Origin of the sequence: Enterobacter soli (genome assembly GCF_964208575.1) — a bacterium.
GTDB lineage: Bacteria > Pseudomonadota > Gammaproteobacteria > Enterobacterales > Enterobacteriaceae > Enterobacter > Enterobacter soli_A.
Window position 1 is genome coordinate 1 of sequence record NZ_CAXOFU010000005.1, and the last position, 113,601, is coordinate 113,601.

General features: G+C 57.6%; 105 protein-coding genes and 1 pseudogene (1 of these 106 only partly in view). 42 read left to right on the forward strand and 64 right to left on the reverse strand.

Going from position 1 to position 113,601, the window contains the following annotated elements:
- Positions 1-79 precede the first annotated feature (79 nt).
- The gene (locus AB6V08_RS06210) at positions 80-1,567 is read right to left on the reverse strand and encodes an MFS transporter (RefSeq protein WP_368541862.1); all 1,488 of its coding nucleotides are present in this window, start codon (positions 1,565-1,567) and stop codon (positions 80-82) included.
- 116 nt (positions 1,568-1,683) lie between these two features.
- Here AB6V08_RS06210 and AB6V08_RS06215 point away from each other — a divergent pair, with 116 nt between their 5' ends.
- The 6 genes from AB6V08_RS06215 to narI all read left to right on the forward strand — a co-directional run bounded on the left by AB6V08_RS06215 (position 1,684) and on the right by narI (position 10,574).
- On the forward strand, positions 1,684-2,259 hold the full coding sequence (locus tag AB6V08_RS06215) for a TetR family transcriptional regulator (protein ID WP_368541863.1): 576 nt from the start codon (positions 1,684-1,686) through the stop codon (positions 2,257-2,259).
- Between the two features lie 208 nt (positions 2,260-2,467).
- A complete protein-coding gene (locus AB6V08_RS06220) occupies positions 2,468-3,853 on the forward strand; it encodes a NarK family nitrate/nitrite MFS transporter (RefSeq protein ID WP_368541864.1) in 1,386 nt (461 codons plus the stop codon).
- 67 nt (positions 3,854-3,920) lie between these two features.
- Entirely contained in the window at positions 3,921-7,661 is a 3,741-nt protein-coding gene (locus AB6V08_RS06225; protein ID WP_368541865.1) for a nitrate reductase subunit alpha, read from the forward strand.
- Positions 7,658-9,202: a nitrate reductase subunit beta gene (gene narH / locus AB6V08_RS06230; RefSeq protein WP_368541866.1), complete on the forward strand. Its 1,545-nt coding sequence runs from the start codon at positions 7,658-7,660 to the stop codon at positions 9,200-9,202. The genes AB6V08_RS06225 and narH overlap by 4 nt, the downstream gene beginning before the upstream one ends.
- Complete coding sequence (gene narW, locus AB6V08_RS06235; protein ID WP_368541867.1) at positions 9,202-9,897, forward strand: nitrate reductase molybdenum cofactor assembly chaperone; 696 nt, start codon at positions 9,202-9,204, stop codon at positions 9,895-9,897. The genes narH and narW overlap by 1 nt, the downstream gene beginning before the upstream one ends.
- Entirely contained in the window at positions 9,894-10,574 is a 681-nt protein-coding gene (gene narI, locus AB6V08_RS06240) for a respiratory nitrate reductase subunit gamma (protein ID WP_368541868.1), read from the forward strand. The genes narW and narI overlap by 4 nt, the downstream gene beginning before the upstream one ends.
- Before the next feature lie 61 nt (positions 10,575-10,635).
- On the opposite strand, the gene AB6V08_RS06245 is transcribed toward narI, so the two are convergent.
- The 12 genes from AB6V08_RS06245 to AB6V08_RS06300 all read right to left on the reverse strand — a co-directional run bounded on the left by AB6V08_RS06245 (position 10,636) and on the right by AB6V08_RS06300 (position 23,950).
- The gene (locus AB6V08_RS06245; protein ID WP_368541869.1) at positions 10,636-12,069 is read right to left on the reverse strand and encodes an anion permease; all 1,434 of its coding nucleotides are present in this window, start codon (positions 12,067-12,069) and stop codon (positions 10,636-10,638) included.
- 96 nt (positions 12,070-12,165) lie between these two features.
- Positions 12,166-14,760: a bifunctional aconitate hydratase 2/2-methylisocitrate dehydratase gene (acnB, locus tag AB6V08_RS06250; RefSeq protein WP_368541870.1), complete on the reverse strand. Its 2,595-nt coding sequence runs from the start codon at positions 14,758-14,760 to the stop codon at positions 12,166-12,168.
- Between the two features lie 59 nt (positions 14,761-14,819).
- Positions 14,820-15,368, reverse strand: coding sequence for an RBBP9/YdeN family alpha/beta hydrolase (locus AB6V08_RS06255; protein WP_368541871.1), 549 nt, complete (start codon positions 15,366-15,368; stop codon positions 14,820-14,822).
- A 20-nt stretch (positions 15,369-15,388) separates the two neighbouring features.
- Positions 15,389-16,264: a triphosphoribosyl-dephospho-CoA synthase CitG gene (citG, locus tag AB6V08_RS06260; protein WP_368541872.1), complete on the reverse strand. Its 876-nt coding sequence runs from the start codon at positions 16,262-16,264 to the stop codon at positions 15,389-15,391.
- Positions 16,236-16,778 carry a citrate lyase holo-[acyl-carrier protein] synthase gene (gene citX, locus AB6V08_RS06265; protein WP_368541873.1) on the reverse strand — a complete coding sequence of 181 codons (543 nt, stop codon included), beginning with the start codon at positions 16,776-16,778 and terminating at the stop codon, positions 16,236-16,238. The genes citG and citX overlap by 29 nt, the downstream gene beginning before the upstream one ends.
- 5 nt (positions 16,779-16,783) lie before the next feature.
- Complete coding sequence (citF, locus tag AB6V08_RS06270; protein ID WP_368541874.1) at positions 16,784-18,304, reverse strand: citrate lyase subunit alpha; 1,521 nt, start codon at positions 18,302-18,304, stop codon at positions 16,784-16,786.
- Positions 18,305-18,325: 21 nt separating this feature from the next.
- Entirely contained in the window at positions 18,326-19,201 is an 876-nt protein-coding gene (citE, locus tag AB6V08_RS06275) for a citrate (pro-3S)-lyase subunit beta (RefSeq protein ID WP_368541875.1), read from the reverse strand.
- A complete protein-coding gene (citD, locus tag AB6V08_RS06280) occupies positions 19,201-19,491 on the reverse strand; it encodes a citrate lyase acyl carrier protein (RefSeq protein WP_368541876.1) in 291 nt (96 codons plus the stop codon). Before citD ends, citE begins: the two co-directional genes overlap by 1 nt.
- 24 nt (positions 19,492-19,515) lie before the next feature.
- Positions 19,516-20,583: a [citrate (pro-3S)-lyase] ligase gene (citC, locus tag AB6V08_RS06285; RefSeq protein WP_368541877.1), complete on the reverse strand. Its 1,068-nt coding sequence runs from the start codon at positions 20,581-20,583 to the stop codon at positions 19,516-19,518.
- 23 nt (positions 20,584-20,606) lie between these two features.
- Positions 20,607-21,470, reverse strand: coding sequence for a fumarylacetoacetate hydrolase family protein (locus AB6V08_RS06290; protein ID WP_368541878.1), 864 nt, complete (start codon positions 21,468-21,470; stop codon positions 20,607-20,609).
- A 71-nt stretch (positions 21,471-21,541) separates the two neighbouring features.
- The gene (locus tag AB6V08_RS06295) at positions 21,542-22,786 is read right to left on the reverse strand and encodes an MFS transporter (RefSeq protein WP_368541879.1); all 1,245 of its coding nucleotides are present in this window, start codon (positions 22,784-22,786) and stop codon (positions 21,542-21,544) included.
- 75 nt (positions 22,787-22,861) lie between these two features.
- Entirely contained in the window at positions 22,862-23,950 is a 1,089-nt protein-coding gene (locus AB6V08_RS06300) for a 4-oxalomesaconate tautomerase (protein ID WP_368541880.1), read from the reverse strand.
- A gap of 156 nt (positions 23,951-24,106) precedes the next feature.
- On the opposite strand from AB6V08_RS06300, the gene AB6V08_RS06305 reads away from it, so the two are divergent.
- A complete protein-coding gene (locus AB6V08_RS06305; RefSeq protein WP_368541881.1) occupies positions 24,107-25,036 on the forward strand; it encodes a LysR family transcriptional regulator in 930 nt (309 codons plus the stop codon).
- Between the two features lie 25 nt (positions 25,037-25,061).
- On the opposite strand, the gene nhoA is transcribed toward AB6V08_RS06305, so the two are convergent.
- The 4 genes from nhoA to AB6V08_RS06325 all read right to left on the reverse strand — a co-directional run bounded on the left by nhoA (position 25,062) and on the right by AB6V08_RS06325 (position 29,324).
- Complete coding sequence (nhoA, locus tag AB6V08_RS06310; protein WP_368541882.1) at positions 25,062-25,898, reverse strand: N-hydroxyarylamine O-acetyltransferase; 837 nt, start codon at positions 25,896-25,898, stop codon at positions 25,062-25,064.
- A gap of 73 nt (positions 25,899-25,971) precedes the next feature.
- Positions 25,972-27,627 carry an ABC transporter permease gene (locus AB6V08_RS06315; RefSeq protein WP_368541883.1) on the reverse strand — a complete coding sequence of 552 codons (1,656 nt, stop codon included), beginning with the start codon at positions 27,625-27,627 and terminating at the stop codon, positions 25,972-25,974.
- A gap of 39 nt (positions 27,628-27,666) precedes the next feature.
- Entirely contained in the window at positions 27,667-28,635 is a 969-nt protein-coding gene (locus AB6V08_RS06320; protein ID WP_368541884.1) for an ABC transporter substrate-binding protein, read from the reverse strand.
- Entirely contained in the window at positions 28,632-29,324 is a 693-nt protein-coding gene (locus tag AB6V08_RS06325) for an ABC transporter ATP-binding protein (RefSeq protein ID WP_368541885.1), read from the reverse strand. The genes AB6V08_RS06320 and AB6V08_RS06325 overlap by 4 nt, the downstream gene beginning before the upstream one ends.
- A 135-nt stretch (positions 29,325-29,459) precedes the next feature.
- Here AB6V08_RS06325 and AB6V08_RS06330 point away from each other — a divergent pair, with 135 nt between their 5' ends.
- Positions 29,460-30,032 carry a flavin reductase family protein gene (locus AB6V08_RS06330; protein ID WP_368541886.1) on the forward strand — a complete coding sequence of 191 codons (573 nt, stop codon included), beginning with the start codon at positions 29,460-29,462 and terminating at the stop codon, positions 30,030-30,032.
- 60 nt (positions 30,033-30,092) lie between these two features.
- On the opposite strand, the gene fusA is transcribed toward AB6V08_RS06330, so the two are convergent.
- Positions 30,093-32,192, reverse strand: a complete 2,100-nt coding sequence (gene fusA / locus AB6V08_RS06335) for an elongation factor G (protein WP_368541887.1) — start codon at positions 32,190-32,192, stop codon at positions 30,093-30,095.
- Between the two features lie 160 nt (positions 32,193-32,352).
- Between fusA and AB6V08_RS06340 the strand changes: the two genes are divergently transcribed.
- Both AB6V08_RS06340 and AB6V08_RS06345 read left to right on the forward strand, forming a co-directional pair.
- Positions 32,353-32,652 carry an ArsR/SmtB family transcription factor gene (locus tag AB6V08_RS06340; protein WP_368541888.1) on the forward strand — a complete coding sequence of 100 codons (300 nt, stop codon included), beginning with the start codon at positions 32,353-32,355 and terminating at the stop codon, positions 32,650-32,652.
- 19 nt (positions 32,653-32,671) lie between these two features.
- Positions 32,672-33,202 (forward strand): GNAT family N-acetyltransferase, encoded by a 531-nt coding sequence (locus AB6V08_RS06345; protein WP_368541889.1) that lies wholly within the window; start codon positions 32,672-32,674, stop codon positions 33,200-33,202.
- A gap of 49 nt (positions 33,203-33,251) precedes the next feature.
- On the opposite strand, the gene asd is transcribed toward AB6V08_RS06345, so the two are convergent.
- Together asd and AB6V08_RS06355 are read right to left on the reverse strand one after the other, a co-directional pair.
- Positions 33,252-34,370 (reverse strand): aspartate-semialdehyde dehydrogenase, encoded by a 1,119-nt coding sequence (gene asd, locus AB6V08_RS06350; protein ID WP_368541890.1) that lies wholly within the window; start codon positions 34,368-34,370, stop codon positions 33,252-33,254.
- 25 nt (positions 34,371-34,395) lie between these two features.
- On the reverse strand, positions 34,396-34,968 hold the full coding sequence (locus AB6V08_RS06355; protein ID WP_368541891.1) for a hypothetical protein: 573 nt from the start codon (positions 34,966-34,968) through the stop codon (positions 34,396-34,398).
- Between the two features lie 132 nt (positions 34,969-35,100).
- Between AB6V08_RS06355 and AB6V08_RS06360 the strand changes: the two genes are divergently transcribed.
- The gene (locus tag AB6V08_RS06360) at positions 35,101-35,988 is read left to right on the forward strand and encodes a LysR substrate-binding domain-containing protein (RefSeq protein WP_368542118.1); all 888 of its coding nucleotides are present in this window, start codon (positions 35,101-35,103) and stop codon (positions 35,986-35,988) included.
- Here the strand turns inward: AB6V08_RS06360 and AB6V08_RS06365 are convergent.
- Positions 35,985-36,908 carry a LysR substrate-binding domain-containing protein gene (locus AB6V08_RS06365; RefSeq protein WP_368541892.1) on the reverse strand — a complete coding sequence of 308 codons (924 nt, stop codon included), beginning with the start codon at positions 36,906-36,908 and terminating at the stop codon, positions 35,985-35,987. The two genes, AB6V08_RS06360 and AB6V08_RS06365, sit on opposite strands and share 4 nt — an antisense overlap.
- Before the next feature lie 84 nt (positions 36,909-36,992).
- On the opposite strand from AB6V08_RS06365, the gene AB6V08_RS06370 reads away from it, so the two are divergent.
- The gene (locus AB6V08_RS06370; protein ID WP_368541893.1) at positions 36,993-37,469 is read left to right on the forward strand and encodes an N-acetyltransferase family protein; all 477 of its coding nucleotides are present in this window, start codon (positions 36,993-36,995) and stop codon (positions 37,467-37,469) included.
- Between the two features lie 62 nt (positions 37,470-37,531).
- Here AB6V08_RS06370 and AB6V08_RS06375 read toward each other — a convergent pair whose 3' ends face one another.
- Together AB6V08_RS06375 and AB6V08_RS06380 are read right to left on the reverse strand one after the other, a co-directional pair.
- Positions 37,532-38,167: a helix-turn-helix domain-containing protein gene (locus tag AB6V08_RS06375; RefSeq protein ID WP_368541894.1), complete on the reverse strand. Its 636-nt coding sequence runs from the start codon at positions 38,165-38,167 to the stop codon at positions 37,532-37,534.
- Between the two features lie 118 nt (positions 38,168-38,285).
- Entirely contained in the window at positions 38,286-39,146 is an 861-nt protein-coding gene (locus AB6V08_RS06380; RefSeq protein WP_368541895.1) for an MBL fold metallo-hydrolase, read from the reverse strand.
- Between the two features lie 116 nt (positions 39,147-39,262).
- On the opposite strand from AB6V08_RS06380, the gene AB6V08_RS06385 reads away from it, so the two are divergent.
- Complete coding sequence (locus AB6V08_RS06385) at positions 39,263-40,222, forward strand: LysR family transcriptional regulator (protein ID WP_368541896.1); 960 nt, start codon at positions 39,263-39,265, stop codon at positions 40,220-40,222.
- A 10-nt stretch (positions 40,223-40,232) separates the two neighbouring features.
- On the opposite strand, the gene AB6V08_RS06390 is transcribed toward AB6V08_RS06385, so the two are convergent.
- The 3 genes from AB6V08_RS06390 to AB6V08_RS06400 are packed head-to-tail and all read right to left on the reverse strand — an operon-like array spanning position 40,233 to position 43,889.
- Positions 40,233-41,495 (reverse strand): glycerate kinase, encoded by a 1,263-nt coding sequence (locus AB6V08_RS06390; protein ID WP_368541897.1) that lies wholly within the window; start codon positions 41,493-41,495, stop codon positions 40,233-40,235.
- A 4-nt stretch (positions 41,496-41,499) separates the two neighbouring features.
- Positions 41,500-42,567, reverse strand: coding sequence for a tartrate dehydrogenase (locus tag AB6V08_RS06395; RefSeq protein ID WP_368541898.1), 1,068 nt, complete (start codon positions 42,565-42,567; stop codon positions 41,500-41,502).
- An 11-nt stretch (positions 42,568-42,578) separates the two neighbouring features.
- Complete coding sequence (locus tag AB6V08_RS06400) at positions 42,579-43,889, reverse strand: MFS transporter (RefSeq protein ID WP_368541899.1); 1,311 nt, start codon at positions 43,887-43,889, stop codon at positions 42,579-42,581.
- 131 nt (positions 43,890-44,020) lie between these two features.
- Between AB6V08_RS06400 and AB6V08_RS06405 the strand changes: the two genes are divergently transcribed.
- The gene (locus tag AB6V08_RS06405; RefSeq protein WP_368541900.1) at positions 44,021-44,917 is read left to right on the forward strand and encodes a LysR family transcriptional regulator; all 897 of its coding nucleotides are present in this window, start codon (positions 44,021-44,023) and stop codon (positions 44,915-44,917) included.
- A 39-nt stretch (positions 44,918-44,956) separates the two neighbouring features.
- On the opposite strand, the gene pptA is transcribed toward AB6V08_RS06405, so the two are convergent.
- From pptA to puuD, 7 genes are all read right to left on the reverse strand, one after another.
- Positions 44,957-45,187 carry a tautomerase PptA gene (gene pptA, locus AB6V08_RS06410; RefSeq protein WP_368541901.1) on the reverse strand — a complete coding sequence of 77 codons (231 nt, stop codon included), beginning with the start codon at positions 45,185-45,187 and terminating at the stop codon, positions 44,957-44,959.
- 38 nt (positions 45,188-45,225) lie between these two features.
- Positions 45,226-45,840 (reverse strand): glutathione S-transferase family protein, encoded by a 615-nt coding sequence (locus AB6V08_RS06415; RefSeq protein WP_368541902.1) that lies wholly within the window; start codon positions 45,838-45,840, stop codon positions 45,226-45,228.
- Between the two features lie 137 nt (positions 45,841-45,977).
- Positions 45,978-47,243 carry a 4-aminobutyrate transaminase gene (puuE, locus tag AB6V08_RS06420; RefSeq protein ID WP_368541903.1) on the reverse strand — a complete coding sequence of 422 codons (1,266 nt, stop codon included), beginning with the start codon at positions 47,241-47,243 and terminating at the stop codon, positions 45,978-45,980.
- A 39-nt stretch (positions 47,244-47,282) separates the two neighbouring features.
- Positions 47,283-48,563: an NAD(P)/FAD-dependent oxidoreductase gene (locus AB6V08_RS06425; RefSeq protein ID WP_368541904.1), complete on the reverse strand. Its 1,281-nt coding sequence runs from the start codon at positions 48,561-48,563 to the stop codon at positions 47,283-47,285.
- Between the two features lie 2 nt (positions 48,564-48,565).
- Positions 48,566-50,053 carry an aldehyde dehydrogenase PuuC gene (gene puuC / locus AB6V08_RS06430; RefSeq protein WP_368541905.1) on the reverse strand — a complete coding sequence of 496 codons (1,488 nt, stop codon included), beginning with the start codon at positions 50,051-50,053 and terminating at the stop codon, positions 48,566-48,568.
- Between the two features lie 220 nt (positions 50,054-50,273).
- Positions 50,274-50,831, reverse strand: a complete 558-nt coding sequence (puuR, locus tag AB6V08_RS06435) for an HTH-type transcriptional regulator PuuR (protein WP_368541906.1) — start codon at positions 50,829-50,831, stop codon at positions 50,274-50,276.
- A 26-nt stretch (positions 50,832-50,857) separates the two neighbouring features.
- Positions 50,858-51,622 (reverse strand): gamma-glutamyl-gamma-aminobutyrate hydrolase, encoded by a 765-nt coding sequence (gene puuD, locus AB6V08_RS06440; protein WP_368541907.1) that lies wholly within the window; start codon positions 51,620-51,622, stop codon positions 50,858-50,860.
- 212 nt (positions 51,623-51,834) lie between these two features.
- Here puuD and AB6V08_RS06445 point away from each other — a divergent pair, with 212 nt between their 5' ends.
- From AB6V08_RS06445 to AB6V08_RS06460, 5 genes are all read left to right on the forward strand, one after another.
- Positions 51,835-53,253: a glutamine synthetase family protein gene (locus AB6V08_RS06445; protein WP_368541908.1), complete on the forward strand. Its 1,419-nt coding sequence runs from the start codon at positions 51,835-51,837 to the stop codon at positions 53,251-53,253.
- Between the two features lie 157 nt (positions 53,254-53,410).
- Complete coding sequence (locus tag AB6V08_RS23220; RefSeq protein WP_439649861.1) at positions 53,411-53,575, forward strand: YmjE family protein; 165 nt, start codon at positions 53,411-53,413, stop codon at positions 53,573-53,575.
- Positions 53,565-54,950 carry an APC family permease gene (locus tag AB6V08_RS06450; protein ID WP_368541909.1) on the forward strand — a complete coding sequence of 462 codons (1,386 nt, stop codon included), beginning with the start codon at positions 53,565-53,567 and terminating at the stop codon, positions 54,948-54,950. The genes AB6V08_RS23220 and AB6V08_RS06450 overlap by 11 nt, the downstream gene beginning before the upstream one ends.
- A 373-nt stretch (positions 54,951-55,323) precedes the next feature.
- Positions 55,324-56,694, forward strand: a complete 1,371-nt coding sequence (locus AB6V08_RS06455; RefSeq protein WP_368541910.1) for an MFS transporter — start codon at positions 55,324-55,326, stop codon at positions 56,692-56,694.
- 13 nt (positions 56,695-56,707) lie between these two features.
- Positions 56,708-57,970 carry a gallate dioxygenase gene (locus tag AB6V08_RS06460; protein ID WP_368541911.1) on the forward strand — a complete coding sequence of 421 codons (1,263 nt, stop codon included), beginning with the start codon at positions 56,708-56,710 and terminating at the stop codon, positions 57,968-57,970.
- On the opposite strand, the gene AB6V08_RS06465 is transcribed toward AB6V08_RS06460, so the two are convergent.
- Positions 57,967-59,193, reverse strand: coding sequence for a LysR family transcriptional regulator (locus AB6V08_RS06465; protein WP_368541912.1), 1,227 nt, complete (start codon positions 59,191-59,193; stop codon positions 57,967-57,969). The genes AB6V08_RS06460 and AB6V08_RS06465 overlap by 4 nt on opposite strands.
- Before the next feature lie 128 nt (positions 59,194-59,321).
- Here AB6V08_RS06465 and galB point away from each other — a divergent pair, with 128 nt between their 5' ends.
- The 4 genes from galB to AB6V08_RS06485 are packed head-to-tail and all read left to right on the forward strand — an operon-like array spanning position 59,322 to position 62,719.
- Complete coding sequence (galB, locus tag AB6V08_RS06470) at positions 59,322-60,062, forward strand: 4-oxalmesaconate hydratase (RefSeq protein ID WP_368541913.1); 741 nt, start codon at positions 59,322-59,324, stop codon at positions 60,060-60,062.
- A complete protein-coding gene (locus AB6V08_RS06475) occupies positions 60,059-60,772 on the forward strand; it encodes a 4-carboxy-4-hydroxy-2-oxoadipate aldolase/oxaloacetate decarboxylase (RefSeq protein WP_368541914.1) in 714 nt (237 codons plus the stop codon). Before galB ends, AB6V08_RS06475 begins: the two co-directional genes overlap by 4 nt.
- Before the next feature lies 1 nt (position 60,773).
- On the forward strand, positions 60,774-61,856 hold the full coding sequence (locus tag AB6V08_RS06480; RefSeq protein ID WP_368541915.1) for a 4-oxalomesaconate tautomerase: 1,083 nt from the start codon (positions 60,774-60,776) through the stop codon (positions 61,854-61,856).
- Positions 61,856-62,719, forward strand: coding sequence for an NAD(P)-dependent oxidoreductase (locus AB6V08_RS06485; protein WP_368541916.1), 864 nt, complete (start codon positions 61,856-61,858; stop codon positions 62,717-62,719). Before AB6V08_RS06480 ends, AB6V08_RS06485 begins: the two co-directional genes overlap by 1 nt.
- 287 nt (positions 62,720-63,006) lie before the next feature.
- Here AB6V08_RS06485 and AB6V08_RS06490 read toward each other — a convergent pair whose 3' ends face one another.
- The 11 genes and pseudogenes from AB6V08_RS06490 to AB6V08_RS06540 form a co-directional block, all read right to left on the reverse strand.
- Positions 63,007-63,315, reverse strand: a complete 309-nt coding sequence (locus AB6V08_RS06490) for a Rap1a/Tai family immunity protein (protein ID WP_368541917.1) — start codon at positions 63,313-63,315, stop codon at positions 63,007-63,009.
- Between the two features lie 232 nt (positions 63,316-63,547).
- Positions 63,548-64,435: an ABC transporter substrate-binding protein gene (locus tag AB6V08_RS06495; RefSeq protein WP_368541918.1), complete on the reverse strand. Its 888-nt coding sequence runs from the start codon at positions 64,433-64,435 to the stop codon at positions 63,548-63,550.
- A gap of 9 nt (positions 64,436-64,444) precedes the next feature.
- Complete coding sequence (locus AB6V08_RS06500; protein WP_368541919.1) at positions 64,445-65,218, reverse strand: amino acid ABC transporter ATP-binding protein; 774 nt, start codon at positions 65,216-65,218, stop codon at positions 64,445-64,447.
- Complete coding sequence (locus tag AB6V08_RS06505) at positions 65,202-66,128, reverse strand: amino acid ABC transporter permease (protein ID WP_368541920.1); 927 nt, start codon at positions 66,126-66,128, stop codon at positions 65,202-65,204. The genes AB6V08_RS06500 and AB6V08_RS06505 overlap by 17 nt, the downstream gene beginning before the upstream one ends.
- Positions 66,129-66,137: 9 nt before the next feature.
- Complete coding sequence (locus AB6V08_RS06510) at positions 66,138-66,647, reverse strand: GNAT family N-acetyltransferase (protein ID WP_368541921.1); 510 nt, start codon at positions 66,645-66,647, stop codon at positions 66,138-66,140.
- Positions 66,648-66,656: 9 nt separating this feature from the next.
- A pseudogene (locus AB6V08_RS06515) lies at positions 66,657-68,920 on the reverse strand (NtaA/DmoA family FMN-dependent monooxygenase).
- Between the two features lie 17 nt (positions 68,921-68,937).
- The gene (locus AB6V08_RS06520) at positions 68,938-70,059 is read right to left on the reverse strand and encodes an amidohydrolase (protein WP_368541922.1); all 1,122 of its coding nucleotides are present in this window, start codon (positions 70,057-70,059) and stop codon (positions 68,938-68,940) included.
- The gene (locus tag AB6V08_RS06525; protein ID WP_368541923.1) at positions 70,056-71,057 is read right to left on the reverse strand and encodes an LLM class flavin-dependent oxidoreductase; all 1,002 of its coding nucleotides are present in this window, start codon (positions 71,055-71,057) and stop codon (positions 70,056-70,058) included. The genes AB6V08_RS06520 and AB6V08_RS06525 overlap by 4 nt, the downstream gene beginning before the upstream one ends.
- 188 nt (positions 71,058-71,245) lie before the next feature.
- Positions 71,246-71,737: an Hcp family type VI secretion system effector gene (locus AB6V08_RS06530; RefSeq protein WP_368541924.1), complete on the reverse strand. Its 492-nt coding sequence runs from the start codon at positions 71,735-71,737 to the stop codon at positions 71,246-71,248.
- Positions 71,738-71,979: 242 nt separating this feature from the next.
- The gene (locus tag AB6V08_RS06535) at positions 71,980-72,501 is read right to left on the reverse strand and encodes a DUF2778 domain-containing protein (protein WP_368542119.1); all 522 of its coding nucleotides are present in this window, start codon (positions 72,499-72,501) and stop codon (positions 71,980-71,982) included.
- Between the two features lie 222 nt (positions 72,502-72,723).
- Positions 72,724-73,122: a (R)-mandelonitrile lyase gene (locus AB6V08_RS06540; protein WP_368541925.1), complete on the reverse strand. Its 399-nt coding sequence runs from the start codon at positions 73,120-73,122 to the stop codon at positions 72,724-72,726.
- Positions 73,123-73,234: 112 nt separating this feature from the next.
- On the opposite strand from AB6V08_RS06540, the gene AB6V08_RS06545 reads away from it, so the two are divergent.
- Together AB6V08_RS06545 and ansP are read left to right on the forward strand one after the other, a co-directional pair.
- Positions 73,235-74,125 (forward strand): LysR family transcriptional regulator, encoded by an 891-nt coding sequence (locus AB6V08_RS06545; RefSeq protein WP_368541926.1) that lies wholly within the window; start codon positions 73,235-73,237, stop codon positions 74,123-74,125.
- A gap of 356 nt (positions 74,126-74,481) precedes the next feature.
- Positions 74,482-75,978 carry an L-asparagine permease gene (gene ansP, locus AB6V08_RS06550; RefSeq protein ID WP_368541927.1) on the forward strand — a complete coding sequence of 499 codons (1,497 nt, stop codon included), beginning with the start codon at positions 74,482-74,484 and terminating at the stop codon, positions 75,976-75,978.
- Between the two features lie 123 nt (positions 75,979-76,101).
- Here ansP and AB6V08_RS06555 read toward each other — a convergent pair whose 3' ends face one another.
- On the reverse strand, positions 76,102-77,163 hold the full coding sequence (locus tag AB6V08_RS06555; protein ID WP_368541928.1) for a YncE family protein: 1,062 nt from the start codon (positions 77,161-77,163) through the stop codon (positions 76,102-76,104).
- 241 nt (positions 77,164-77,404) lie between these two features.
- Between AB6V08_RS06555 and pqqU the strand changes: the two genes are divergently transcribed.
- A complete protein-coding gene (gene pqqU, locus AB6V08_RS06560) occupies positions 77,405-79,519 on the forward strand; it encodes a TonB-dependent receptor PqqU (protein WP_368541929.1) in 2,115 nt (704 codons plus the stop codon).
- A gap of 211 nt (positions 79,520-79,730) precedes the next feature.
- On the opposite strand, the gene AB6V08_RS06565 is transcribed toward pqqU, so the two are convergent.
- From AB6V08_RS06565 to AB6V08_RS06575, 3 genes are all read right to left on the reverse strand, one after another.
- Positions 79,731-80,399, reverse strand: coding sequence for a GntR family transcriptional regulator (locus AB6V08_RS06565; protein WP_368541930.1), 669 nt, complete (start codon positions 80,397-80,399; stop codon positions 79,731-79,733).
- A gap of 245 nt (positions 80,400-80,644) precedes the next feature.
- Positions 80,645-81,676, reverse strand: coding sequence for an NADP-dependent oxidoreductase (locus AB6V08_RS06570; protein WP_368541931.1), 1,032 nt, complete (start codon positions 81,674-81,676; stop codon positions 80,645-80,647).
- A 65-nt stretch (positions 81,677-81,741) separates the two neighbouring features.
- Entirely contained in the window at positions 81,742-82,317 is a 576-nt protein-coding gene (locus tag AB6V08_RS06575; protein WP_368541932.1) for a helix-turn-helix domain-containing protein, read from the reverse strand.
- A gap of 149 nt (positions 82,318-82,466) precedes the next feature.
- Between AB6V08_RS06575 and AB6V08_RS06580 the strand changes: the two genes are divergently transcribed.
- Both AB6V08_RS06580 and AB6V08_RS06585 read left to right on the forward strand, forming a co-directional pair.
- Complete coding sequence (locus AB6V08_RS06580) at positions 82,467-82,985, forward strand: GNAT family N-acetyltransferase (RefSeq protein WP_368541933.1); 519 nt, start codon at positions 82,467-82,469, stop codon at positions 82,983-82,985.
- The gene (locus AB6V08_RS06585) at positions 82,982-83,431 is read left to right on the forward strand and encodes a DMT family transporter (protein WP_368541934.1); all 450 of its coding nucleotides are present in this window, start codon (positions 82,982-82,984) and stop codon (positions 83,429-83,431) included. Before AB6V08_RS06580 ends, AB6V08_RS06585 begins: the two co-directional genes overlap by 4 nt.
- A 357-nt stretch (positions 83,432-83,788) precedes the next feature.
- On the opposite strand, the gene AB6V08_RS06590 is transcribed toward AB6V08_RS06585, so the two are convergent.
- From AB6V08_RS06590 to AB6V08_RS06600, 3 genes are all read right to left on the reverse strand, one after another.
- Positions 83,789-84,298 carry a hypothetical protein gene (locus AB6V08_RS06590; RefSeq protein ID WP_368541935.1) on the reverse strand — a complete coding sequence of 170 codons (510 nt, stop codon included), beginning with the start codon at positions 84,296-84,298 and terminating at the stop codon, positions 83,789-83,791.
- Between the two features lie 483 nt (positions 84,299-84,781).
- A complete protein-coding gene (locus tag AB6V08_RS06595; RefSeq protein WP_368541936.1) occupies positions 84,782-85,015 on the reverse strand; it encodes a YdcY family protein in 234 nt (77 codons plus the stop codon).
- Between the two features lie 97 nt (positions 85,016-85,112).
- Entirely contained in the window at positions 85,113-86,711 is a 1,599-nt protein-coding gene (locus AB6V08_RS06600) for an ABC transporter substrate-binding protein (RefSeq protein WP_368541937.1), read from the reverse strand.
- A gap of 282 nt (positions 86,712-86,993) precedes the next feature.
- Here AB6V08_RS06600 and AB6V08_RS06605 point away from each other — a divergent pair, with 282 nt between their 5' ends.
- From AB6V08_RS06605 to AB6V08_RS06615, 3 genes are read left to right on the forward strand one after another with little or no spacing between them, the layout of a single operon-like run.
- Complete coding sequence (locus AB6V08_RS06605) at positions 86,994-88,334, forward strand: SrfA family protein (protein WP_368541938.1); 1,341 nt, start codon at positions 86,994-86,996, stop codon at positions 88,332-88,334.
- 4 nt (positions 88,335-88,338) lie between these two features.
- Complete coding sequence (locus tag AB6V08_RS06610) at positions 88,339-91,320, forward strand: virulence factor SrfB (protein WP_368541939.1); 2,982 nt, start codon at positions 88,339-88,341, stop codon at positions 91,318-91,320.
- Positions 91,317-93,491, forward strand: coding sequence for a virulence factor SrfC family protein (locus AB6V08_RS06615; protein ID WP_368541940.1), 2,175 nt, complete (start codon positions 91,317-91,319; stop codon positions 93,489-93,491). Before AB6V08_RS06610 ends, AB6V08_RS06615 begins: the two co-directional genes overlap by 4 nt.
- A gap of 28 nt (positions 93,492-93,519) precedes the next feature.
- Here AB6V08_RS06615 and AB6V08_RS06620 read toward each other — a convergent pair whose 3' ends face one another.
- Together AB6V08_RS06620 and AB6V08_RS06625 are read right to left on the reverse strand one after the other, a co-directional pair.
- On the reverse strand, positions 93,520-94,278 hold the full coding sequence (locus tag AB6V08_RS06620) for an alpha/beta fold hydrolase (protein ID WP_368541941.1): 759 nt from the start codon (positions 94,276-94,278) through the stop codon (positions 93,520-93,522).
- 86 nt (positions 94,279-94,364) lie between these two features.
- On the reverse strand, positions 94,365-94,538 hold the full coding sequence (locus AB6V08_RS06625; RefSeq protein ID WP_368541942.1) for a GhoT/OrtT family toxin: 174 nt from the start codon (positions 94,536-94,538) through the stop codon (positions 94,365-94,367).
- A 244-nt stretch (positions 94,539-94,782) separates the two neighbouring features.
- On the opposite strand from AB6V08_RS06625, the gene AB6V08_RS06630 reads away from it, so the two are divergent.
- Genes AB6V08_RS06630 through AB6V08_RS06640 form a run of 3 tightly spaced genes read left to right on the forward strand, consistent with a single transcriptional unit; the run spans position 94,783 to position 95,677 of the window.
- Complete coding sequence (locus tag AB6V08_RS06630) at positions 94,783-95,109, forward strand: DUF1971 domain-containing protein (protein ID WP_368541943.1); 327 nt, start codon at positions 94,783-94,785, stop codon at positions 95,107-95,109.
- A 27-nt stretch (positions 95,110-95,136) separates the two neighbouring features.
- The gene (locus AB6V08_RS06635; RefSeq protein ID WP_368541944.1) at positions 95,137-95,490 is read left to right on the forward strand and encodes a DUF1971 domain-containing protein; all 354 of its coding nucleotides are present in this window, start codon (positions 95,137-95,139) and stop codon (positions 95,488-95,490) included.
- 4 nt (positions 95,491-95,494) lie between these two features.
- Positions 95,495-95,677 carry a DUF1869 domain-containing protein gene (locus AB6V08_RS06640; protein WP_368541945.1) on the forward strand — a complete coding sequence of 61 codons (183 nt, stop codon included), beginning with the start codon at positions 95,495-95,497 and terminating at the stop codon, positions 95,675-95,677.
- 40 nt (positions 95,678-95,717) lie between these two features.
- Here AB6V08_RS06640 and patD read toward each other — a convergent pair whose 3' ends face one another.
- The 7 genes from patD to ymcF form a co-directional block, all read right to left on the reverse strand.
- The gene (gene patD / locus AB6V08_RS06645; RefSeq protein WP_368541946.1) at positions 95,718-97,142 is read right to left on the reverse strand and encodes an aminobutyraldehyde dehydrogenase; all 1,425 of its coding nucleotides are present in this window, start codon (positions 97,140-97,142) and stop codon (positions 95,718-95,720) included.
- A 24-nt stretch (positions 97,143-97,166) separates the two neighbouring features.
- A complete protein-coding gene (locus AB6V08_RS06650) occupies positions 97,167-97,973 on the reverse strand; it encodes an ABC transporter permease (RefSeq protein WP_368541947.1) in 807 nt (268 codons plus the stop codon).
- Entirely contained in the window at positions 97,963-98,907 is a 945-nt protein-coding gene (locus tag AB6V08_RS06655; protein ID WP_368541948.1) for an ABC transporter permease, read from the reverse strand. Before AB6V08_RS06655 ends, AB6V08_RS06650 begins: the two co-directional genes overlap by 11 nt.
- A 1-nt stretch (position 98,908) precedes the next feature.
- Entirely contained in the window at positions 98,909-99,922 is a 1,014-nt protein-coding gene (locus AB6V08_RS06660) for an ABC transporter ATP-binding protein (protein ID WP_368541949.1), read from the reverse strand.
- Positions 99,923-99,939: 17 nt separating this feature from the next.
- Positions 99,940-101,085 carry a putative ABC transporter substrate-binding protein YdcS gene (gene ydcS, locus AB6V08_RS06665; RefSeq protein ID WP_368541950.1) on the reverse strand — a complete coding sequence of 382 codons (1,146 nt, stop codon included), beginning with the start codon at positions 101,083-101,085 and terminating at the stop codon, positions 99,940-99,942.
- Between the two features lie 286 nt (positions 101,086-101,371).
- The gene (locus AB6V08_RS06670; protein ID WP_368541951.1) at positions 101,372-102,781 is read right to left on the reverse strand and encodes a PLP-dependent aminotransferase family protein; all 1,410 of its coding nucleotides are present in this window, start codon (positions 102,779-102,781) and stop codon (positions 101,372-101,374) included.
- Between the two features lie 80 nt (positions 102,782-102,861).
- A complete protein-coding gene (gene ymcF / locus AB6V08_RS06675) occupies positions 102,862-103,050 on the reverse strand; it encodes a cold shock small protein YmcF (RefSeq protein WP_368541952.1) in 189 nt (62 codons plus the stop codon).
- A gap of 414 nt (positions 103,051-103,464) precedes the next feature.
- Between ymcF and AB6V08_RS06680 the strand changes: the two genes are divergently transcribed.
- The 4 genes from AB6V08_RS06680 (at position 103,465) to hslJ (ending at position 106,565) form a co-directional block, all read left to right on the forward strand.
- Complete coding sequence (locus tag AB6V08_RS06680) at positions 103,465-104,865, forward strand: cytochrome ubiquinol oxidase subunit I (protein ID WP_368541953.1); 1,401 nt, start codon at positions 103,465-103,467, stop codon at positions 104,863-104,865.
- Positions 104,865-105,875, forward strand: coding sequence for a cytochrome d ubiquinol oxidase subunit II (gene cydB, locus AB6V08_RS06685; RefSeq protein ID WP_368541954.1), 1,011 nt, complete (start codon positions 104,865-104,867; stop codon positions 105,873-105,875). The genes AB6V08_RS06680 and cydB overlap by 1 nt, the downstream gene beginning before the upstream one ends.
- A complete protein-coding gene (locus AB6V08_RS06690; protein WP_368541955.1) occupies positions 105,875-106,003 on the forward strand; it encodes a DUF2474 domain-containing protein in 129 nt (42 codons plus the stop codon). Before cydB ends, AB6V08_RS06690 begins: the two co-directional genes overlap by 1 nt.
- A 124-nt stretch (positions 106,004-106,127) precedes the next feature.
- Positions 106,128-106,565, forward strand: a complete 438-nt coding sequence (hslJ, locus tag AB6V08_RS06695) for a heat shock protein HslJ (protein WP_368541956.1) — start codon at positions 106,128-106,130, stop codon at positions 106,563-106,565.
- Here the strand turns inward: hslJ and AB6V08_RS06700 are convergent, their stop codons facing one another.
- Entirely contained in the window at positions 106,566-106,832 is a 267-nt protein-coding gene (locus tag AB6V08_RS06700; RefSeq protein WP_368541957.1) for a DUF333 domain-containing protein, read from the reverse strand. It lies immediately after the preceding gene.
- Between the two features lie 270 nt (positions 106,833-107,102).
- On the opposite strand from AB6V08_RS06700, the gene nifJ reads away from it, so the two are divergent.
- The 4 genes from nifJ to AB6V08_RS06720 all read left to right on the forward strand — a co-directional run bounded on the left by nifJ (position 107,103) and on the right by AB6V08_RS06720 (position 112,759).
- Positions 107,103-110,627 (forward strand): pyruvate:ferredoxin (flavodoxin) oxidoreductase, encoded by a 3,525-nt coding sequence (nifJ, locus tag AB6V08_RS06705; protein ID WP_368541958.1) that lies wholly within the window; start codon positions 107,103-107,105, stop codon positions 110,625-110,627.
- Positions 110,628-111,013: 386 nt separating this feature from the next.
- Positions 111,014-112,174, forward strand: coding sequence for a porin OmpC (ompC, locus tag AB6V08_RS06710; protein ID WP_368541959.1), 1,161 nt, complete (start codon positions 111,014-111,016; stop codon positions 112,172-112,174).
- 211 nt (positions 112,175-112,385) lie between these two features.
- Entirely contained in the window at positions 112,386-112,598 is a 213-nt protein-coding gene (locus tag AB6V08_RS06715) for a KTSC domain-containing protein (protein ID WP_368541960.1), read from the forward strand.
- A 35-nt stretch (positions 112,599-112,633) separates the two neighbouring features.
- Positions 112,634-112,759 (forward strand): hypothetical protein, encoded by a 126-nt coding sequence (locus AB6V08_RS06720; protein WP_368541961.1) that lies wholly within the window; start codon positions 112,634-112,636, stop codon positions 112,757-112,759.
- Positions 112,760-112,835: 76 nt separating this feature from the next.
- Here the strand turns inward: AB6V08_RS06720 and AB6V08_RS06725 are convergent, their stop codons facing one another.
- Together AB6V08_RS06725 and AB6V08_RS06730 are read right to left on the reverse strand one after the other, a co-directional pair.
- On the reverse strand, positions 112,836-113,279 hold the full coding sequence (locus tag AB6V08_RS06725; RefSeq protein ID WP_368541962.1) for a hypothetical protein: 444 nt from the start codon (positions 113,277-113,279) through the stop codon (positions 112,836-112,838).
- Position 113,280: 1 nt separating this feature from the next.
- Positions 113,281-113,601 carry the 3' portion of a terminase large subunit domain-containing protein gene (locus tag AB6V08_RS06730; protein WP_368541963.1) on the reverse strand. 987 nt of this gene lie beyond the right edge of the window, so 321 of the gene's 1,308 nt are visible here — the last part of the coding sequence; its start codon lies off the right edge, out of view; its stop codon occupies positions 113,281-113,283.

Here is a 113,601-nt window from a genome sequence, read left to right on the forward strand (position 1 = left end):
ACAGGGCGTCGCTGAAAGTTATCTGAAATCGTTAAGATTCCTGTCGCTTTAAGAGGTCAACGGCCTTTTATCCGGCAAATCACCCCTTCGGCACCTTCGCCAGACTAAACCAAATCCCTACCGCCAGCGCCAGCAGCATCCCCCCCGCGCTGCCCAGCGCCACGCTGTGCGAGGTAATAAACGCGGTTTTCGCGGCCTCAATCACCGCATCGGCCATCTGAGGCGTCAGATCCTGCGCCACCTTCACCGCCTCGCCAATCGACGAGGAGGCTTTATCCGCTAACGACGCGTTCAGCCCCTGCGGCAGCGCGATGGACGCGGAGAAGCTGCGGGTCAACAGCAGGCCGAAGATCGCAATCCCCAGCCCGGCGCCCAGCTCGTAGGACATGGTTTCGATAGCCCCCGCGGCGGCGGCCTTCTCTTTTGGCGCGGCGGCCATAATCGCAGAGGTGGATGCCAGCAGCGCGCTGGCGGCGCTGAAGCCTAACAGCACCATCAGGCTCCACGCCTGCCACTGCTGGGTGCTGAAATCGAGCAGCGACAGGCCGATAAAGCTCACCGCGCTCAACCCCATCCCGCCAGCCGCCACGATCCGCAGCCCGAGACGCCCCACCAGCACGCCCGCAATCGGCCCGCTAAACCCGCTCGCCAGCATCAGCGGCAGCATAAACATGCCTGCCTCAAACGGCGTAAAGCCGTGAACGAACTGGAGTTCTTGCGCCATCAGCAGCTCAAAACCCACCAGCGCAACCATCGCGGTCATCGCCATCACCACGCCGCTCAGGATAATGCGATGGCAGAACAGGCGCATGTCGATCATCGGCACGCGGGCGCGAAGCTGAATGCGCACGAACACGAACAGCATCGCCGCCCCGATAGCCAGGGTGCTCGCCACCAACCACGGCGACAGCACGCCCTTAAGCGCGGTTTTGGCGCTGTAGACCAGCAGCAAAATCGCGACGATCAGCATAATCGCATGGCTGATGTTGAGCGGCTGCTCCGGACGCCCCTGCTGGGCGGGAACCAACCGCGCGGCAAGCGATACCACAACCAGCACGATCGGCACGTTGATCAAAAACACCGAGCCCCAGTAGAAGTGCTCAAGCAGCATTCCGCCGATCAGCGGGCCAAACGCCGCACCGCCAGAGCCCACCGCCGCCCAGACGCCGAGGGCAATGTTGCGCTGGCGGGCATCGATAAACAGCGTGCGGATCCCCGCGAGGGTCGCCGGAATGATCATCGCCGCGCCGATAGCCAGAGACGCACGCGCGGCAATCAGCCAGCCCGCGGAAGGGGCAAACGCCGCCGCCAGGGACGACAGGCCAAACAGGGTGCTGCCGATAATTAGCAGACGTTTAAAACCGATGCGGTCGCCCAGCGCGCCCATCGGCAGCACCATGCCCGCCATCACCAGCGAGTAAATATCAATAATCCACAGCAATTCATTGCCGCTGGCACCCAGCGTCATGCTCAACGTCGGCGCAGCCACGTGCAGCACCGTCGCGTCAATCGCCACCGGAATATAGACCAGCACGATAATCACTAACGCTAACCACTGACGAAACATAAATTTCCTTTTCACTCTAAACCTGGACACATGTCCAGAATGCGATCCTACGTAAAGTTGAACACTTGTCCAGCTCTTTGTTACACTCGTTTCATCCCCATTGAGAGTGAAAGAAAATGCCTTATCTGAGCAAGGACGAACGGCGGGAAGCTATTTTACAGGCCGCCATGCGCGTGGCGCTGACCGACGGGCTGGCGGCGATGACGGTACGGCGCATCGCCGCCGAAGCGGGCGTCGCCACCGGACAGGTTCACCACCATTTTGCCTCCGGCGGAGAAGTCAAATCGCTGGCCCTTGTGCGCCTGATCCGCGCCCTGCTGGATGCCGAGGTCGTCCCCGAAAACGCCACCTGGCGCGAGCGCCTGCACGCCATGCTCGGCAGCGAAGACGGCAGCTTCGAGCCGTACATCCGCCTGTGGCGGGAAGCGCAGATCCTGGCGACGCGGGATCCGGATATCAAAAGCGCCTACGTGATGACCATGGAAATGTGGCACCAGGAAACGGTCGCGATTATTCGCGCGGGTGCAGAAGAAAAGGCGTTCACCCTTTCCGACCGCCCCGAAAATATCGCCTGGCGTCTGATTGGCTTAGTCTGCGGCCTGGACGGGATATACGTTTTAAATATGCCTGAGATGGACGATGCCGCATTTAATAAGCATCTTGATAAGCTCATTAGCCTTGAATTGTATTAATACTCCGAAAGAAGTAATTAGCGCCGTCACAGTTTACAATTCGTAACACATAAAGCGAACCCTTTTGCCATTACAAACTCTGGGGTTCGCTTTTTTATCTATCCTTTCAGAAGCATCCTAAAACATCCAATAATCTCCACGACCGACAATCAGCTAACAAACTGTTTTAATTTCACTTTTTTCCAATGCGGGTAAGACTGAGGGCGATATGTCACAACAAAGTGAGAAAAATAATCATTACCTGTTGAGTAACTGGAAACCGGAAAACGAACAATTTTGGGAGAACAAAGGAAAGGGCATAGCCCGAAGAAACCTTTGGATTTCGGTGGCTTGTCTGCTTTTAGCGTTCTGCGTCTGGATGTTATTTAGCGCCGTAACGGTCAATCTAAATAAGGTCGGATTTAATTTCACTACCGATCAGCTTTTCATGTTAACCGCATTACCTTCCCTCTCTGGCGCAATATTGCGCGTGCCCTATTCGTTCATGGTGCCAATATTCGGCGGACGCTACTGGACGGTATTAAGCACCGTGATCTTGATTGTTCCCTGCGTCTGGCTGGGGATCGCCGTGCAGGATACCGCCACGCCGTACTGGGTCTTTATCGTCATCGCCCTGCTGTGCGGATTCGCCGGCGCCAACTTCGCCTCCAGCATGGGCAATATCAGCTTCTTCTTCCCGAAAGCGAAACAGGGCAGCGCGCTGGGTATCAACGGCGGGCTGGGCAACCTGGGCGTCAGCGTGATGCAGCTGGCTGCGCCGCTGGTGATCTTCCTGCCGATGTTTACCTTCCTCGGCGTCCACGGCGTGCCGCAGGAGGATGGATCAACCCTGTGGCTGGCGAATGCCGCCTGGATTTGGGCGCCGCTGTTGCTGCTGGCGACCCTCGCCGCCTTCTTCGGGATGAACGATATCGCCAGCTCTAAGGCGTCGATTGCCAGCCAGCTCCCGGTGCTTAAGCGCTTTCACCTGTGGCTGCTCAGCCTGCTTTATCTGGCAACGTTCGGCTCGTTTATCGGTTTTTCAGCCGGGTTTGCGATGCTGTCGAAAACCCAGTTCCCGGACGTGAATATTCTGCACCTCGCCTTCTTCGGCCCGCTGATTGGTGCACTGGCGCGATCCGCTGGCGGGATGATCTCCGACAGGCTGGGCGGCGTGCGGGTGACGCTGATTAACTTCATCTTTATGGCTATTTTCAGCGCCCTACTGTTCCTCACGCTTCCCGGCACCGGCTCGGGCAGCTTTATGGCCTTCTATCTGGTGTTTATGGGCCTGTTCCTGACCGCCGGGCTCGGCAGCGGCTCAACCTTCCAGATGATCGCGGTCATCTTTCGTCAAATCACCCTCACCCGCGTTAAGCAGCAGGGCGGAACCGATGAGCAGGCGCAGCACGAAGCCGTCACCGAAACCGCCGCCGCGCTGGGTTTTATCTCAGCCATTGGCGCGGTCGGCGGGTTCTTTATCCCCAAAGCCTTCGGGACGTCGCTGGCGATGACCGGCTCCCCGGTAGGCGCCATGAAGGTCTTCCTCGTGTTTTACATCGTCTGCGTCCTGGTGACCTGGCTGGTGTATGGCCGTAAATCCGCAAAAAAATAATAACGACACTTGCGCCGGAAGGTGACGCAGCGCCCGCCGGCAACGCTATCGAAGCAGGAGAAATGTCATGAGCAAACTGTTGGATCGCTTCCGTTATTTCAAACAAAAGGGCGACAGCTTCGCCAACGGTCACGGACAGGTGTACAACACCAACCGTGAATGGGAGGACAGCTACCGCCAGCGCTGGCAGTTCGACAAAATCGTGCGATCCACTCACGGCGTGAACTGTACCGGCTCGTGCAGCTGGAAGATTTACGTCAAAAACGGCCTGGTCACCTGGGAAACGCAGCAAACCGACTACCCCCGCACCCGCCCCGACCTGCCCAACCACGAGCCGCGCGGCTGCCCGCGCGGTGCGAGCTACTCCTGGTATCTCTACAGCGCCAATCGCCTGAAATACCCGCTGGTGCGCCGCAGGCTGATTGAGCTGTGGCGCGAGGCGCTGGCAGAGCACGGCGACCCGGTGCTGGCCTGGGACGCCATTCAGCGCGATCCGCAGAAGGCGCAGAGCTACAGGCAGGTGCGCGGGAAAGGCGGATTCATCCGCTCGAACTGGAAAGAGCTGAACCAGCTGATCGCCGCCGCCAACGTCTGGACCATCAAGAACTTTGGCCCCGACCGCGTGGCGGGCTTTTCGCCCATTCCGGCGATGTCGATGGTCTCCTACGCCGCCGGAACGCGCTATCTCTCGCTGCTCGGCGGCACCTGCCTGAGCTTTTACGACTGGTACTGCGATCTGCCGCCCGCCTCGCCCATGACCTGGGGCGAGCAGACGGACGTGCCGGAGTCCGCCGACTGGTATAACTCCAGCTACATCATCGCCTGGGGCTCGAACGTGCCGCAGACCCGCACCCCGGACGCCCACTTCTTCACCGAAGTGCGCTACAAAGGCACCAAAACCGTTGCCATCACGCCGGACTTCTCTGAGGTGGCAAAGCTCAGCGACCAGTGGCTCGCGCCGAAGCAAGGCACCGACAGCGCGCTGGCGATGGCCATGGGCCACGTGATCCTTAAAGAGTTCCACCTCACGAACCCGAGCGACTACTTCCTCAACTACTGCCGCCGCTACACCGATATGCCGATGCTGGTGCTGCTGGACGAGCACGAGGATGGCCGCACGGTGCCGGGCCGGATGCTGCGCGCCTCCGACCTCGCGGACGGGCTGGGTGAAGCCAATAACCCGGAGTGGAAAACCATCGCCTTTGATATCGCCGGAAATCTGGTGGCCCCTAACGGCTCGATTGGCTTTCGCTGGGGCGAAAAAGGCAAATGGAACCTCGAATCCCTGGCGTCGGGCCACGAAACCGAGCTGACGCTCTCGCTGCTCATCACCCACGACAGCATTGCGGACGTCGCCTTCCCCTACTTTGGCGGCAACGAAAACCCGCATTTTCGCAGCGTGAAGCAGGAGCCGGTGTTAACCCGCCGCGTGCCGAGCAAAACCCTGACGCTGGCCGACGGCAGCCAGAGGCGCGTGGTCAGCGTGTACGATCTGATACTGGCGAACTACGGCCTCGATCGCGGGCTGGAGGACAGCAACGCCGCGAAAGATTATGCCGACGTGAAAGCCTACACCCCGGCCTGGGGCGAGCAGATCACCGGCGTGCCTGCGTACCTGATTGAAAAAATCGCCCGCGAGTTTGCCGATACCGCGCACAAGACCCACGGACGCTCGATGATCATCCTCGGCGCCGGGGTGAACCACTGGTATCACATGGACATGAACTACCGCGGGATGATCAACATGCTGGTCTTCTGCGGCTGCGTCGGGCAGAGCGGCGGCGGCTGGTCGCACTACGTCGGCCAGGAGAAGCTGCGCCCGCAGACCGGCTGGCTGCCGCTGGCCTTCGCGCTGGACTGGAACCGCCCGCCGCGCCAGATGAACAGCACCTCGTACTTCTACAACCACGCCAGCCAGTGGCGCTACGAAAAGCTGACGGCGCAGGAGCTGCTCTCCCCGCTGGCGGAGGCCTCGAAATTCACCGGGCACCTGATCGACTTTAACGTGCGCGCCGAGCGCATGGGCTGGCTGCCCTCTGCCCCGCAGCTCAACCTCAACCCGCTGCATATCAAGGCGCGCGCCGACGCCGCCGGCATGACGCCGCAGGAGTACACCGTACAGGGGCTGAAGTCCGGCGACGTTCGTTTCGCCTGCGAACAGCCCGACAGCGGCAACAACCACCCGCGCAACCTGTTCGTCTGGCGCTCGAACCTGCTTGGCTCGTCCGGGAAAGGCCACGAGTACATGCTCAAATACCTGCTCGGCACCGAGAGCGGCATTCAGGGCGAGGACTTAGGCTCGACCGATGACGTGAAGCCGGAAGAGGTGGAATGGCAGACGAAGGCCATCGAAGGCAAGCTCGACCTGCTGGTGACACTCGACTTCCGCATGTCCAGCACCTGCCTGTTCTCCGATATCGTGCTGCCGACCGCCACCTGGTACGAAAAAGACGACATGAATACCTCGGATATGCATCCGTTTATTCACCCGCTCTCCGCCGCCGTCGACCCGGCGTGGGAGTCGCGCAGCGACTGGGAGATCTATAAAGGCATCGCCAAAGCCTTCTCCGAGGTGTGCGTCGGGCATCTGGGCACCGAAACCGACGTGGTGCTTCAGCCGCTGCAGCACGACTCCCCGGGGGAACTCTCCCAGCCGTTTGATATTCAGGACTGGCGCAAGGGCGAATGCGACCTGATCCCCGGCAAAACCGCGCCGAACATTGCGGTGGTCGAGCGCAATTACCCGGAAACCTACGAACGCTTCACCTCGCTCGGCCCGCTGATGGATAAGCTCGGCAACGGCGGGAAGGGAATTTCCTGGAACACGCAGAACGAGGTCGATTTCCTCGGCAAGCTTAACTACGTCAAGCTCGACGGCCCGGCGAAAGGCCGCCCGCGCATTGAAACGGCCATTGACGCCTCGGAGGTGATTCTCGCCCTCGCGCCGGAAACCAACGGCCAGGTGGCGGTAAAAGCCTGGGAAGCGCTGGGGCAGCTGACCGGGCGGGATCACACCCATCTGGCGCTGAACAAGGAAGACGAGAAAATCCGCTTCCGGGACATTCAGGCCCAGCCGCGCAAAATCATCTCCAGCCCGACCTGGTCCGGCCTTGAGAGCGAGCATGTCTCCTATAACGCCGGGTACACCAACGTGCATGAGCTGATCCCGTGGCGCACGATCTCCGGCCGTCAGCAGCTGTATCAGGATCACCCGTGGATGCGCGCCTTCGGCGAAAGCCTGGTGGCCTATCGTCCGCCAATTGATACCCGCAGCGTCACCCACATGCGCGAGATCCCGCCGAACGGCTTCCCGGAAAAGGCGCTGAACTTCCTGACGCCGCATCAGAAATGGGGCATTCACTCCACCTACAGCGAAAACCTGCTGATGCAAACCCTGTCGCGCGGCGGGCCTATCGTCTGGATAAGCGAGGCCGACGCCAGAGAGTTAGGTATCGAGGATAACGACTGGATCGAGGCCTTCAACGCCAACGGCGCCCTCACCGCCCGCGCGGTGGTCAGCCAGCGCGTGCCGCCGGGCATGACCATGATGTACCACGCCCAGGAGCGCATTCTGAACATACCGGGATCGGAGGTGACGGGGCGACGCGGCGGGATCCACAACTCGGTGACGCGCGTATGTCCTAAACCGACGCACATGATCGGCGGCTATGCGCAGCTCGCCTACAGCTTCAACTATTACGGCACCGTCGGCTCCAACCGCGACGAGTTCATCATGATCCGCAAAATGAAAAACATTAACTGGCTGGACGGCGAAGGTCGGGATCAGGTTCAGGAGGCGAAAAAATGAAAATACGCTCACAGGTTGGCATGGTTCTGAATCTGGACAAATGCATCGGCTGCCACACCTGCTCGGTCACCTGTAAAAACGTCTGGACCGGGCGCGAAGGCATGGAGTATGCGTGGTTTAACAACGTGGAAACCAAGCCGGGTATCGGCTATCCGAAAAACTGGGAGGATCAGGAGGAGTGGCAAGGCGGCTGGGTGCGCGGCATTACCGGCAAACTGACCCCTCGCCTCGGCGGACGCGTGGGCGTGCTGTCGAAAATCTTCGCCAACCCGTCCCTGCCGGGCATCGACGACTATTACGAGCCGTTCACCTTTGACTATCAGGATCTGCACCGCGCGCCGGAAGGCGACCATCTGCCGACCGCCCGCCCGCGCTCGCTGATCAGCGGCAAGCGGATGGACAAAATCGTCGGCGGCCCCAACTGGGAGGAGCTGCTCGGCGGCGAGTTCGAGAAGCGCGCCCGGGATCGTAACTTCCAGAAAATTCAAAAAGAGATGTACGGCCAGTTCGAAAACACCTTCATGATGTACCTGCCGCGCCTGTGCGAGCACTGCCTGAACCCAAGCTGCGTGGCGACCTGCCCGAGCGGCGCCATCTACAAGCGCGAGGAAGACGGCATCGTGCTGATCGACCAGGACAAATGCCGCGGCTGGCGCATGTGCATCAGCGGCTGTCCGTACAAAAAAATCTACTTCAACTGGAAAAGCGGCAAGTCGGAAAAATGCATCTTCTGCTATCCGCGCATCGAATCCGGCCAGCCGACCGTCTGCTCGGAAACCTGCGTCGGACGCATTCGCTACCTCGGCGTGCTGCTGTATGACGCGGATCGTATCGAAGAGGCGGCGAGCACCGAGCATGAAACCGATCTGTACGAGCGCCAGTGCGACGTCTTCCTGAACCCGAACGATCCGGCGGTGATTGAGGAAGCGCTGAAACAGGGCATTCCGCAGAACGTCATCGAGGCCGCCCAGCGCTCCCCGGTGTACAAAATGGCGATGGACTGGAAGCTCGCCCTGCCGCTGCACCCGGAATACCGCACCCTGCCGATGGTCTGGTACGTTCCGCCTCTGTCGCCGATCCAGTCCTACGCGGACGCGGGCGGCCTGCCGATGAACGACGGCGTGCTCCCGGCGGTGGAACACCTGCGCATTCCGGTGCAGTACCTTGCCAACATGCTGAGCGCGGGCGATACCGGCCCGGTGCTGCGCGCCCTGAAGCGCATGATGGCGATGCGCCATTACAAACGTTCCCAGACCGTTGAGGGCGTGACCGATACCCGCGCCATCGAAGAAGTGGGCCTGAGCGTGGAACAGGTTGAGGAGATGTACCGCTACCTGGCGATTGCCAACTACGAAGATCGCTTCGTGATCCCCACCAGCCACCGGGAAATGGCGCAGGACGCCTTCCCGGAGAAAAACGGCTGCGGCTTTACCTTTGGCGACGGCTGCCACGGCTCCGACACCAAGTTCAACCTCTTCAACAGCCACCGCATTGACGCCATCAATATCACCGAGGTGCGCGAACACGGGGAGGGAGAATAATGCAGATCCTCAAAATCATCGCGCTGCTGATTGAGTATCCCGATGAGGCCCTGTGGGAGAGCCGCGACGAGGCGATTTCCCTGATCGAACAGGACGCCCCGATGCTGCTGCCGTTTGTGCGGCAGCACCTCGGCGCGCCGCTGCTCGATAAACAGGCTGAATGGTGCGAAGTCTTCGAGCGCGGTCGCGCCACCTCGCTGCTGCTGTTCGAGCACGTTCACGCGGAGTCCCGGGATCGCGGTCAGGCGATGGTGGATTTAATGGGCCAGTATGAGAAAGCCGGACTCCAGCTCGACTGCCGGGAGCTGCCGGACTACCTGCCGCTGTATCTGGAATATCTCAGCATCGTCACCGACGCCGAGGCGCGGGAAGGCTTGCTCAACGTCGCGCCGATTCTGGCGCTGATCGGCGGACGGCTCAAGCAGCGCGGCGTGGCGCACCATCAGCTGTTCGACGCCCTGCTGACGCTGGCAGGCAGCCGCCTTTCCAGTGACAGTGTCACGCAGCAGGTGTCCGGTGAAAAACGGGACGATACCCGCCAGGCGCTGGACGCCGTGTGGGAAGAGGAGCAGGTGAAGTTTATCGAAGACAACGCCACGTCGTGCGACACCTCGCCGATGCAGCAATATCAACGACGCTTTAGCCAGGACGTCGCGCCGCAGTATGTGGACGTCAGCGCCGGAGGCCCAAAATGATCCAGTTTCTGAACGTCTTTTTCTACGATATCTACCCGTATCTGTGCGGCACCGTGTTCCTGCTGGGAAGCTGGCTGCGCTACGATTACGGCCAGTACACCTGGCGCGCCTCGTCCAGCCAGATGCTCGATAAGCGCGGGATGGTGCTGTGGTCGAACTTGTTCCACATCGGCATTCTGGGGATTTTCTTCGGGCACCTGTTCGGGATGCTGACCCCGCACTGGGTCTACTCGTGGTTTCTGCCGATGTCGCAAAAGCAGCTGATGGCGATGATCCTGGGCGGCGTGTGCGGCGTGCTAACCCTGGTGGGCGGTGCGGGTCTGCTGATCCGTCGTCTGACCAACCCGCGCATCCGGGCGACCTCCTCGACGGCGGATATCCTGATCCTGTGCGTGCTGCTGGTGCAGTGCATTCTGGGGCTGACCACCATTCCGTTTTCCGCGCGGTACCCGGACGGCAGCGAAATGCTGAAGCTGGTGGACTGGGCGCAGGCGGTGGTGACCTTCCGGGGCAGCGCGTCGGCGCATCTTGACGGGGTGGCGTTTATCTTCCGCGTACATCTGGTGCTGGGGATGACCATCTTCCTGCTGTTCCCGTTCACCCGTCTGGTACACGTCTGGAGCGCGCCGGTGGAATACCTGACGCGCCGCTACCAGGTGGTGCGTTCACGCCGCTAGTCGCGCGCGTCTTGCCAGAGCAATAAGCCCGGTACGCGCAGCCGCGACCGGGCCATTCAGACTACAGCATCCCGTGCTGAAGCAGGAAACCCCACCAGGGAATGCCGACAAGCATATGAACCGCAAAGGTGCATAGCGCCACAATCGTGCCAATCACCCACCATGACTTAATGTCGTTATATCCCGAGGCGAAGATAATCGGCCCGGCCGCGCCGCCGTAGTGCGTGATGCACCCGCCGTAGGAGTTCGAGAACAAAATAGCCAGCGCCAGCAGCACGGGCGCGGTTCCGGTCACCAGACCCACGGTGGCAAACACCGGCACCATCGCCGCCACGTATGCCCCGCCGGAGGCGAAGAAATAGCGCACCAGCACGCTTAAAAATACGATGATCACGATGGTCATGTTTCCGGCGCTGAGGAAGTCGAGGTGTTCGGAGAGGAACTCGGCCAGCCAGCGGAAAAAGCCCACTTTGCTGAGCGTTGCGCTCAGGCCAATGATGCCGCCGTACCAGATCAGGGTATTCCAGCCGCCCTTATTTTGCAGAACGTCGCCCCAGCAGATGATATTAAACAGCAGCGCGCCGCCCATCGCGATGATAGCGACCGAGGATTCATTTAGCCCAAGATGGCGCGAGAATATCCACCCCAGCAACGCGGTGATAAAAACAACCACCAGTCCCTTCTCTCGAATATTCATCGGGCCAAGTTGTTCAAGCCCATTAGTTGCAATATCAATATTATTGATTTGCTTTATTTCCGGAGAGGAAACCTTGTAGCAAATATAGGGAATGATACTCAGCATCAATAATCCGAGCGGAGCGCCCGCCAGCATCCAGCCAATCCAGCTAATATGAATATGGAAAATATCGGAAATTAACTGGAGCGCTAACGCGTTGCCCGCAAAGCCGGTTAAAAACATATAGCTGGTCGTTTTGGTGACCATATACACGTTAACCATCAGATAACGGCCCGCTTTACACGGCGATTCTTTTGGCGTTGAGCCTAATACCATCGCAATACTGTTGATAATAGGAAAAACGACGCCACCCGCACGCGCCGTATTTGACGGCGTGGCAGGTGCGAGTACCAAATCCAGTAATGCGGTGACGTATCCTAACCTTAGCGTTGTGCTGCCGAACTTGAGGATAAACCAGTAGGCGAGCCGCTTTCCAAGCCCGGTGGTGACAAAGGCCGCGCTAAGCGTAAAGGCGCTGAAAACAAGCCAGGTAGTTCCTGAAGCATACCCGCTCAGCACGTCCGATGATTTCACCGGAGAGTCGCCAAACTTCGTAATAGTGAAACAGGTTAATGCCACCGCGACCAGCATAATAACGGGTTCAGGATAGGGTTTAATGACCAGTCCAACAATGGCGGAAAGATAAATACCTGCCAGTATCCACGCCTCTCGGGTTAATCCATCAGGCGGAGGAATAAATATCGATAATAATATTATTACGGCAAGTAAGATTGTTTTTAAAACGTTTGATTTAATCATATCTCACCCATGAGAAATGTTCCCTGAATAGCAGAGACTTCCCCTCAGAGAAATCCCTGCTGACTTAAGATGATTTATCGCAAAAAAGAGTAAACGCTACAGATTGATCACTCGGATATTATCATCCTCCGCACATTGATATTCAGAGAGAGTATCAAAACTGAGATAGCGGTAGATATTTTCATGCGAATCGTGAAGTTTATCGGTATAGCTAAAATATTCTTCCACGGTTGGCATTTTCCCGATAATCGCGGCAACGGTACTTAATTCCGCCGACGCCAGGAAAACTTTCGCGTTGGTGCCCAGACGGTGCGGGAAATTTCGGGTCGACGTGGAAACCACGTTGCTCCCTTCCCTCACCCTCGCCTGGTTGCCCATGCACAGGGAACAGCCCGCCGGCTCAATTCTCGCGCCGGATTTTATAAACTGATTGAAATACCCCTCGCGGGCGAGCTGCTGCGCATCCATTTTGGTCGGCGGAGCCAGCCACAGGCGCGCCTGGTTTTCTGCGGCATCGGACATGATTTTCCCTGCCGCGCGGAAGTGACCGATGTTGGTCATGCAGGAGCCGATAAACACTTCTTCGATTGGCATACCGACAACCTCGGACAGCAAACGCGCGTCGTCCGGATCGTCCGGCGCGCACACCACCGGCTGGACGATCTCATTGAGGTCAATCTCAATCACGGCCGCATACTCCGCGTCAGGATCGGCGGAGAGCAGCGACGGATTCGCCAGCCAGGCCTCGATTTCCTCGATGCGTCGTTCAAGGGTGGCGGCGTTCTCGTAACCTTCCTTCACCATCCAGCGCAGCAGCGCCGCGTTGGAGCGCAGGTATTGCGCGACGTTCTCTTCCGACAGGCGCATCACGCACGCTGCGGCGGAGCGTTCAGCCGAGGCGTCCGCAAGTTCAAACGCCTGCTCGGCGCTTAAGGCTTCCAGCCCCTCGATTTCGAGGATCCGACCGGAGAAAACGTTGCGCTTGTTCTTTTTCTCAACCGTCAGCAGCCCCTGCTTTCTGGCATACAGCGGAATGGCGTGGACCAGATCGCGCAGGGTGATCCCTTTTTGCATCTCCCCCTTGAAGCGCACCAGCACAGACTCCGGCATATCCAGCGGCATAATGCCCGTTGCCGCCGCGAACGCCACCAGCCCGGAGCCGCCCGGGAACGAAATCCCCAGCGGGAAGCGGGTATGCGAATCCGCGCCGGTGCCTACCGTGTCCGGGAGCAGCATGCGGTTCAGCCAGGAGTGGATAATCCCGTCGCCCGGCTTGAGCGCAACCCCTTTGCGGCTGGTGATGAACTGCGGCAGGGTTTCATGCAGCTGAACGTCAACCGGCTTCGGATACGCCGAGGTGTGGCAGAAAGACTGCATCACCAGATCCGCAGAAAACGTCAGGCAGGCCAGATCCGTAAGCTCATCGCGGGTCATGCCGCCGGTAGTGTCCTGAGAGCCCACGGTGGTGATTTTGGGCTCGCAGTACTGGCCCGGACGGATCCCCGCCACGCCGCAGGCTTTACCCACCATTTTCTGCGCCAGGGTAAACCCGGCGCCGGAGGCCGCAGGCGCGGCAGGCTGGCGGAAAACGTCAGAAGGCGGCAGGTTCAGGGATTCACGCGCTTTAGCCGTCAGGCTGCGGCCGATTATCAGCGGAATACGCCCGCCTGCCCGCACTTCATCCAGCAGCACGTCGGTTTTCAGGGCGAAGGTGGTGATTAACTGCTGGCTTTCGGTTTCGCGGATCTCGCCCAGGTAGGGATAAAGATCGATCAGCATCCCGGTCGTCAGGGCGGACACGTCCATCTCGACCGGCAAAGCGCCGGAATCTTCCAGGGTGTTGAAGAATATAGGGGCAATCTTGCCGCCAAACACGAAGCCGCCGTTCCGTTTGTTCGGCACAAACGGAATGTCGTTGCCAATGTGCCACAGGATGGAATTGGTGGCGGATTTACGCGATGACCCCGTTCCCACAACGTCGCCAACGTAGACCAGCGGCCAGCCCGCCTCCTTCAGCTCAGCCAGCTGGCGCAGCGGCCCGCGCACGCCGGGCTCGTCAGGCTGGACGCCTTCCCGGGCGTTGCTCAGCATTGACAGCGCGTGCAGCGGAATATCCGGGCGAGACCAGGCCACAGGCGCGGGTGAGAGATCGTCGGTGTTGGTCTCGCCAGGAACTTTGAAAACCTTGAGGGTGATTTTTTCAGGCATGGCCGGGCGGCGGGTAAACCACTCCGCGTTAGCCCAGGCGCTAAGCACCTCTTTGGCGCGGGCGTTGCCCTTCAGCGCTTTGGCTTCGACCAGGCTGAATTTTTCGAAAATCAGGATCGATGCGGAAAGCTGCTTAGCGGCAATGTCGCCCAGCTCAGGATGATCCAGCAGATCGATCAGCGACTGGACGTTATAGCCCCCCTGCATTGAGCCGAGCAGCGCGGTGGCCTGTTCAGGCGACAGGCCGTTAACCGCGCATTCGCCCAGCGCAACGTTGTACAGGAATTCGGCCTTAACCCTGGCCGCCGGATCAACGCCAGGAGGCACGCTGTGGGTTAATAGCGCGATTAACGTCTGCTGGTTTTCTGACGTTCCGCTCTTTAAGCCGTTAACCACCGCCAGCGTCTGCTCAGCGGTTAACGGTTTTGCCGGAATACCCTCTTCTGCGCGTTGCGCTGCGTGCTGATTGTAATCATCTAACATATGCTCTCCTGTTCGGGATAATGCTTCCCTGAGCGTTAATCGTGGATATTTAAATAGGGTTAAATGTGTTCACAGAATTCGGTCAGACGCTCCAGCCCGTATTGCCATTCGCCATGACCCGACTCTGAATTAATATGTCCGGCCTCGCCGATATCGATTAATTGACCGCCCCAGCAGGTGGCCCAGAACTGGGCGCGCGCGAACGGCATCAGCGGATCGTTTCTGCTGGCAAACAGGATGCAGGGAACGGGCAGCGCCGCGGGCTGAATCGCCTCGTCCAGCCCGAAGTAAGCCGGCTCCGCTGGCGCGACCATCACGATGCCCGCAACGTTCACCTGCCTGGTTTGCAGCAGCCTGCACGACGCCAGCGCGCCAAAGCTGTGCCCGACCAGGATCGCGGGCAGCGGAGACACCGCCAGCTCCCGCTTGATGGCCGACACCCAGTTTTCGATATCTGGCTCTAACCAGTTTTTTTGCTTTATACGTTTCCAGAAAGGAAAACGGCGCCCCCAGCAGCTCTGCCAGTGATATTCATCGCTGTCTCTTAGCCCCGGCACCAGAATAATGGTGTAGCGGTCGCTGAGCTGCTGCAGGCGGTCTTCAATCATGACGTTTTCCTTTTTAGCTATTATTCCCGCGGAAACTGCGACAATAACCATCCGACGGCGAGGAGATCCGCGCTTCCGCCGGGGCTTAAATTTCTGAGGATTAATTCCGCGTCCATTCGCGTTAACGCGTTTTCTAATGTCTCTGAATTCAGGTTTTTAATTTTCAATACGCGCCGGGCATAGCGCCGCACGTAGTTCAGACCGCGTACCCCGCCGCGCGAGATAAGGTTGGTGTCGGGGTTTTCCGCCATCAGACCAAGCAGCATTCTCAGCAGCGCTTCGCGCTCGGACGCGCCCTGGCGCAGGGATTTTTCCAGCAGCGGCAGACCATACGCGCGAACGGTAATGAATCCGCTCGCCGCTTCCCCTCTCGCCCCGGTGAAGCCAAGCGTCTGGAACAGCTGTTCGCCCTTGGTTTTCGCGACGCCCGATTTTTTCAGCTCCTGCTCCACGATCCCGCGGCACATCGCGCGGGTTTCTTCGCACAGGCCGCGCTGGGTGAGCGGTTCATTTCGCTGCGTCAGCCGTCCGGCGGCGGCGCACAGCAGCCCGAGGGAGAAGATCCCGCCTTTGTGGGTGTTCACGCCTCCCGTTGCGGCAAACATCGCCTGCTCGCACGCCAGCCCCAGCGGCCGCAGCGCCCGCAGGGTTTGCGGCCCCTCAAGGCTGGCGGTCTCCCGTCCGGCCTTAAAGAAAAGAGAAAACCAGGGCGCAATCGCCGCGATGCTGGCTATAAACAGCGCGACGTTCATGTCCCTATGCGCGCCGTTGTTGGCGCGATCCACCAGGCCCGGTTTCGGGGTTAAGGCTATTTCCCGGTGCATGGCCTCAGCCGCCAGCTCGGCGACGGAGCGCTGAACGACGCGCTCAGACTGCCTGGCAAGCAAAGTAGTCACTGGTCATTTCCTCAATCACGCGCGCAAGCTCGGCCGGGGAATGGCGACGTGCGCGGGAGCAGGCATGTGCGGGTTCATCACAAATAAAGCACCTGCGCATCGGCTGCTGAATGGCGTCTCGTTTCACCAGACCCGCCTTCGGACACAGGACGTCGATATCCCACAGGCGACCTAACGCGTGGGTATCTTCGAGATGCGCCGTGACGTGTTTGATCATCCAGGCCGGAGCCGCCACCGACCAGAGCGCCTCTGGCCCGGTCACCGGCTGTAACGCCTGATGGCGAGAGACCGTCCAGTGATGCGCCCTGAACAAGGCACCGAGCGTTTCATTCGCGACGGCCATAACCTGCCTGGCGAGTTCGGTATCCTTGCGTTCACCGGGCCAGACCAGCGTGACGGAAACCACGGTCTGTTCAGACTGAAATAGCCACGCCTGCTGCCGGTTCGCCCGCTGCTCTCTGGATGCGAGGATCTGTTCCAGGGAAACCTTTACGTTCGATGCCTTATTCGTCATGTGTATTACTCCCTAACCTGGCGGACGACATCGATCACGCTGCCGTCGCGATAGCGCACCACACCGACGATGCGCGAGGTGAATTCAACGGGCTTAGGTTCGCCCGAAATGAGTAACGCTCTTTGGTACAACGCTTCGATATCCACGACGGTCAGACCGGCGGCAATCAAACGCTCGCGGATCTCCGGGCGCGCCGGGTTCACGGCAATCCCATGATCGGTCACCAGCACGTCGATGCTTTCGCCCGGGGTGACCAGGGTGGTGACTTGTCTGACAACGGTCGGAATGCGGCTGCGGATCAGCGGTGCGACCACGATGGTGAGGTTCGCCGCAGCGGCGACGTCGCAGTGGCCGCCCGACGCGCCGCGCATCACGCCATCGGAGCCGGTCAGAACGTTGACGTTAAACTGGGTGTCTACCTCCAGCGCGCTGAGGATAACCACGTCCACCCGGTCGCAGCAGGCCGCTTTTGCCGCCGGGTTGGCATAGACGTTGGTGGAGATTTCAACGTGGTCCGGGTTAGCGGCCATCGAGGCGGCGGCGGCTCCGTCAAAGCTCTGGGTATCGAGGATCTTTTCGATTAGGCCCTTCTGGTGCAGATCGACGATGCTGCCGGTGATGCCGCCCAGCGCGAAGCGGGAGACAATATTGTGCTTGCGCATCCGGGTTTCCATAAAGCGCGTACAGGCCGTAGACGCCGCGCCCGAGCCGGTCTGGATGGAAAAACCGTTGCGGAAGTATCCGGAATGCTCAATAACGTCCGCGGCCGAGCGGGCAATCATTAGCTCGCGCGGATTGCTGGTCACCCTGGCGGCGCCCACGCTGATTTTGGCCGGGTCACCGACGCTCTCAATCTGGACGATGTAATCCACCTGATCCTGCACGATGCTGGCGGGCATGTTCGGGAACGGATTCAGGGTTTCCGTCAGCAGCACCACCTTTTTGGCATACTTCGCGTCGACCATGGCGTACCCGAGCGAGCCGCACTGGGACTTGCCGCCGTTGCCGCTGGCGTTGCCGTATTCATCGCAGCAGGAGACCGCCAGGAACGCCACGTCGATGGCGATCTCGCCCTTTTGGATCAGGTTTACGCGTCCACCGTGGGAGTGGATCTGCACCGGCTCGTCCATCAGCCCGTGAGAGATCGCGTCCGCCAGCTCGCCGCGCATCCCCGAGGTATAGATTTTGCTGATAACGCCATTTCGGATGTGTTCAATCAGCGGCGTATTGCAGGACATCAGCGAACTTGAGGCGAGGGTCAGGCCTTTAAGACCGCGCTCCGCCAGCTTGTCCATCACGTAGTTAATGACCTTGTCCCCTTCACGGAAGGCGTGGTGGAAGGAAACCGTCATACCGTCATGCAGGTCGCAGCGTTCCAGGACGTCGTCGACGCTGTCGAACAGCTTGCGCTGATACTTTTGCTGAATGTCAGAAAGATAAGGCGTAGTCGCATTCGCGCCGCTAAACGCAACGTACTCACGACGCGCGCCGGGAATGTCATGCAGGGTTTCTTTTAGGTTACTCATTATTCATCCTGTCGCTTTTAATTACTGACGAATGCCTGACGCATTTTTGCGTTCGATGACAACGCGGGCATGGTTGATAATTGGCGCATCGATCATTTTGCCGTTCAGCGAAATCACCCCCAGCCCGTTACGCTCGCCTTCCTCTGCGGCTTCAAGCACGCGTTCGGCGTAATCCACCTCTTCCTGCGTCGGGGCGTAGGCGTTGTGCAGGATCTCAATCTGTCGTGGGTTAATCAGGGACTTGCCGTTGAACCCCATCCGGCGAATGAGATCCACCTCCTTCAGGAAACCGGCCTCGTCGTTGACGTCTGCATACACCACGTCGAACGCGTCGATTCCCGCGCCGCGCGCCGCGTGCAATACCGCGCACCGGGCATAGAACAGCTCCGTGCCGTCGCCGCGCTCGGTCTGCATGTCCATGACGTAATCAAAGGCCGCCAGGGCGATACCCATTAAGCGTTTAGAGGATTTTGCAATCGCCACGGCGTTAATGACGCCGACCGCGGATTCAATGGCCGCCATTAATTTCGTTGAGCCGACGGGACGCCCGCAGCTCTCTTCAATGCGGACAATTTCACGCTCAAGCTGATAAATATCTTCCGGGGTGTCGGTTTTAGGTAAGCGAATAACGTCAACGCCCGCCCTGACCGCCGCTTCAAGATCCTTAAGGCCGAAAGGCGTATTAAGCGGATTAATACGAACAACGGTTTCAATATCGTTGTACATCGGGTGCTGGAGCGCGTGGAATACCAGAAGACGCGCGCTGTCTTTTTCTTTCAGCGCAACGGCGTCTTCCAGATCAAACATGATGGAGTCAGGTTTATAAATAAATGCCGTGGAGAGCATGGCGGCGCTTGAACCGGGCAAAAATAACATACTGCGGCGTAACTTTTTCATTATAACGTTTCCCATACGATATCTTCCCGGCCCATACCTCTGAGCAACGCAGCCTGCACGCGCGCGCGGATCACGCAGTCCAGCGCGCCTTTATCATCAACAATGATTTGGCCCTGCTCGATATTGAACGCAGAAAGCGTTTCATTAACGACCTGCGTTATCTGGTCGCCAAATTGTTTATAAACTTCGCTTTGGATGATTACATCCAGCCCGCTCTCCGTGGGGCTTACCTTTACCATCAGGTCGCTTGATTCCAGCGTTCCCGCCATAGCGGCTTGCACAATTTTCATATTACTTTTCCTGTGATTATGCGATTAAACTTCTGCCGGCAACCGATCGGAAAAATAGGTTTGATGCTGCATTCCGTTTTTCAGATAAATGCGTGTCGTTGCAGGCACCATGCCGCTGGCGGCAGAAAAGTTATTCTCATTCAATAAACGACGAACCGCAGACGCAGAGACCGGAACGTTATTTCCATCCGTTTTCCTGTTTATTTCATGCACCCGAATGCACGGAGCCATACCGCTCTCCTCTTCCAGCCAGCGGTGCATCGCCCGGTTATATTCGGCGGTAAGCTGGCAGAAGGGTTCAGTCCCGACAAAACGATGGGTGATATTCAGCGCGGGGGCGATGTAATTCCTGAACATCGTGAGATCGATGGCCGCATAGACTTTATCAATCACCTTTTTGTCTTTCAGGAAATAGCCCGGGAAGGTGCCGCGCGAGATAATATACGCAGAGCCGGGATGCACGGTCACATTGGGCAAATGGCGCGAGCCGTCCCGAACCATTGCAAAACGTTCTTTGAACGAAAAGGCGGATAAATCTTCCTGCACCACAAAAACGTGCAGCCAGTCGCATTTGCTCGCAGCATGTTCAATCAGATACTGATGTCCCAGCGTGAAGGGATTGGCATTCATTACAATACTGCCGATCGTATTCCCTTCGACCAGATAGCGGCTTCGCAGCTGGCTGCAGTAGCGATGAATGCCCACCGGCGTGTTTTCCATCAGCGCCGCACAGTTTTCGACGGTGACCAGGGGATAAAAGCCGCACCCGCGAAACGATTTGACGTTGGCCGGACTGGTCAGCAGAAAGAGCTGATGTTCGCCGTTTTGCGCCGCCTGTAGCTCTGCCTCGTGAATTAAGGTCAGGCTTAATGATGTACCCCGCCATCCGGAGTCAATAGCAATGCATTTTAAGGTGTTCCCGGCGATGCCGGCGCAGGCAATAAGCTTGCGTTGATAACGGGCAATGATGAATTGCGCAATATCATCATCAATACCTAAGCCATTCTTTTCCAGGAAGCTCGCGATCTCTTCTCTGGCTTGACCGTTACCAGCATGAATAACCTCAAATTCTGGCGTTCTGGCGGTGTACATCTTATTTCTCCTGGAAACGGCGGTTAAACAGCCAGCTTTTGCTGCTGCGGCTGCGCTTCAACAATGGTATTTGTCAGGCGGCCAATGTTTTCTATTTCCACTTCAACCCGATCGCCGTCGTGCATAAAGAGCGGCGGATTGCGTTTTTTGCCCACGCCGCCAGGCGAACCGGTAATAATGACGTCCCCAGCGCTCAGCGAGGTAAAGGTGCTGATATAGGCGATAAGATCGGCGACTTTATGGATCATGCTGCCGGTGGACGCGTCCTGAACCAGCATCCCGTTAAGCCAGGTGTGAATGGTCAGTGCGTGAGGATCGGGGATCTCATCGGCGGTAGTCAGACAGGGGCCAAAGGCGCCCGTTTGCTTCCAGTTTTTACCCGCCGTGAACCAGGCGTGCTGCCAGTCGCGCGCTGAGCCGTCCATGTAGCAGCTGTAGCCTGCAACGTGGCTGAGGGCGTTTTCTGCATCGATGCGGGTACCCGGTTTACCGATGATGACGGCCAGTTCGCCTTCATAATCAAACTCGCTGGAGAGAACCGGCTTGAGAACCGGGCGAGCATGTCCGGTTTGCGAATCAGGGAAACGAATAAACAGCGTTGGCGCATCATTCGTTTCAGCGAACTCTTTTCGTTTGTCGGCGTAATTCATGCCCACGCAGAAAATCTTTCCAGGCTCTTCGATAACCGGCAGGAAGCTAATCTCGTTCTGCATGATATCCGCAGGGTAATCGACATATTGTCTGGCGACGTCAACCGCATCCCACTGCAGGAGATCTTTTAGCGTTGCATACTGATGGCCGATTTTATTACCCAGATCGATAATGCCGGACTCGGTATAAATTCCGTAACTCTTACGACCCTGATGAATATAACTCGCTAATTTCATGATAATACCTGATTGATAAACGTACTTATTCTTTGTTCACGCCCGGGGGCGTGAACAAATTGCCATGCGTTTTATTCCGTAGACTGCGCGGGAACCAGTGCCGGTTTAGTGCCGGACGCCAGGTAAGTTGCCACCACAACGCCAACCCCGAGCAACGCCAGGATAAGCCCGGTCATTCCCTGCCAGCCCATTGAATGGAATACGAAACCGTTGATGAAGCCGATAACGGAGCCGCCCATGTAGTAGAAGAACAGATAGAGCGCGACGGCCTGGCCTCTTGCGTGGGTCGCATTTTTACTGACCCAGCTCAGACCAATGGAGTGGCAGCCGAAGAAACAGCCGGTGAAAATCACGGCGCCAGCAATAAAGGTGATCACGTTCGAAGTCAGGGTCAGCAGCATGCCTAACGCCATGATCAGGAACAGCACTCTTAATACTTTCATTGCGCCAAATTTCGCGGATAAGCGCCCTGCCTGCGGAGCCGTAAAGAAACTCAGCGCGAAGCTAAAGGACAGCAGGCCTGCATTTGCCGGAGAAATATGGAACGGTTCGCCTTTAAGGAAGAAGGCAAGGTAATTATAAAGAGAAGTAAAGGCACCAAAAATAATGAAGCTAATCACAAAGGCCAGCGCCAGATTTTTATTTTTAAAGTGCGATGCCGCCCCTTTCACCATGCGCATAACGTTGAGGTTTTGCGTTGGCGTAAAGTTTTTGGAGGCTGGCAGCATAAAGTGAACCAGCAGCGCCACCAGAATTAAGCTCAGCGCGAAGCCGTAGAAAATAACGTTTATTGAAACGTGGTCGATCAGCTGGCTGGCAATAATACGTCCGGACATGCCCCCCATTGAGTTGCCGAAGACAAAATACCCCGTGACGATACCTGCCGCGACGGGCGCGACCTCTTCACTGATATAGGCCGTCGCCGCTGCCGCAATGCCGCTCAGCGCCAGACCAATTACCGCACGCAGCGCCACCAGCATCGCCCAGGACTCAACCAGCGGGCACAGCAGGGTCAGAATGCCGCCCAGCAGCAGCGAAACGATGATCAATTTTTTTCGACCGTAGTGATCGGATAACGTACCGGTGAACAGCAGACCAATTGCCAGCAGTGCCGTTTCAGCAGATAAAATAATACTTACCTGACTGACCGGAACATCATATTCCACGGCCAGCGTAGGCAGCAGTGGCTGAATAAAAAACAGAGAAGCAAGTTCAGCAAGCCCGGATAACGCCAAAGCCAGAATGACACGAATATGACTACTGGCTTTTACCGACTCCGAGTCTTTCAGGGTATTTTTAGCACTAGTTAACGCCATAAAAACCTCAGTATTATATTTTGGGTACAGAGTGTATTGTGTTTGGTGCTGACCCATTCAGTCAGCGTCTTTCACTTAAACAACTTCAGATAAAACGTGCTCTGGTACGCATACCACGCCTTCAAATAATTTGCGTGATGTACGAATTACCGCTGCACGGGTATTTTCGATTTTATTTCCGTCTTTTAATAACGAAACCGAAATCTTTCCGCTTGGGTGTTCAATATCAACAATATTGGTGAACAAATCTTTAGGCTGGTCGGCAATAATTTTCTGCGCGACTGAACCTTCAATCAGGGTGGCGGTTGAAATACCGATCGAACCGGTAATCGCCAGCGATTTATGACATACGTGCGGCATAAAATAGCGAACCTGGATCGTGCCACCGTGGGATGGACGGCTGAGCAGAACCGGTTTTGGGATCACTTTGTTTGAGACATCCCCAAGCCCCATCGCCGCCCCTGCCTGAAGGCGTATGCTCTCCAGCTTCTCTTTGAACGCCTTATCCGCATCCAGCTCCGCAGGCGTTTCGCCGCCGGTTTTGCCCAGCAGGGAGGCGTCGATCAGCACCATCGGCATGGCCATATCGATACAGGTGACTTCGATGCCGTCAAACTCGTTGGTCACGCTGCCCGTTGGCAACAGCTTCCCGGTTTTAGAGCCCGCGGAGTTGAGGAAGGTTAAGCCAATGGGCGCCGCCGAACCCGGTACGCCGTCGATTTGCGTATCGCCTTCGTAAACCACCCGGTAGTCGGGCGTTTGCACTTCGGCATCCACCATCGTTCCGGTGTTGAGGTTACGGATCCGCACGGTGGTGACCGGGCTTTGCGCCTTCACCAGCCCCTGCTCGATGGCAAAAGGCCCCACAGCGCAGAGCATGTTGCCGCAGTTGGGCGTGGTATCGACGCGACGTTCGTTCACCATGACCTGCGCAAACAGGTAATCCACGTCGGCGTCCGGGCTGTCAGAAGGACTGACGATGGCCACTTTGCTGGTTTGCGGACTTCCACCGCCAATACCGTCTATTTCCAGCTCATGACCCGCCCCCATTAAACCGAGCAGAACCGCGTCGCGTTCTTCGGTATCCGCAGGCAGGTCGCTGGCCAGAATCACCGGGCCTTTCGACGTGCCGCCACGCATTAATACGCAAGGGATCTTTAACATGTGTTTATCTCATTTCGCTTTTTATCAGGAACGCTATAAAGATTTTCACAGTCCGGTTGATAACTCTAATGTCAAAAAAAGCAGGATTAATTCGTTTTGCACATTAATAGCGGCTGAGTTACCGTACAGAAATCGAAATAAGGAAAGGATTCAGAGATGCAACATGAGCTACAGGGTATACAAGCCTTTGTAAAGATTGCAGAAATCGGATGTTTTACAAAAGCGTCGCAATTTCTTCATATTTCACAACCGGCGTTAACACGAAGAATTCAAAAGCTGGAGGATAGTCTGGGGGCGACGCTGTTTGAGCGATCGACGCGAAGCGTCAAACTGACGACCGTAGGAAGAGAGTTTTTACCTAAGGCTAAGAATTTAATAGATTTTTATGAAAGCTCGATCCTGAGCATTAAAGAGATGGCCACGCACCAGACGGGGGTGATTACCGTCTCCTGCATCCCCACCGCCGCGTTCTATTTCCTGCCTTCTGTGATACGAGATTATAACAATGACCACCCAAACATCCGTATTCGCATCCTTGAGCACAGTGCCAGCGATTGTCTGGAAGCCGTTTTAAACGGCGACGCAGATTTCGGCATAAATATGATAAACGTCACACATCCCAATATCGATTTTGCGCCTCTGGTCAACGAACCTTTCGTTCTGGCGTGTCGCCGGGACAATGAGCTGGCGCAAAAAGCGCTGGTTACCTGGGAGGATTTGGCCGGAATGAGGCTGATTGGCGTCCGGCGCTCAAGCGGCAACCGCTCGCTGATCGATCAGGCCTTCGAGAAGATGGCGTGGAAACCCAACTGGTTTTACGAGGTTCGACACCTGTCGACGTCGCTGGGAATGGTTGAAGCGGGGCTGGGCGTTTCCGTCGTTCCCAGCCTGGCGATGCCGACCGACGAGCATCATGTTCTGGTCAGCCGCCCGCTGATTGAGCCGGTGATACGCCGGACGCTCGGGCTGGTGCAGCGTCGCGGCACGCCCCTGAGCCCGGCGGCGGAGAAATTCAGAGAGCTGCTGCTGAAACTGTGGTCCGGAGACAACAGCAGCCCTTGGATTGGCAAGTTTACGCAGCTGTAATCTGCCCTTCTATCTTTGTTGCGCCCTACTTCCCGTGGGCGTCGAACCCGGCCATCACCGCCGTCAGTTCCGCTAGTGAGAAGCCGTGCTTCGGATCGTCAACGCCCAGGCCGAAGCGTTCCTGCATAAGCTGATAAAGCGCCGCGGCATCCGCCAGATGTATCTGCTCTTCCACATGCCCGTTCTGCCAGTGGGTGAAATGCAGATTGGTCAGGGTCAGCTTGCCGCCGTCCGGCAGATGGCGGCACATCAGCAGATGATGGCGAAAATGGGACTGCGGCCAGTGCGCCGACCAGAAATTCCCCATCACGAAATCGGAAAAATAGACCGTCGCCAGATCGAAATGGTACATCGACTGCCAGTGCTCGTGATGGCGGAACTGCAGCACCCAGTCGTTGCCCTCGTTCAGCAGACGATACAGCCCGTGCGGCGTGGTCTGCTCTTCATTGGCGAGTAAGCGAATGGGCGCGGTCAGCGTCTGGCCGCCAAAGCCCACGTCGGCGATCCAGCGCTCGCCGTTCAGCTCAACCAGCAGCAGGCGGTGGGTGCGCGGCGGCATTTGCGGCGGATTCGCCAGCACCACGCGTCCCAGCAGGCTGCGGACGTTAAAGCCGACTTCCCGCAAGACGCGCTCGAACAGGCCGTTTTGCTCAAAGCAGTAGCCCCCGCGCCGGGCGGTTACCAGCTTGTCGACCAGCGCCAGATCGTCAAGGTGGATCTCCCGGGGCAGTACCACGTCGATATTCTCAAACGGGATCGCGCAGTTATGGTGTAAATGCAGCGCGCGCAGGGTGTCGATATCAACCGAAGCCGCCTGCTGCCAGCCGGTACGGGCGAAATAGGCGCTCAAAAATGGGGACATGTCAGCGTTTCCTTGTAAAAAGATTCCCTGTTTATAAACTATTTTTACGCGTCCACTGATGCAAAAGTGCTTTTTATCTTTGGGTGTTGCGCTGCATGATGCCAAGCGCACTCAGCATCAAAATCAGCCCGGTGATAAGCGTCAGCGTTGCCATCGCCATTCCTTGTCCGACCGAACCCTGCTCGAACTGCCGCCAGATAAAGACCGACACCGTCTGCGTTCCGGCGGGAGCAAGCAGCAGCGAGGTGACCAGCTCGCGAGAGGCAATCGCGAAAACCATCAGCATCGCCGCCAGCAGTGCGGGCGACACCAGCGGCAGCACGATATAGCGCAGCGCCTGAAACGCGGAGGCACCGTGAACGCGCGCGGCGGGCTCCAGGTTGCCCCCAAGCTGGCGCAGGGCGCTGCCCACATAACGTACCGGCCAGGGCAGCAGCAAGCAGCAGTATGACAACAGCAACATCCCCCAGGTGTTATACGGCGAAACGGGCCAGAAGCGCTGATTCCACAGCAGGATCAGCCCGACGCCCACCACAATCCCCGGCAGCGCGGCGGGCATCAGCGACAGCGCGTCCAGCACGCCGCGCCCTTTTATCTTTTGCACCACCGCCAGCCACGAGGCCATCAGGCCCAGCGCCCCGGTAATACAGGCGGCAGCCAGCGCCAGCGACAGGCTGGTGCCGAGCGCCGACAGCGCATCACCCTGCTGGCTGAACAGCGCCGCGTAGTGTGACAACGTCACGTTAGAAAGCGTCACCCCGCCGGACAACGTTCCTAATACACCGGATAATGCCATCGACGCGCCCGGCATGATCGCCGCAATGCTGCCCACAAATGCCATCAACACCACAATCGGCAGCGTAAATACGCCCGCGTTCGCCCCGCTATTTTCCGTTGGTTTGCCGGTCACGCTGGTGACATCATGATGTCCGGTCAGCTTTTTCTGTAACCCCCACGCCGACAGGGCGATAACCACCAACACCACAGAAAGCATCGACGCCCCGGACAGATCCACCGGCCAGTCCGCCAGCTTCTTTTCGATATCGGTAGTCAGCATCACCACGCCGGCCCGGGAGCCCAGTGCGGCAGGCACGCCAAACTCCTCAATGGCGAGCGTAAAGGCCAGCAGCATTCCCGCTGCCAGCGCCGGAGAGAGCATCGGCAGCGTGACGTGCCAGAACGCCCTCGCGGCACTCGCCCCGTGAACGCGGGCCACCAGCGCCAGGCGCTGCCCGCTCGCCAGCAGGCTGCGCGACACGGCAAAATAGACCACCGGAAAAATATTCAGCGCCATCACCAGCACAATCCCGGTTTTGCTGAACAGCAGATCGTTAAGGTTTATTCCGGTGAGCTGCTGCAAATAGCCGTTGGTTTGCAGCACCAGCATCCACGACAGCGCGGCAATATAGGGCGGCGTTAAGAAAGGTATTAGAAAAAGCAGATCCCACAGGCGCGGACACGGCAGGTTCAACAGCCCGCGCGCTACCCCCAGCGGAAAGCCGATAAGCGCGCTCACCAGCGCCACGCTCGTGGCTATCTGCAAGGTGCCGCCGAGCATCGCGGGCAGATGCGGTTCGGCAAGCAGGCCGGGTACGCCGCTAAAGGCGTCGGTAAACACCCCGGCGTTAAAATGCGGGAATACCGCCTGAAGGGCGATAAACGACAGCGGACACGCCACCAGAATAAGCAGCAGCGCTAGCGTCGCCGCGGACAAAAGTCGTTGATTCACGAGAGTTCCCTGAAGACGGGGTTCCCCCCGTCCGGTGGTTTACAGTGTGAAAAGCGTGTTGAAACGCTTGAGGATGTCGCTGCGTTCGCTGGTGCCATCGCTTTTAGTCGGCAGCACCTTCAGCTCGTTCAGCAGCGGGCGCTTCGCCTTCACGTCCTCACGCGCGGGCATCAGCCAGGCGTCGGCCACCATCGCCTGGCCTTCCGGGGAAAGCACATAGTCAATAAAGGCTTTGGCCTCCCCGGCGTGCCGGGTGGATTTGAGGATCATCATCGGGCGCGGGGCAATCACCGTTCCGCTGGCCGGGAAAATCACCTTCAGCGACTCGCCCTGGCTGATATTGCCGTAGGAGACATAGTCCACCGCGCCAAACACCGCCGCCTTCGCCCCCTGCATGACCGGCGTTACCGCCTGCGCATTCGGGCCGCTGACCACCATGCCGTTCTTTTTCAGCGCGTCGAACAGCGACCAGGCCTTGTCCCCCATCCCATTTTGCAGACCGATCAGCAAATCCAGCGACGCGCCGGAGAGCGCCGGATCCGGCGTGGTAACTTTATCTTTGAACGCCTGCGTGGTCAGGTCCTGCCACTCTTTCGGCTCCGGCGTGCCGCTTTTGGTATTCCAGACGATGCCGAGCGCGGATACCCCCTGCGCCACGTAGTCGGCGGATTTCAGGTCGGCGGGCACGTTTTCCGCGTTGGCGCTTTGGTACGGCAGCAGCCAGCCGCGGGCGTGCAGATCTTCCGCTGTGTCCCAGGAGGCCGAAATCAGAATGTCGGCCTGCGGGTTAGCCTGCTCGGCCTCCAGGCGCGCCATGACCTTTCCGGTGGTGGCCTGGAAAATATCCACCTTCACGCCGGTTTTCTTTTCAAAACCCGTAGCCAGATTTTTCGCCAGCGATCCCGGGCCAGCGGTATACACCGTCAGCGCGTGGGCGCTGGACATCATGACAGTCGATAACGCCATGGCGAGCAGAACTCCTTTTTTCACGGACATGGTGGCTTTCATGCAAACTCCCCTGAGGATGAAATCAAACGATCGGCAGCGACGCTGCCGGCAGATAAATGCACGATGCGATCGGCCAAATTTTCAGCCTCCCGGCGGTCGTGGGTCACATACACGGCGGTCGTCCCGAGCTGGCGCAGCAGCGTGGCCATCTCCCGACACAGTGATTCACGCAGTTCGCTATCGAGATTGGAGAGCGGCTCGTCAAAGAGCAGCACGCGGGGTTCGGCGACAATGGCGCGCGCCAGCGCAACGCGCTGCTGCTGGCCGCCCGACAGCCCGGCCGGTTTGCGTTCGGCGAAGTCCCCGAGCCCCACCCGCGACAGCGCCTGCGCCACGCGGGTTTCGCGCGCCGGGCGCGGGATGTTGCGCATCCTGAGCGGAAAGGCGACGTTTTGCGCGACGGTCATGTGCGGCCACAGGGCGTAGTCCTGGAAAACCATGCCGATATCGCGCGCGTCCGGCGGCAGTGACCACCCCGCTTTCGCGACCAGGCGGTCGCCGAAGCGGAGTTCACCCTCTGCGGGCTGAGCTAACCCGGCGAGCAGACGCAGCAGCGTACTTTTCCCGCACCCCGACGGCCCGAGCAGCGCAACCACGCTGCCCGCCTCAACGTGCAGATCGATCTGATTCAATACGGTGTTCGCGCCAAAAGCGTACGACACGCCTTTGAGCGTTATGGAAGTGAGCATCTTGTTATCCTCTTTGGGATTTACTGTCCGCCACTGTAGGGAGCGAGTGTGACGAAAACATGACGTAAATGTTGCGTCTTGATTTCTTATCGCCATCAGCCGTTTAATGCCTGAATCACCCAGAGAGGAATTCCTATGAGCGCGTTTCGCCCCGTTGAGTTAAAACATGCCAGCCGTTTACTGAATCATGGCCCTACGGTGCTTATTACCAGCGTGGATGAGAGTATCGATCGCCGAAACGTGATGGCCGCCGCGTGGTCGATGCCCGTGGAGTTTGAGCCGCCGCGCATCGCGATTGTGGTGGATAAAAGCGCCTGGTCGCGGGAGCTGATTGAGCGCAGCGGTAAATTCGGCATCGTGATCCCCGGCGTCGCCGCCGCAAACTGGACATACGCCGTCGGCAGCGTCAGCGGGCGCGATGAAGACAAGTTCAACTGCTACGGGATCCCGGTGATAAGCGGCCCCGAGCTGGGCCTGCCGGTGATTGAGGAGAAGTGCCTGGCGTGGATGGAGTGTCGGTTGTTGCCCGTCACCGCCGCGGCGGAGAAATATGACACGCTGTTCGGGGAGGTGGTTTCTGCCGCCGCAGACGAACGCGCGTTTGTCGCCGGACGCTGGCAGTTTGACGGGGATAAGCTCAATACGCTGCATCATCTGGGCGCCGGGACGTTTGTGACGAGCGGGAAGATGGTGAAGGCGCTGGAGTAATTTCCGTAAAAAATTCGCACGTAACCATTCCCTCTCCCCTTTGGGGAGAGGGAGTTAACATTACTTCGTCCGACCCGCAATAATCTCATCCGCAACGTTACGCGGTGCTTCCGCATAATGATGGAATTCCATCGTGTAGGTCGCACGCCCCTGCGACATCGAACGCAGCGTGGTGGCGTAACCGAACATCTCTGCCAGCGGTACGTCAGCGCGGATAATCTGGCTGCCGTACTGCTCTTCCATGCCCTGCACCATGCCGCGGCGGGAAGAGAGATCGCCCATGATATTCCCGGCGTACTCTTCCGGCGTTTCCACCTCGACGTGCATCACCGGCTCAAGGATCGCCGGATCGGCCCTGCGCGCCCCGTCTTTAAACCCAAGGATCGCCGCCATGCGGAACGCCATCTCCGAGGAGTCGACGTCGTGATACGAACCAAACGTCAGGGTCGCTTTCACATCGACGACCGGATATCCCGCCAGCACGCCGGTGTTCATAGCTTCGCGCAGCCCTTTTTCCACTGAGGGAATGTACTCGCGCGGCACCACGCCGCCCTTGGTGGCATCTTCAAATTTGAAGCCGCTGCCCGGCTCCAGCGGCTCAAGGCTCAGCACCACGTGACCGTACTGCCCTTTACCGCCGGACTGGCGCACGAATTTGCCTTCGACATCCTTCACCGCTTTGCGCAGGGTTTCTCGGTAGGTCACCTGCGGACGCCCGATGTTCGCTTCAACGCCAAACTCACGCTTCATGCGGTCGACGATAATTTCCAGATGCAGCTCGCCCATCCCGGAGATAATCGTCTGGCCGGACTCTTCGTCAGTGTGCAGACGGAACGACGGATCTTCCGCCGCCAGCCGCTGCAGCGCGATCCCCATTTTTTCCTGATCGGCCTTGGTTTTTGGCTCAATCGCGAGCGAAATCACCGGGTCCGGGAACTCCATGCGCTCAAGGGTGATCACCGCGTTCGGATCGGTCAGCGTATCCCCGGTGGTGACATCTTTTAAGCCCACGCAGGCCGCGATATCCCCGGTGCGCAGCTCATCGACCTCATGGCGATCGTTCGCGTGCATCAGCACAATACGCCCGATGCGCTCTTTCTTGCCCTTAACCGGGTTGTACACCGCGTCGCCTTTTTTCAGCACGCCGGAATAGACGCGGATAAAGGTCAGTTGCCCAACGTATGGGTCGCTCATCAGCTTGAACGCCAGCGCCGAGAACGGCTCGTCATCGCTCGGGTGACGCTCCGCGTGCTGCCCTTTTTCATCCACGCCATCAATAGCCGGAACGTCCAGCGGGGACGGCATCAGCTCGATCACGGCATCCAGCATTCGCTGCACGCCCTTGTTTTTAAAGGCGCTGCCGCACAGCATCGGCTGGATTTCCCCGGAAATGGTGCGAATGCGCAGGCCGCGAATGATATCGGCCTCGTCCAGCTCGCCCGTTTCCAGATACTTGTCCATCAGATCGTCGCTGGCTTCCGCCGCCGCCGACACCATTTTTTCCCGCCATTCCCGGGCGGTGCTGAGCAGATCGTCCGGCACCGGCGCATAGCTAAACGCCATGCCCTGCGTCGCATCGTCCCAGACGATGGTGCGCATTTTGATGAGATCGACCACGCCGGTGAAACGATCTTCGGCGCCCACCGGGATCACAATCGGCACCGGATTGGCCTTCAGGCGGTCGTGCATCATCTGCACCACGCGGTAAAAGTCCGCGCCCGGGCGGTCCATCTTGTTAACGAATGCCAGACGCGGCACGTGATATTTGTTCGCCTGACGCCAGACGGTTTCTGACTGGGGCTGTACGCCGCCCACGGAGTCGTAAACCATCACCGCGCCGTCGAGCACGCGCATGGAGCGCTCCACTTCAATGGTGAAATCCACGTGCCCCGGGGTGTCGATGATGTTGATCCGGTGCGGCTCAAACCCGCGGTCCATCCCCGGCCAGAAGCAGCTTACCGCCGCGGACGTAATGGTGATCCCGCGCTCCTGCTCCTGCGCCATCCAGTCGGTTGTTGCCGCGCCATCGTGTACTTCACCCAGCTTGTGGCTCATTCCGGTGTAAAACAGGATGCGCTCGGTGGTGGTTGTTTTACCGGCATCGATATGCGCGGAGATACCGATGTTGCGATAACGTTCGAGAGGGATGGGTCGGGGCATGATAAATCCTTAGTCATTAAGACAGTGTTGTGACGACCAGGATGGTCGCGTATTCGTTCGTTTGCTATAATAGTCCTATTGTACGAGTATTATCGAACTATTTTTTCACGGTTGACCTATTGTTGATATAGCTCAATCTGACCTTAGACGCAGGAAAACGATGATCCCTAACCACCCAGAACCTGAACAAATATTGCTGGAAAATGTGCTGTTTGCGCTCGGCAATCCACTACGCTTATCGATTATCCGCCGCCTGGCGGACAGCAGCGAACTGAGCTGCAACGCCCTTCGCCCGGAGGACGTGGTGAAATCCACCATGACCCACCACTGGCGCGTGCTGCGGGACAGCGGCGTTATCTGGCAGCGCCCTCAGGGGCGTGAAAACATGATTTCACTGCGCAGAGACGATTTGGACGCCCGTTTTCCAGGGCTGATGGCCATTTTATTGCAGGCTAATTAAAGACCTTTGGGAGGTTAATGTGTCATTAGAGACCGCGCGCCTGCACCTTCGGCCCGTAACGGCATCGGATGTCGCCACGCTTTTCAGCATCTACGGCGATCCGGCGACCAACACCTTTAATCCTGCCGGCCCCTATCCGGATATCCAGTATGCGGAAACGGTGATGAACCGCTGGCTTACGCACTGGCAGCAGAACGGATTTGGCAACTGGGCCATCTCGTTTCGCGACGCGCCCGAGCGCGTAATTGGATTCGGGGGGCTGAGCGTTGTGACCCATGCCGATATCACGGTGAACAACCTCGGATACCGTTTTGCCACCGAAGCCTGGGGGAAAGGATTAGCCACAGAGTTTGCTCTCGGCGCGGTGAAATACGGGTTTGACGCGCTTACGTTGCCCGAAATTTCTGCCGTTGTCAGAAGCAACCATCTGGCATCGCAAAAGGTACTGGAGAAAGCCGGGCTGAAATACATACGTGAAATCCACGATGTAAAAAACGCGCCTCCCAGCCTGCTCTATTCGCTCAGGATTGAGGCGTGGCGGAAAGAGTGATTGAACTCAGGCTCTCAGCCCGGTGGTGCGCCGGGCTGAGAGCCGGACATTAAATGCGCTTGAGTAAAATATTCAGCATTCGGCGTAACGGCTCCGCTGCTCCCCACAATAGCTGATCGCCGACCGTCAGTACCGAGTAGATCGGCTCGTGGTTCAGGGACATCTTCTTATATCTCCCCACCCCTACGCTGAGCGACCCGCTAATATGCGCCGGGGTTAATTGGCTCATACTCGCCGCCTTATTATTGGGCACGTAGTTCACCCACGGATGAGAACGGGTCACCAGCGCCTGGAATTCGCTCTCACTGACGTCACGCTTGAGCTTCAGGGTAATCGCGGCGCTGTGGCATCGAATTACGCCAACCCGCACGCACAGCCCGTTCACGGGAATGGTGCGCTCTGCAAGACCGAGGATTTTATTTGTCTCGGCTTCGCCTTTCCACTCTTCCCGGCTATTTCCATCCCCTAAGTCACTGTCAATCCACGGAATGATGCTGCCCATTAGCGGCGCCCCGAAGTTTTCAGTCGGCATCCCTTCACTATTAATCAACGCGCTGACCTTATTGACCAACGGAAGCACGGAGCCGGAATTCTCCAGTTCATCGGGGGACAGCTTCCCGCTGAGATAATAGCTTTGCGCGATCAGCTCGCGAACGTACTGAGCGCCCGCGCCGGATGCGGATTGATAGGTCATTACGCTCATCCATTCGATCAGGTTTGACTGAATCAAGCCCGCCAGCCCCATCAGGCTCAACGTTATGGAGCAATTCCCCCCAACAAAAAGCTTCACGCCCGCGTTGACCGCGCGGTCGATAATGGCGCGGTTTACAGGGTCAAGAATAATACACGCCCTGTCGTCCATTCGAAGCGCGGAGGCGGCATCAATCCAGTATCCATCCCAGCCGTGCTCCAGCAGCGCAGGATAAATATCTTTCGTGTAGTCCCCACCCTGGCAGGTGATAATAATATCCATCTCTGCTAGCGCATGAATGGCGTAAGCGTCTTTCAGGATAAATTCCACCCCGTCGATGACGGGCCCGAGGCTCCCCGAATTTGAAGTACTGAAAAAATGCGCGGAAATATCTTTAAAATCGTTCTCTTCAATCATGCGCTGTAATAAAACGGAACCCACCATTCCGCGCCAGCCGATAATACCCACCTGCTTCATTATATTTACCCTGTTAATGTAATAATTACCCTTCGCGCTGCGTAATTTTTGCGTGCAGCGCAGCTAACAGCGACAGATCCAGTAAAGAGGCAAACGCGTAGGGATACCCGGACGTCCCCGCAAAATGGGCGGCGATAGCCAGGCAAATCCCGACGGCAATCAGCGCGACCAAAACGCCCAGCCCCGTCACGAAGGGTGAAAAATGCGGCCTGAACAGCTCGTTTTCCCCTTTTATCGCCCTGATAACACTCCCCTGTCCCAGCCCGCAAACCATCACGCCCGGCAGAAGAGATAGCCCGTGAAGCGCCCCCTGAGCGGCGAGCAGCAATAAGAGCAAACCGCCTGCGTTGATCAGAAACCCGGTATAAATCTTCGCCCGCCTGGACCTGCGGGAAAATACGGCCCATTGCGCCGCCAGATAGCCGGCCGCCAGGGCAATGAATAGAAGCAAAATAGAGGTAATAGCCTGAACAGGCGTTTCTGCAGCAGAAAACGCCAGCAAAAGGGCTATCTGGGCGGCCAGGCCGCTCACCAGAAACAGGCCCGCCGTCAGGCGTTCGTTTTCAGCGGGGAGTGAGATGTTGGTTAATAGAGTCATAGCGTCACGTTGCCTCGGTCATACGTCATAACATGAAATTAAAATCATCTTTCACTGGGTATGATGCGAGCATAGCGCCTATATAATGGGGTATTCAAAGTCACATTTTTCAGGCATGGATGAAAATAACTCATCATGAAAACACGTTTACCCCCGCTCGGTACGCTTCGCACTTTTCATGCGGTTGCCGGATGCCTCAGCTTCAAGGGGGCAGCGCAGCAGCTTAACGTCAGCGCTACCGCGGTGAGCCACCAGATCCGTCTGCTTGAGTCGGAGCTGGAGTGCCGCGTTTTCGAGCGCAGCGCCCAGGGGGTCAGCCTGACGGAAGAAGGCCATCTGCTTTACGCCGGCACGCAAAACGCCTTTTCTTCGCTGGAGGATGCCGTAACAAAAATTGGCCTTGCCAGGCAGCCGCCTGCCCTGACGGTCACCACCACCTCCAATTTTCTGACCAACTGGCTGGTGCCGCGGCTGGCCGACTTTAATGAGCAGTTTCCCCACATCGACGTGCATTTACATACAAGCGTTGAGCGCATGAACTTAAAACAGCGCACGGTCGATGTGGCGATCCGCTATCGGGAAACCGCAGAAAGGGATTTACACAGTACGCTGCTGTACGAAGACCGCTTTATTGTGGTGGCGAGCCCGAAGCTGGCGTTATCCCGCCCCGAGGATTTACACCGCGTGATGCTGTTACACGTGCAAAACCGGCACGTTCCTGCCGACACGCCAGACTGGGATAACTGGAAGAAAAAATACGGGCCGTACAACCTGAACACCGCCAGAGGCCTGCACTTTAGCGATGAAACGCATGCCCTGCAGGCCGCGGTGGCGGGACACGGCGCGGTCATCGCCAGCAAACTGCTGGTAGACGATTTGGTCGCCCGGGGCGTGCTGGTTGCGCCCTTCGAACTGACCCTGCCCGGCGGGAACTATTATCTGGTTACGCTGGAAGAGACCGCGAACCGTCCTGAAATCGTTGCCCTGCGGGCGTGGATGCTAAACCTGTTGCAGCCCTAACGCCTCTCGGCCGCCAGCGTTTGCAGCCTGGCTTTCAGCCAGCGGGTCACGCCGCGCTGGCCGCTGCGCCTGTGTGAAAAAATCTTCACCTCAAACGGCGGGATTTCGAAGGGTAAGGCGAAAAGCGTGAGGTTTGCCGCCTTCGCCAGCGTCTCGGCGGCGTAGCGCGGGATCGCCATCAGCAGTTCGCTTTGTGCGACGATAAACGGCGCGCTCAGCATGGAGGGCGTTTTCAACGCCACATGCCGCGTGTAGCCCATCGCCTCAAGCTGTATATCGAGAACGCCGCGCTTCTCGTTCCAGGGCGTAACGACCAGGTGCCGGGCGGCGAGATAGTCGCTGAGGGTCAGCCGGGTGCGATTGCCGCCGCTGATAACCACATACTCATCCTCGAACCAGCTTATCTCCTCCAGCTCCGGATTCAGGGTTTCGTCCGGCGTGCTGAACCCAAGCGCCAGATCCACCTCGCCCGCCAGCAGCTCCGTCAGTGCCGGGCTGTGGGGCAAGTAGCGCAGCTCCAGGCGCAAACCCGGCGCCTCGTGCTGAAGCCTTTCCATCAGCGCGGGAAAAATGCACAGCGCGGTAAAATCCGTGATGGCGATTTGCAGCGACTCCGTACTTTCGGCCGGGTCAAAATCGGGCTGCGGGGTCAACTCCTGATTGAGCAGCCTGAGCGCAGAGGCGATAGACGGTGCAAGCTGCGTAGAGTAAACGCTGGGGCACATGCGGTGCCCTTCCCGATAAAACAGCGGATCGTTAAGCGCGGCACGCAGCCGCGACAGCGCATGGCTCAGCGCCGAGGTGCTCATCGCCAGCTCGTCGGCGGCGAGCCGGACGGAGCGGTGGCGGTAAATGGCGTCAAAAACAGGCAGGAGGTTGAGATCGAGACGCCTTAGCGCCGGATGCATAATATTCATCATTTGTTGATTTCATTGCACTTAATTCTTCTGACAATACCCCGTATGCTTGACGCCATCAACATCATACCCACGACAGGAACAGACATGAGCTTCACCATTCGTCAGGCGCGTCCGGAAGATGCAAAGGCCATTTACGACATGATTTATGAGCTGGCGGTGTATGAAAAAGCGCCAGAAGAAGTGGTTACGACCCCGGATGAAATTCGGGAAACGCTTTTCGGCGCGGGGAGTAAAACCGAAGCGCTAATCGCGGAAATCGAGGGCAAAGCCGTCGGGTACGCCGTTTTCTTCACCAGCTACTCCACCTGGCTCGGGCGCAACGGGATCTACATGGAGGACTTGTACATTTCGCCAGACTATCGCGGGCACGGTGCGGGAAAAGCGTTGATGAAAACGATCGCGCAGTACGCGGTGAAGCGCCAGTGCGGTCGCCTTGAGTGGAGCGTGCTGGACTGGAACCAGCCGGCGATTGATTTTTACGTCAGCATCGGCGCGCTGCCGCAGTCGGAGTGGGTACGCTATCGCCTGGACGGGGACGCGCTGCTGAAATTCGCGGAATAAGAAGGCAATCTGAGCCAGAAAAACCGCCGCAGCACGGCGGTTTTTTTGCCGACGCGCAGCGTCTAAACGGGCTCGGCGAGCCGATAAACCGGCACCCTTCTGACCGTTCCCGTCAGGCTGTCAAACACCTCTGCCTCCGACGTCACAATCCTCATCCCGCTTTTTCTCAGCCTTTGCACGTCCGCGGCGATGCGCTGAATGCCGAACCAGAAAAGCCCGTCGAGCGCCGTCACGGACAGCCCGCTTTCCAGCGCCAGCCTGAGCCGCTCCCGGGGCGCTTTCACCTGCTGGGCGATTTGCCGGTACGGCGCTTCACTGCTGCCGCCCGCGTCGCTGCGCTGAATGCGCGTTTTAAGGTGATAGCTGAACTCATCCGGGATCCCGGCCAGATTCATTTTAAGGCTATAGACGCAGCCGAACCGTTTTCCGTTAAAGAGGACGTTTTTCTGGCTTATCTGGAGTTCATCCCTGACGGCGTCGATGAGCTGCGGCGCGCGGGTAAGGAGCAGGCGGAAGGGAAGCTCAAAGCTGGTGACGTAATCCACATTCAGCAGCGCGCTGCGCAGCCGCTCTTCAGCGCCGGACTTCTGCTCGCGGCACTCCTCCAGCACTTCTGCCCACTGGCGCGTCAGGCGTTCCGGCTCGGCGGCCTCGGTCAGAAGATATTTCTCAATGTGGTAATCGACTCGGGCGGTCATGGTTGATATCCCTTCGCTGTGGATGCGCTAATTCTATCCAGTGACGGGATTTTTATAAAGAGAACAGGGTTCCGGATAGTGCGCAAATTCACACACTTATCGCGCACCCTGTCCGGTTTTACGCGTCGTAGTGCAGGGTAAACGCCCCCTCCTCACGCCTGATGGTCGCGCTTACGGGCGTATTAAAGTGCATCCCGGTCACGCCCAGGCTGTCCGACGCGAGCTGCTCCAGCAGGCGCTTACGCGTGGCGGCTGCGGCTGCCGGATCGCTGTCGAACGCGATAGTGACCTCCGGATGCTCAACCTGAATGTGCGGGAAGTGAACAATATCCCCCCAGATCAGCAGAGAATCCTGCTCGTTACCCACCAGATAACCCGTGTGGCCTGGCGTATGTCCCGGCAGCGGAACGGCCTGAATCCCCGGTAAAATCGCCTCCTGCTTAAAGGCCACCAGCCTGTCGTCGTAGGCGGCAAAGGCGTTGAGCGCCAGCTCGAACGCGGGCCTGAAGCCGTCCGGCGCACTCGCCTGCAGCGTTTTGTTGCGCCAGAACGCCAGCTCGTTTTCGTGAACGAACAGCCGCTCGACGTTGCGGAAATGCGGGGTGGCAAGCGGCCCGGCAAGGCCGCCGATGTGGTCGGGATGCGCGTGGGTCAGCAAAACGGTATCGATGTGCAGCGGGTCGATTCCCGCCGCCGCCAGCGCCACCGGCAGCCGTCCGCCCCATCCCCTGAAGTTACCCGCTCCGCTGTCCACCAGAATGGTGTGAGTGCCCGTCTGGATCACGTAGATATTGATGTTCATGCGCGGCAGCGGCGACACGCCCCGCTTTTGCAGCAGCGCTTCGGCTTTTGAGCCCGTAATGCCGGAGAGCAGTTCAAACGAGGCGTCCAGGTGGCCGTCGCTTAACAGGGTCACGACTGCGTCACCCACCTTTTTACGGTTCACCGCTGGCGCCTGCCAGGAATCAATTAACGGCATATCATCACCTCTCTTGGTTGCATAACGTCAGCATAAGTGCATGGCCCGGCAGTAAAAAGCGGCAATTTCGTATTACACTATTCTCCATATTGAAATAATCAAAAGGCGGGAGCGCAATGAGCGCCAGAATGTTTGAGCTGATGAACATCTTCGTGGAGGTGGCGGAACAGGGAAGCTTTGCCCGCGCGGCGGATGTCCTGCACCTTCACCGCCCCGCCGTCACGAAGGCGATCCAGCAGCTGGAAGACGATCTGGGCACCCGCCTGATGCACCGCACCACCCGCAGAATCAGCCTCACGTCCGAAGGGGAAGCGTTCCTCCAGCGGGCGAAAATGCTGCTCAACGACGTGGATGACGTCATGGCCTCGTTCTCGTCCACGCGCCCCCCGCGCGGACGCCTGCGGGTGGACACCCCGCTTTCGCTGGCGCACGCGATCCTCATTCCCGCGCTGTCCGCCTTTCAGGCGCGCTACCCGGATATCGAGATTGAGCTGACCTCCTCCGATCACCGCGTCGATATGGTGGCGGAAGGGATCGACTGCGTGATCCGCATGGGCGAGCTGCAGGATTCATCGCTGGTGTCCCGACGGCTGGGTGAGGCCCGGCTGGTCACCTGCGCCGCACCGGCTTATCTCGACAGGTGCGGCGAGCCGAAAACCCCGGACGATCTGGCCGGGCATAACGCGGTGATGTTCTTCGCCGGACACAGCCGAACGGTGATGGACTGGCGGTTTACCCAGAACGGCGAAGCCCGCATCCTGCGTCCGGCCAGAACGATGCTGGTGGATAACTCGGATATTTTGCTCTCCTGCGGCCTCGCCGGGCTGGGGATTTTGCAGGGGATCCACGCCGTCCTCGCGCCCCATCTTCAGGCCGGAAGGCTGGTTGAAGTGCTCGGGGAATACACCACCGCGGCTAAGCCCGTCTCGGTGCTCTACCCCGACAGGCGCTATCTGGCGCCAAAAGTCAGGGTATTTGTCGACTGGCTTAGCGAGCTGTTCGCGGCAAACGGCGACCGCCTTCAGGGATTATTACTTCCAGAGAAACAGTCAACATCCCGCTCGACGGCGCCGTAACGATCGCGCCTCACAGCACGACGATCGCCCGGATATCGTTTACGTTGGTGAGCGTAGGGCCGGTCATCACTAAATCCCCGCTGGCGGCAAAGTAGCTGTAGCTGTCGTGCGCTGCGAGCATTGCTCTGGCATCAAGGTTCGCGCGGGTGAGCGTGTCAGGGGTGACGATCGCCCCCGCCGCGTCTTCGGTTCCGTCAATGCCGTCGCTGTCCCCGGCGATGGCATAGATCCCCGCCTCGCCCTTTAACGCGCAGGCCAGCGAGAGCAAAAACTCGGTGTTGCGCCCGCCGCGTCCGGCGCCGTTCGCGCCGATGGTCACCGTGGTTTCGCCGCCGCTCAGCAGCACCGCCGGGGCTTTTACCGGCACGCCGTGCTGTTTAATCGACTTCGCTATCCCGGCCATCATAATGCCCAGCTGCGCGCTTTCGCCTTCCAGGGCATCCCCGAGAATGAGCGGCGTAAAGCCCATACGGGCCGCGACCGCTGCCGCCGCGGTCAGCGCGCCGGACGGGGTGGCGATCGTGCGGATATCCTGGTGAATATCTGACGTCGTCACGGCGGGTCGCGGCGTTTTCAGCACCCGCATGACGTGCTCCGGCAGGTCGAGGCGGTAGCGCCGCACAATCTCCAGCGCCTCTTCCAGGGTGGAGCTATCGGCCACCGTTGGCCCGGAGGCGATGCTTTGCGGATCGTCCCCCGGCACGTCGCTGATGATTAAGGTGATCGTCCGCGCCGGACGCGCCGCCAGCGCCAGCCGCCCGCCCTTGATATCCGAGAGCTGTTTGCGAACGGTGTTCATCTCATGGATTGTCGCGCCGCTTTTCAGCAGGGCTTTGTTCACCGCCTGCTTGTCCGCGAGCGCGATCCCCTGTCGCGGCAACGCCAGCAGCGACGAGCCGCCGCCGGAGATCAGCGCAATCACGCAGTCCTCTTCATCCAGGTTTTTCACCTGCTCCATCATCAGCATCGACGCCACTTCGCTCATGGCATCCGACACCGGATGCGCGGCCTCAACGATGCGGATCTTACGGGTCGGCACCGCATGTCCGTAGCGGGTCACCACCACGCCCTGCATGTCGACGTCCGGCCAGGCCGCTTCGAGCGCCGCAGCCATCGCGCCGCTGGCTTTACCAGCCCCCACCACGATGCAGCGTCCGCGCGGTTTTTCCGGCAGCGCGCCCACCAGCGCGGCATAGGGATCGGCGCTTTTGACGGCGGCCATAAAGATTTCAGTAAGCGCCCCTCTCAGGGCGCTGTCGGTCGTCTGAACCATAGGCTTAACCTTCACGAATGGCGCGGATCACCGCCTGGGTGACCTCGCGGGTAGTGGCCGTGCCGCCCACGTCCGGCGTCATGATGCCCTCGGCGCACACGGCTTCCACCGCCGCCATCAGGCGGGTCGCCGCGTCCGCTTCCCCGAGGTGCTCCAGCATTTGGGCCGCCGTCCAGAAGCTGGCCACCGGGTTGGCGATGCCTTTTCCGGTGATATCAAACGCGGAGCCGTGAATCGGTTCAAACATCGACGGGAAACGGCGCTCAGGATCGATATTCGCCGTCGGCGCGACCCCCAGGCTGCCGGCCAGCGCGCCCGCCAGATCCGAAAGAATATCCGCGTGAAGGTTGGTGGCGACGATGGTATCCAGCGACTCCGGGTGCAGCGTCATGCGCACGGTCATGGCGTCGACAAGCATTTTATCCCAGGTCACGTCCGGGAATTCCCGCGCGACCTCGGCGGCAATCTCATCCCACATCACCATGCCGTGACGCTGGGCGTTAGACTTGGTGACCACGGTTAACAGCTTACGCGGGCGAGACTGCGCCAGACGGAAGGCGTAGCGCATAATGCGCGTCACCCCGGTGCGGGTAAAAATCGCCACTTCGGTGCCCACCTCTTCCGGCAGGCCGCGGTGCGCCCGCCCGCCGTTGCCGGAATACTCCCCTTCGGAGTTCTCACGCACAATCACCCAGTCGAGCGTGCCCGGCACCGCCTTGCGCAGCGGGGACTGAATGCCCGGCAGGATTTTGGTTGGACGCACGTTGGCGTACTGGTCGAAGCCCTGGCAAATTGGCAGACGCAGCCCCCACAGGGTGATGTGATCCGGCACGTCCGGCGCGCCAACCGCGCCAAAGTAGATGGCGTCGAAGGCCTTAAGCTGCTCCAGCCCGTCTTCCGGCATCATCACGCCGTGGGTTTTGTAATAGTCCGAGCCCCACTCAAAGGTGTGAACCGAAAAGCGCATGTTTCCCTGACGCTCCGCCAGCGCGTGCAGTACGTCAACCCCTGCGGAAATCACTTCCGGGCCGATGCCGTCTGCCGGAATGGCTGCAATGGCGTAATCTTTCATGAGTCTGTTCCTTATTGGTGTTTTGGTTGAATTAAGGTTCCGCTGGCCCGGGCCTTGCGGGACGAAGCCGACAGCCACAGGACAACGAGAGAAGAGAGAATGAGCAGCCCGGCGACAAACCACAGCCCCCAGGCGTAGCTCCCGGTCTGCTGTTTAATCAGGCCAATCATGAACGGCCCGACAAAGCCGCCGAGGTTGCCCAGCGAGTTGATGGTGGCGATCCCCGCCGCCGCCGCAGAGCCCGAAAGAAACAGCGTTGGCATACTCCACAGCGGGGGCTTAGAGGCGCTGATCCCGCAGTTCACCACGGTCAGCGCGAAGATCACGCCCACCACGCTGGCGGCGTTTCCGGCCATAAACAGCCCGACCGCCGCCAGAACGCAGGCGCCGATAACGTGCCACGGACGCTCGCCGGTTTTGTCCGAGTGGCGCGCCCACAGCACCATCGCGCAGACCGCAATCACGGCGGGAACGGCGTTCAGCAGCCCTACCGCCATCGACGAGATCCCGAGCGTTTTGATGATTTGCGGCGACCAGATCCCGAGCGTGTACAGCCCGGCAGAGGTGCCGAAGTAGACCAGCGACAGGGCCAGGACGCGTTTATCCAGCAGCCCTTTCCAGACGCTGTGCTGCGCCGTGGCCTGCTTCGCCGCGTTTTCGCGCTCGAGGGTCGCCATCAGCCAGCCCCGCTCTTCGTCAGAGAGCCAGCGGGCCTTCTCCGGACGATCCGTGAGCCAGAACAGCACCATCACGCCCAGAATCACCGCCGGAACCGCTTCGAGCACAAACATCCACTGCCAGCCGGAGAAGCCCATCAGCCCGTGCATCTCCAGCAGCGCGGCTGACACCGGGGAGCCCAGCGCGGTGGAAATCGGCGCGGCGGCCATAAAAATGGCGGTGACCTGCGCGCGCTTTTGCGCCGGAAACCAGTAGCTGAGGTAGAGAATGATGCCGGGGAAGAATCCGGCCTCGGCGACGCCGAGCAGGAAGCGCAGCGTGTAGAAGCTGGTGGTGCCTTGTACGAAGGCCATTGCGCCGGACACCAGGCCCCAGGTGATCATTACCCGCGCTATCCAGATGCGGGCGCCGACCTTGTGCAGGATCAGGTTGGACGGGACTTCAAAAAGGAAATAGCCGAGAAAGAAGATCCCCGCGCCAAAGCCAAACACGGCGGGCGAGAAGCCCAGCTCCTCGTTCATGGTGAGCGCCGCGAAGCCGATATTCACGCGGTCAAGAAAGGCGATGAAATACAACAGCATGATAAAAGGGACGATGCGCAAGGTGATCTTGCGCATGACCCGTTGTTCGATTGTGCAGGTCATGGGAGGTGTTCCTTATAATTTTATATGTAGGGTCGCAGTCGGGCTGCTGTGATTGAGTATGCGGATTTTTCTTGCAGGATCATGCGCTACGGTTTATACAAAAAAATGCAATAATCGGACGCGGAGAAATTATGGAGCTTCATCACTTACGCTGCTTTATGGCCGTGGCGGAAACGCTGCATTTTGGCGAGGCGGCGCAGCGTCTGGACATGCTTCCGTCAGCGCTAGGCAGGAATATTCGTCTTTTAGAAGAGGCACTTGGCACACGGCTGTTTACCCGCTCCACCCGTCGGGTGGCCCTGACCGAAAACGGCGTATTGCTGCGGGAAGAGGCGCGCAAACTGCTCGCCCACGCGGACGCGATTATGTTGCAATTTCGTCAAAATCCCCGCCGCGCGCAGCCGCTTTTACGCGTCGGCACCATCGACAGCGCGGCGATCGGGCTCTTGCCCGGCCTGCTGCACCTTTTTCGCCAGCGTTATCCGGACGTAGAAATTCAGCTTTTCGAAGATAAAACCGTGCATCTGCTGCCAAAGCTGAAAAGCGGCAGGCTGGATCTGGTGTTTATTCGCCCGCCGTCCCAGCTCGACGCCCAGTTTGGCCGCGCGTTTTTATGCCATGAACCCGGCATACTGGCGCTGCCCGCCAGCCATCCCTTTGCCGGGCGGGACTGCGTGGATATCGCCGAGCTGGAAGGGATGCCGATGATTTTGCCCGAGCGGCGCTCGCGGCCCCACAGCCACGATTTAACCATGAACCTGTTTCACAACGCGGGCGTTCAGGTGACAGTGTCACAGATGGCGGACGAGAAGCAGACCATTATCAACCTGGTTGCCGCAGGGATTGGCCTGGCGATTGTGCCCGCCTGGAGCAGCCGCTTTCAGGTCGCAGGGGTGAAGTTTGTGCAGATCACGGGGTCAGAGGCGACGGGGATGCCGCTGGAAGCGGTATGGATGAACGGCGCGCAGGATGAGATCAGGGATAATATGCTCGCGCTGCTGGCGGCACATCCGGAGCTGTATGGGTAAATTGCCGGGCGGCGGCGTCGCCTTTCCCGGCAATATGGCTTACATCGAGTAGCCGGGCTTTTTGATCAGCTCGTCCATCTTCGGGCCAATCTCAACGTCCCAGACCTGCTCTTTCCACGCTTCCGGCTGAACCTGGTTCAGCGCGACCGAGACGGAACTGTCTTTGCTGCTTAAATGACGAACAATCACGTCGGCGATGTCCGCCGCCAGGGCGGTTTTTTGCTCGTCATTCAGTTCGCGGGGAAAACATTTAATATCTACGTGCGGCATGTGCAGGCTTCCTTTTTATCAATGGGCGTTCCACGTTATCAGATAATGTCGTTAGCCTTTAACACCTTGTGCAGTTCTGGCAGCGCGCAGACGGAATCTGCAATCGCGCTGATTTTCGGCGTATTCGCCGCAAACCATTCATGGCGCGGGCCCCAGGTACGCGCGACGGCGATATAGACGTCGAGCAGCGTCAGCTGTTCCCCCAGCGCAAACGGTGCGGCCTGGAGCTGGCTATCGAACCACAGATAGAGCGATTTACGGTACTCAATGCAGTTTTTCTTTAGCTCGTCCGGCGCGGTGGGCGCCCAGCGGTCGGGATAATCGGCATAGGTAAAGGTGGGATAAACGTTGGCGACGAACCAGATCAGCAAACGCTGAAACTGCTGGCGCTCGGCTTTGCCGACGGGCGGCGCCAGATCCGGGCAGCGGTCGAGCACCATCAGGGCAATCGCCGCCGTTTCGGTCATTATCACCCCGTTTTCCAGCTCCAGCGTCGGCACCTGGCACAGCGGGTTCAGCTTTTTCAACAGCTCGCGCTGGGGGCCGGGCCGATCAAAACCGTCTACGTTAACAAACTGATAAGGAATGTCTGCCAGGGTCAGCATCACTTCGCTGATGGCCGAGCCCCAGCCGGGTACGCCATAGAGTTTCATCGTGTTGCCCTTTCAGGGAGAAAACCCTAAGTGTAGAGCACGCCACATTTGCAGAAGAGCCTATTTGCATAAAAGGATTGCCCGGCGCGGTCGCGCGGGCAATCTCTTCGTCAGCACGCTAAAGGAGAAAAGCACCGTTACTCAGTTAAGATTTCCTGCAGAATTTCCATTGCCGCGGTGAATTGTTTCTCCGCAATGGTCAGCGGATAGAGGAATCGAATTACGTTCCCGTAAGAGCCACAGGTCAGCAAAAGCAGGCCTTTATCAAGGGCGCGCTGCTGAATTTTTTGCGCTATAGCCGCTGAAGGTTCACCGCTCTTCGAATCAATAAACTCCGCGGCAATCATCGAACCAAGACCACGGACTGATGCAATATTGGGGTTACTTTCTTTTGCAACAATCAGCGTCTCTTTAAGACGCTCGCCCAAACGGCGAGCGCGATCGCAGAGTGATTCTTTATCAATGATATCTAATACCGAATGCGCGGCCGCCACGGCTAACGGGTTGCCTGCATAGGTTCCCCCCAGCCCTCCCGGCGCCGGTGCATCCATTATTTTTGCATTACCCACCACGCCAGAGAGCGGCATACCGCCTGCCAGGCTCTTGGCCATGGTCATCAGGTCAGGTTTTTCAGCGTAGTGATCCATGGCGAACAGCTTGCCCGTACGGGCAAAACCACTCTGGACTTCATCAGCGATCATGACAATTCCGTGCTCATCGCACAGGCGACGTATTGCGGTGACGAGCTCTTTGGGCGCAACGTTAAAACCGCCCTCGCCCTGCACAGGTTCAAAAATAATCGCCGCCACCTGTTTGGCATCAATGTCCGCTTTAAACAGACGTTCGATGGCCTTCAGCGTCTCTTCGGTTGTCACACCCTGCTGTTCAGAGGGATACGGCACGTGGAATACCGAGCCCGGGAATGGGCCAAAGCCCAGCTTGTACGGTGCGACTTTCCCCGTCAGCGCCATCGTCATATAGGTACGACCATGGAATCCGCCGCTAAAGGCGATCACGCCCGGGCGTCCGGTGTAGGCTCTCGCAATTTTAACCGCATTCTCAACGGCTTCTGCGCCGGTGGTGAAAAAGGCGGTTTTCGCCGGGCCACTGACCGGGGCCAGCTGGTTGAGTTTCTCCGCCAGGCTTACGTAACCTTCATAAGGCACAATCTGATAGGCGGTGTGGGTAAACTGCTTTAACTGGCTTTCCACGGCTGCGACCAGATCAGGATGTCGATGCCCGGTGTTAAGCACCGCAATCCCGGCGGCAAAATCGATGTACTTATTCCCCTCAACGTCGGTAAGGGTGGCGTTTTCCGCCGACTGAGCGAAGAAATTACACATGACGCCAACGCCGCGCGGCGTGGCAGACTGGCGACGTTGATGAAGTTCATTGTTACTCATGATTGCAGACCTTTATGTAGTTTTCGTTAATCGAAGTCATCAGACACCCAGACGATCGCGCAGGCTGTAATAGGCTGCACCCATTGCGGTGAATGGCACTCGCAGGGTCCGCCCCCCCGGGAACGGGTAATGTGGCAGGTTGGCAAAGGCGTCAAAGCGCTCGGCATCGCCACGCAGGAGTTCAGAAATAAGACGTCCCGCCAGATGGGTACAGGTCACACCGTGGCCGCTATAGCCCTGCATGTAGTAGATATTTTTATCCAGACGACCGAATTGAGGCATGCGGGATAAGGTAAGCAGGAAGTTGCCCGTCCAGCGATAATCAACCTTAATGCCCTTTAGCTGCGGGAACGTTTTGAGCATCTTCGGTAAAACCAAACGCTCAACATCGTCCGGGTCACGCGCCCCATAGACAACGCCGCCGCCGTACAGCAGACGGTTGTCGGCGGTCAGGCGATAGTAATCCAGCAGGTAATTACAATCTTCCACGCAGTAGTTGTTCGGGATCAGCGAGCGAGCCAGCGCGTCTGACAGAGGCTCCGTCGTAATGACTTGCGTCCCGCAGGGCATGCTGCGTTTAGCCAGAGCGGGCTCCAGCTTATCGCCCAGATAGGCGTTACCGGCGACAATGACGTATTTTGCCGTCACCTTTCCGTTCGCGGTCGTCACCACGGCCGGTGACGTGTGCTGAATGCCGGTGACGGCTGAAAGTTCATACACCCTGCCGCCGTTTAAACGAATAGCATCCGCCTCGCCGATGGCCAGATTCAGGGGATGGATATGACCGCCGCTGCGATCCAGCAGTGCGCCGGTGTAACGATCGCTGTTAACTTCACGATGAATGGCTTTTGCATCCAGGAGTTCGAGCTGCTTATTGCCGTAACGCTCCCAGTTCTCTTTCTGCTCTTCAAGGATGGCAAGCTGCTTGTGGTTCATCGCGACAAACAGCCCGCCCGGACGGTAGTCGCAGTCAATCTGATAGCGCTGAATGCGTTCGCGAATGATCTCGCCGCCCTCAAACATCATGCTGCCGAGCATTCTTGCCGTTTCCATACCGTATGTTCTTTCAATAACATCGATATCGCGACTGTAGGAGTTAACCAGCTGCCCGCCATTACGTCCGCTCGCACCGAAGCCGATGCGCGCGGCTTCAAGCACGACCACGTTGTATCCGGCTTCAGCCAGGTGCAGGGCTGATGAGAGGCCGGTATAGCCCCCACCGACGACACAGACATCGCAGTCTATCGCTTCGTTGAGCGTGGGGAACGGGGCATATTTATTGGCGCTGGCGGCATAGTAACTTGTGGTATGTTCGGTCATGATTAAGCCTCCAGGCTGATCCAGATGGTTTTGATTTCAGTGAATTTATCAAGGGCATGAAGTGATTTATCACGACCGTTGCCGCTCTGCTTATACCCGCCGAACGGCACCGTCATATCACCGTCGTTATAGTTGTTCACGAACACCGAGCCAGCCTTAAGACGGCGGCTCAGGCGGTGCGCGCGGGATAAGTCTCGCGTCCATACTGCGGCACCCAGTCCATACTGACTGTTATTGGCAAGCGCCACGGCCTGGTCTTCGGATGAGAAGCGCGTTACCACCAGTACCGGGCCGAAAATTTCTTCCTGACTCAAGCGATCTTGCGGATCAACATTCACGAAAACGGTCGGGCCGATTGCCGCAGGACAGCCAGTTTGACGGCCATCCACCAGCAGCTGGCCGGTTTGCTCTCCATCACGAATAAACGAATGAACCGTATCGGCGTGAGCGCTGTCGATGAGGGTACCCATCGTTGTGGACGGGTCGAGCGGATGGCCCGGCTGCCAAAGTGAGACCTGCCGTTGCAGAAGATCTAAAAACGCATCGGCAATGCTTTCTTCAAGCAGCAGTCGGGTACCGGCAATGCACACCTGCCCCTGGTTATAGAAAATACCGCCTGCGGTGGCGCTCACCGCCTGCTGCAGATCCGGGCAGTCGGCGAAAACAATGTTCGCACTTTTACCCCCCGCTTCCAGCCAGACGCGTTTCATATTGCTGTCGCCCGCATCTTTGAGAAGCTGCTTGCCAGTGCGCGTTGAGCCGGTGAACGCGATAACGTCGACATCCGGATGGCGAGAAAGCGCTTGCCCGGCCTCATGCCCGAAACCGCTGATTACGTTCAGTACGCCATTCGGAAGACCGGCTTCTTTTGCCAGACCGGCCAGACGCAGCGCCGTTAGCGGCGATTTTTCCGAGGGTTTCAAAATAACGCTGTTACCTGCCGCCAGCGCGGGGCCGAGCTTCCAGCAGGTTAACAGCAGCGGGAAATTCCACGGCACAATGGCGGCCACCACCCCAACCGGCTCGCGCACGATCATTGCCAGTTCCTGGCTGCTTGTTGTCGCGACCTCGCCATAAACTTTATCCAGCGCTTCAGCGTACCAGCGTATGGCGCGCGCCGCGCCTGGCACATCGTCGCGCAGGCTGTGACGAATCGGTTTTCCCGTATCCAGCGTTTCCAGCAGCGCCAGCTCTTCCGCATTGGCTTCAATGAGATCCGCGAATTTACTCAGCACGGCTTTACGTTTTGACGGCGCGGCATTTGACCAGTCGCCGCTGTCAAATACGGCGCGAGCGCCCTTCACCGCAAATTCAACATCGGCGCTTTTACCGCGAGCAATATTTGCAAGGGGTGCCTGACCATACGGGTCGAAGGTTTCAAAAGTGGTGCCGTCGGCCGCGGAACAATATTCACCGTTAATAAATAAGCGAGTTTCAAAGGCGAGATTTGAAGCTTTATCCTGCCAGTAAGCCAGATGATGAAAATTCATTTTGACTCCTGTTTCATGGTGTTAGAACGATGTTTAGCAGAACGTTGGCCGACAGCAGGCCGCAAAGCGCCCTGAGTAAATAACCCATAATTGCGCTTATACATTCTTATTTAATTTAAATACTTTTCTTATTCCGCCGCGAATAACATCCCGGCGGAATAAGGTATTCTTTACTACGGCGAATAACAGGTAATCTGTCAGTCGCTATATTAATGAGAGATTAAAACGTCGTTGGCGTATGGGCACTGATAATGCGGCAGACCCCAGCTGACGTATTGCTGAAGCTGTGTGGTATGCCGGTGTTAATGGCATAGCTTTGTCCCGCCACCAGGTGATAGGTCTGGCCGTTAATCGTCAGAACAATTTCACCTTCCAGCACCGTACCGATCTCCTCACCCTGATGCTTTATTCTCTCGCCGGTAGTGGTTCCCGGCTGATACGTTTCAAAAATCATTGCCAGCGTGCGATTAGGATTCCCGTTATGAACCAGCTTCATCGACACCCCCTGACTGCCCATTTCAATCAGGTCATCCTGATTAATGACCACCTGCGGCTCGTCAGGTTTTTCCGGCTCGGAAAAAAACTCCGAGAGTGACAGACCATAAACTTTCAGCAGCTTTTGCAGAGTACTGATCGCTGGGCTGACTTTATCCTGCTCAATCGTGCTGATAGCACTGTGCGTCAATCCAGAGAGTTCAGCGGCTCGACGTTGTGAAAGCCCCTGTTTCTGGCGGATTTCCGACAACCGTTTTCCTGGCGCCAGTCCGTCATCACTCATAATGTACATTTCCTTAACTGTAGAGGTCAGAGTCGCTGCTTTTCAGCGATATGGTTCTTACATGCGGTGATAAAACCATCGAACAATATACGCGAAAGCGCGTACTCGCTACTATTCCATTCCGGGTGCCACTGCACGCCCAGAGCAAAGGGGTAATCATTAACGCTCACGGCCTCTACCACGCCATCCGGCGCGCGTGCTTCAACCCGTAACCGAGGGCTGACTACCTTAGCGCCCTGCCCGTGCAGTGAATTTACCCAAAAGTTACTACAGTCTGGTAACAGCCGTGATAATAAACCGCCTTCTATCACCTGAACTTCATGGGAAGGCGCGTACTGCTGCTCCACTGGCAGCTCAGGATCCTCCCGGTGCTCCAGTAAATCAGACTCTTCACACAGCTTGCGGTGCAGGGAGCCCCCCGTCGCAACAACCAGTTCCTGCAGTCCACGACAAATGGCGAAAATGGGGATGCGCCTTTCGAGTGCCGCGTTAATCAACGTCATGCTCAGAAGATCTCGCCCTGGATCGGCGTCAGGCTCATCGCCATTTTCACCATAAAGGTGCGGCTGCACATTGCTGGGGCTACCGGGGAGGTAGATCCCATCAAGTTTTGGAAGAAGTTGATTAAGGAGTTCCGGCTCTGCCAGCGCGTGCGGCAGCGCAATCGGCAGACCGCCAGCATGAATAATGGCATTCAGGTACTTTTCTTGCAGAGTTTGGGTCTCGTGACCCTTAAGCCTGTTTCTGCACATCACGATACCGATAACCGGCTTGTACATTATATTTTCCATGATCGCTCTCACAAAGTGGACTAAATTAAAGCCATTACTGCGTTTAAAATGACCTTTCTGTTCAATATTTTTTCAATCTAGCAGTAGATTTTCGTCCTTGCAACTTCATTTTAACATTTGACAAACATTTCGTTTGCATACAGATTCGTATAACGGTCATTATATTTTACACCTCAAATGCAGGTGGAAAACTAAACCTAAGGCGAAGAAAGATGGAAACTAATATCGTTGAAGTTGAAAGCTATGTTCAGCAATCAGAAGAGAGACGGGGCAGCGCGTTTGCGCAGGAAGTTAAATATTACCTTGAACAGTATCCCAACACACAGTACGTCGATGTACTCCTTACCGACCTGAACGGTTGCTTCCGTGGGAAGCGCATTCCAGTCTCTGGCCTGAAGAAACTCGAAAAAGGCTGCTACTTCCCTGCATCCGTGTTTGCCATGGATATCCTGGGAAATGTCGTCGAAGAGGCAGGGCTTGGCCAGGATGTGGGCGAACCTGACCGCACCTGCGTGCCGGTACTGGGAACCTTAACCCCTTCCGCTGCCGATCCTGACTATATTGGGCAGATGTTACTTACCATGGTTGATGAAGATGGCGCTCCCTTTGACGTTGAACCGCGGAACGTTCTCAACCGCCTGTGGCAGCAGCTGCGCCAGCGCGGACTGTTCCCAGTCGTAGCGGTAGAGCTGGAGTTCTATTTACTTGACCGCAAGCGCGATGCCGAAGGCTATCTGCAGCCCCCTTGCGCACCGGGCACCGATGACCGCAATACTCAGAGCCAGGTCTATTCCGTCGATAACCTCAATCACTTCGCCGACGTGCTCAACGACATCGATGAGCTGGCGCAGCTGCAAAAGATCCCCGCCGATGGTGCCGTGGCTGAAGCTTCTCCTGGCCAGTTTGAAATCAATCTCTACCATACCGATAACGTTCTTGATGCCTGTGACGATGCGTTAGCGCTCAAGCGGCTGGTGCGTCTGATGGCGGAAAAACATAAGATGCACGCCACCTTCATGGCCAAGCCGTATGAAGAACATGCCGGTAGCGGTATGCATATCCACATCAGCCTGCTGAACAATCGCGGCGATAATGCGTTCTCCGACGCGGATGGTCAGGATTCTGCACTGCTTAAAAAAGCCCTGTCGGGGATGATCGATTTAATGCCGTCGTCCATGGCGCTGCTGGCACCGAATGTTAACTCGTATCGCCGCTTCCAGCCGGGGATGTACGTCCCGACTCAGGCATCCTGGGGTCACAACAACCGTACCGTCGCCCTGCGCATCCCCTGTGGCGACCGTCAAAACCACCGCGTTGAGTATCGCGTAGCCGGGGCGGACGCCAATCCCTATCTGGTGATGGCGACAATCTTTGCTGGCATTCTGCACGGTCTCGACAGCGATCTGCCGCTGCAGGAAGAGGTGGAAGGCAACGGTCTGGTGCAGGAAGGGTTGCCCTTCCCAATCCGCCAGAGCGATGCGCTGTGGGAATTTATGCAAAACGACCACCTTCGCCACTATCTGGGTGAACGTTTCTGCCACGTCTACCACGCGTGTAAGAACGATGAGCTGTTGCAATTTGAGCGGCTTATCACAGATACAGAAATTGAGTGGATGTTGAAAAACGCATAGCGCCTTTCAAAGGCGCCGTAATAACGGGCTAAGGGGATCCTGGTCTGACATTTTCTGGTAATCCAGACATTTCCCGTATGTCGCGTTATGGAAATCTGGCGGCAACGGGTTACCGTAACGATTAATATTGTGACGAGGAAATGAGATGATACCGATGATGACGTTTTCCCAAGGAGAAGGAGGCAGCGAGTGTGAAATCCTGGCCGCTCGCTGCACCCACTTTACTGTTACCCTCTTGCTTCCGCTGCTAAACAGGTTTGATGCCAGGTTGACGCAATCAAAAACCCCGTTGCGCAGTGGAGGTCAAGCCAATGGCAACTAACACTTCACTGAATATTCCTGTGCAAGCGGGAAAGACCCGTCTGCGTAAATCGCTCAAATTATGGCAGGTCGTCATGATGGGGCTTGCCTATCTTACGCCAATGACCGTGTTTGATACCTTCGGCATTGTTTCTGGCATCAGCAACGGCCACGTTCCGGCGTCCTATCTGCTCGCGCTGGCGGGCGTGCTGTTTACCGCTATCAGCTACGGCAAGCTGGTGCGTCAGTTTCCTGAGGCCGGTTCAGCGTATACCTATGCACAAAAGTCGATAAACCCCCACGTGGGCTTTATGGTGGGCTGGTCGTCGCTGCTGGATTATCTCTTCCTGCCGATGATTAACGTCCTGCTGGCGAAGATTTATCTCTCCGCCCTCTTCCCCGAGGTTCCGCCGTGGGTATGGGTGGTAACCTTCGTCGCTATCCTGACCGCAGCTAACCTGAAAAGCGTTAACCTGGTGGCGAATTTCAATACCCTGTTTGTTCTGGTGCAAATAGCCATTATGGTGGTCTTTATTGTGCTGGTCGTTCACGGGCTTCATAAAGGCGAAGGCACCGGTACCGTGTGGTCTTTACAGCCCTTTATCAGCCAGAATGCACATCTGATCCCCATCATCACCGGGGCAACGATAGTTTGCTTTTCATTCCTGGGCTTTGACGCCGTCACAACCCTGTCAGAAGAGACCCCGGATGCCGCTCGCGTCATCCCTAAAGCGATTTTCCTCACTGCGGTATACGGTGGAATTATTTTCATCACCGCGTCTTTTTTCATGCAGTTGTTTTTCCCGGATATAAGCCGCTTTAAAGATCCCGATGCTGCCCTACCGGAGATAGCCCTGTACGTCGGGGGCAAGTTGTTCCAGTCCATTTTCCTGTGTACAACCTTCGTCAACACGCTTGCCTCTGGGCTGGCTTCACACGCCAGCGTGTCACGGCTGCTGTACGTAATGGGACGTGATAATGTCTTTCCGGAGCGAGTATTTGGCTACGTTCATCCGAAATGGAGAACCCCGGCGCTCAACGTCATCATGGTGGGAATCGTTGCCCTGTCCGCGTTGTTCTTCGATCTGGTCACCGCTACGGCGCTGATCAACTTTGGGGCACTGGTGGCGTTTACCTTTGTTAACCTGTCCGTCTTCAACCACTTCTGGCGGCGAAAAGGGTTTAACAAAAGCTGGAAAGATCATTTTCACTACCTGCTGATGCCGCTTATTGGCGCGCTAACCGTAGGCGTGCTGTGGATTAACCTTGAAATCACATCGTTAACGCTTGGCGTCATCTGGGCGATGCTGGGTGGCTTGTATCTCTGTTATCTGGTGAGACGCTATCGCAAAGTGCCGCTGTATAACACAGAGCAAAAGATCGGTGCAGAAAGTTAAGCCTGATTGAATTACACAGTGCGGTAAATGATACATTTGCCGCACTTTAATACTGTTTCTATTTTCCCATCACCCCACGACCTGTCTGCACAACCTCAGTTCAAATACCCCATGAATGCCAATGTATTCAATAAGACTTAAAGCACTCATCGAGCTATTGATGGGTTATCTTAAAGCCTGCCGCCTCGTGATATACCCTCGTTGTACTGAGATATCTCTTTTCGCTACGTCCATCACAATATAAATAAAACTCATACCTGCGACTGGATTTTTGAACCAGACACCGCCGCTCGCCTGCCTTAAGTTGGTTACGAACGTTCAACACATAACACTAATCAGAACATTCATATCGCCTGCTAAAGGAAGTAACCCTATGACTCAAACAACGGTTGTTGATGTAAAAGCGTGGATCGACGCCCAGCCGATATCACGTTTTCAGTGGAAGGTTCTGCTGCTTTGCTTTCTTATTATCATGCTTGATGGCTACGACGCGGCAGTCATGGGCTTTATTGCTCCTGCCCTGCTCGAAGACTGGGGCATCAGCCGTGCCGAGCTAGGGCCGATCCTCGGTGCCGCCATGTTCGGCGTGGCGATTGGGGCGCTGGTGGCGGGACCGCTATCGGACCGTTACGGGCGCAAGCAGATCCTTCTCGGCTCGGTTGCTTTTTTTGCGGTCTTCAGCCTGGGGGCAGCCTTTGCACAGAACCCAACGCAGCTTGCCTTGCTGCGTTTTTTGACGGGGCTTGGACTGGGCGCGGTTATGCCTAACTGCGTCACGCTGGTCGCAGAGTATATGCCTGAGCGTCGCAAGGGTCTGATGATCACTCTTATGTACAGCGGCTTTAACGTCGGCTCTGGTCTTGGCGGATTTATCGCCGCTGCTCTGCTTTCGCATTACACCTGGCACTCGGCGCTAATCTTTGGTGGCGTACTGCCGCTGCTGCTCCTGCCGGTAATGTTCGGCATGTTGCCGGAGTCTGCGATGAGCATGGTTGCCCGCCGAATGCCTGCTGCAAAAATTGCCCGGGTATTGCGCCGCCTGGGGGGTAATTTTAATGAGAATACCGTTTTCAAACTTAATGCTCCGGAAATCTCCCGCCGCAGCAAAGTTGTTCAGCTGTTCCGCCACGGTTACGCCCGGGGTACGGTTGCGCTGTGGCTGACTTACTTTATGGGCCTGTTTGTTATTTACCTGCTGAACGGCTGGTTGCCGACTATCCTGCGTTCGGGTGGGCTTTCCCTGCAGCAGGCGGCGATTATTACCGGTTTATTCCAGCTCGGCGGCCCGCTTGGCGGCATTATTGTCGGCTACCTGATGGACAAAACCACAGCGAAGAGAGTGATTGCTTTCACCTACTTCCTTGGCTGTCTGTGCCTGCTCTCACAGGGGGTAATGGACTTTAATTCTGTCGCGCTGGCGGTGCTCATCTTCATCAGCGGCATGTGCATTAATGGCGCGCAAAACGGGCTCCAGGCGTATTCCCCCGCCTATTACCAGACTGAAATTCGCGCTACGGGCGTAAGCTGGATGCACGGCATAGGCCGCACCGGGGCGATTCTGAGCTCCACGCTCGGCGGCGTTATCATGCTGGCCGTTCCGGGGCACTCGTCAATATTTCTGGTGCTCGCCCTGCCGGCATGTCTGGCGGGCATCGCGATTTTGTTGCACCGTATGAACCGAAAAGAGCCTCGCGCAACAGAGGCAGAACTGAGCGCACTGTCGCAAACCTTGCATAACCGATAACTGGAGTTTACCCATGGCCCGAATTCTTGGCGGTATTGCCGTCTCACATACACCGACGATTGGCTTCGCAGTGGATCACCACAAACAGCAGGATCCGGCGTGGTCACCTATTTTTCAGAGCTTTGAGCCACTTCAGCGCTGGCTCGATGAGAAAAAGCCCGACGCACTGGTCTACATCTTTAACGATCACGTTACCGCCTTTTTCTTTGACCACTATTCCGCCTTCACCCTCGGAATCGACAATGAGTATCACGTTGCGGACGAAGGCGGCGGCCCGCGCGACCTGCCGCCGGTAAAAGGCGATGCGGCACTCTCGCGGCATATTGGTACGAGCCTGATGGCCGACGAGTTTGATATGTCTTTCTTTATGAATAAAAAGCTCGACCACGGGCTGTTTTCACCACTCTCGGCGCTCTTGCCCTGGCAGCAGGATGAGGGCTGGCCAACGCGGGTGATCCCCCTGCAGATCGGCGTACTGCAGTTCCCGGTTCCCAGCGCTAAGCGTTGCTATAAGCTTGGCCAGGCTTTACGTCGCGCCATTGAAAGCTATCCGGAGGATATCGACGTGGCCATTGTCGCCACCGGAGGGCTGTCGCATCAGGTTCACGGAGAACGCTGTGGATTCAACAATACCGACTGGGACGCGCAGTTTGTCGACATGCTGGTTAACGATCCGGAAAAGCTCACCGAAATGACTATCAGCGAGTATGCGACGCTCGGGGGTCTGGAAGGTTCAGAGGTCATTATGTGGCTTGTGATGCGCGGCGCGCTTTCGGCCAATGTCACTGAAACCTGGCGTGATTATTACTTGCCCTCAATGACCGGCATCGCCACGCTGATTCTTGAAAATAATGCCCGTATACCGCCGGTAGACACCCTGGACCGTCACCGTAAGCATATGGCGCAACAGCTTTCCGGGGTGGAAAACCTGCCCGGGACCTATCCCTTTACGCACGAGCGCAGCCTGAACGGCCTGCGGCTGAACAGTTTCCTGCATAAGCTGACACAGCCCGCCTGGCGCGCGCGCTTCCTGAACACGCCGCAGGAGTTGTACGACAAGGCGGGGCTGAGCCAGGAAGAGCAGCGTCTGCTGACCGAGCGCGACTGGCGTGGCCTGATCCAGTACGGCGCCAGCTTCTTCCTGCTGGAGAAAATGGGCGCCGTGGTGGGGGTTTCGAACCTGCATATCTACGCCGCGATGCGCGGACAAACGCTGGAGGAGTTTCAGAAAACGCGTAATCAGCAGGTTACCTATTCTGTGGCGGGTACCCGTTAGCTTTTCGCTACCTGTTGATGGATAAACGCCAGGAGCGCCTGCGTTGCTGGCGACGGCAGGCTTCCCTCACGAAAGGTTAGCCCGATACGGCGGGTCGTGTCGGGCAGGCGAACCGGCAAAACGGTGAGCAGGCCGTTGTCAATCTCAAAGCGCATCTGGCTGGTGGATACCGCCGCCAGCATGTCTGAGTTAAGCAGCAGGCCGCGTACCATTGCCGCGTCACCGGTTTCAACGCAGGGTTGCGGCAGCGTCAGGCCCAGGGAAATAAAGGCATTATCCAGCAGGTGGCGCGCCGGGGCATTAGAGCGGGGCAGCACCCACTGTGCCTGCGCCAGTTTGCTTTTGGGATTAGGATCGCGCAGCAGCGGATGGTCGTTGCGCACCAGAATTAACATATCTTCTTCAAAGAGCGCTTCGCTTGTCAGGTCGGGGAGATCCTCATCCTGCCGCAGGGCGCCAATAATAAAATCAATATTGCCCGCACGCATGTCCGACACCAGGGACTCATACGGGCTCTCGTTCGTCATGACCGTGATGCCCGGATAGCGAGCAAGAAAACTGGCGATCGCGCCGGGCAGCAGCTGTGTACGGCTGAGCGGCAGCGCGCCTATCCGCACGCTGCCTTCCAGCACGCCGTGACGGGCGGCGAGATCGCTCCAGATGTTATCCAGTTCGTTCAATGCCCTACTGATATGGGGATAGAGCACATCGGCCGCAGGCGTCGGGCGAACGCCTTCCGGCGTCCGGCGAAACAGCGCCGCACCAGCCCCTTTTTCCAGAATTTTAAGTGCTGCACTGATCGCCGGCTGCGTCACCCCGAGTTGGGTAGCGACGGTCTGCGTATGGTTAACAAGATAAAGCTGAATAAAAATTTCCAGCCGACGGGTATGGAACAGCCAGCCCGCATCCGGCAGCGCGCCAGACGCGCTGACGCGTACTTTCAGTTTTTGCATCAGCGCAGGTATCGCCTGTAAATCTTCTATCGCCCGCCTGGCACGCGGCAAAATGCACTTACCGTATTCTGTTGGCACCATGCCGCTGTAGTGACGTTCGAAAAGAATGACGTTCAGAGACTTTTCAAGATCGCGTATCGATCGCGTAATGGCGGACTGAGTACGGAATAAATCATCGGCAGCACGGGATACGCTTCCCCGTAAGGCCACCTGGCAGAAAAAACGCAGCTGCATGATATTTATTGCATTATCTCTTCTTCTCTTCTGCATTTTACGCAAGTCGTCATGGAATGAACTTAACAACAACATAAATAAAAATCATAGCGTTCACAAGTTAACGAATTATCTTCCCGGGGCGCGGCATGACAAGCTGAAAAAAAACAACAGAGGAAGTCATCATGTCCCAACCGATTCGTGAAAAAAGTGCCCTTGTCGTCAGCGCCCATTCCGCCGATTTCGTCTGGCGTGCAGGCGGTGCGATAGCCCTGCACGTTGAGCAGGGCTATCAGGTGCATATCGTCTGCCTGTCGTTCGGCGAGCGCGGGGAGTCCGCCAAACTGTGGCGCAAAGTCAATATGACTGAAGAAACGGTAAAACATCATCGTCGGGAAGAGGCGCAGGCTGCCGCCGACATTCTGGGTGCCAGCGTGGAGTTTTTTGATATTGGCGACTATCCGCTGCGCGCTGACAAAGAGACGCTGTTCCGCCTGGCGGATGTTTATCGCCGCGTACAGCCGCACTTTGTCCTGACCCACTCCATGCAGGATCCCTATAACTACGATCACCCGATGGCATCGAACCTGGCCCAGGAAGCCCGCATCATCGCTCAGGCTGAAGGATACCGTCCTGGTGAACCTGTTGTGCAGGCGCCGCCGGTATACTGCTTTGAACCGCATCAGCCGGAGCAGTGCAGCTGGAAGCCGGACGTCCTGCTGGATATCACCCGCGTCTGGGAGAAAAAATACCAGGCAATCCAGTGCATGCAGGGCCAGGAACACCTGTGGGAATACTATACCCGCGTGGCGCTTCAGCGGGGCGTGCAGGCTAAACGTAATATTGGCATCACCGCTGCGCGCGACATCGTCCATGCCGAAGGCTTCCAGAGCATCTTCCCGCGCGTAACGGAGAACCTCGCATGAACCTGCTGAATCGCAAAGGGGTGGTGATCCGCACCCTTCCCCGCCATGACGAGGCCGCGCTGCGCCTGTTTACCGCGGCGGGAGTCGCGACGCTCCATGAGGCATTTGAACGTCAGGGGCTTATGGCGCCGCACATCAGACCGATACAACAAGGAATATGCCGTGCCGGAAACGCGGTCACGGTGCTGGTCACGCCCGGGGATAACTGGATGTTCCACGTTGCCGTCGAGCAGTGCCGCCCGGGCGATATCCTCGTGGTGGCCCCCACCTCCCCCTGCGGCGATGGCTTTTTTGGCGATCTGCTGGCTACGTCGTTACAGTCGCGCGGCGTCGTCGGCCTGGTGGGTGATATCGGCATCCGTGATTCTCATACCCTCCGCGAAATGGGCTTCGCCGTCTGGTCCCGGCAGGTTTACGCCCAGGGGACGGTGAAAGAGACGCTGGGCTCGGTTAACGTCCCGATTATCTGTGCTGGTCAGCTGGTCACGCCAGGAGATGTGGTTGTGGCCGATGATGACGGTGTGGTGGTCATCCCGCACGCCCTCGCCCGCCAGGTACTGGCAAAAGCCGAAACGCGGATGGCGAACGAAGAGGCGAAACGCAAGCGGATGTGCAATGGCGAACTGGGGCTGGATATTTATGCCATGCGTCCGCGCCTGGCCGAAAAAGGGCTGCGTTACTACGACAGCGCTGACGATGTGGAGAGCTAACATGGGGCAACACAGAATTCCCTGCCTGCTGATGCGCGGCGGCACCTCGAAAGCAGCCTGTTTTCTGGCTGAGGATTTACCGCAGGATCCCGCCCAAAGGGATACGGTTTTACTGGCTGTCATGGGGTCGCCGGATGCGCGCCAAATCGACGGTATTGGCGGTGCCGATCCGTTGACCAGCAAGGTGGCGATTATTCGCCGCTCGACCCGGCCGGATGCTGACGTCGATTATCTTTTTGCTCAGGTTAATGTCGATCGTGCCGTGGTCGATTATGGACAAAACTGCGGCAACATTCTGGCGGCAGTCGGGCCTTTTGCCATTGAGCGCGGCCTGGTTGACTGCGTCGCCCCCCTGACCCGGGTGCGCATTTTTATGGAAAACACCGGTCAGCTTGCGGTTGCTGAGGTGCCCTGCGGCAATGAAGGGGTGGAGTATGCAGGGGACACCCGCATTGACGGCGTGCCCGGCTCAGCCAGCAGAATTGTGCTCAATTTCCCCGATGTGGCGGGCTCAAGCTGCGGCGCCCTGCTGCCTACTGGCCATGCCAGGGATCGTTTTGACGACATTGATGTTACCTGCATCGATAACGGGATGCCCGTCGTCCTGATCCGCGCCAACGACCTGGGGCGTACCGGCTATGAAACACGTGAGCAGCTCGATGCCGACGTTGAACTGAAGCAGCGACTGGAGTCGATTCGGCTTCAGGCCGGGCCGCGGATGAACCTGGGCAATGTGACGCAACGTAGCGTACCTAAAATGACGCTGATCGCCGAACCGCGTGCGGGAGGAGCGATCAGCAGCCGAACCTTTATTCCGCACCGCTGTCATGCCTCGATTGGCGTTCTCGGTGCGGTCAGCGTCGCCAGCGCTTGCCTGATACCTGACTCTGTAGCACAGGGGCTGGCGGATCTTGAACGTGCCCCGGAACTGAGTGTGGAACACCCAGGCGGTGAATTTAGCGTGGCACTCCGACTCGATGATAACGGTCAGCTGGCAGGTTGCGGACTCCTGCGTACCGCACGCCTGCTGTTTGCCGGTGATGTCTTTATACCGACGCAGATCTGGCCAGGTGAGGAACAATAATGACGGCAATAACGTTTATTGGTTATGGCGAAGCGGGCGGCATTCTGGCCGATGCGCTGGCTAAGGAGAATCCGGTCACCGTCTGGGATTGCAAGCTGAATGGTCCTGAGCGCGATGCAATGATAACGAAGGCGCATCGGGGGGGCGTGCGGGCGGCGATCTCCCTGGCTGACGCGTTGGCTGGTGCCGAACTCGTATTTTCCACCGTCACCGCAGGATCCGCCCTTGATGTCGCCTCGCACGCTGCACCGCTAATGACCGATACGCAGTATTTTCTTGACCTTAACTCCGTCGCTCCGCAGACCAAACGCCAGGCTGCGGAATACTTTAAGCCCGGCGCTTATGTCGATGTCGCGGTGATGGCTCCGGTCCCCCCGGGGGCACTCCGAACGCCACTGTTGACGGGGGGAAGAGAGGCAGAAGCAATCGCAGAGTTACTCACTAAACTTGGATGTAATGCCCGCTACGGCGGTAACTACGTGGGCAGCGTGTCGGCTATCAAGATGTGCCGCAGCGTGATGATTAAAGGGCTGGAAGCACTTACCGCCGAATGCCTGTTCGCCGCCCACCATTACGGTGTTGAGGAGCAGGTGCTGGCATCGCTCCACGCCAGCTTCCCCTCATTGGGTTGGAAGGACACCTTCCCCGACTACCTGATAAGCAGAATTGCTGAGCACGGTATCCGGCGCAGTGAAGAGATGGAAGAAGTGGTCAAAACCCTAAGCGATGCAGCGGGGGAAAGTGTGATGAGCCAGGCAACGGCGATAGCCCAACGCCACCTGCCAGATCGTATGGCCGAGCTGGGAATGACCTATGCCCAGCTTGAGCCGTTTAACTGGAAAGCGCTGGCGGGCGTGAAATAAAAACACGAAATAAACAAGAAAATTTATAGAAGCTCAGAATGAGCTTAATAAAGCCAGAATTATGTTTGAAAAATAAGGTCTGGCCCGGGCAGATGAATGAGCGTATTTTCTTACCTCGCATTCATCTGCACGTTTTTTATTGAACACGAAGGCAAACGCTGGCGCTTGCCTTATATGGAGGGGCGGGATATTGCGTCCGGAAGCGGCTCTTTATTGAACCCACTGCGGGGAGAAAGTCACGTGGAATCTCCCTGCAGCCTTAACCAGACGTAGCGCTTTTCATATTGTTAGCCACCGCACGGGAACGATGCTTTCAGCGCCGTAGAAACCGAATGCGCGGCAGGCTGTGCACTCAGCGCAGAGTTATTGACCAGATACTCCTTCACAACCGCCTTTAACTGCCTCGTTCCGGTGCCTGCCGGTATGCAGAACTGGCTGTTATTTAGCGTGTCCGTCACACCTTCAACATAACCCGCGGCAGCAGCGCTTCTTTTTTCGATATCATCAAGCAACATTTCGCCATTAACTAAATAAGCACCTGCGTAAGGGGACATTATTCCTGCCAGAAACAACAGACTTCCACATAATGATTTCATTCTGCTCTCCTTATGTTTCCAGGAGAAATTATACTGTTATGAATATATAGATTTGTAGATTGCTTATTTGTTTAATAATTGATTGTCATTCCACCTATAGCGGAATAAAGAAATGTATGACCGCTAAACTTTCCTGATAATGATGAAAAACTTCGCAGCGTTCAGGCAAAGATCCCTTTCGTCAACGTCTGCTCCCGCCACGAAGCAGACTATCAATCCGGCAACGGTGCCTCTAATACGTTATCCCCGGTGGATTAACCTCCGACTGCGCCACCGCTTCACCCTGCTCGCCCCAGCGGGCCAGCACCTTCTGGTACTCGCCGCGCTTAATGGCGCCGTCCAGGGCGGCCTGCAGCGCGTACACCAGCTGGTTGTCCTTTTTGGTGGTGGTGGCGACGTAAGCCTTTTTCGGCCCTAAGCCGACCACGCGGGTTTTGCCGGTGAGCGCCGCTTTATAGGCGGAAACCGACTGCGGGCCGAAGAACACGTCCGCCCTGCCGGACTGGATGTACAGATTGCCGGAGGCATCGTCGGTGAGATAGACCGGCAGCGCGGGCTCGCGCCCCGCCTTTTTGTTCTCCTCGTTCCAGCCGAGCAGGATCCGCTCCTGGTTGGTACCGGAGCCGACGATCACCTTTTTCCCCGCCAGATCTTCAGCGCGTTGAATCGACTGAATATCGCTGGTGGATTTCACCGAAAAGGCCAGAGAGTCGACGCGGTAGGTCGCAAAATCAAACTTCTCTTTACGCTGCTCGGTCACCGCAATGTTAACCAGCGCCACGTCGTAGCGCCCGGAGGTGATGCCCAGCGGCCAGTCCTCCCAGGCGGTTGGCACCAGCTTCAGCTTCAGCCCGAGGCTGCCCGCCAGCAAACGGGCGATATCCGGGTCGCTGCCGATGCGCGTGCGGTTATCACTGCCCAGCAGCGCCAGCGGCGGGGAGTTGAGCGCCGAAATGGCGACGGTTAAGGTTCCCGGCTCGACAAATTTATAGTTAGCGGGGATTTTCGCCACCGCCTCCCTGTCCACCGTCACCGGCAGCGGCTGTTCGTTGGCTTTCAAATCAATGCTGGCGTGACCGGCGAAAACCACGCCGAACAGCGCCAGAACGCTATATTTCATGCTCGCTCCTTACAGCACTTTCGACAGAAACTGGCGCGTTCGCGCGTGGGATGGACGGTTCAGCACCTCGTCGCTGCTGCCCTGCTCGACGATTTTACCATCGACCATAAACACCACCTGGTCCGCCACTTCCCGCGCAAAGCCGATCTCGTGGGTGACCACCACCAGCGTGGTGCCGGAGCGCGCCAGCTTTTTGATCACGTCCAGCACCTCGCCCACCAGCTCCGGGTCAAGCGCCGACGTCGGCTCGTCGAACAGCATCACGCGAGGACGCAGCGCCAGCGCGCGGGCAATGGCGATGCGCTGCTGCTGCCCGCCGGAAAGATGCCGCGACCAGGCGTCGGCCTTATCGCGCAGGCCGACCACGTCCAGCAGGCCGTGGGCCCGCTCGATGGCCTCTTTGCGGGTCAGCTGCTTGTGCGCAATCGGCGCTTCAATCAGGTTTTCCAGCACCGTCAGGTGGGGAAACAGGTTGAAGTTCTGGAACACGTAGCCGACGTTCACGCGCTGTTTGAGGATCTCTTTCTCTTTGAGCTCATAGAGCTTATCGCCCTGACGACGGTAGCCAATGTAGTCCCCGTCTATCTGAATAAAGCCCTCGTCTACGCGCTCCAGATGGTTAATGGTGCGCAGCAGCGTGGATTTCCCCGAGCCGGACGGCCCGAGGATCACCGTCACCGAACCCGGCGGGATCTCCAGGGTAACGTTATCGAGCGCTTTGTGGCGGCCAAAGAACTTGCTGACCCCGGTAATGGAAATATGTCCTTCAGGAGAGGCTTGCATGGACGGGCTCCTGCGTCTGGGAAGTGGTTACGGTGCGCGTGCGGCTGGCGGCGCGGTTCTGGTTTACGGCCGAGCGGCGCTCGCTGCGGGCCAGGCCTCGCTCCACCAGGTGCTGAATGATGGACAGAACGGTAGTGATCACCAGGTACCACACCGCCCCAACCATCAGCAGCGGGATCACTTCCTGAGTGCGGTTGTAGATCATCTGGATGGTGTAGAACAGCTCCGGCATCGCCAGGACGTACACCATCGCCGTGCCCTTCGCGAGGCTGATGATCTCGTTAAAGCCCGCAGGCAGTATGGTGCGCAGCGCCTGGGGCAGAATAATGCGCACGGTACGGCGCCAGGCGGGCAGCCCCAGCGCGGCAGCCGCTTCGTACTGACCGTGGTCGACCCCGAGGAACCCGCCGCGGATAATCTCCGCCGTATAGGCGCTTTGCACCAGCGTCAGCCCCACCACGGCGGTGGAAAACTGCCCCAGCACGTTGATGGTTTCAAAGCTGCCCCAGGTGATGCCCGTAAACGGTACGCCGAGGGACAGGGTGTCGTAGAGATAGGAAAAGTTATACAGGATGATCAGCACCACAATCAGCGGCAGCGAGCGGAACAGCCAGATGTATCCCCACGCCAGGCTGCTGAGCAGCCAGGAGGAGGACAGCCGCGCCAGCGCCAGCATCCCGCCAATCACCACGCTCAGGGCGGTGCCGATAAGCGTCAGAAGCAGCGTCTGGCCCAGGCCCTCCAGAATCACCGGATCGAAGAACCAGCGGGCGAACACCGCCCATTCCCAGCGCGGGTTAAAGGCCACGGACTGAATGACCACCGCCAGCACAAACAGTGCCGCCACGGCGCCGACCGCGCGCAGCGGATAACGCGCCGGGACCACCTTTATGGTTTCAACGTTATTCATCGTCGCTCCTCATGCGGTTTTACTGAACGCTTCGCGTACCAGGGTTTTGGTGAAGCGCAGCCGCCCGTCGAACGGCGGCTGGCTGTACTCTTCCGGATCCCGATTGAGATCGAACTGCGGCTGATAGCCCTGGCTGATGTAAAGCCTGACCGCCTCCGGCTGGCGAAAGCCGGTTGTCAGGTAGATTTGGCTGTAGCCCGCCAGCACCGCCCGACGCTCCAGCTCCTGCACCACCCGCGCGGCGAGCCCCTGCTGGCGCAGGGCCTTGTGCGTCCAGATGCGTTTGATTTCAGCGGTGCGTTCATCAAAGGGCTTGTACGCGCCGGTGGCGATGATCTCTCCGTCGCGCTCCAGCACGATAAACAGCCCCTGCGGCGCCAGATACCACTCGGTCAGCTCGACTTCCGCATCTTTGGAAAAATAGTCGCCGTAGCGGGCGGCGTATTCACCGAACAGGCCCTCAATAATGGGCTGAAGTTCAGCATCCTCCGGCGAAACGTCACGAAATTGCTCGCTCATACGGCCTCCTTAATCGCCCAGACCGGCGGGGTTAACCTCTGAACTTGGGATGCGCTCCACCCCTTCCCCCCAGCGGTTCAGCACCTTGTCGTAGTCACCGTTTTTGATGACGCCGTTAAGCGCGGTTTGTACCGGCTCCACCAGGCCGCTGCCTTTTTTCAGGGTGACCGCAATGTGCGCCGCCTTCGGCCAGCCGCCGTCGACGCTGCCCACCAGCTTAGTTTTACCCGTTAACGCCGCTTTCCACGCGCCGATCACGTTCGGGCCGAAGAAGGCATCGGCGCGCCCGGACTGGATCGCCAGCGTCTGCGCGGCATCGTCTTTGGTGTAGACCGGGGTGAACGGCTTCAGCCCTTTTTTGAGGTTTTCGGCGTTCCACGCCAGCAGGATCGCCTCCTGGTTGGTGCCCGACCCGACGATAATGCGCAGCCCGGCGATGTCTTCCGCCTTCTCGATAGACTTAATCGGGCTGGTGGATTTCACGTAGAAGCCCAGCGAGTCCTTGCGGTAGGTGGCGAAGTCAAACTTCTCTTTGCGCTCTTTGGTGACGGTGATGTTGCTGATCGCCGCGTCGTATTTCCCGGACGCCACGCCGAGCGGCCAGTCTTCCCACGAGGTTGGCACCACGTTCAGCTCCAGCCCGAGGCTGTCTGCCACCAGACGCGCCACGTCCACCTCGCTGCCGAGCAGGGTTTTGTTGTCGTCGGAAAACACCGTCAGCGGCGGAGAGTTAAGCGCGGCAACCGCCACGGTGAATTTCCCCGGCACGGCGAAGCGGTGATCTTTTGGCAGCTGCGCCACCGCCTCGCTGTTTTTCGCCGTGTTGATCGGCGTTTTATTGGCCTCCAGGCTGACGCCCGTGCCGTTAATGTTCACATTCTCTGCCCAGACGGCAGGAGCAAAAGCCAGCGCAAGCGCCAGAATAAGCGAAGTTTTCTGCATAGCGGGGTTCTCTTTTATTGTTGTGTGAACTGATTTTCAGGTTGTTCTAAGCCCAGGCTTTCGCGAAGCGTGGTGCCGGGGTATTCCGTGCGGAACAGGCCGCGCGCCTGCAGGACAGGCACAACCTGGTCAACAAAGTGCGGGAAGGTATCCGGCGTACCGCCCTGAATGATGAATCCGTCGGCGGCGTAGCCTTCGAACCACGCCTGAAGCCCGTCCGCCACCTGCTCCGGCGTACCGGAGAAGCGCGGGCGCGGAGAGGCGGCTTCCAGCGCCACCTGGCGCAGGGTCAGCTTGCGTTCGCGGGCGTTGCGCTTGATTTCATCGGTGGTGCTGCGGAAGCTGTTCTGCCCCAGATCGCCGATGTCCGGGAACGGCTCATCCAGCGGATACTGGCTAAAATCGTGATGTTCGAAATAACGCCCGAGGTAATTCAGCGCGTCGTTAACAGAGACCAGCGCGGCGGTCGTTTGATATTGGTTTTCGACATCGTCGGCGTCTTTTCCGACAATCACGCTCACGCCCTGGAATATATGTAAATCCCCGGTGCGGCGACCGTTTAATTCCAGCTGCTGTTTCACGTCGCGATAAAAGGCCTGCGCCTCTTCGTAGGTGTCGTGATGGGTAAAGATGGCGTCGGCGTGTTTCGCCGCCAGCTTTTTACCGTCTTCCGATGCGCCAGCCTGAAATACAATCGGACGCCCCTGCGGGGTGCGGCCAATATTCAGCGGCCCGGCCACCTGGAAGAAATCACCGTGATGGTTAAGGGTGTGAAGCTTTGACGCGTCAAAGAACTGGCCGCTCTCTTTATTGCGCACGAAGGCGTCGCCTTCCCAGGAGTCCCACAGCCCTTTCACCACGTCGAGGTATTCGTCCGCAATACGGTAGCGCAGCGCGTGCTCGGGGTGCTTCTCGCGGGAGAAGTTCTTCGCCGAGCCTTCCAGCGGCGAGGTGACCACGTTCCAGCCCGCACGCCCGTTGCTCAGATGATCGAGGCTGGCAAACTGGCGCGCCACGGTGAACGGCTCGCTGTAGGAGGTGGATAAGGTTCCCACCAGCCCCAGACGCGAGGTGATGCTGGCCAGGGCGGATAATACCGTGAGCGGCTCAAAGCGGTTTAAAAAGTGCGGAATGGATTTTTCGTTAATATAAAGTCCGTCGGCGACAAATAAGAAATCGAGCTTCCCTTCTTCCGCTTTTAAGGCCGTTTCTTTTACGAAGTTAAAATTAATGCTGGCATCAGCAGTAGCCGCCGGATGGCGCCACGCAGACATATTCCCGGAAGCGCCATGCAAAATGGTTCCCAGCCGCAATTGTCGGGTTGCAGACATATTCACCTCTTATTTGATTAAACGTGTTGCAGTGCTTTTTCCGCAAGCTGTGCAAAATAGCGGGCAGCGGGTTCGATTAGGGCTTCATCTGGATTAAACGCCGGATGATGTAATCCATACGGGCTATTGCTGCCAATGCTGACAAACGCCCCGGGGATTTGCTGTAGATAGACCGCGAAATCCTCGCCGCCCATGTGCAGCGCGGCATGCTGGGTTTCATATCCCGCTTCGCGGGCAACCGAGGTGGCAAATTCCGCCCAGCGTTCGTCATTCACCAGCGCGGTTGGCCCCGCGTACCAGGTGATGTCGATCTGGGCGCTGAACGCGCTGGCAAAACCGGCGGCGATTTCCCCTACCCGCGCCTTCACGTTTTGCTGCACCTCGGTGCGATGGGTGCGCAGCGTCCCTTCCAGCTCGACGCTTTCGGGCAGCACGTTCCAGGTATTGCCCCCGGCGATGCGCGTGACGCTCAGTACCACGGAGTCCAGGGTGTTCACGTTACGGCTGGCAACGCTTTGCAGCGCCGTCACCAGCTGGCTTGCCAGCACGATGGCGTCGTTACCCTCGTGCGGACGCGCCGCGTGGGCCCCTTTACCGGTAATGCGGATAACAAAGCGGTCGACGTTGGCGTAGAACGGCCCGCCGCGGGTGGCGAATTCCCCCACCGGCAGCCCCGGCTCGTTGTGCATCCCGAAGATGGCGCTCACGTCGCGCAGCGCCCCGGCGCGAACCATGCTTTTCGCGCCGCCAAAGTTCTCTTCCGCCGGCTGGAACAGAATGCGCACCCGCCCGTTGAGGGAAGCTTCGCGCTCCTTCAGCTTCAGCGCCGCGCCGAGAATGACGCTGGTGTGAATGTCGTGCCCGCAGGCGTGCATCACGCCCGAACGCTGGGAGCTGAATGGCACGCCGCTGCGCTCTTCAATGGGCAGCGCGTCGATATCGGCCCGCAGCGCAATCAGCTTGCTGCCCGAGCCTATTTCCGCCACCAGCCCGGTGGTGAGATCGTAGGGCAGCGGCGCGATCCCGGCCCCGGTGAGCCACTCGCGCAGCCTGGCGGTGGTTTCCACTTCCTGACCCGACAGCTCCGGGTTCTGGTGCAGTTCCCTGCGCCAGGCAATCAGTTGTTCAGCAAAACTCATACGGTGACCTCCCTGTTAAGACGCGCCTGCGCCAGCAGGCGCAGGGACTGGATGCGCGTTGCGCCATCGGCAACCGGCGTATCGATAATGAATTCGTCAATGCCCCACTGCTCGTGCAGGGCGTGTAGCTGTTCCAGCACGGACTCTGCCGTTCCTGCCAGTAACGACTGGGCGCGGCGGGCGATACGCACCGGCTCGCTCCCGGCCTGACGCGCAAAGGCGTAGGCCTGCTCTTCGCTGGCGACGGTTACGCGCTGGCCGTTTGCCAGCTCCACGCCCCAGACTTCTACTTTTTGCGCCAGAGCATCGGCCTGCTCCTGGGAGTCGGCAACGATGGCCTGCACCGCGACGATGACCTCCCGCGCGCTGTTATTCCGCCAGGTCGTAATGACGTCGCGCAGCAGGTCCGGGTCGCCGTTCAGGTGGGCGGCAAAGACAAAATGCCAGTCCAGGCTCGCGGCCAGCAGCGCGCTTTCGGTGCTGGCACCCAGCAGGAAACCCTGCGCGGGGACCGGCGGCAGCGGCGTTGCGCGCACGGCGTCGTCCGGGGAGGCGTGCTGAGCGTGTAGCCAGCCATCGAGCTGCGCGAGCTGATCGGCAAAGCTGCCCTTCTCCTGCTGGTTCAGACCGTGCTGGAGCGCACGCGTAGAGAGCGGTAGCCCGCCAGGGGCTTTACCGACGCCCAGATCCACCCGTCCCGGCGCGATGGCGGCCAGCACGTTGAAATTTTCCGCGACTTTATAAGGACTGTAGTGCTGAAGCATGACGCCGCCTGACCCCACGCGGATCCGCCGGGTTTGCCCGAGGATCCAGGCAATCAGCAGCTCCGGCGACGGGCTGGCAAGCTGAGGGGTATTGTGGTGTTCGGCAATCCAGAAGCGGTGATAGCCCAGCGCTTCGGCCTGCTGCGCCAGGCTCAAAGTACGCGCCAGCGCATCCGCGGCGGTTTCGTTTTCAGCGATGGGGCTTTTATCCAGAATACTGATTTGCCAGGACATGTTGTTTTCTCGTTTGACTTAACATGTCGTCATTATTAAAGGTCGATTTCACCAGTGAGAAACAATTAATTTACATTTGGTTTGCCGGAAATCAGAAAAGCGAATGCGGGATAAAGAGAGAGGGTGCGCTGGGTGGCACCCTTTTGGGTGGGGGCGAGGGTGGTTTGATTTGTTACAGGCGACTACTTTTACACTGTAGGTCTTTCGTTCCAGGCATCAGTGTAAGTGATATTACCATCCACAATTCGCCAGGTAATTTTCTCGTATTGCAGGCTGACGCTTTCAACGTGATTTATTTTATCATTGGCGGAAAGTTTAACATTTGGAACGCTGCAGTTTACACCCGTGATCTTCACGCCCTCCATTAGAACCGTGTAGTAACAAACCTCCTGCCCGGCATCGTTAATATGGTAAAAGCCAATTTCTGCGCTTTTAAGCGTTTGACCCGTTGCCGCTGCTTTATAGAGATATGGCGTTGAGCTATCCACTTCTTTCTCAATCATCATTGAAGAGTGTTGCCGTGTACCCGTAATTTTCCCGTTGGCGCTGTCTACTGGCAAGTGAATCCCATGACTTAACCCAATGATCTCAATGCTGCCTTCGCGACCCTGAACATCAACAGCACCTTTGATATCGGCACCACCATCATCTGTTAGCCACATATAGGGAGGAATTGGCATTCTATTTTTTCCTTATTTTTGTTATTAATTTCATAGTTGAAAAGGTTATAAATAAAGTTATTGTCATGATTAACACCCAGTCAATTAACGAATAGGCATCATAAATAGAATCGGCATTTACGTCTTCAAATAGGAGGTCACATATTTTTACTGCAAAGTCATAAGAAATATATATCTCCGGCTCCGGGAATAAATGCCCCATACAAAAAATGATAAAAATAAAATATGTAATGACGCCCGCTCTATGGGCATTTATTGTTATAGCCACTGGCTACTACCTCCACCCAACCGCGAGCAAAAAAACATTTCTTGTGAGGAACCTGAATGAGTGGTGTATTTATCAGCGCATTGCGAATTTGAGCATAATCAGAGTTATGAGCAATTGTAATACACCCTTTTGATGCCTGACCGGGATGTAAACGAAAATTCCCTCTTCGCAGGCCCTCAATCCACATGTAATCATCAATCAGTCCGTCATCTCGCCATAATGCAAACCAGTCAGATTTTCCAAACTGGCGGCGCCTTGTAACACTGCTGACTGCATCGCGGATTTCTAATGCAATCTGATACAAAGAATTACTTTCAAGTCTGTCCACAATCCAGTATTTCCCAACGGGCAAGGGCCCTGAGTCCGGGATCGCACCGCACACGCCATTGTTTCTGTGCACTCCCCGCCCCGAATGCGCCATAAACACACCCACCCCATACAGGTTAAAAGGCGCGTAATCTGCGCCATTCAGAATCAACTTTCCATGTAGTGCCATATTTTCACCGTGGATAAAGGCCAGCATTAATGAGTCCACCCTACTCGCCTCTCACCCCGTTTGAACATTGGCACTATTCTTAATTAAATCAATCCATTAACGATTCAACTATTAGCCAGGTTCACCACGTGAATGTTAATTTACGCGTGCTCCCTCTGTCGGATTGAAGTCACCCGTGCCGCAGCGCGCCTGCCCAACGGGCACGTCTGCGGCGCTTGAGGGCTAGCTAATCTGATACTGCTCGTCGGTCACTTTTTCCAGCCACTCCACCGGGCTGCCGTTCACCGCTTCGGCGATGGCGATGTGCGTCATCGCCGTTTGCGCGCTGGCCCCGTGCCAGTGCTTCACGCCGGGTTCGATCCACGCGATATCGCCCTGATTCAGCGGCTCCGCCTCTTTGCCCCACTCCTGCAGCCAGCCGCGCCCCTGGGTTACGATCAGCGTTTGCCCGAGCGGATGCGTATGCCAGGCCGTGCGTGCTCCCGGTTCAAAGGTTACGGTTGCCCCGCCCACCTTTGCCGGCTCGGTCGCCTGAAAAGGCGCGTCGATACGCACGGTGCCCGTAAACCACGCTTCGGGGCCGCGTTTTGATGGTAATGAACCGCTGCGGATAATTTTCATTGTGTCCTCCTCGTTTGCTGTTGGGGTAACAGTAGCGCAAAGGCGGACGGAGCATTAGACTGCATAATCAGAAAGGAACCATGAGCCAAATTCATAAATCCGGTCCTGTGCGATGCTAAAAGACAATTTCAACGATCTTCTCTCCTTTATGGTGGTCGCCCGCGAACGCAGCTTTACCCGCGCCGCCGCGCAGCTTGGCGTTTCCCAGTCGGCGCTAAGCCACGCCATGCGCAATCTCGAAGCCCGTCTGGACATGCGCCTGCTGACCCGAACGACCCGCAGCGTGGTTCCGACCGAGGCGGGCGAGCAGCTTTTTATGCGCCTGAGCCCGCATCTGCTGGAAATCGAAAGCGAACTCGCGGCGCTGCGCGATACCCGCGACAGGCCGGCCGGCAATATTCGCCTTACCGCCGGGGAACACGCCATGAGCGCCGTGCTGTGGCCTGCCCTGAAGGCCTTTATGGCGACATACCCGGACATCAACGTTGAAGTCACCGTGGACAACGGCCTGACCGATATCGTCGACGGGCGCTTTGACGCCGGGGTACGCCTGGGCGAGCAGGTTGCCAAAGACATGATTGCCGTGCGTATCGCGCCGGATATGCGCATGGCGGTGGTCGGATCGCCTGATTATCTGGCGCGTTTCGGCGTGCCTGACCATCCCGAACAGCTGGCGCAGCACCGCTGCATTAACATGCGCCTGCCCACGCGCGGGGGGCTGTATGCCTGGGAGTTTCAGCGGGACGGGCGTGAAATTCGCGTGCGGGTTGAGGGGCAGCTGACGCTGAACGATTTACCGCAGCGCATTGACGCGGCGGCGTCCGGGCTTGGGCTGGCCTATGTGCCGGAGGATACCATTCAGGAGGCGATCGCCAGCGGGACGCTAATTCACGTTTTAAAGGAATGGTGTCCGACGTTTGAGGGCTATCATCTTTACTACCCGAGCCGCCGCCAGCACACCACCGCCTTTGCACTTCTGCTGGAGTCGCTGCGTTACCCGTAGGATGCGTTCCCCATTGTGAATGGATTTCATCAATACCCCTTCGCAACCATTAAGCAAAGCTGATGATTTAATCATCAGCGGGCGGCGCATTTGCCTGAAAAATCACCACGATTCAGCGTGTTGTGATCCCCGTCTGCTCTGACCACACGATTTCCTTCGACATGCATCACTTTCGGCACGGTTATATTTTGCGTCACTTATGAATTGCGGGTAGGATGCCTCGCCATGTTTCGCCTTATCCACACGCAGAAAGACTGGAAAGGCAGCATGTGTCTGCGCAGAGGCAATCGATTGTCTCGATCTCTGCCGGGAACGACTATCACGATAATGGTTCAGACAGGCAAACAGGTAACTCAATGAAAACAAGCAATAAAAGCGCAGCCGATCATCACGCTGCGAAACGTCGCTGGTTGAACTCTCACGAAGAGGGCTACCACAAAGCGATGGGCAACCGTCAGGTACAGATGATCGCTATCGGCGGCGCTATCGGTACTGGTCTGTTTTTAGGTGCAGGCGCACGTCTGCAAATGGCTGGCCCGGCTCTCGCCCTGGTGTATCTGGTGTGCGGGATCTTCTCCTTCTTCATTCTTCGCGCGCTCGGCGAGCTGGTGCTACACCGCCCGTCCAGCGGCAGCTTTGTCTCCTATGCGCGTGAGTTCCTCGGCGAAAAAGCCGCCTACGTGGCGGGCTGGATGTACTTCGTCAACTGGGCGATGACCGGTATCGTCGATATCACCGCCGTTGCGCTGTATATGCACTACTGGGGCGCGTTTGGCGATGTGCCGCAGTGGGTGTTCGCCCTCGGCGCGCTGGCGATTGTCGGCACCATGAACATGATCGGCGTGAAGTGGTTCGCCGAGATGGAGTTCTGGTTCGCTCTTGTTAAGGTGCTGGCGATTGTGGTGTTCCTGGTCGTTGGTACGGTGTTCCTCGGCAGCGGCAAGCCGCTGGACGGCAACGCCACCGGCTTCCATCTGATAACCGATAACGGCGGCTTCTTCCCGCACGGCCTGCTGCCTGCGCTGGTGCTGGTTCAGGGCGTCGTGTTCGCCTTCGCCTCCATCGAACTGGTGGGTACCGCAGCAGGCGAATGTAAAGATCCGCAGACCATGGTGCCAAAAGCGATCAACAGCGTGATCTGGCGTATCGGCCTGTTCTACGTCGGCTCCGTGGTGCTGCTGGTTCTGCTCCTGCCGTGGAATGCGTATCAGGCGGGTCAGAGTCCGTTTGTGACCTTCTTCTCCAAGCTTGGCGTGCCTTACGTTGGCAGCATCATGAACATCGTGGTGCTGACCGCGGCGCTCTCCAGCCTGAACTCCGGTCTGTACTCCACGGGCCGTATCCTGCGCTCCATGTCGATGGGCGGTTCCGCGCCGAAGTTCATGTCGAAGATGAGCAAACAGCAGGTACCTTACGCGGGTATCCTCGCCACGCTGGTGGTCTATGTCTTCGGCGTGTTCCTGAACTATCTGGTGCCTTCTCAGGTATTTGAGATCGTCCTGAACGTTGCCGCGCTGGGCATTATCGCCTCCTGGGCATTTATCGTGGTGTGCCAGATGCGTCTGCGCAAAGCGATTAAAGAAGGTAAAGCGGCGGACGTGAGCTTCAAAATGCCGGGCGCGCCAGTGACCTCCTGGCTGACCCTGCTGTTCCTGTTCAGCGTGCTGGTGCTGATGGCGTTTGACTACCCGAACGGCACCTACACCATCGCCACCATTCCGCTGCTGGCCGTGCTGCTGATTGCCGGATGGTTTGGCGTGCGTAAACGCGTTCACGAAATTCACAGCACCGCGCCGGTTCATCCTGAAGATGAAAAGCCGGGCTGCCCGCTGGTTGAAGAGACATCGCGTTAATCGCGCGCTGTTCACAGACCGGGTAAGGCGAAGCCGCCACCCGGCGAAATAAAAAAGGAAGGCATAGGCCTTCCTTTTTTTTGCCCGGCGGCACAGGGTCTCCCGCGCCTCGCGCAATGCTATTTACAGTGCAATACGAATCACGTCGTCAGGCTGGGTCGCTTCCTGCTGGCGGGTCGATTTCTGCTTCACCGTCACGTACAGCGTCTGACCGTCGGCGGAAAGCGCCAGGCTGTTCGGGTAGACAGGCGTATCAAGGGTCTTCGTCACTTTGTAGGTTTTGGCGTCAATCACGCTCACCTTGCCCGCTTCGCGGTGGGTCACGTAGGCTTCGTTACGGGCCGGGTTAAACAGCACCGCCAGCGATGCCGGGGCGGCGATTTTTTCCATCACGCTGCCGTCTTTCAGGCTGACCACCAGCACTTCCGGCTGTTTTGAATCGGTCAGGAACGCGCGCTGCCCGGCGGTGTCCAGGCTCAGGTTCAGATAGAAATGCTCTTTGCCATCGTCCTGCACTTTCTTACGGCTGAGGATCTTATTGGTCGCCGTGTCGATGGTCAGCAGTTCGCCGTCGGCATTGGTGGTGTACAGACGTTTTGCTTTTGCGTCCAGCGCCAGCCCGGTGCTGTAGGTGCCGGTATTGGCGATGGTCTCTTTAAGCTTCAGCGTTTCGCCGTCAATCACCCAAATCACGCTCTCTTTGCCGATGCCGGTGATGTAGACCGTGTTGGTGGTGTCGTCAGCAACGAGCTGGCGCGGCTGCAGCGGCTTGACGGTTTCGCTGCGCTTGCGGTCGTCCAGCACCAGGCGCCCTTTCACGTCACCGGTTTTGGCATCGATGGCGGTAACCGCGCTGCTGGTGGTATTGCCAAACCACAGCGTCTGGGTGGCGTTATTGATGGTCGCCCCGAACGGCTTAAGATCGTTATGAATGGCCTGCGTCACTTCCAGCGTCACCGGATCGAGGCGATAGACGATGCCGCCTTTATCAGTTTTACGGCTCAGGGAGGTGGCGACCCACAGGGCGTTCTCCTGCTGGCTCACCGCCATTTCATAGGCGCCCTTGCCCACGGCCTTGCGCAGCATCTCTTCGGCGGCGTGAACCTGGAAAGAACCGGCGGCCAGCAAGGAGCCCATCAGCAATGCGCTACGCAGGCGCCCGGAGCACAGATGACGTAAAGACATAACAATTCCTTTTTAAAAGAGGTGATTTACTGCTGACATCGCTTCCGGCAGGCAAAGTCATGGCTTTACCGTTGTATTAATGAGAATAGTAATCATTAATGAGGTGAATGTGGAGTTTTTCTTTCTCTGAGCGCCTTTCATTAACGCAATGTGCGGTTATAGTTTTCAAAACATTTACAAAAGATTTAACATGTATGCACATGTTCCATTTGGTTCGTTTTTATCTTAACCGGCTTATTCCATGAAAATCTTTTCTGCCACGAAGGCTACTCTCCCGCTGCTGCTGGTGCCCGTAGTGATTGCCCCTGCCGCCTCACTGGCCGCAGAAGAACAGACAATGATCGTCAGCGCGACCCCGCAAACTGTATCGGAGCTCGATACGCCTGCGGCCGTCAGCGTGGTTAACGGCGACGATATGCGCCAGGCGGCGCCGCGCATTAACCTGTCGGAATCCCTCGGCAGCGTGCCCGGCCTGCAAATCCAGAACCGTCAGAACTACGCGCAGGATCTTCAGCTTTCCATGCGCGGGTTCGGCGCGCGCTCTACGTTCGGCGTGCGCGGTATTCGCATGTACGTGGATGGCATTCCTGCCACCATGCCCGACGGACAGGGCCAGACGTCGAACATCGACCTCACCAGCATCGACAGCGTTGAAGTGCTGCGCGGGCCCTTCTCTGCGCTTTACGGCAACGCCTCCGGCGGCGTGATCAACATCAACACCCAGACCGGACAGCAGCCGCCAACCGTTGAGGCCAGCAGCTATTACGGCAGCTACGGCACCTGGCGCTACGGCATGAAAGCCACCGGCGCAATGGGCGACGGCACCCACGCCGGGGATGTGGATTACACCGTCTCCACCACCCGCTTCACCACCAAAGGCTATCGCGACCATAGCGGCGCGCGTAAAAACCTCGCCAACGCGAAGCTCGGCGTGCGCATCGATGACGTCAGCAAATTAACGCTGATCTTCAACAGCGTGGACATGAAGGCCAACGATCCAGGCGGTCTGAACTATCAGGAGTGGCGCGACAACCCGCGACAGTCTCCGCGCGGGGATCAGTACAACACGCGTAAAACCATCAAGCAGACTCAGGCCGGGCTGCGCTACGACCGCCAGCTGAGCGCGAATGATGATTTGAGCGTGATGATGTACGCGGGCGAACGTGAAATGACGCAGTACCAGTCGATTCCGTATCAGCCGCAGCTGAAAGCCACCCACTCCGGCGGCGTGATCGACATGCAGCGCCATTACCAGGGCGTCGACACCCGCTGGACGCACAAAGGCGAGCTGCTGGTTCCGGTCACCTTTACCACCGGGCTGAACTACGAAAACCTCAGCGAAGATCGCCGGGGCTATCAGAACTTCGTCATGGATAACGGCGTACCTGACTACGGCGTTAAAGGCGAAAAGCGCCGCAGCGAAAGAAACCTGATGTGGAACGTCGATCCGTATCTGCAAACCAGCTGGCAGCTGACGCAAAAGCTGTCCGTGGACGCTGGCGTGCGCTACAGCTCCGTGTGGTTTGATTCCAACGACCACTACGTAGTGCCCGGCAACGGCGACGACAGCGGCGATACCAGCTACCACAAATGGCTCCCGGCGGGCTCGGTGAAATATGCGCTGACCGACGCCTGGAACCTGTACGCCGCGGCTGGACGTGGATTTGAAACGCCAACCATTAACGAGCTCTCCTACCGTTCAGATGATAAGGGCGGGCTGAACATCGGCCTGAAGCCATCCACCAACAATACTTACGAAGTGGGCAGTAAAACCCGCGTGGGCAACGGTCTGCTGACCGCCGCGCTGTTCCGCACCGATACCGACGATGAGATCGTGGTGGATGCCAGCTCGGGCGGGCGTACCAGCTACAAAAACGCCGGTAAAACCCGCCGTCAGGGCGTCGAACTCTCCCTCGACCAGCAGTTTGCCGAAAACTGGAAGCTGAAAATGGCGTGGACGTATCTGGACGCCACCTACCGCACCAACGTGTGTAAAGATGCTGACTGTAACGGCAACCGGATGCCGGGCATTGCCCGCAACATGGGCTTCGCATCGTTTGGCTGGCAGCCGGAAGAAGGCTGGTACGCGGGCACGGACGTGCGCTACATGAGCGATATCATGGCCGACGACGAAAACACCGCGAAAGCCCCGTCCTACACGGTAGTGGGCCTTAATACCGGGTATAAGTTCAACTACGGCAACTGGGGTATGAACGTCTTTGGCCGGGTCGATAACCTGTTCGACAAAGAGTACGTCGGCTCGGTGATCGTCAACGAATCTAACGGACGCTACTACGAACCGGCTCCGGGTCGTAACTACGGCGTTGGGCTGTCGGTCTCCTATCGCTTCGAGTAAACCGCTACCCGGCAGCCTGAGGCTGTCGGGTTCTTTCCACGCATTTAATATTTATTCCTTTCCCGTTATTGTCAGAAAACGTTATTTTCCGATAAAACGCTTTTATCGTAATCCATAAAGAAATAACTCTCCCGGCGACATCATGCCCCCGGGAAATTATTCAGAAAGTGAATATTTAAAATTAAAATGGCAATTTCTTATGCGTGATTCCTCAGCCTAAATATTGCCTTTTTAAAAGGACGTTCGCTTCATCAATCAGCGAATCAATCGCCTTTCGGCTGGCCTCCGCATCGCCGCGCTCCAGCGCCGCAAGCAGCTCCGCGTAGTGATACGGCGCGCCTGCAATGTCCTGCTTCTCTTCATGCAGATAGTTCATGCACGGGCCGATACGCACCCAAAGCTGCTCAATAAGCGCGCTAAGCGTGGGCATTTCGGCGTACTGATAGAGGGTAAAACGGAAAACGCGGTTGGCATTCAGCGCCTGCTGAACGTTGCCGTTGAGCATGGCCTGATGGAAGAGATCGGACAGCTCGCGCAGAACCTTCAGCCGCGCTTCAGACATCAGCTTGCAGGCCGCGGCAACCGCCATTGGTTCCAGCTGTTTCCGAATAGCGTTGATCTCGTTATAACGCTCCAGCGTGACCTCTGGCACCAGGAAGGCCTGCGCCGGGGTCGCCTGAAGCGCACCGGCGGAAACCAGCCGCAGCAGGGCCTCGCGAACGGGGGTAATGCTGGTACCTAACTTATCGGCAATCTCTTTGGTAATCAGCCTGGCGCCCGGCTTCAATGCACCGGTAATTAACGCCCCTTTCAGACTGATCTCAACTTGCATGGTAAGACTGATGCGCTGTGCCTTTTCTAAATTATCCAAATCAAGCATGTTCAATTCCCGTAGCCAAAACAATACGCTATTTTGAGCGCCCGGGTTAACGGGCGCCGCTTAGATAAATCCTGTATCTTCATGCCTGGTATTGGGAAAAGCGTGTAGACGCAAAACTGCATTTTTATTTTTTTACCTTTCGCGCTCGTCGCGTTGACGGCAGCGAAGGTTGAGCTGGTTTAATTAAAGACAATATATCGTATCTTCACAAATAATAATGGCGGGAATTCCCGCCATTATCTTTTTTACTTCCGATCGCCCGCGACGCGAATCACGACTTTACCGAAGTTTTTCCCTTCAAGCAGGCCAATCAGCGCCTGGGGCGCGTTTTCCAGCCCGTCGGTCACCTGTTCGCGGTAGTGGATTTTGCCTTCCTGCACCCAGCGCCCCATTTCGTCCTGGAACTCCTGAATGCGATGGCCGTAGTCCTGGCCGATAATAAAGCCCTGCATGCGGATGCGTTTTTTGAGCAGGGTCGCCATCAGCAGCGGCAGGCGATCCGGGCCGTCCGGCAGCGACGTGGCGTTGTAGCCGCTCACCAGCCCGCAAACCGGGACGCGCGCCGAGGTGTTCAGCAGCGGCAGAACGGCGTCAAAGACTTTGCCGCCGACGTTTTCGTAATAAACGTCGATACCGTCCGGGCACGCCTTCGCCAGCTGTTCCGCGAAGTCGTCGGCGCGGTGATCCAGACAAAGATCGAAGCCCAGCACCTCGGTGGCAAAGCGGCATTTCTCCTCGCCACCGGCGACACCAACAACCCGGGAGCCTTTGATCTTGCCGATTTGCCCTACCGTCGCCCCCACCGGCCCGGTCGCCGCGGCCACCACCAGCGTTTCGCCGGCTTTAGGCTGGCCGATGTCCAGCAGCCCCATGTACGCGGTAAAGCCCGGCATCCCGAGAACGCCCAGCGCCCACGACGGCTTAGCCGGGTTCTCACCCAGTTTGACCAGGCCGCTGCCGTCAGACAGTTCATACTCCTGCCAGCCGCTGTAGCCCAGCACCCACTCACCCGCCTTAAACGCTGGGTTGTTAGATTTCTCTACGCGGCTTACCGTTCCGCCAACCATCACCGCGCCTAATTCTACCGGCGGTGAGTAAGACGGAGCATCGCTCATGCGTCCGCGCATATAGGGGTCTAAAGAGAGCCACTCGGTGCGCAGCAGCACCTGGCCTTCACCAGGCTCCGGGACGGGCTGTTCTTCTAAACGAAAGTTATCCGCAACCGGCGCACCGTGCGGACGAGAGGCCAGAACCCAACGACGATTTGATTGACTCATAGCATGTTCCTTATTGTGCAAACGTCATAAGAGCCTAGCCCGAGATGTTTCAGGCTGCTTTAACATTACGAGCCAGACTGGTTAAGACGCACGACCAGATAAACGCAGGATTCATCGGTTTCGTTGATGAACCGGCAGTCGTTTGGCGGCCCTAGCTCCAGACAATCCCCGGCCTTCATTTCGTGGCGGGTCTCCCCCTCCTGAAACACCAGCTCGCCGCTTTGCAGCCAGATAAGCTGGCGCGCCAGCGCATACGAAGATGCAGGCATGGGGACATCGCTCCCCGCAGGCAGCTCAACCTGAACCAGATCGATAGGCAGGTCGGTGCGCGGTGAAACGTGGCGGCGCAGATAGTGCGTTTGCGGATCGCGCCAGACGGGCTGATTTGCCAGACGCAGCAGCTTGCCTTCCTGCATTTCGGCGCGGGCAATCAGCGTAGACATGCTGATTCCAAAGGCACCGGACAACCGGGCAAGCAGCGTCGCCGTCGGGCTGCTCTCGCCGCGTTCAATTTTGTGGATCATGGCGCGCGACACGCCCGCCCGCTCGGCAAGCTCACTCAATGACCAACCGCGCGATTCGCGTTCAATGCGAATTCGTGCGCTAATCCGTTGATTCATATTGTCTGTGATAGTGTTCATGACGTCATACTATAGTGTATGAACAGCATTTCAACGTCGTTTTCATAACAAAAAATTATGGCTTATGCCGTAGCGGCCTGACGGCAATCTTGTGTAATATCGTGGCTATAACGTACTACTATAGTGAACAACACACGCAGAGGTTCATCATGTTAATTCGTCACGCCAGCAAAGAAGACTGCGCCGCTATCGGTGAAATATACAACCACGCGGTGCTGCACACCGCCGCCATCTGGAACGATAAAACCGTGGACACCGATAACCGCATTGCCTGGTTTGAGGCGCGGGCGCTGGTGGGCTATCCGGTTCTGGTCAGTGAGGAGAACGGCGTGGTGACGGGCTACGCCTCGTTTGGCGACTGGCGCGCCTTTGATGGCTTTCGCCATACGGTTGAACACTCAGTATACGTTCACCCGGATCACCAGGGCAAAGGCATTGGCCGCGGGCTGATGGAGGCGTTAATCATTGAAGCGCGTAAGATTGGCAAGCACGTGATGGTGGCCGGGATCGAGGCGCAGAACCAGGCCTCTATTCATCTGCATGAAACGCTCGGGTTTGTCACAACCGGCCAGATGCCGCAGGTCGGCACCAAGTTTGGCCGCTGGCTGGATTTAACCTTTATGCAGCTGCAGCTCGACGAGCGCAGCGATCCGGACGCGATCCCATGAATCAATCCCTGACTCTGGCTTTTCTGGTGGCGGCGGGTATCGGCCTGGTGGTGCAGAACACGCTGATGGTGCGCATCACCCAGTCCTCCTCGACCATTCTTATCGCCATGCTGCTGAATTCGCTGGTGGGCATTGTGCTGTTTGTCAGCATCCTGCTGATTAAACAGGGCCTCGGCGGGTTTAGCGAACTGGCGGCCACGGTGCGCTGGTGGACGCTGATCCCCGGCCTGCTGGGGTCGTTTTTCGTGTTTGCCAGCATCAGCGGCTATCAGAACGTGGGCGCGGCCACCACCATTGCGGTGCTGGTGGCCAGCCAGCTTATCGGCGGCCTGGTGCTGGATGTGATCCGAAGCCACGGCGTGCCGCTGCGCGCGCTGGTCGGCCCGGCGTGCGGCGCGGTGATGCTGGTGGTGGGCGCCTGGCTGGTGGCAAGACGAACATTTTGATGCTCGAGAGATTATTACGGGAAAAGTAGTCTTCCCCAAATTTCATCTAAATGCCCGGCAAAAGAACAAATATTACCTGCTGAAAAGTATTCGATTGAAACTTAACTACGAAACAAAGTCTCTTATACTTGATTTAGGAACTAATTTGACAGGAGCGTCCAAACTAGCTGTTCGCTCTATTTTTCAACTCTCCACTTTTGGCAGAAACTTATTAAAAACATGAGTCATTCTGCCATTCGTTCTTATATGCCATTCTACCCGTGAGAGTTTAACCTCTAACGTAAGTCTCGGTTATACCCAAAACTCTACGTAACATGTAAAAATCCCCCGAAGGGGATTTTTATTGCGCCATAAGTGCTAACCTTGGTTGAGCATCTTGTTTACCTTGCTACGACTGACTATGCCGTCATCTATTCTTCTATCAATCTCTTTCTCGCAGACGTATGAAACCATCGCTTTCACATCTTCAGGATGGGTATCATTTTTATTTTGGACAGCTTTTTCACAATTAACTAAATCTTCGATCGAGGAAGATCTTAGTTTTTCACGCATTTCAGGACTGTTGACTTTCTCTTGAAGAAGCTCCTTTCGTTCCTGCGCTTGTTCCTGCGCCTGAGCTTGCTCCTGCTCTTGTTGCAATTGAGCCTTGTATTGGACTAAATCAAACATTTCCTCACAGCGCTCGTATGCCGCCTGATCGATATCGGCTCTTATCTGACCCACGCCGCCAGATAATGCTGCTCCCCAGCGCTCACCATATGCATTTTCCTTCATCTCCTGGCATTGTTGATGCCTCGCCTGACCAGGTCCCGAACAAGCAGTAATTATTAGAGCTAACGGCATTAAAAGCAGCGCTTTATTGGTCATAAGAGCAATACCCGCCCTTATGATGACTCCCAGTACCTCCATGTGGATGCTGACCTTTCGGGCAAGCGTAAGCTGTCGAGCAAGTGATGAGCGTCACTGCGATTGCAATAAACAAAGCTTTTACTTTCATTAAGATTTTCCTTAGCCAATAAAAAACCCGCACATATTGCGCGGGTTAGTTGAATAATATTTAGGTCTACGTGCTAATTTGCGCTGCTGACTTTTGCTTAGGCTCTGCTATTTACAGTTTCACACGTAAAAATCTTCATCACGATGGCATTTATGTCCTAATTACACATTTTCTTAACTGCTTTCTAACAGAGATTTCTAATTAACGTTTCTCTAAGAATATCGCTGTGTGAGTAAAATGGTTTATTTAGAAATTACGCGTAGTGAGCCCCCCTTAGAACGGGGGCACGCATTTGTAATAAATTAGAGGCGATACTTGTTGTGAACTGTGGCATAGGTGGCGAGACGCCAGTTCTAAAGAATTGTCCCGCCCTTCGTCAGGTGCTCGTGGCGCGCTTCCATCTCTTCTTTATGCTGCTTGCCGTGGTGCGAAATCGCGGTGCGCAGGCGCTGCTGCTGGGTGTAGCGATCTTCCCGACTCAGTTCGGCGTCTTCGCTTAACTCAATAAGCAGTTCGTTCATATGGGCAATCACGCCCTCTTCGATGGCGGCATCGACGCGGGCGGAGACTTCGCTTAAATGTGACATTGTCACTCCTTTTTTAATCGCCGGGCGGCGGCTACGGCCTGCCCGGCCTGTCATCAACACGCGCTGGCCCGGCAAGCGCAGCGCCGCCGGGCCAGGATCAGTTCAGCTTCGCCTTCGAGAAATCGCTTCCCATCAGGCTCACGCTGTAGCCGGTAATGTTACTGCGCGTCGCGTAGAAGGTCTTACCGTTTGCGAGGGCAATCCACGGCGCCTGCTGGTAGAAAATCTCCTGCGCCTGACCGTAAAGCTTCGCGCGAGCGGCAGGATCGCTGGTCAGTTTAGCCTTCTGCACCAGCGCATCGTAGCCCTTATCGCACCAGCGCGCGGCGTTAGAGCCGGTTTTGATGCTGTTGCAGCCCAGCAGCACGTCGGCAAAGTTATCCGGGTCGCCGTTGTCGGACATCCAGCCAAACAGCGCGGAGTCGTGTTCGCCCTTGCGCATGCCGGAAAGGTATTCGCCCCACTCATAGGAGACGATTTTGGCCTTCACGCCCACTTTCGCCCAGTCGCTCTGGATCATCTCAGCGATACGGCGCGAGTTCGGGTTATACGGACGCTGCACCGGCATCGACCACAGCGTCACTTCCGCGCCCTTCTCCAGCCCGGCCTGCTTCAACAGCGCCTTCGCTTTTTCCGGATCGTAGCTGTAGTCCTTCAGGTCTTTGTTAAAGCCCATCATGTTTGGCGGAATCGGCGATTTGGCCACCGTACCGGAGCCCATAAAGACGGCGTTAACGATCGCGTTTTTGTCGGTCGCGTAGTTCAGCGCCTGACGCACCAGCACGTTATCAAAAGGCTTTTTCTCGGTGTTAAACGCCAGATAGCCCACGTTCAGCGCATCCACCGAGTGCAGGGTCAGGTCTTTGTTTTTCTTGATGACGTCAAACTGAACCGGCGACGGTGCAGGGATAATCTGGCATTCGTTGGTTTGCAGCTTCGCCAGACGCGTTTCCACGTTCGGGGTGATGGAGAAGATGAGGTGTTTGGTCGGCACCGCGCCTTCCCAGTAGTTTGGATTCGCCACGTAGCGGATCAGGGAATCCACTTTGTACTGCTGCAGCACGTAAGGCCCGGTGCCAATCGGCCAGGTGTCCACGTTTTCAGGGGTGCCTTTTTTCAGCATCGCATCGGCGTATTCCGCAGACAAAATAGAGGCAAAATCCATGCCCCAGTCGGCAAGGAACGCGGCATTCGGTTCGGTCAGGGTGAACTGAACGTGATAGTCATCGACCTTTTTAACGTCCTGAATCAGCTTGTCCAGGCCAACGTCGTTAAAGTATTCGTAATTGCCCTGCGAAACATTGTGGTACGGATGCTTAGGGTCTTTCTGACGCATGACGGAGAAAATAACGTCATCGGCGTTAAAGTCGCGGGTCGGCTTAAAGTATTTATTGCTGTTGAACTTCACCCCTTTGCGCAGGGTAAAGGTATAGGTTTTGCCGTCCGGGGAAATGGTCCAGGATTCCGCCAGCGACGGCACCGGGGTGTTTTTCACCGGATCAAAGTTAATCAGACGGTTGTAGAGCACCTGAGAGCTGGCGACAAACGTAGGGCCAGAGCTGGCGATTTGTGGGTTAAAAGACTCAGGCGAGGCTTCAGAGCAGTAGATGATGGTGTCGTTGTTCGCCGCCCATGCGGCGCTTGCCGGTAAAAGAGTGCTCAGCGCCAGCGCGAGCAGCGTTTTCCCTGTAGACATGGTTATAACCCTTTCGGTTTTATTATATAGGACAGTAATAACAGCACAGCCGATCTGAGCTGGCAAATAACGAAACACTATCAGGTTATTCTAAAGCAGCGTAATTCGCTGTTTTTGTCATCATCCTGAGAAAAGTGATTTGCCTTAAGTGCCATTATTCGTCAAGCACAACCGTCGCGTTCAATGCCGCAAGAAATCCCCCCTTTTAGCCTCTCTTCATCCGTTTGGTTGCATTGGCGTTTCGTTAAAGTAAGCGTGTGAAGAAGTATATGGGACCAAATCGTGGCAAAAACTCTTTTACGCAGCGGTAATCTGGATGATTTTCAGGCCGTTGGCGGCGGCGGACAGGCCGTTTTTGAATCAGCACTGCAAATCCGTGAAGCCCTTCGCCTGCGCAAGCAGCAGAGCATCGTCGATTGTCTGGCTATTCCCCAGGTCAACGATGGCGGGGATCGCGTCGACTGGTATTCGCCCGTGGAAGGGTCGGTCAGCAGCTGGAAAGCGGCGGATGAAGACGCCCGCTTCCGCGCCCTTCGCTACCTGGAAAACACCCTCGCCAGCGTCGAGTCGCTGAGTAAAAAATGCCTTCAATCGCCTAAAACCGCGCAACAGCTTTTTGGCTCCCTGCTCTCCAAGGCCTTTCAGTTTCCGGGTGAAAACTTCCTGTTCCTCGTGGACGGCAAACCGGTCATCTGCTTCTGGGGCTTTGTGAATCTGAACGAGAGCGCGCGCGACGACGTTCTCGAATGCCTGCGCGAGTCCCTTATTCCTGAAGCAGCGCCCGAACCGATTAACGATCCCGAGCCTGAACCCACGCCGGTTATCACCTTCGAACAGGCCGACGAGCCGCTTATCGCCCCGGCGACCGTTGTGCGCATTACGCCGGAAGATCTGTACGCGCCAGAGCCTGCCCCGGTAGCGCTTCCGCCCGTCGAAGAACCCGCGCCCGCGCCGGAAATCGTGCCCAAAAAACGCCGCGTGCCGCTGTGGTCGCTCCCGGTTGCCGCCGTGATTGTCGCCGCCGTTGCCACGCCGCTGCTGTGGCCTGCTTCTGCGCCCTCGGCACAGCCGTCGCCTGAGCCTGCTCCCGCGCCCGTGGCGATTGCGCCTCACCCCGTAAAAGCCGTTGAACCGCTGGCGATGAACCTGCCGCTGCACCAGGCGGAAGTGGTCGCCGCGAAAGCCAAAGAGCCAGAGCCTGCACCGGCCCCTGCCGAGGTGGTTATCGCCGCCATCCCGAAAGATGCGATGGTGATGGAAGCGAACCAGGTTAAGGCCGGTTCAACCAAATTCCTGAACGGAAGCTGGCGCGCCATCCTCGACGTGAAAGATCCGGTCACCGGGAAACCGCCGTCGCTGCGCTACCAGATCCAGAACAACAAGGGCTTTGCCCGGGTGGTGCACGGCGACAACATCGTCTGCCGCACCGAGGTGTTCTCCGGCCTGCACAGCAACGGCGAGCTGATGATCAAAACTCGCGGCAACGCCCGCTGCACCGATGGCTCGCGCTACCCGATGCCGGAAATCGCCTGTAAAGCAGGCACCAGCGACGTGGCGGAATGCAGCGCTCGCTATGACGCCAAAACCGTCGTTCCACTGACGTTCAAGAAAGCAGGTGCATGATCCTATGCTGGTAACTCTTTGCGACTACAAACAGAGCGTCACGCTCATTGCCAACAGCGGCGTGCAGTTTCTTGATTTTGGCCTGACGCCGCAGGACAGCGCCAGCCACGGCCGGTTCGTGCGTAAAACGGCGAATGGCCCGCTGCTGCGCCTGAACTTCGACCTGGTGAACGGCCGCTACACGCTGCCGGGCACGGGCGGCGCTCAGCCGGAGGTGGTAAAACCCGAGAGCACCATCCCTCTGCATCAGTCCCTTGCCGTTCTCGACGGCATGTGGCTCCCGGTGCCTTTCCTGCGGTTTAACCCGCCGCGCACCTTTGTGGATGGCCCGGATAACTGGGCGCGTGTTCAGGTCCGCAGGCTGGATGCGCCGGACAGCGCCGGAAACACCCACCGCGTCACCTTCGCTCTCGACAGCCAGATTGCCGGGCACGCCACCTCGGCACTTTCCCCGGTAGAGAACGACATTCTGAACGGCACCCGCTTTGCGCTGGCCTGGCGCGACGATGAAGTGGCAAGCTTCCTCGATCAGACCTGGATTGACGGCTGGCTGCGTGAAGCGTTTAGCCAGTTCGCGACCGGGGTTGAGAACCGCTCCGAGCGCGACCTGCAGCAGGCGATGCGCGGCTTTGAATATCAGGCGCACTGGCTGAACCTGCTGACCCTGCTCGGCGAACAGCTTACCGTCCCGGAAGTGAAGTTTGTCACCCATACGCTGAGCACGCCCGCGATCCCGGTAGACCTGATCCTTGATGTGGGCAACACCCACACCTGCGGCGTGATTATTGAAGATCACGGCGATGCCAACGACGGCCTGCGCCAGACCGCCGAGCTGCAGGTGCGATCGCTGAGCGAGCCGCAGTTCCTCAATGAGCCGCTGTTCACCAGCCGCCTTGAGTTTTCCGAGGCGCGCTTTGGCAAGCAGCACTTCTCGGTGGAAAGCGGCCGCGAAGACGCCTTCGTCTGGCCGTCCATCGTGCGCGTGGGCGACGAGGCGCGCAAGCTGGCGATGCAGCGCCTGGGCACCGAAGGCAACAGCGGGATCTCAAGTCCCCGTCGCTATCTGTGGGATGAAACCCCGGTAGTGCAGGACTGGCGTTTCAGCCAGATGAACAGCAAAACCCAGCGTGAACCTCTGGCAACCGCCTTCCCGCTGATGAACCTGATGAACGACGACGGCGAGCCGCTGTTTACGCTCCCCCAGGACGAGCGTCTGCCGGTCTTCTCGCCGCAGTACAGCCGCAGCACCCTGATGACCCACATGCTGTGCGAACTGCTGGCGCAGGCGCTCGGGCAGATCAACAGCGTGGCGACGCGCCTGCGTCTGGGCTTCCCTGCCTCTCCGCGCCAGCTTCGCACGCTGATCCTGACGCTGCCGTCGGCAATGCCTAAACAGGAGCGCGAGATCTTCCGCCGCCGCATGTTTGAAGCCATTGCTATCGTCTGGAAAGCGATGGGCTGGCATCCGCAGGACGAAGACTTTGCCAGCCGCAAGCAGCAAGAAAAGAGCGTGGTTCCGGTCCCGGAAATCCAGATGGAGTGGGACGAAGCGAGCTGCGGGCAGCTGGTGTGGCTCTACAACGAAGCCATTTCACACTTCGGCGGACAAACGGAAGCGTTCTTTGCCTCCCTCGCCCGCCCGGATCGCGAGCCCGAGCCGGGCGTTCAGCCGGGTCGCGCCCTGCGCGTGGCCTCCATTGATATTGGCGGCGGCACCACCGATATGGCGATCACCCACTATCAGCTGGACGATGGTTCCGGCAATAACGTCAAAATTACGCCGCAGCTGCTGTTCCGCGAAGGCTTTAAGGTCGCGGGGGATGACACCCTGCTGGACGTGATCCAGCGCTACGTGCTGCCCGCCCTGCAAACCCAGCTTCAAAAGTCGGGCATTGCCGATGCGTCGATGCTGCTGGCCTCGCTGTTTGGCGACTCCGGGCGCATTGATACCCAGGCGGTGCTGCGCCAGCAAACGGCGCTTCAGCTCTTTATGCCCGTCGGCCACGCTATTCTTGCCGCGTGGGAAGCGAGCGATATCGACGATCCGCTGGCCGGGCTGCACGCCACCTTTGGCGATCTGCTGAGCCAGAAGCCCACCCGCAACGTGATGAACTACCTGCAGCAGGCCATCGACCACGCGCTGCCTGCGGGCTCGGCGGAGTTCGACCTGTTCGCCGTGCCGCTGCACGTGAACTTCCGCGAAATGCAGGACGCGATGCTGGCCGGTCAGTTCACCCTGGCAGCCCCGCTCCACGCGGTCTGCGAGGCGATCTCCCACTACAGCTGCGACATTCTGCTGATCACCGGGCGCCCGGGGTGCCTGCCCGGCGTGCAGGCGCTGATTCGTCACCTGCAGCCGGTGCCGGTCAACCGCATTGTGTGGCTGGATAAATACCAGGTTCACGAGTGGTATCCGTTCAGCCAGCAGGGGCGGATCGGCAACCCGAAATCCACCGCCGCGGTGGGAGCGATGCTGTGCAGCCTGGCGCTCGATTTACGCCTGCCGCGCTTTAACTTCAAAGCGGCGGACATTGGCGCGTACTCCACCGTGCGTTATCTGGGCGTGCTCGACAACACGGTAAACACGCTGCGCGAAGAGAACGTCTGGTATCAGGACATCGACCTCGACAAGCCCGGTGCGAAGCTCGACGCGCGTCTGCACTTCCCCCTGCGCGGGAACGTCACGCTGGGCTTCCGCCAGCTGGCGAACGCGCGCTGGCCCGCCACGCCGCTCTATACCCTGAGCATTAACTCCGCCGAGCTGGCAAAAGCCATCGCCGGAGACGGCGTGCTCAACGTGCGCCTTAAGCTGCGCGGCGGCAGTAAGCATGAAGGCCCGGAATCCTTCGAGCTGAGCGATGCCTGGCTCCAGGATGGCACCCCGGTTCCGGCTGATGCCTTAACCTTTAAACTGAATACCCTGGCCGATCGCCGTCATAGCGGTAGCCACTACTGGATCGACAGCGGGAGCGTATACCTGAAATGACTGCGATGACTGCCACCACTCAGGCCTTGATCGAGTGGATTAACGACACGCGCCAGCACGCCCCGGTTCTGGACAACGATGCCGACGCCCTGCTGGCGCGGCTGAACGCCGCCCAGGCGCGGGAGCAGGCGATCGACCGCGCGCTGGCGAGCCGCAGCAGCATTGGGCTTTACGGTCACTCCCAGGCGGCAAAAGCCCATCTGCTGGCGTCCCTGTGCGGCAGCGGCAACGCCCGCCTGAACGTGTCCCCGGGACAGCGTACCTTTGACTACTTCTCGCATATCAACCCCGGCCACGCGCTGACCAACATGGCGATCCGCTTTACCCGGGAGAATCGCGACGCTGTCGATGACGCTTTCCCGCTGCGCCTGAGCCTGATCACCGAGGCCGAGCTGGTTCAGCTGTTTATCGCCCGTACCACGCTGCATCCGCAGATCCGCCCCGTGGACAAAGCGGTTATCGAAACCCGCCTTGAGAAGTGGCGCGCCCTGCGTCAGCCTCAGGGCGTACCCGGCATCAGCGCCCAGGAAGTTGGCGCCATCGCGCGCTTCTGGCAGAGCGCGGTGCCGGGAGCAAAACAGCAAATTGACGACGTGCTCTGGCATCAGTTTGCGCTGCTGGTGCCGTCGCTGGATCTCAGCACCCGCGCCAGCGTCTGGTCCCTGCTGTGGGGCGAGCAGCAGGAGCTGACCCAGCAGTGGCTTAAGCTGGCGCACGTCCTGCACCAGACCAGCCATGCCCCGGAACTTGCCGCACCGCTCAGCCTGCTGGTGGACAACTTCGGCCTGCCCGGCGAAGGCTTCCTGACGCACGGCGCGCTGACCGCCCCGGAGGCGCAGGAGACGCTGCTGCATCCGCTGAGCAACGGCGAAATGCTCAACGCCATCAGCATTCCCGTGGACACGCTTGCCTTCCTGACGCGCGAGCTGGTGCTCCCGGTGGAAAACGGCGTGCTGGATAACGTGGATATCATTGATATCCCGGCGTTCGCCGACAGCACAACGCCGGTGTTAACTCAGGCCAAATGCCTGTGGCTGCTGGAGCATTACCGCCAGCAGCTGCAACCGGACGTGCTGGTTATCTGCAATGCCACCGCGCAGCATGAGCAAACGGCGAAAACGGCGAAGATGCTGCTGAACTGGGTGAAAGAGACTCAGCCATCCGTTGATTCGGCCCTGCCGGGGCTGGTATGGGCCATTACCCCGCATGACGCCCGCTTTACCACCAAACAGAATCTCGACGAGGCGGTGCAGCATCTGCTGGGCAAGCCCGGCCAGCGCTGGGGAACATTACAGGCGCTGGACAGCCACAGCATGCAGCGCGTCGTTGAGTGGCTTTCTCAGGCCACGCTGCCGGCCCAGCGCCAGACGCGGCTTCGCACCCTGAAAACGCTGCTGCGGCAGGAGCTTTCAGACCTAATGCACAGCTATCTGGCCCCCGCCGCGCAGGACCCGGCGGCAAGACGCGCCCAGGCGGAAAACATGGTGCGAATGCTGCAAGCCAGCGCCGCGCGCCACGGCGAGCTGCTGGAAGGCCTGCTGCCCCCGCTGAAGGCCTTCGAAACGCTGCTTGCCGTACAGCAGCCGCGCGAAGAGCAGGTCAACGGCCTGTTCACCGACGTTATCGATCTGTTTGCCGACACGGCTCAGGAAAACAGCAGCCCTTTCCAGACCAAAGATAAAGCCCGCCTGGCGCACAAGGTATGGATTAACCATCTGCGCCAGTGGAGCCGCAATGAGGCCGCCGCTGCCCGTCTGGGGCTGGAGCCCGCTGTGCTGCAGCAGGTCGCGGACGTGCTGGTGACCAGCAGCTACCGCCTCAATCTGCCCCAGCAGCTGCAGCGCATTGTCGAGGCAGATAAAAGCAGCGCAGCACAGCTTCACGCCGTGATGGGCAATTTCATCGGCTGGCTCGGTTACGAAGAAACGCCTGCCGCCCAGCGCCCCGCCAGCCGGATGCGCAAAGGTCAGGCCATTTTTGTCACGCCGGTGGTGGACAGCGCCGCGCCTCGCCTTACGCGTCTGGGCGAGCAGCCTGTGCATGCGGCAACCGTCTACGTGTACGACTGGCTGGTCGCTCTCTACACCCGGGCAATAGAGAACATCGACTACCGTCACCCGCATGATGTTCAGGACGCCGCGCGCCAGGCGCTGCAGGCTCTGCTGCGTTAACCCTTACAGCCCGCCACCGCGCGGGCTGTTAGTTTTCCGCCATGCAATCCGTTAGCGTCCGAGCCAGCGCCGAGGGGTTTTCCCACGACATTGAATGCCCGGCGTCAGGGATAATTTTCACCTCAACGCCCTCAAGCCTGAGTTCATCGACGTCCGGATCGGGTAACGAGAGTTCGCCAAAAATGAGGGTTTTCGGGCAGGTTAAGGAGAGAAAAAGTTCGGCCCAGTCCGGATCCGCGCCCGTCACCAGGCTTGTTGCCCCGCGCCACACGGCGTATGGCGCAGTGCTTTGCAGGCACCCCACCCAGGCGCTGGTGTCCCCGGCAAGCAGGCGGGCATAGCCTTCCTCGACAAACTCCTGTTCTGACTGCGCCGCAATACCGCGGCTGAACATTCCGCCCCCGGCATGGAAATTCGGCTCTGACACCATGAGCCCCTTCAGCCGCGGCTGCATTAAGACGGCGGTTTCGATGGCGATGCTGCCGCCCATGCTGTGCCCGTAGAGCCAGAAAGCGTCGAGGCCGATATAGTCCAGCAATTCCGCCACTACCCGGGCCTGATCGCTTGTTTGATAACGATAGTGCAGCGGTTTATCGCTGTAACCACTGCCGGGAAGATCGATCAGAATGGCTCTGCGCGCAGCAAACTGCGTATCGCACACAACGCGGGGATATTCATAGGATGAGGCGCACCCCAGCCCGTGAATAAACACGACCGGAACGCCAGGGCCGGGAAGGTCTTGCCAGCGAACGTAACAGCCAGCGTGATGCGAGTAAAAACTGTTCATAAGCACTCCCTTTACGATTCACTGTGTATTTATACAGTTACCGCAGCGAGAATGCTATGTTCAACGTTTAAAAATGGAAGCGTGCTTCAGAAAAGCGAAATCAGCAGCGCGACGGGAAAGCTCATCGGCCAGGTGGATCCCACCAGGAAGGCGCTTAACAGACGAATGCGTTTACGATCTTTAGACAGGAACCAGGTAATCAACGCGCTGATGGAGGCCATGACTGCGTAGAACACCAACATTTTTTGATACAACGTCATCCTGCTTACCCAAACCGTAAAAAATAACCGCACGCAATATGCGTCATATGTTGATACAGATCAAGTTTTTTCGTTACACAGTAACCACTTAAATTTTACGGTTAATAACAACTGAGTATCTTTCGTTACAACCCCGGAGCAGGCATTCTCCTCTTTTTGGATAACATGCATATTAAATGCACTTTTTGCTAAATTCTCGTCCGCGTAAAGCGTTCTAATAAGTCATACATAAGAGGGAGAAAACATGCTACGCATTCCGCAGAGTTGTATTCATACCCGTTCCACGCCTTTCTGGAACAAAGACACGGCCCCGGCAGGCATTTTTAAGCGCCATCTGGATACAGGCACCCGCCCCGGCGTTTACCCTCGCCTGTCCGTCATGCAGGGTAAGGTACGCTACTTAGGCTACGCCGATGAATTCACGCCTGAACCCGATAGCGAACTCATCATTGAGGCCGGTCATTTCGGCGTGTTCCCTCCGGAAAAATGGCACCACATTGAAGTCATGAGCGATGACACCTTGTTCAATATCGACTTTTTCGTCGAGCCTGAGGTGCTGAGATCCCTTTAATCCTCAGCCACTGAGAAGGAAACCATTATGCTTCGTATTCCTGAAAATTTTGTTCATACGCGCTCCACCCCGTTCTGGAATAAAGATTCGGCGCCGAAAGCCCTCTTCACGCATCACAACACCAAAGCGGGCGTCTATGGCCGTCTGTCCGTGATGCAGGGCGCAGTGCGCTACTTCGGCTTTGCCGACGCCGATGCCACCGAGCCGGATCTGGAGGTGGTTATCGATGCGGGTTCATTTGGTATTTCCCCGCCGCAGAAGTGGCACCGGATTGAGCTGCTGACCGACGATACCTGTTTCAACATCGATTTCTTCGCCGATCCGCAGGTCACGCTCCAGGGGGCCGGCATAGGTAAAGTGGTCAATACGCATAAGGAGTAACATCATGGGCAAGGCAACCTACACCGTCACCGTCACCAACAACAGCAACGGCGTGTCGGTGGACTATGAAACGCAGGCCCCGATGGAGCTGCTCATTCCGGACGTTGCCGCCGAGGTGGTTAAGGATCTGGTGAATACCGTTCGCGCCTACGATACGGAGAATGAGCACGAGGTGTGCGGCTGGTAGTGAGCATGGCCGGGCGCGTTGCCCGGCCTGGATCAAAGAATCAGTGCTTCACCATCACGTGCCGCACCACCGTGTAATCCTCCAGCCCGTACACCGACATATCTTTCCCGTATCCCGACAGCTTCATCCCGCCGTGGGGCATTTCGCTGACCAGCATAAAGTGGGTATTTACCCAGGTGCAGCCGTACTGCAGGCGCGCGCTCAGGCGATGGGCGCGACCCACGTCTTTTGTCCATACCGACGATGCCAGGCCGTACTGGGAGTCGTTCGCCCATGCCAGCACCTGCGCTTCGTCGTCGAATTCGGTAACGCTCACCACCGGGCCGAAGACTTCGCGCTGCACGATGGCGTCTTCCTGTTTGGCTCCGGCGAGCAGCGTGGGCTGGAAGTAGTATCCGGGTCCCTCTTTTTTGCTGCCTCCGGTCACCACGCTGATGTGGCTCAGGGCTTTGGCCTCCTCCACCGCCTTACACACCCGCGATAAATGCGCCGCCGAACTCAGCGGCCCCAGCTCGGTGGAGTCATCCTCGGGGGCGCCCATTTTCAGGCTCGCAACCGCGGCGCCCAGTTTTTCCACCAGCGCGGCGTAAATGCCCTTTTGCGCGTAGATCCGACAGGCGGCGGTGCAGTCCTGCCCGGCGTTGTAGAAGCCAAACGTCCGCACGCCCTCCACCACCGCATCCAGATCCGCATCGTCAAACACGATCACCGGCGCTTTGCCGCCCAGCTCCATGTGGGTACGCTTAATGGAGGGCGCGGTGTGTCCGATGATGTGTTCCCCGGTGGCGATTGACCCGGTGAGCGACACCATGCGCACCTTGTCATGTCCGGTCAGCGGATCGCCCACGGTTTTGCCCCGCCCGAACAGCACGTTCAGCACGCCCGCCGGGAAGATATCTTTTGCCACTTCAGCCAGCTTTAATGCCGTCAGCGGCGTGATTTCAGAAGGTTTGATCACCACGCAGTTGCCCGCCGCCAGCGCGGGAGCGAGCTTCCACGCAGCCATCATCAGCGGATAGTTCCAGGGCGCAATGGAGGCCACAACGCCCACCGGATCCCGGCGAATCATCGAGGTGTGCCCTTCGAGGTATTCCCCCGCCGCCAGGCCGTTCAGGCAGCGGGCCGCCCCGGCAAAGAAGCGGAACACATCCACCACCGCCGGGATTTCGTCTCCCGCCACGCAGTGCAGCGGTTTGCCGCAGTTGAGGGATTCCAGCTTCGCGAACGCGTCGGCATGTTCTTCGATGGCGTCTGCCAGCTTAAGCAAGCACTCGGCGCGAGCTTTTGGGGTGGTTTGCCCCCACTCGACAAAGGCGCGGTCGGCGGCCTGAACGGCAGCATCGACCTGCGCGGCAGAGGCTTCAGCGATATCCAGCAGTACCTCTCCGGTGGCGGGATTGTAAACCGGCTGCTTTTCCCCTTCGCCGGTAATCAGTTCACCATTAATCAGCAGTTGATTTTGCATAGCGTTGTCCTGTTGAAATCGAAGTTATTTCCCGCCGCCGGAGATATTCTCGCCGTCGCGGGTTAGCCACCAGGCTCCCAGAATGGGGATGGTTGTCACCAGCATCACCAGCAGCGCGACCACGTTGGTAACCGGCACGTCGCGCGGACGGCCAAGCTGGTTGAGCAACCACAGCGGTAACGTGCGCTCGTGTCCCGCCGTAAATGTCGTGACGATGATTTCGTCAAACGACAGCGCAAACGCCAGCATTCCCCCCGCCAGCAGCGCCGATCCAAGATTGGGCAGCACCACGTAGCGGAAGGTTTGCCAGCCGTCCGCGCCGAGATCCATCGACGCCTCCACCAGGCTCCAGGAGGTGCGCCTGAACCGGGCAATCACGTTGTTAAAGACCACCACCACGCAGAAGGTGGCGTGACCGACAACAATGGTGAAAAACCCGGGCTCCAGATCGATCGTTTTGAACGCCGTCAGCAGCGCAAGGCCGGTAATAATTCCCGGCAGTGCAATCGGCAGCAGCAGCAACAGCGAAACGGCATTTTTGCCAAAAAAATCGCTTCGCCACAGTGCCGCAGCAGCAAGCGTGCCAAGTATGAGCGCGATAACGGTAGAGAGCGCCGCGATTTGAAGTGACAACGTCACGGACTCAAGAATGTCCGCGCGCCCTGCCGCCACGCTAAACCACTTCAGCGTCAGGCCCTTCGGCGGAAAGCTAAACGCCGCGTCTTCGGTGTTGAAGGCATAGATGGCGATGATCAGCAGCGGAAAATGCAGGAAGATCACCCCGCCCCAGGCGGCAACTTTCAGGAACAGCGGTGCGCGTTCAGAGTGCATCGAATGCTCCCAGACGCTTCACGAACGCCAGATAGAGTGAAATCAGCACAATTGGAACCAGCGTGAACGCGGCGGCCATAGGCATGTTGCCGATCGCCCCCTGCTGGGCGTAAACCATATTACCGATGAAGTAGCCCGGCGGCCCTACCAGCTGCGGAACGATAAAGTCCCCAAGCGTCAGCGAGAAGGTGAAGATTGACCCGGCGGCAACGCCCGGGATCGCCAGCGGCAGCACCACGTAGCGGAACGTCTGGCGCGGGCGGGCGCCCAGGTCAGCGGAGGCCTGCAATAAGGACGCGGGCAAGCGCTCCAGCGCGGCCTGCACCGGTAAAATCATGAACGGCAGCCAGATATAAACGAACACCAGAAAACGCCCCAGCCCGGAGGTCGACAGCGTGTTTCCGCCAACGGCGGGCACGGTGAGAATGGCGGTTAGCACCGGCTCCAGCCCCATATGGCTGAGAAACCACTGGGCAACGCCGTCTTTCGCCAGCAGCAGCGTCCACGCGTAGGCCTTGACGATATAGCTCGCCCACATCGGCAGCATGACGGCGATATAAAAGAACGCCTTCCACTTGCCGCTCGTGTAACGCGCCATGTACCAGGCCATCGGGAACGCCAGCACCGCGCTGGCAATCGTGACCGCAATTGCCATCACCAGGGTGCGGATGATGATGTCGTAGTTTGCCGGATTAAAAAGTGCCTGAATGTTCGCGAAGGTGAGATCCGGCGTCACCGACATGGTGAAGTCGTCGAAGGTGTAAAACCCCTGCCACAGCAGCGTCAGCAGCGATCCCAGATAGACAATGCCAAACCACATCAGCGGAGCGAGCAGAAGCAGGAACAGCCCCAGCGAGGGTTTACGCCAGAACAGCGCGGTGATGCGGCTTAGCCAGCCGTGATGTGACGCAGAGTGTGAAACGCTCATGTCCATTTCACCTCTCCTCATGCAGCAGTACCATTGCGTCGCGCGACCACGACGCCAGCACCTGCTGCCCGGGCGCCACGCCCGCGGGCACCGCCGCACCGCTGAGATTCGCCTGGCTTACCAGCAGCTTTGCGCCGTCCGCCAGCCTCAGCTCAAAGCGCGTTGCCGCCCCCTGATACTGCACCGCCTGCACCACGCCCTGAACCTGAACTTCTCCGCCCTCATTTAAGCGAATATGCTCCGGGCGCAGCGAGTACATCCCGTCCATCCCACACACCCGCTGGGCGACGCCCGCGTCAAAGACGTTAGAGGTGCCCACAAAGCTCGCCACAAACGGCGTGCGCGGGCGCATATACAGCTCGCGGGGGGTATCCACCTGCTCAATACGCCCGTTGTTGAATACCGCCACCCGATCGGACATCGACAGCGCTTCGCCCTGATCGTGGGTGACAAAAATAAAGGTGATGCCCAGCTCTTGCTGGAGCTTTTTCAGCTCGAACTGCATCTGTTCGCGAAGCTTCAGATCGAGGGCGCCAAGCGGCTCGTCCAGCAGCAGCACGCGCGGCTCGTTAACCAGCGCGCGCGCAATGGCGACGCGCTGGCGCTGCCCGCCGGAAAGCTGCGACGGCTTACGCGCCACCGCAAAGCCCAGCCCCACCTTGTCCAGCGCCTCACGCGCCTGGGCGTGACGTTTTTTCTTGTCGATCCCTTTCACCATCAGCCCGTAGGCAACGTTATCGAGAATCGACATGTGCGGGAACAGCGCATAGTCCTGGAACACGGTGTTCACATCGCGTTCCCACGGCGGCAGTTCGCTGGCTTCTTTACCGAAGATGTTAATCGTGCCGCCGCTCAGCTGTTCGAACCCGGCGATCAGGCGCAGGCAGGTGGTTTTGCCGGAGCCCGAAGGCCCCAGCATGGAGAAAAATTCCCCGTCACGAATGCCAATGGTGACCCCATCCACCGCCCGCACGTCGCCGTACAGGCGGGAAACATTGTTGAACTCTACTGCGTACGTCATGTTCTGCTCCCGGGCGACTAACGACCACCCATGATGGCGATGTAATCCTGCGTCCAGCGGCTGTACGGAACGTATTTACCGCCTTCGGCAATCGGTGTTTTCCAGAACATGATTTTATCGAAGTAGTTATACCCGTTTGTTTCGCAACCTTTTTCACCCAGCAGCGTGCTGGCCTTACAGCCTTCCGCCACCACCGGCAGGGAGCCAAACCACGCCGCCAGATCGCCCTGCACCTTTGGCGTCAGCGACCAGTTCATCCACTTATAGGCGCACATCGGATGCTTAGCCTCCGCGTGCAGCATGGTGGTATCGGCCCATCCGGTCACGCCCTCTTTCGGGAACACCGTAGCCACCGGCTGGTTCTCGGCTTTCAGGGCGTTTGCCTGATACGGCCAGGCGCTCGACGCCACCACGCCCTCATTTTTGAAGTCGCTCATCTGCACGGTGGTATCGTGCCAGTAGCGGTGAATTAGGGCGTGCTGATCGCGCAGCACCTTCAGCACCGCGGCGTACTGTTCCTCCGTCAGCTGGTACGGGTCGGTGATGCCCAGCTGCGGCTGGGTCGATTTCACGAACAGCGCCGCATCGGCGATATAGATAGGGCCGTCGTAGGCCTGCACGCGGCCCTGGTTGGTTTTGCCGTCCGGCAGATCCTGCTTAACGAAGATCACGCGCCAGCTGTCGGGCGGCGTCGGGAAGGTTTTGGTGTTGTACATCAGCAGGTTCGGCCCCCACTGGTACGGGGTGCCGTAGACTTTACCGGCCACGTTAAACCACTCGCCCTTGACGATGCGCGGGTCTAGGGTTTTCCAGTTGGGGATCAGATCCGGGTTAATCGGCTGAACGCGCTTGCCCATGATCAGACGAAGCGAGGCATCGCCGGACGCCGTGACCAGGTCGTAGCCGCCTTTCGCCATCAGGCTGACCATCTCGTCGGAGGTGGCGGCCGTTTTGACGTTAACCGCGCAGCCGGTCTCTTTTTCAAACTGCGTCACCCAGTCGTAGTTTTTATCCGTCTGGCCGCGTTCGATATAGCCCGGCCAGGCAATAATATCCAGCCGACCTTCTCCATCGCCGATGGCTTTTGGCGGTTCGGCGGCTTGCGCTGTCATGATGGTCATGCCGAGCGCGCACAGGCTGCTGCGGGCAAATTTTTTGCTCATTAGATTTACTCCTGTCGCAATGAAATTTAGCGGCAGCCGTGCCGTAAAAATATCTCCCTCATTAAACGTAGACCGCGCAAATGCGCCTCACCGTGGGGCTAACGGAAATTTCATCAAGGTGTGACCGAGGGCGCATTCCCCGTTAACTGGATTATAGACAAGGGGTTAGCGACGTGAGGCAGTATGCAGATTTCCTATGATGGAATAAAAAAAGCACCGCGAAAGTTTCGCCGTGCTTTATCAAAGATAAGGAAGGGTTATTTTAAAAAAAACCGCGCGGAAATAACTATTTCATCATCGCGCTAATTAATTTTCCCAGCTGGCTTACCGCCTGTTCTTCTCTTTCTCCCCACGCCCACGAGGTATTAAAACGGAAGAATGGCGTCCAGGCATCGGAGGTGGAAAACATTTTTCCCGGCGCAATGCTGATGTGGTGGGTTAAGGCTTTCTCGCTCAGCAGACCGGCATCGAGCGGCGCGGGCAGCTCCAGCCATAAAAAATAGCCGCTGTCGTTGTGATGGATTTTTACCCCGGCAGGCATATGGCGCAGCAGCGACTGCCACGCCTGCTGTTTGCGCTCCGCCAGGGTGCGGCGCAGGCGGCGCAGATGGGCGTCGTAGCGCTTAGTGGCGAGATAGTCCACCAGCGCCAGCTGCATTGGGGAGCTGGTAGAGAGCGTGCTCATCAGCTGCAGTTGCTGAATGCGCCGGGCGTGTTTACCCGCCGCGACCCAGCCGATACGGAACCCGGCCACCAGGCATTTTGAGAACGACGAGCAGTGCAGCGTCATGTCCTGTTTGTCCCAGGCTTTGGCGGGAAGCGGCTTTTCACGGCCAAAATAGAGTTCGCTGTACACATCATCTTCAATCAGGGTGACGTTATGGCGGGCCAGCAGCGCGATCAAATGCGCCTTTTTCTCGGCGCTGAGCGTAAACCCGAGCGGGTTCTGGCTGTTGGTCATCAGCCAGCAGGCCTTGACCGGGTACTCCTTCAGCGCCTGTTCGAGCGCCGCCAGGTCAATGCCGTCGCGCACGTCGGTGGCAATCGACAGCGCCTTTAGCTTCAGGCGTTCGAGCGCCTGGAGCGCACCGTAAAAACAGGGGTTTTCCACGATAACCCAGTCGCCCGGCTCGGTGACCGCCTGAAGGCTCAGGTTGAGCGCTTCGAGCGCCCCGGCGGTGATCACGATCTCTTCCGGGGAGATGTTCATCCCCTGCTGGGCGTAGCGGCGGGCAATGGCGTGGCGTAAATCGACGTTTCCCGGCGGCAGGTTTTCAATCACGCTCATCGCGGTGGCGGTTTTGCTGACGTTCGCGAGCGAGCGGTTAAGCTGCTGGAGCGGAAAAAGTCGGGGATCGGGAAACGCGGAGGCAAACGGTACAACGGAAGGATCGCGGCTGGCCTGCAGCACGTCGAAGATATAGGTGTTGATGTCCACCTCTTCATCGAGCATCACCTGCGCGGGCGGCGAAGGCTGCTGCGCGATCGGGCGCGAGGCAACGTAGTAGCCCGACTGGGGTCTTGCAACAATCCTTCCCTGACTTTCCAGCATCTGATAGGCGTGGCCGACGGTCATAAAGCTCAGACCGCTGCTGGCAACCTGCTCGCGCAGTGAGGGCAGCTTATCGCCCGGCAGCCATGCGCCAAGCTCAATTTGCGAAACGATCTGCTGTGCCAGACGCTGGTATTTTTTCATCAGATTCTCCTTATGCCGCTAGTGTATATCAGCAGGAGAAAAAGAGAAGATTTAGCTAACTGTTATGGTAAATCGGTTTTTTATTTGCGGAACTCGGTCACAACGCTATGCGCATAGCGCGCGGCGGCCAGGTGATCGAGGGTAATCATGGAGGATTTGCAGAAAATGCATTTCGCGCCATGCGGGTTTTTATCCGACACGTCAAAAACTGAGGTGCGGTACTGCGAGCCGTGACAGCACGGGCAGCGGAAATGGATATAAGAAGTCATAAGAATCTCCTGAAACGTAAAAACGTAAATTGCTAATGGGCCTTTAGGCGATAGTGGTATGAATCAAAACTAATCGGAATGTAGAAAAAGACCCAAGAGAGGCTGCGGAGAGGCACAACGTGATGAGAACTGCTTTATAAAACTACGTCAGATATTTATTTGGAATCAAACCAAGAGAAGCATTAACGCATGCCGGTGACGACAAAGCAAGCGAATTAATGAATAAATTGCATAAGAAAAATCTTTTTATAATGCAGCTTGTTATGACTGCACAATCATTAACCAGCTATATCAGATAGCGAAAGCACCTGTATTTAGCCAACTGTTATACATAAATTTCATTTTTCTGCCACTCAAATCCTCCCTTTACCCTCCTATACTATATCAGTACACCGTTTGACATTGAGGCTGTGCATGTTTGGTTTAGATGCGTTTCATCTCGCAAGGATACAGTTCGCGTTCACCGTATCCTTCCACATTATTTTCCCGGCAATCACCATCGGCCTGGCGAGCTACCTCGCCGTGCTGGAAGGGCTTTGGCTGAAAACCAAAAACCCGGTGTGGCGTTCGCTGTACCATTTCTGGTCGAAGATTTTCGCCGTCAACTTCGGTATGGGCGTGGTCTCCGGCCTGGTGATGGCCTACCAGTTTGGCACCAACTGGAGCGGATTTTCCCAGTTCGCGGGCAGCATTACCGGCCCGCTTCTCACCTATGAAGTGCTGACCGCCTTCTTCCTGGAGGCCGGCTTCCTCGGCGTGATGCTGTTTGGCTGGAACAAGGTCGGGCCGGGGCTGCACTTCTTTGCGACCTGCATGGTGGCGCTGGGGACGATCATCTCTACGTTCTGGATCCTGGCGTCGAACAGCTGGATGCAAACCCCGCAGGGCTTCGAGATTGTCAACGGACAGGTGGTGCCGGTGGACTGGTTCGCGGTGGTGTTTAACCCCTCGTTCCCTTACCGCCTGCTGCACATGTCGATTGCCGCATTCCTGAGCAGCGCCCTGTTCGTCGGCGCCTCTGCCGCGTGGCACCTGCTGCGCGGCAATAACACGCCGGCGATCCGCACGATGTTCTCCATGGCGCTGTGGATGACCCTGATTGTGGCACCTATTCAGGCGATGGTGGGCGATATGCACGGGCTGAACACGCTTGAACACCAGCCTGCAAAAATCGCCGCCATCGAAGGCCACTGGGAAAATCCTCCCGGCGAACCGACCCCGCTGCTGCTGTTCGGCTGGCCGGATATGGAGCAGGAGCGCACCCGCTACGGGCTTGAGATCCCCGCGCTCGGCAGCCTGATCCTGACCCACAGTCTGGACAAGCAGGTTCCGGCGCTGAAAGAGTTTCCGAAAGAAGATCGCCCTAACTCCACTATCGTTTTCTGGTCGTTCCGCATTATGGCCGGGCTGGGCATGCTGATGATGCTGCTGGGCGTGGTGGCCCTCTGGCTGCGGGTTAAAAAGCGCGTGTACACCTCGCGTCCGTTCCTGTGGTTTGCTCTGCTGATGGGGCCATCCGGCCTGATTGCCATTCTGGCGGGCTGGGTGACAACCGAAGTGGGCCGTCAGCCGTGGGTGGTTTACGGACTGCAGCGCACCAAAGATGCGGTCTCGGCGCACGGCGATTTGCACATGAGCATCAGCCTGCTGGCGTTCTTCGTGGTCTACACCTCCGTCTTCGGCGTGGGGTATAGCTACATGGTGCGGCTGATTAAAAAAGGCCCGCAGCAGCATGAAACCTTTGCTACCGAGTCCGATGGTCGCCCTGCGCGCCCGCTTTCTGCCGTCACCACTGATTTTGAGGAGAAACCGTAATGGGTATCGATCTTTCCATTATCTGGTTCGTGATCATCGTCTTCGCCACCCTGATGTATATCGTGATGGACGGCTTTGATCTGGGGATCGGCATTCTGTTCCCGGCGGTGAAAAACGCCGACGATCGCGACGTGATGGTCAACACCGTGGCGCCCGTCTGGGACGGTAACGAAACCTGGCTGGTGCTCGGCGGCGCCGCGCTGTTCGGCGCATTTCCGCTGGCCTACGCGGTGATTATCGACGCCCTGACCATCCCGCTGACGTTAATGCTGATCGGACTTATCTTCCGCGGCGTCGCCTTTGAGTTCCGCTTTAAAGCGACCCCGGCGCACCGGCCTTTCTGGGATAAAGCCTTTATCGGCGGCTCGATTCTGGCGACCTTTACTCAGGGCATGACGGTAGGTGCGGTCATCAACGGCTTTTCCGTAACCGGACGCACCTACAGCGGCGGGCCGTTTGACTGGTTTAGCCCGTTCAACCTGTTCTGCGGCGCGGGTCTGGTGGTGGCGTATGCCCTGCTGGGTTCGAGCTGGCTGGTGATGAAAAGCGAGGGCGCGCTTCAGCAGAGAATGCGCCACCTTTCAAAGCGCCTGCTGGTCGCCCTGCTGGTGATTATCGCAGCGATCAGCGCCTGGACGCCGCTGGCGCACAGCGCGATTGCCGAACGCTGGTTTACGCTGCCCAACCTGTTCTTCCTGCTGCCCGTGCCGGTTCTGGTGGTTGTCCTGAGCCTGCTGCAATGGCGCAGCCTCAACAACGTCAACAGCCACAACTCGCCGTTTGTCCTGACGCTGGGGCTGATCTTCCTCGGCTTTAGCGGGCTTGGGATCAGCATCTGGCCGCACATCATTCCCCCGTCGATAACGCTGTGGCAGGCCGCCGCGCCACCGCAGAGCCAGGGCTTTATGCTGGTGGGCGCGCTGCTGATCATCCCTATCATTCTGGTTTATACGTTCTGGAGCTATTACGTGTTTCGCGGAAAAGTGCAGCACGGGGAGGGTTATCACTGATGCAACAACCTGTCTGGAAACGTCTGATGTGGCTGGCGGTGATCTGGGGCGGCAGCGTGCTCGCCCTGGCTGGCGTCAGTATGATCTTCCGCCTGCTGATGTCGGCGGCAGGCTTTAAATCCCACTAACCTCTTGTCCGGCCTGTCTTCACGCAGGCCGGGCGTCCCGCACTTTCAGATAAACCCCATTAACCCAGCGGAGAGTATCGTTACACTGTAAATGATTCACAGCATTGATAGTTTGAGAACACATATGAAAAAGCTCGTTGCGTTAGGTCTCTTCAGCCTGGTTCTGTCCGGCTGCGTTAATCCCGGTAAAGCGTCCGTTCAGGTGGAGCAGCTTCAGAACCATCGATTTGTTCTGGAAAACGTCGACGGTAAAACCGTAAAAACCGCGGGAACGCAGCCCGAAATTCGATTCAGCGCCCTCCAGGATCTCAGCCTTATTAAAAACATCACCGTATCCGGCGCGATGTGCAACAGCTTCAACGGCGAGGGGAAATTGTCCGAAGGCGAGCTGAAGGTGAAATCCCTGATGATGACGCGAAAACTCTGCACCGAGCCACAGCTTAACGACCTGGATCAGGCGATCGGCAATATGCTGCGCCAGGGAGCACAGGTTGATCTCACAGAAGATCAGCTAACGCTGGCGACGGCGGATAAAACGCTGAGCTTTAAACGCGCCGACTGATCAGTAGTTTCCGCAGGAACCCACGGCAAGCGACTGTTCGCTACAGCGTTTGCCGTTTGGCAGCGCACACATCCCAACGGCAGAGCCGTCAAGCTGACGGGCTACGGATAACGATCCGCCAATCATTGCGCAGTTCGCCTGCCCTGAACTGGACATTGCCGCTCTCATGCCCGGCGTAACGTGTGCAGCGGTGGCCTGCTGAACAGGTTCATTGCTGCATGCCGATAACATCAGTGCGGCAAATCCTACCCATAACGCTGAACGCATAATCATCTCCCCATTAGTGTTACGAAACCTATGCATAATAGGCATACCACGGCACTCCGTCGAGACTCCGGATGCGTATTTATGCACTCCGGAAACAAATCCTCACCATTTTTCTGCCAGAAAGTTGATCTACTCATTGATGACGAGAATATCGAGGACACAAAAGCGAAAATCGTAAAACCTGTCCTTTGCTAAAATAAGGGAATAATTATCTGGGCCCGTCGCGGTTTTACGGGTCCCCTTTTTTGCGCAATGTAAGGGTGTTGTCATATGCAAACTATTGACGGTAATGGTGCGGTCGCGTCGGTCGCGTTCCGAACCAGCGAAGTTATCGCCATCTACCCAATTACGCCAAGTTCAACGATGGCTGAACAGGCGGACGCCTGGGCGGGAAACGGAGTAAAAAACGTCTGGGGTGATGTCCCCCGGGTCGTGGAAATGCAGTCCGAAGCCGGCGCGATTGCCGCCGTCCACGGGGCGCTGCAGACCGGTGCCCTCTCCACCTCGTTCACCTCTTCCCAGGGATTGTTGTTAATGATCCCAACGCTGTACAAGCTGGCGGGCCAGCTGACCCCCTTTGTTCTGCACGTCGCCGCGCGTACCGTGGCCACCCACGCGCTCTCTATTTTTGGCGATCACTCAGACGTGATGGCCGTTCGCCAGACCGGCTGCGCCATGCTGTGCGCCAGCAGCGTTCAGGAAGCGCAGGACTTCGCGCTGATTTCGCACATCGCCACCCTGAAAAGCCGCGTGCCGTTTATTCATTTCTTTGATGGTTTCCGCACCTCCCACGAAATAAACAAAATCGTCCCACTGGCGGACAGCACCATCAAAGACCTGCTGCCGCAGGCGGATATCGACGCCCACCGCGCCCGCGCCCTGAACCCGGAACACCCGGTTATCCGCGGCACCTCCGCCAACCCGGATACCTACTTCCAGTCTCGTGAAGCGACAAACCCGTGGTACAACGCGGTGTATGACCACGTTGAGCAGGCGATGAACGATTTCGCCAGCGCCACCGGACGCGAATACAAGCCGTTCGAATATTACGGCCACCCGCAGGCCGAACGCGTTATCGTGCTGATGGGGTCGGCGATTGGCACCTGCGAAGAGGTGGTCGACGAACTGCTGACGCGCGGGGAAAAGGTCGGGGTGCTGAAAGTGCGCCTCTATCGCCCGTTCTCGGCTAAACACCTGCTCTCCGCCCTGCCGGAAAGCGCCCGCACCGTGGCGGTGCTGGATCGCACTAAAGAGCCGGGCGCCCACGCCGAGCCGCTCTATCTGGACGTGATGACCGCCCTGGCGGAAGCCTTCAACAGCGGCGAACGCGAAACCCTGCCGCGCGTCATCGGCGGGCGTTACGGTCTGTCTTCTAAAGAGTTCGGCCCGGACTGCGTGCTCGCCGTGTTCAACGAGCTGAGCGCCGCGAAACCGAAGCCGCGCTTCACGGTGGGCATTTACGACGATGTCACCAACCTGTCGCTGGCATTGCCGGAAAACACCCTGCCCTCCGGCGCGAAGCTTGAAGCGCTGTTCTACGGCCTGGGCAGCGACGGCAGCGTGTCGGCCACCAAAAACAACATCAAGATTATCGGTAACTCGACGCCGTGGTATGCGCAGGGTTACTTTGTGTATGACTCCAAAAAGGCCGGCGGCCTGACCGTTTCGCACCTGCGCGTCAGCGAGCAGCCCATCCGCTCGGCGTACCTGATTTCGCAGGCGGACTTCGTGGGCTGCCACCAGCTGCAGTTTATCGATAAATACCAGATGGCCGAGCGCCTGAAGCCCGGCGGCATTTTCCTGCTCAACACGCCGTACAGCGCCGACGAGGTCTGGGCGCGGCTGCCGCAGGAAGTGCAGGCGGTGCTGAACCAGAAAAAAGCGCGCTTCTTCGTGGTGAACGCCGCGAAAATCGCCCGCGAGTGCGGCCTGGCGGCGCGTATCAACACGGTAATGCAGATGGCCTTCTTCCACCTGACCAACATCCTGCCGGGCGACAGCGCCCTGATGGAGCTTCAGGGGGCGATTGCCAAAAGCTACAGCAGCAAAGGCCAGGAGCTGGTTGAGCGTAACTGGCAGGCGCTGGCGCTGGCGCGCGAGTCGCTGGCGGAAGTGCCGCTGCAGCAGGTAAACGCCACAAGCCCGAACCGCCCTCCGGTGGTCTCTGACGAAGCGCCTGACTTTGTTAAAACCGTCACCGCCGCGATGCTGGCGGGTCTGGGCGATGCCCTGCCCGTCTCTGCGCTGCCGCCGGACGGCACCTGGCCGATGGGCACCACGCGCTGGGAAAAACGCAACATCGCCGAAGAGATCCCTATCTGGAAAGAGGAGCTTTGCACCCAGTGTAACCACTGCGTGGCGGCCTGCCCGCACTCGGCCATTCGTGCCAAGGTGGTCTCTCCGGAAGCGATGGAGGCCGCACCTGCCAGCCTGCATTCGCTGGACGTGAAATCCCGCGATATGCGCGGTCAAAAATACGTTCTGCAGGTGGCGCCGGAAGACTGCACCGGCTGTAACCTGTGCGTCGAGGTCTGCCCGGCGAAAGATCGTCAAAATCCGGAAATCAAAGCCATCAATATGATGTCGCGCCTGGAGCACGTCGAAGAAGAGAAAGTGAATTACGACTTCTTCCTCGACCTGCCGGAAATCGACCGCAGCAAACTGGAACGTATCGACATCCGCACGTCGCAGCTGATCACCCCGCTGTTTGAGTACTCTGGCGCCTGCTCCGGCTGCGGCGAAACGCCGTATATCAAGCTGCTGACCCAGCTCTACGGCGACCGCATGCTGATTGCCAACGCCACGGGCTGTTCGTCGATTTACGGCGGTAACCTGCCGTCAACGCCGTACACCACGGACGCCAACGGGCGCGGGCCGGCGTGGGCAAACTCCCTGTTTGAAGATAACGCCGAGTTTGGCCTGGGCTTCCGCTTGACCGTTGACCAGCACCGCACCCGCGTGATGCGTTTGCTCGAGCAGTTTGCCGATAAGATCCCGGCCGAGCTGAACGAAGCTCTGCACAGCGAAGCCGCGCCGGAGGTGCGCCGCGAGCAGGTCGCCCAGCTGCGCAGCGCGCTTCAGGGCGTGGAAGGCGCAGACGAGCTGCTGACCGACGCCGACGCGCTGGTGGAAAAGTCCATCTGGCTTATTGGTGGCGACGGCTGGGCCTACGACATTGGCTTCGGCGGGCTGGATCACGTTCTGAGCCTGACCGAAAACGTCAACATTCTGGTGCTGGATACGCAGTGTTATTCCAACACCGGCGGACAGGCGTCGAAGGCAACCCCGCTGGGCGCGGTGACCAAGTTTGGCGAGCACGGCAAGCGCAAGGCGCGTAAAGATCTCGGCGTCAGCATGATGATGTACGGGCACGTTTACGTTGCGCAGATTTCCCTCGGCGCGCAGCTTAACCAGACCGTGAAAGCGATTCAGGAGGCGGAAGCGTACCCTGGCCCGTCGCTGATCATCGCCTACAGCCCGTGCGAGGAGCATGGCTATGACCTGGCGCTCAGCCACGATCAGATGCGCCAGCTTACCGCCACCGGCTTCTGGCCGCTGTACCGCTTCGATCCGCGTCGCGCTGATGAAGGCAAACTGCCGCTGGCGCTGGACTCACGTCCGCCGTCGGATGCCCTTGCCGAGACATTAATGCAGGAGCAGCGCTTCCGTCGCCTTAATGCTCAGCAGCCGGACGTGGCGGAGCAGCTGTGGAAAGACGCCGCGGCCGATCTGCAAAAGCGCTATGACTTCCTGGCGCAGATGGCGGGAAAAGCTGAAAAAACCGCCAGCGAGTAATCAACCTGCCCGGCCTGTCCGGGCATTTTTTTGCCATAAAAAAAGCCCGATGCTCTCGCACCGGGCTAATCCAATTTACCTGCGAATAACTGTTTAAATAATTAAAAAGCATTCACACAAATAATGGATGAAAATCTTAAAGGCATATAACGCCGTAGAGCCTACTCGCTTTAACGCCTTATTAATAATTTTTATTTTGTATGTTTCAAGCCAACTCATTCATATTAATTATCACCATTTCTTCCGCATTATCCTGTTTAGATTTTACTTAATTGGTAACAAATATATTTTGTTCATACTCACGTTTAGTGATCTAGTATGCGACATCTTTCCTCGCAGGAAAGTTCAATCAGTAATTAAATAAAAACATGCAAAGGAATATCACGATGCAAAGAAAAGTACTGGCCCTGATGATTCCAGCCCTTTTAATGGCTGGCGCAGCTCACGCAGCTGAAATTTATAACAAAGATGGCAACAAATTAGATCTGTACGGAAAAGTAGATGGTCTACACTACTTCTCTGACGATAAAGGTGCTGATGGCGATCAGACCTACATGCGTCTGGGCTTCAAAGGCGAAACCCAGATTAACGACATGATGACTGGCTACGCGCAGTGGGAATACAACATCCAGGCGAATAACACCGAAGGTTCTGACAACCAGTCCTGGACGCGTCTGGCGTTCGCCGGTATCAAAGTGGGCGACTACGGCTCATTCGACTACGGTCGTAACTACGGCGTGCTGTACGACGTGGAAGGCTGGACCGATATGCTGCCAGAGTTCGGCGGCGACTCCTACACCAAAGCGGATAACTTCATGACCGGCCGTGCAAACGGCGTAGCAACCTACCGTAACACCGACTTCTACGGCCTGGTGCAGGGTCTGAACTTTGCCCTGCAGTATCAGGGTAAAAACGAAGGCAGCAACTGCGACGAAAATGGCTGCTCGCAGGAAGGCACCAACAACCGTTCAGATAACAACATCCGCAACCAGAACGGTGACGGCTTCGGTATTTCTTCTACCTATGACTTCGGCATGGGCTTCAGCGCGGGTGCGGCTTACACCTCTTCTGACCGTACCAATGACCAGGTCACCGCAGGCTACGGCGCAGCGTCCCAGTATGCGGGCGGCGATAAAGCCGACGCGTGGACTGCTGGCCTGAAATATGACGCCAATAATATTTACCTGGCAACCATGTATTCAGAAACCCGTAATATGACCCCGTACGGCTCATCTGACAGCCAAAACGGCGGCGGTATCGCAAACAAAACCCAGAACTTCGAAGTTACCGCGCAATACCAGTTTGATTTCGGTCTGCGTCCGGCTATTTCTTACCTGCAGTCCAAAGGTAAAGACCTGGGCAACGGCGAAGGCGATAAAGATCTGGTTAAATATGCTGACGTAGGCGCGACCTACTATTTCAACAAAAATATGTCTACCTACGTTGATTATAAAATCAACCTGCTGGACGAAGACGACCAGTTCTACAAAAACAACGGTATCGGCACTGACGACATCGTAGCATTAGGCCTGGTGTACCAGTTCTAATTACTCGGGCCCGCGTGCAGACGCGGGCTTTTATTTTATTTCCGTAAACGCTTTAACGGGAATAGGCCCGTTCAATTTAAGTCAGTCATCACTTTCCCTTATCCTCACCCGCCGCCAATTATTTGCTTAACTGATGCAATATTGATATTGCGCCGCGTACCTATAATGATGGATGATGAATATCCCCGTTACGCCGTAGGGAGTCTCTGCTATGACCCATCATCCGGTGACATCGTCACGTATCTCGTCCATCGCCTACGATGAGCGCAGCGCTACCCTTGAGATCCGCTTCCATAACCGCACCGCTTTTCAGTATCAGCGTGTTCCCGCTCGCATTTTTCGCGATTTCCTGAGCGTGGTATCGAAAGGACGCTTCTATGACGGGGTCGTTAAAGGTAAGTTTAAAGAGGTAAAAGTATACTGATTCGGACATGTGCAGTATGAAAAAGGACCTTCGTTTTGTTTAGTCGTATTTCCGTCACCGTGCTTGCCCTTCTCGCTCTTCTGTGGATGGCGCTGATTTTCGATTTTGGCGGTATCGTCAGCCATCTTGGCGATCTGTTAAACCATCTGGACGGCAATTAAAATCTTTCTGTCGCGCAATGTGGATCTGCGCTAAAACCTGCTTTCATAGTCAGCGCTGTTTCGATAATGGCCGTGGTTAATTTCCACCAGCGCGGCCAGCGGAGATCGCATCATCGGAGGCTTCTGCGTAATCGACATAAAGCCCCTCTAGCCCAATCTCCAGCATGTTCTCGGACACCAGCTGCGACTGCTGGTTAATACTGGTTCCTGCAGCATCAGCATTGTCCAGCAGGTATTTCAGTTTCTCCGGACCGCTGAAGGTGAAATCCTTTCGATACGCCATGCCAAGCATGCCGATCTTCGTATTACCTGCAATGGAATAGAACACCGCGCGGCTCAGATAGTCTTCGTTGCGTTTGCGGTTACGCGTGGATTTATCGGTTGGGTCGAGATACGGCAGATATTTATTACCCGCCGCCTTTACGGCCTCAGCTCCTTTGCAGAAGTCCCTGCATTTCCGCCAGGCAGCAGAAGCCACCCGGTGTTCTGGTCGAACCCAGGTGATGTCGTCGTTTGCCATATCAGAAAGTGGTGTCCATGGTGATTGAGTATGCTGGTTTCACGATCGAGTAATCCTTCACGATGAAGTACCCACCAGCATCATTAGGGTGATCGTTATCCGCTGATTTATCCGGTTCGCCATTTGCCGCCCAGATCTGCTGCTCCAGGCTCTCGGTGTAAACGGGGCAGTTTTGCACGTTCACCAGATAGCGGCGTTCGCCGATGGCGTTGCAGAACATGGCGTTCATCGAGTTGATGCGGTCTTTTACCGGAGGGTTGGCATCATCAACAATGACGCTAAATCCGGCATCGTTGAGCTGGGCGATATCTGTCTTGCTGGC

Excerpts from the sequence above, each read along its gene's own strand:
- AB6V08_RS06210 (WP_368541862.1), bottom strand. The coding sequence starts at position 1,567 with ATGTTTCGTCAGTGGTTAGCGTTAGTGATTATCGTGCTGGTCTATATT.
- AB6V08_RS06215 (WP_368541863.1), top strand. The coding sequence starts at position 1,684 with ATGCCTTATCTGAGCAAGGACGAACGGCGGGAAGCTATTTTACAGGCC.
- AB6V08_RS06220 (WP_368541864.1), top strand. The coding sequence starts at position 2,468 with ATGTCACAACAAAGTGAGAAAAATAATCATTACCTGTTGAGTAACTGG.
- AB6V08_RS06225 (WP_368541865.1), top strand. The coding sequence starts at position 3,921 with ATGAGCAAACTGTTGGATCGCTTCCGTTATTTCAAACAAAAGGGCGAC.
- narH (WP_368541866.1), top strand. The coding sequence starts at position 7,658 with ATGAAAATACGCTCACAGGTTGGCATGGTTCTGAATCTGGACAAATGC.
- narW (WP_368541867.1), top strand. The coding sequence starts at position 9,202 with ATGCAGATCCTCAAAATCATCGCGCTGCTGATTGAGTATCCCGATGAG.
- narI (WP_368541868.1), top strand. The coding sequence starts at position 9,894 with ATGATCCAGTTTCTGAACGTCTTTTTCTACGATATCTACCCGTATCTG.
- AB6V08_RS06245 (WP_368541869.1), bottom strand. The coding sequence starts at position 12,069 with ATGATTAAATCAAACGTTTTAAAAACAATCTTACTTGCCGTAATAATA.
- acnB (WP_368541870.1), bottom strand. The coding sequence starts at position 14,760 with ATGTTAGATGATTACAATCAGCACGCAGCGCAACGCGCAGAAGAGGGT.
- AB6V08_RS06255 (WP_368541871.1), bottom strand. The coding sequence starts at position 15,368 with ATGATTGAAGACCGCCTGCAGCAGCTCAGCGACCGCTACACCATTATT.
- citX (WP_368541873.1), bottom strand. The coding sequence starts at position 16,778 with ATGACGAATAAGGCATCGAACGTAAAGGTTTCCCTGGAACAGATCCTC.
- citF (WP_368541874.1), bottom strand. The coding sequence starts at position 18,304 with ATGAGTAACCTAAAAGAAACCCTGCATGACATTCCCGGCGCGCGTCGT.
- citE (WP_368541875.1), bottom strand. The coding sequence starts at position 19,201 with ATGAAAAAGTTACGCCGCAGTATGTTATTTTTGCCCGGTTCAAGCGCC.
- citD (WP_368541876.1), bottom strand. The coding sequence starts at position 19,491 with ATGAAAATTGTGCAAGCCGCTATGGCGGGAACGCTGGAATCAAGCGAC.
- citC (WP_368541877.1), bottom strand. The coding sequence starts at position 20,583 with ATGTACACCGCCAGAACGCCAGAATTTGAGGTTATTCATGCTGGTAAC.
- AB6V08_RS06290 (WP_368541878.1), bottom strand. The coding sequence starts at position 21,470 with ATGAAATTAGCGAGTTATATTCATCAGGGTCGTAAGAGTTACGGAATT.
- AB6V08_RS06295 (WP_368541879.1), bottom strand. The coding sequence starts at position 22,786 with ATGGCGTTAACTAGTGCTAAAAATACCCTGAAAGACTCGGAGTCGGTA.
- AB6V08_RS06300 (WP_368541880.1), bottom strand. The coding sequence starts at position 23,950 with ATGTTAAAGATCCCTTGCGTATTAATGCGTGGCGGCACGTCGAAAGGC.
- AB6V08_RS06305 (WP_368541881.1), top strand. The coding sequence starts at position 24,107 with ATGCAACATGAGCTACAGGGTATACAAGCCTTTGTAAAGATTGCAGAA.
- nhoA (WP_368541882.1), bottom strand. The coding sequence starts at position 25,898 with ATGTCCCCATTTTTGAGCGCCTATTTCGCCCGTACCGGCTGGCAGCAG.
- AB6V08_RS06320 (WP_368541884.1), bottom strand. The coding sequence starts at position 28,635 with ATGAAAGCCACCATGTCCGTGAAAAAAGGAGTTCTGCTCGCCATGGCG.
- AB6V08_RS06325 (WP_368541885.1), bottom strand. The coding sequence starts at position 29,324 with ATGCTCACTTCCATAACGCTCAAAGGCGTGTCGTACGCTTTTGGCGCG.
- AB6V08_RS06330 (WP_368541886.1), top strand. The coding sequence starts at position 29,460 with ATGAGCGCGTTTCGCCCCGTTGAGTTAAAACATGCCAGCCGTTTACTG.
- fusA (WP_368541887.1), bottom strand. The coding sequence starts at position 32,192 with ATGCCCCGACCCATCCCTCTCGAACGTTATCGCAACATCGGTATCTCC.
- AB6V08_RS06340 (WP_368541888.1), top strand. The coding sequence starts at position 32,353 with ATGATCCCTAACCACCCAGAACCTGAACAAATATTGCTGGAAAATGTG.
- asd (WP_368541890.1), bottom strand. The coding sequence starts at position 34,370 with ATGAAGCAGGTGGGTATTATCGGCTGGCGCGGAATGGTGGGTTCCGTT.
- AB6V08_RS06355 (WP_368541891.1), bottom strand. The coding sequence starts at position 34,968 with ATGACTCTATTAACCAACATCTCACTCCCCGCTGAAAACGAACGCCTG.
- AB6V08_RS06365 (WP_368541892.1), bottom strand. The coding sequence starts at position 36,908 with ATGATGAATATTATGCATCCGGCGCTAAGGCGTCTCGATCTCAACCTC.
- AB6V08_RS06370 (WP_368541893.1), top strand. The coding sequence starts at position 36,993 with ATGAGCTTCACCATTCGTCAGGCGCGTCCGGAAGATGCAAAGGCCATT.
- AB6V08_RS06375 (WP_368541894.1), bottom strand. The coding sequence starts at position 38,167 with ATGACCGCCCGAGTCGATTACCACATTGAGAAATATCTTCTGACCGAG.
- AB6V08_RS06380 (WP_368541895.1), bottom strand. The coding sequence starts at position 39,146 with ATGCCGTTAATTGATTCCTGGCAGGCGCCAGCGGTGAACCGTAAAAAG.
- AB6V08_RS06385 (WP_368541896.1), top strand. The coding sequence starts at position 39,263 with ATGAGCGCCAGAATGTTTGAGCTGATGAACATCTTCGTGGAGGTGGCG.
- AB6V08_RS06390 (WP_368541897.1), bottom strand. The coding sequence starts at position 41,495 with ATGGTTCAGACGACCGACAGCGCCCTGAGAGGGGCGCTTACTGAAATC.
- AB6V08_RS06395 (WP_368541898.1), bottom strand. The coding sequence starts at position 42,567 with ATGAAAGATTACGCCATTGCAGCCATTCCGGCAGACGGCATCGGCCCG.
- AB6V08_RS06400 (WP_368541899.1), bottom strand. The coding sequence starts at position 43,889 with ATGACCTGCACAATCGAACAACGGGTCATGCGCAAGATCACCTTGCGC.
- AB6V08_RS06405 (WP_368541900.1), top strand. The coding sequence starts at position 44,021 with ATGGAGCTTCATCACTTACGCTGCTTTATGGCCGTGGCGGAAACGCTG.
- pptA (WP_368541901.1), bottom strand. The coding sequence starts at position 45,187 with ATGCCGCACGTAGATATTAAATGTTTTCCCCGCGAACTGAATGACGAG.
- AB6V08_RS06415 (WP_368541902.1), bottom strand. The coding sequence starts at position 45,840 with ATGAAACTCTATGGCGTACCCGGCTGGGGCTCGGCCATCAGCGAAGTG.
- puuE (WP_368541903.1), bottom strand. The coding sequence starts at position 47,243 with ATGAGTAACAATGAACTTCATCAACGTCGCCAGTCTGCCACGCCGCGC.
- AB6V08_RS06425 (WP_368541904.1), bottom strand. The coding sequence starts at position 48,563 with ATGACCGAACATACCACAAGTTACTATGCCGCCAGCGCCAATAAATAT.
- puuC (WP_368541905.1), bottom strand. The coding sequence starts at position 50,053 with ATGAATTTTCATCATCTGGCTTACTGGCAGGATAAAGCTTCAAATCTC.
- puuR (WP_368541906.1), bottom strand. The coding sequence starts at position 50,831 with ATGAGTGATGACGGACTGGCGCCAGGAAAACGGTTGTCGGAAATCCGC.
- puuD (WP_368541907.1), bottom strand. The coding sequence starts at position 51,622 with ATGGAAAATATAATGTACAAGCCGGTTATCGGTATCGTGATGTGCAGA.
- AB6V08_RS06445 (WP_368541908.1), top strand. The coding sequence starts at position 51,835 with ATGGAAACTAATATCGTTGAAGTTGAAAGCTATGTTCAGCAATCAGAA.
- AB6V08_RS23220 (WP_439649861.1), top strand. The coding sequence starts at position 53,411 with ATGACGTTTTCCCAAGGAGAAGGAGGCAGCGAGTGTGAAATCCTGGCC.
- AB6V08_RS06450 (WP_368541909.1), top strand. The coding sequence starts at position 53,565 with ATGGCAACTAACACTTCACTGAATATTCCTGTGCAAGCGGGAAAGACC.
- AB6V08_RS06455 (WP_368541910.1), top strand. The coding sequence starts at position 55,324 with ATGACTCAAACAACGGTTGTTGATGTAAAAGCGTGGATCGACGCCCAG.
- AB6V08_RS06460 (WP_368541911.1), top strand. The coding sequence starts at position 56,708 with ATGGCCCGAATTCTTGGCGGTATTGCCGTCTCACATACACCGACGATT.
- AB6V08_RS06465 (WP_368541912.1), bottom strand. The coding sequence starts at position 59,193 with ATGCAGAAGAGAAGAAGAGATAATGCAATAAATATCATGCAGCTGCGT.
- galB (WP_368541913.1), top strand. The coding sequence starts at position 59,322 with ATGTCCCAACCGATTCGTGAAAAAAGTGCCCTTGTCGTCAGCGCCCAT.
- AB6V08_RS06475 (WP_368541914.1), top strand. The coding sequence starts at position 60,059 with ATGAACCTGCTGAATCGCAAAGGGGTGGTGATCCGCACCCTTCCCCGC.
- AB6V08_RS06480 (WP_368541915.1), top strand. The coding sequence starts at position 60,774 with ATGGGGCAACACAGAATTCCCTGCCTGCTGATGCGCGGCGGCACCTCG.
- AB6V08_RS06485 (WP_368541916.1), top strand. The coding sequence starts at position 61,856 with ATGACGGCAATAACGTTTATTGGTTATGGCGAAGCGGGCGGCATTCTG.
- AB6V08_RS06490 (WP_368541917.1), bottom strand. The coding sequence starts at position 63,315 with ATGAAATCATTATGTGGAAGTCTGTTGTTTCTGGCAGGAATAATGTCC.
- AB6V08_RS06495 (WP_368541918.1), bottom strand. The coding sequence starts at position 64,435 with ATGAAATATAGCGTTCTGGCGCTGTTCGGCGTGGTTTTCGCCGGTCAC.
- AB6V08_RS06500 (WP_368541919.1), bottom strand. The coding sequence starts at position 65,218 with ATGCAAGCCTCTCCTGAAGGACATATTTCCATTACCGGGGTCAGCAAG.
- AB6V08_RS06505 (WP_368541920.1), bottom strand. The coding sequence starts at position 66,128 with ATGAATAACGTTGAAACCATAAAGGTGGTCCCGGCGCGTTATCCGCTG.
- AB6V08_RS06510 (WP_368541921.1), bottom strand. The coding sequence starts at position 66,647 with ATGAGCGAGCAATTTCGTGACGTTTCGCCGGAGGATGCTGAACTTCAG.
- AB6V08_RS06520 (WP_368541922.1), bottom strand. The coding sequence starts at position 70,059 with ATGAGTTTTGCTGAACAACTGATTGCCTGGCGCAGGGAACTGCACCAG.
- AB6V08_RS06525 (WP_368541923.1), bottom strand. The coding sequence starts at position 71,057 with ATGTCCTGGCAAATCAGTATTCTGGATAAAAGCCCCATCGCTGAAAAC.
- AB6V08_RS06530 (WP_368541924.1), bottom strand. The coding sequence starts at position 71,737 with ATGCCAATTCCTCCCTATATGTGGCTAACAGATGATGGTGGTGCCGAT.
- AB6V08_RS06535 (WP_368542119.1), bottom strand. The coding sequence starts at position 72,501 with ATGGCACTACATGGAAAGTTGATTCTGAATGGCGCAGATTACGCGCCT.
- AB6V08_RS06540 (WP_368541925.1), bottom strand. The coding sequence starts at position 73,122 with ATGAAAATTATCCGCAGCGGTTCATTACCATCAAAACGCGGCCCCGAA.
- AB6V08_RS06545 (WP_368541926.1), top strand. The coding sequence starts at position 73,235 with ATGCTAAAAGACAATTTCAACGATCTTCTCTCCTTTATGGTGGTCGCC.
- ansP (WP_368541927.1), top strand. The coding sequence starts at position 74,482 with ATGAAAACAAGCAATAAAAGCGCAGCCGATCATCACGCTGCGAAACGT.
- AB6V08_RS06555 (WP_368541928.1), bottom strand. The coding sequence starts at position 77,163 with ATGTCTTTACGTCATCTGTGCTCCGGGCGCCTGCGTAGCGCATTGCTG.
- pqqU (WP_368541929.1), top strand. The coding sequence starts at position 77,405 with ATGAAAATCTTTTCTGCCACGAAGGCTACTCTCCCGCTGCTGCTGGTG.
- AB6V08_RS06565 (WP_368541930.1), bottom strand. The coding sequence starts at position 80,399 with ATGCTTGATTTGGATAATTTAGAAAAGGCACAGCGCATCAGTCTTACC.
- AB6V08_RS06570 (WP_368541931.1), bottom strand. The coding sequence starts at position 81,676 with ATGAGTCAATCAAATCGTCGTTGGGTTCTGGCCTCTCGTCCGCACGGT.
- AB6V08_RS06575 (WP_368541932.1), bottom strand. The coding sequence starts at position 82,317 with ATGAACACTATCACAGACAATATGAATCAACGGATTAGCGCACGAATT.
- AB6V08_RS06580 (WP_368541933.1), top strand. The coding sequence starts at position 82,467 with ATGTTAATTCGTCACGCCAGCAAAGAAGACTGCGCCGCTATCGGTGAA.
- AB6V08_RS06585 (WP_368541934.1), top strand. The coding sequence starts at position 82,982 with ATGAATCAATCCCTGACTCTGGCTTTTCTGGTGGCGGCGGGTATCGGC.
- AB6V08_RS06590 (WP_368541935.1), bottom strand. The coding sequence starts at position 84,298 with ATGACCAATAAAGCGCTGCTTTTAATGCCGTTAGCTCTAATAATTACT.
- AB6V08_RS06595 (WP_368541936.1), bottom strand. The coding sequence starts at position 85,015 with ATGTCACATTTAAGCGAAGTCTCCGCCCGCGTCGATGCCGCCATCGAA.
- AB6V08_RS06600 (WP_368541937.1), bottom strand. The coding sequence starts at position 86,711 with ATGTCTACAGGGAAAACGCTGCTCGCGCTGGCGCTGAGCACTCTTTTA.
- AB6V08_RS06610 (WP_368541939.1), top strand. The coding sequence starts at position 88,339 with ATGCTGGTAACTCTTTGCGACTACAAACAGAGCGTCACGCTCATTGCC.
- AB6V08_RS06615 (WP_368541940.1), top strand. The coding sequence starts at position 91,317 with ATGACTGCGATGACTGCCACCACTCAGGCCTTGATCGAGTGGATTAAC.
- AB6V08_RS06620 (WP_368541941.1), bottom strand. The coding sequence starts at position 94,278 with ATGAACAGTTTTTACTCGCATCACGCTGGCTGTTACGTTCGCTGGCAA.
- AB6V08_RS06625 (WP_368541942.1), bottom strand. The coding sequence starts at position 94,538 with ATGACGTTGTATCAAAAAATGTTGGTGTTCTACGCAGTCATGGCCTCC.
- AB6V08_RS06630 (WP_368541943.1), top strand. The coding sequence starts at position 94,783 with ATGCTACGCATTCCGCAGAGTTGTATTCATACCCGTTCCACGCCTTTC.
- AB6V08_RS06635 (WP_368541944.1), top strand. The coding sequence starts at position 95,137 with ATGCTTCGTATTCCTGAAAATTTTGTTCATACGCGCTCCACCCCGTTC.
- AB6V08_RS06640 (WP_368541945.1), top strand. The coding sequence starts at position 95,495 with ATGGGCAAGGCAACCTACACCGTCACCGTCACCAACAACAGCAACGGC.
- patD (WP_368541946.1), bottom strand. The coding sequence starts at position 97,142 with ATGCAAAATCAACTGCTGATTAATGGTGAACTGATTACCGGCGAAGGG.
- AB6V08_RS06650 (WP_368541947.1), bottom strand. The coding sequence starts at position 97,973 with ATGCACTCTGAACGCGCACCGCTGTTCCTGAAAGTTGCCGCCTGGGGC.
- AB6V08_RS06655 (WP_368541948.1), bottom strand. The coding sequence starts at position 98,907 with ATGGACATGAGCGTTTCACACTCTGCGTCACATCACGGCTGGCTAAGC.
- AB6V08_RS06660 (WP_368541949.1), bottom strand. The coding sequence starts at position 99,922 with ATGACGTACGCAGTAGAGTTCAACAATGTTTCCCGCCTGTACGGCGAC.
- ydcS (WP_368541950.1), bottom strand. The coding sequence starts at position 101,085 with ATGAGCAAAAAATTTGCCCGCAGCAGCCTGTGCGCGCTCGGCATGACC.
- AB6V08_RS06670 (WP_368541951.1), bottom strand. The coding sequence starts at position 102,781 with ATGAAAAAATACCAGCGTCTGGCACAGCAGATCGTTTCGCAAATTGAG.
- ymcF (WP_368541952.1), bottom strand. The coding sequence starts at position 103,050 with ATGACTTCTTATATCCATTTCCGCTGCCCGTGCTGTCACGGCTCGCAG.
- AB6V08_RS06680 (WP_368541953.1), top strand. The coding sequence starts at position 103,465 with ATGTTTGGTTTAGATGCGTTTCATCTCGCAAGGATACAGTTCGCGTTC.
- cydB (WP_368541954.1), top strand. The coding sequence starts at position 104,865 with ATGGGTATCGATCTTTCCATTATCTGGTTCGTGATCATCGTCTTCGCC.
- AB6V08_RS06690 (WP_368541955.1), top strand. The coding sequence starts at position 105,875 with ATGCAACAACCTGTCTGGAAACGTCTGATGTGGCTGGCGGTGATCTGG.
- hslJ (WP_368541956.1), top strand. The coding sequence starts at position 106,128 with ATGAAAAAGCTCGTTGCGTTAGGTCTCTTCAGCCTGGTTCTGTCCGGC.
- AB6V08_RS06700 (WP_368541957.1), bottom strand. The coding sequence starts at position 106,832 with ATGCGTTCAGCGTTATGGGTAGGATTTGCCGCACTGATGTTATCGGCA.
- nifJ (WP_368541958.1), top strand. The coding sequence starts at position 107,103 with ATGCAAACTATTGACGGTAATGGTGCGGTCGCGTCGGTCGCGTTCCGA.
- ompC (WP_368541959.1), top strand. The coding sequence starts at position 111,014 with ATGCAAAGAAAAGTACTGGCCCTGATGATTCCAGCCCTTTTAATGGCT.
- AB6V08_RS06715 (WP_368541960.1), top strand. The coding sequence starts at position 112,386 with ATGACCCATCATCCGGTGACATCGTCACGTATCTCGTCCATCGCCTAC.
- AB6V08_RS06725 (WP_368541962.1), bottom strand. The coding sequence starts at position 113,279 with ATGGCAAACGACGACATCACCTGGGTTCGACCAGAACACCGGGTGGCT.